General features: G+C 64.5%; 119 protein-coding genes, 1 tRNA gene and 3 pseudogenes (1 of these 123 running past the window's edge). 47 read left to right on the top strand and 76 right to left on the bottom strand.

The annotated features are described in order from the left end of the window. The 5 genes from glgX to glmS all read right to left on the bottom strand — a co-directional run. On the bottom strand, positions 1-609 hold the 5' portion of the coding sequence (gene glgX / locus ACIQCN_RS00615) for a glycogen debranching protein GlgX (protein WP_400608887.1). Its footprint begins 1,647 nt before the window's first position; 609 of the gene's 2,256 nt are visible here — the first part of the coding sequence; its start codon is at positions 607-609; the stop codon falls past the left edge of the window. After that, positions 609-2,180 (bottom strand): NAD(P)H-hydrate epimerase, encoded by a 1,572-nt coding sequence (locus tag ACIQCN_RS00610; RefSeq protein WP_400608885.1) that lies wholly within the window; start codon positions 2,178-2,180, stop codon positions 609-611. Before ACIQCN_RS00610 ends, glgX begins: the two co-directional genes overlap by 1 nt. 22 nt (positions 2,181-2,202) lie before the next feature. Further along, on the bottom strand, positions 2,203-2,550 hold the full coding sequence (locus ACIQCN_RS00605; RefSeq protein ID WP_377214712.1) for a holo-ACP synthase: 348 nt from the start codon (positions 2,548-2,550) through the stop codon (positions 2,203-2,205). A gap of 50 nt (positions 2,551-2,600) precedes the next feature. After that, positions 2,601-4,031, bottom strand: coding sequence for a hypothetical protein (locus ACIQCN_RS00600; protein ID WP_400608883.1), 1,431 nt, complete (start codon positions 4,029-4,031; stop codon positions 2,601-2,603). A gap of 85 nt (positions 4,032-4,116) precedes the next feature. Continuing rightward, positions 4,117-6,009, bottom strand: a complete 1,893-nt coding sequence (glmS, locus tag ACIQCN_RS00595; protein WP_400604338.1) for a glutamine--fructose-6-phosphate transaminase (isomerizing) — start codon at positions 6,007-6,009, stop codon at positions 4,117-4,119. Positions 6,010-6,104: 95 nt separating this feature from the next. On the opposite strand from glmS, the gene ACIQCN_RS00590 reads away from it, so the two are divergent. The 5 genes and pseudogenes from ACIQCN_RS00590 to mscL all read left to right on the top strand — a co-directional run bounded on the left by ACIQCN_RS00590 (position 6,105) and on the right by mscL (position 10,602). Continuing rightward, entirely contained in the window at positions 6,105-6,938 is an 834-nt protein-coding gene (locus ACIQCN_RS00590; RefSeq protein ID WP_400608881.1) for a glycosyltransferase family 87 protein, read from the top strand. Positions 6,939-7,009: 71 nt separating this feature from the next. Then, positions 7,010-8,005: a type I pantothenate kinase gene (gene coaA, locus ACIQCN_RS00585; protein ID WP_400608879.1), complete on the top strand. Its 996-nt coding sequence runs from the start codon at positions 7,010-7,012 to the stop codon at positions 8,003-8,005. A 5-nt stretch (positions 8,006-8,010) separates the two neighbouring features. Beyond that, positions 8,011-8,843 (top strand): annotated as a pseudogene (locus tag ACIQCN_RS00580) (D-alanyl-D-alanine carboxypeptidase family protein). A 106-nt stretch (positions 8,844-8,949) separates the two neighbouring features. Further along, on the top strand, positions 8,950-10,188 hold the full coding sequence (locus ACIQCN_RS00575; RefSeq protein WP_400608877.1) for a glycosyltransferase family 87 protein: 1,239 nt from the start codon (positions 8,950-8,952) through the stop codon (positions 10,186-10,188). A gap of 9 nt (positions 10,189-10,197) precedes the next feature. Continuing rightward, complete coding sequence (mscL, locus tag ACIQCN_RS00570; RefSeq protein ID WP_400604347.1) at positions 10,198-10,602, top strand: large conductance mechanosensitive channel protein MscL; 405 nt, start codon at positions 10,198-10,200, stop codon at positions 10,600-10,602. An 83-nt stretch (positions 10,603-10,685) separates the two neighbouring features. On the opposite strand, the gene glmM is transcribed toward mscL, so the two are convergent. The 3 genes from glmM to rplM all read right to left on the bottom strand — a co-directional run bounded on the left by glmM (position 10,686) and on the right by rplM (position 13,514). After that, complete coding sequence (gene glmM, locus ACIQCN_RS00565) at positions 10,686-12,047, bottom strand: phosphoglucosamine mutase (RefSeq protein ID WP_400608875.1); 1,362 nt, start codon at positions 12,045-12,047, stop codon at positions 10,686-10,688. A 477-nt stretch (positions 12,048-12,524) separates the two neighbouring features. Continuing rightward, positions 12,525-13,031 carry a 30S ribosomal protein S9 gene (gene rpsI, locus ACIQCN_RS00560; protein WP_400604351.1) on the bottom strand — a complete coding sequence of 169 codons (507 nt, stop codon included), beginning with the start codon at positions 13,029-13,031 and terminating at the stop codon, positions 12,525-12,527. Between the two features lie 39 nt (positions 13,032-13,070). Further along, complete coding sequence (gene rplM / locus ACIQCN_RS00555) at positions 13,071-13,514, bottom strand: 50S ribosomal protein L13 (protein ID WP_377214923.1); 444 nt, start codon at positions 13,512-13,514, stop codon at positions 13,071-13,073. 277 nt (positions 13,515-13,791) lie between these two features. Between rplM and ACIQCN_RS00550 the strand changes: the two genes are divergently transcribed. The 18 genes from ACIQCN_RS00550 to ACIQCN_RS00465 all read left to right on the top strand — a co-directional run bounded on the left by ACIQCN_RS00550 (position 13,792) and on the right by ACIQCN_RS00465 (position 29,626). Next, positions 13,792-14,475 carry a prepilin peptidase gene (locus tag ACIQCN_RS00550; RefSeq protein WP_400608874.1) on the top strand — a complete coding sequence of 228 codons (684 nt, stop codon included), beginning with the start codon at positions 13,792-13,794 and terminating at the stop codon, positions 14,473-14,475. A 233-nt stretch (positions 14,476-14,708) separates the two neighbouring features. Beyond that, on the top strand, positions 14,709-14,900 hold the full coding sequence (locus ACIQCN_RS00545) for a Flp family type IVb pilin (RefSeq protein WP_400604354.1): 192 nt from the start codon (positions 14,709-14,711) through the stop codon (positions 14,898-14,900). Positions 14,901-15,009: 109 nt separating this feature from the next. Then, entirely contained in the window at positions 15,010-15,417 is a 408-nt protein-coding gene (locus ACIQCN_RS00540) for a TadE/TadG family type IV pilus assembly protein (RefSeq protein ID WP_400604356.1), read from the top strand. Continuing rightward, positions 15,405-16,457 carry a pilus assembly protein TadG-related protein gene (locus ACIQCN_RS00535; RefSeq protein ID WP_400604358.1) on the top strand — a complete coding sequence of 351 codons (1,053 nt, stop codon included), beginning with the start codon at positions 15,405-15,407 and terminating at the stop codon, positions 16,455-16,457. The genes ACIQCN_RS00540 and ACIQCN_RS00535 overlap by 13 nt, the downstream gene beginning before the upstream one ends. A 49-nt stretch (positions 16,458-16,506) precedes the next feature. Continuing rightward, a complete protein-coding gene (locus tag ACIQCN_RS00530) occupies positions 16,507-17,289 on the top strand; it encodes a Flp pilus assembly protein CpaB (protein ID WP_400608872.1) in 783 nt (260 codons plus the stop codon). Then, positions 17,289-18,488: a CpaE family protein gene (locus ACIQCN_RS00525; protein WP_400604362.1), complete on the top strand. Its 1,200-nt coding sequence runs from the start codon at positions 17,289-17,291 to the stop codon at positions 18,486-18,488. Before ACIQCN_RS00530 ends, ACIQCN_RS00525 begins: the two co-directional genes overlap by 1 nt. After that, complete coding sequence (locus ACIQCN_RS00520; protein WP_400604363.1) at positions 18,485-19,924, top strand: CpaF family protein; 1,440 nt, start codon at positions 18,485-18,487, stop codon at positions 19,922-19,924. Before ACIQCN_RS00525 ends, ACIQCN_RS00520 begins: the two co-directional genes overlap by 4 nt. A 146-nt stretch (positions 19,925-20,070) precedes the next feature. Then, positions 20,071-20,868: a type II secretion system F family protein gene (locus ACIQCN_RS00515; RefSeq protein WP_400604365.1), complete on the top strand. Its 798-nt coding sequence runs from the start codon at positions 20,071-20,073 to the stop codon at positions 20,866-20,868. 10 nt (positions 20,869-20,878) lie between these two features. Next, positions 20,879-21,757 carry a type II secretion system F family protein gene (locus ACIQCN_RS00510; protein WP_400608870.1) on the top strand — a complete coding sequence of 293 codons (879 nt, stop codon included), beginning with the start codon at positions 20,879-20,881 and terminating at the stop codon, positions 21,755-21,757. Between the two features lie 272 nt (positions 21,758-22,029). Beyond that, complete coding sequence (locus tag ACIQCN_RS00505; RefSeq protein ID WP_400608869.1) at positions 22,030-22,239, top strand: Flp family type IVb pilin; 210 nt, start codon at positions 22,030-22,032, stop codon at positions 22,237-22,239. A 60-nt stretch (positions 22,240-22,299) separates the two neighbouring features. Further along, complete coding sequence (locus ACIQCN_RS00500) at positions 22,300-22,698, top strand: TadE/TadG family type IV pilus assembly protein (RefSeq protein ID WP_400604371.1); 399 nt, start codon at positions 22,300-22,302, stop codon at positions 22,696-22,698. After that, positions 22,686-23,720: a pilus assembly protein TadG-related protein gene (locus tag ACIQCN_RS00495; protein WP_400608867.1), complete on the top strand. Its 1,035-nt coding sequence runs from the start codon at positions 22,686-22,688 to the stop codon at positions 23,718-23,720. The genes ACIQCN_RS00500 and ACIQCN_RS00495 overlap by 13 nt, the downstream gene beginning before the upstream one ends. Positions 23,721-23,756: 36 nt before the next feature. Continuing rightward, positions 23,757-24,512 (top strand): Flp pilus assembly protein CpaB, encoded by a 756-nt coding sequence (cpaB, locus tag ACIQCN_RS00490; RefSeq protein WP_400608866.1) that lies wholly within the window; start codon positions 23,757-23,759, stop codon positions 24,510-24,512. Beyond that, the gene (locus tag ACIQCN_RS00485) at positions 24,509-25,705 is read left to right on the top strand and encodes a CpaE family protein (RefSeq protein WP_400608864.1); all 1,197 of its coding nucleotides are present in this window, start codon (positions 24,509-24,511) and stop codon (positions 25,703-25,705) included. The genes cpaB and ACIQCN_RS00485 overlap by 4 nt, the downstream gene beginning before the upstream one ends. Next, on the top strand, positions 25,705-27,219 hold the full coding sequence (locus ACIQCN_RS00480) for a CpaF family protein (RefSeq protein ID WP_400604378.1): 1,515 nt from the start codon (positions 25,705-25,707) through the stop codon (positions 27,217-27,219). The genes ACIQCN_RS00485 and ACIQCN_RS00480 overlap by 1 nt, the downstream gene beginning before the upstream one ends. Before the next feature lie 10 nt (positions 27,220-27,229). After that, positions 27,230-28,162 carry a type II secretion system F family protein gene (locus tag ACIQCN_RS00475; protein ID WP_400604379.1) on the top strand — a complete coding sequence of 311 codons (933 nt, stop codon included), beginning with the start codon at positions 27,230-27,232 and terminating at the stop codon, positions 28,160-28,162. A 7-nt stretch (positions 28,163-28,169) separates the two neighbouring features. Beyond that, a complete protein-coding gene (locus ACIQCN_RS00470) occupies positions 28,170-29,054 on the top strand; it encodes a type II secretion system F family protein (protein WP_400604381.1) in 885 nt (294 codons plus the stop codon). Between the two features lie 86 nt (positions 29,055-29,140). Continuing rightward, the gene (locus tag ACIQCN_RS00465) at positions 29,141-29,626 is read left to right on the top strand and encodes an Hpt domain-containing protein (protein WP_400604383.1); all 486 of its coding nucleotides are present in this window, start codon (positions 29,141-29,143) and stop codon (positions 29,624-29,626) included. Between the two features lie 5 nt (positions 29,627-29,631). Here the strand turns inward: ACIQCN_RS00465 and ACIQCN_RS00460 are convergent. Beyond that, positions 29,632-30,402 (bottom strand): annotated as a pseudogene (locus ACIQCN_RS00460) (response regulator transcription factor). A 501-nt stretch (positions 30,403-30,903) separates the two neighbouring features. On the opposite strand from ACIQCN_RS00460, the gene ACIQCN_RS00455 reads away from it, so the two are divergent. Then, entirely contained in the window at positions 30,904-32,325 is a 1,422-nt protein-coding gene (locus ACIQCN_RS00455; RefSeq protein WP_400608862.1) for a sensor histidine kinase, read from the top strand. A 63-nt stretch (positions 32,326-32,388) separates the two neighbouring features. Here the strand turns inward: ACIQCN_RS00455 and ACIQCN_RS00450 are convergent, their stop codons facing one another. From ACIQCN_RS00450 to ACIQCN_RS00415, 8 genes are all read right to left on the bottom strand, one after another. After that, complete coding sequence (locus ACIQCN_RS00450) at positions 32,389-33,279, bottom strand: tRNA pseudouridine synthase A (RefSeq protein ID WP_400604388.1); 891 nt, start codon at positions 33,277-33,279, stop codon at positions 32,389-32,391. A gap of 32 nt (positions 33,280-33,311) precedes the next feature. Further along, entirely contained in the window at positions 33,312-33,887 is a 576-nt protein-coding gene (gene rplQ / locus ACIQCN_RS00445) for a 50S ribosomal protein L17 (protein ID WP_400604390.1), read from the bottom strand. 70 nt (positions 33,888-33,957) lie between these two features. After that, complete coding sequence (locus ACIQCN_RS00440) at positions 33,958-34,968, bottom strand: DNA-directed RNA polymerase subunit alpha (protein ID WP_377214681.1); 1,011 nt, start codon at positions 34,966-34,968, stop codon at positions 33,958-33,960. A 131-nt stretch (positions 34,969-35,099) separates the two neighbouring features. Then, positions 35,100-35,501 (bottom strand): 30S ribosomal protein S11, encoded by a 402-nt coding sequence (rpsK, locus tag ACIQCN_RS00435; RefSeq protein ID WP_009358720.1) that lies wholly within the window; start codon positions 35,499-35,501, stop codon positions 35,100-35,102. A gap of 57 nt (positions 35,502-35,558) precedes the next feature. Further along, a complete protein-coding gene (gene rpsM, locus ACIQCN_RS00430) occupies positions 35,559-35,933 on the bottom strand; it encodes a 30S ribosomal protein S13 (protein ID WP_003803743.1) in 375 nt (124 codons plus the stop codon). Positions 35,934-36,117: 184 nt separating this feature from the next. Continuing rightward, positions 36,118-36,231, bottom strand: a complete 114-nt coding sequence (gene rpmJ, locus ACIQCN_RS00425) for a 50S ribosomal protein L36 (RefSeq protein WP_009358722.1) — start codon at positions 36,229-36,231, stop codon at positions 36,118-36,120. Between the two features lie 70 nt (positions 36,232-36,301). Further along, positions 36,302-36,523 carry a translation initiation factor IF-1 gene (gene infA / locus ACIQCN_RS00420; protein WP_009358723.1) on the bottom strand — a complete coding sequence of 74 codons (222 nt, stop codon included), beginning with the start codon at positions 36,521-36,523 and terminating at the stop codon, positions 36,302-36,304. A gap of 172 nt (positions 36,524-36,695) precedes the next feature. Further along, entirely contained in the window at positions 36,696-37,637 is a 942-nt protein-coding gene (locus ACIQCN_RS00415; protein ID WP_400608860.1) for a P1 family peptidase, read from the bottom strand. Between the two features lie 244 nt (positions 37,638-37,881). Here ACIQCN_RS00415 and ACIQCN_RS00410 point away from each other — a divergent pair, with 244 nt between their 5' ends. From ACIQCN_RS00410 to ACIQCN_RS00400, 3 genes are all read left to right on the top strand, one after another. Beyond that, entirely contained in the window at positions 37,882-38,844 is a 963-nt protein-coding gene (locus tag ACIQCN_RS00410; protein ID WP_400608858.1) for a carbohydrate ABC transporter permease, read from the top strand. Between the two features lie 5 nt (positions 38,845-38,849). Next, the gene (locus ACIQCN_RS00405; RefSeq protein WP_400609319.1) at positions 38,850-39,749 is read left to right on the top strand and encodes a carbohydrate ABC transporter permease; all 900 of its coding nucleotides are present in this window, start codon (positions 38,850-38,852) and stop codon (positions 39,747-39,749) included. Between the two features lie 100 nt (positions 39,750-39,849). Further along, positions 39,850-41,208, top strand: a complete 1,359-nt coding sequence (locus tag ACIQCN_RS00400) for an ABC transporter substrate-binding protein (RefSeq protein ID WP_400608856.1) — start codon at positions 39,850-39,852, stop codon at positions 41,206-41,208. 101 nt (positions 41,209-41,309) lie between these two features. On the opposite strand, the gene map is transcribed toward ACIQCN_RS00400, so the two are convergent. The 23 genes from map to rpsJ form a co-directional block, all read right to left on the bottom strand. Next, complete coding sequence (map, locus tag ACIQCN_RS00395; RefSeq protein WP_400604394.1) at positions 41,310-42,137, bottom strand: type I methionyl aminopeptidase; 828 nt, start codon at positions 42,135-42,137, stop codon at positions 41,310-41,312. Positions 42,138-42,207: 70 nt separating this feature from the next. After that, positions 42,208-42,777 carry an adenylate kinase gene (locus ACIQCN_RS00390; RefSeq protein ID WP_400605428.1) on the bottom strand — a complete coding sequence of 190 codons (570 nt, stop codon included), beginning with the start codon at positions 42,775-42,777 and terminating at the stop codon, positions 42,208-42,210. Between the two features lie 5 nt (positions 42,778-42,782). After that, positions 42,783-44,093: a preprotein translocase subunit SecY gene (secY, locus tag ACIQCN_RS00385; protein WP_400604396.1), complete on the bottom strand. Its 1,311-nt coding sequence runs from the start codon at positions 44,091-44,093 to the stop codon at positions 42,783-42,785. Positions 44,094-44,310: 217 nt separating this feature from the next. Then, positions 44,311-44,796 carry a 50S ribosomal protein L15 gene (gene rplO / locus ACIQCN_RS00380; RefSeq protein WP_400604398.1) on the bottom strand — a complete coding sequence of 162 codons (486 nt, stop codon included), beginning with the start codon at positions 44,794-44,796 and terminating at the stop codon, positions 44,311-44,313. Further along, on the bottom strand, positions 44,797-45,003 hold the full coding sequence (gene rpmD, locus ACIQCN_RS00375; RefSeq protein WP_377214673.1) for a 50S ribosomal protein L30: 207 nt from the start codon (positions 45,001-45,003) through the stop codon (positions 44,797-44,799). Between the two features lie 2 nt (positions 45,004-45,005). Next, positions 45,006-45,728, bottom strand: coding sequence for a 30S ribosomal protein S5 (gene rpsE / locus ACIQCN_RS00370; RefSeq protein WP_377214672.1), 723 nt, complete (start codon positions 45,726-45,728; stop codon positions 45,006-45,008). Then, complete coding sequence (rplR, locus tag ACIQCN_RS00365) at positions 45,725-46,108, bottom strand: 50S ribosomal protein L18 (RefSeq protein WP_079596676.1); 384 nt, start codon at positions 46,106-46,108, stop codon at positions 45,725-45,727. Before rplR ends, rpsE begins: the two co-directional genes overlap by 4 nt. Positions 46,109-46,110: 2 nt before the next feature. Continuing rightward, the gene (gene rplF, locus ACIQCN_RS00360; RefSeq protein ID WP_400604399.1) at positions 46,111-46,647 is read right to left on the bottom strand and encodes a 50S ribosomal protein L6; all 537 of its coding nucleotides are present in this window, start codon (positions 46,645-46,647) and stop codon (positions 46,111-46,113) included. Between the two features lie 18 nt (positions 46,648-46,665). Further along, the gene (rpsH, locus tag ACIQCN_RS00355; protein WP_079596674.1) at positions 46,666-47,064 is read right to left on the bottom strand and encodes a 30S ribosomal protein S8; all 399 of its coding nucleotides are present in this window, start codon (positions 47,062-47,064) and stop codon (positions 46,666-46,668) included. A gap of 79 nt (positions 47,065-47,143) precedes the next feature. Continuing rightward, a complete protein-coding gene (gene rplE / locus ACIQCN_RS00350; protein WP_066277862.1) occupies positions 47,144-47,725 on the bottom strand; it encodes a 50S ribosomal protein L5 in 582 nt (193 codons plus the stop codon). Beyond that, complete coding sequence (gene rplX / locus ACIQCN_RS00345) at positions 47,725-48,087, bottom strand: 50S ribosomal protein L24 (RefSeq protein ID WP_400604401.1); 363 nt, start codon at positions 48,085-48,087, stop codon at positions 47,725-47,727. The genes rplE and rplX overlap by 1 nt, the downstream gene beginning before the upstream one ends. Positions 48,088-48,090: 3 nt before the next feature. Beyond that, positions 48,091-48,459 (bottom strand): 50S ribosomal protein L14, encoded by a 369-nt coding sequence (rplN, locus tag ACIQCN_RS00340; protein ID WP_009358299.1) that lies wholly within the window; start codon positions 48,457-48,459, stop codon positions 48,091-48,093. Positions 48,460-48,952: 493 nt separating this feature from the next. Further along, a complete protein-coding gene (gene rpsQ / locus ACIQCN_RS00335) occupies positions 48,953-49,258 on the bottom strand; it encodes a 30S ribosomal protein S17 (protein ID WP_009358300.1) in 306 nt (101 codons plus the stop codon). After that, positions 49,255-49,584: a 50S ribosomal protein L29 gene (gene rpmC / locus ACIQCN_RS00330; RefSeq protein WP_018760452.1), complete on the bottom strand. Its 330-nt coding sequence runs from the start codon at positions 49,582-49,584 to the stop codon at positions 49,255-49,257. The genes rpsQ and rpmC overlap by 4 nt, the downstream gene beginning before the upstream one ends. A 2-nt stretch (positions 49,585-49,586) precedes the next feature. Then, complete coding sequence (gene rplP / locus ACIQCN_RS00325) at positions 49,587-50,003, bottom strand: 50S ribosomal protein L16 (RefSeq protein WP_050054315.1); 417 nt, start codon at positions 50,001-50,003, stop codon at positions 49,587-49,589. After that, entirely contained in the window at positions 50,004-50,837 is an 834-nt protein-coding gene (rpsC, locus tag ACIQCN_RS00320) for a 30S ribosomal protein S3 (protein ID WP_400604403.1), read from the bottom strand. Continuing rightward, positions 50,838-51,203 (bottom strand): 50S ribosomal protein L22, encoded by a 366-nt coding sequence (gene rplV, locus ACIQCN_RS00315; RefSeq protein WP_009358304.1) that lies wholly within the window; start codon positions 51,201-51,203, stop codon positions 50,838-50,840. A gap of 38 nt (positions 51,204-51,241) precedes the next feature. Then, the gene (rpsS, locus tag ACIQCN_RS00310; protein WP_003803803.1) at positions 51,242-51,523 is read right to left on the bottom strand and encodes a 30S ribosomal protein S19; all 282 of its coding nucleotides are present in this window, start codon (positions 51,521-51,523) and stop codon (positions 51,242-51,244) included. 12 nt (positions 51,524-51,535) lie between these two features. Further along, on the bottom strand, positions 51,536-52,375 hold the full coding sequence (gene rplB / locus ACIQCN_RS00305; RefSeq protein WP_050684394.1) for a 50S ribosomal protein L2: 840 nt from the start codon (positions 52,373-52,375) through the stop codon (positions 51,536-51,538). A 29-nt stretch (positions 52,376-52,404) separates the two neighbouring features. Beyond that, the gene (gene rplW / locus ACIQCN_RS00300) at positions 52,405-52,710 is read right to left on the bottom strand and encodes a 50S ribosomal protein L23 (protein WP_009358306.1); all 306 of its coding nucleotides are present in this window, start codon (positions 52,708-52,710) and stop codon (positions 52,405-52,407) included. Continuing rightward, a complete protein-coding gene (gene rplD / locus ACIQCN_RS00295; protein WP_400608854.1) occupies positions 52,707-53,330 on the bottom strand; it encodes a 50S ribosomal protein L4 in 624 nt (207 codons plus the stop codon). Before rplD ends, rplW begins: the two co-directional genes overlap by 4 nt. A 4-nt stretch (positions 53,331-53,334) precedes the next feature. Then, on the bottom strand, positions 53,335-53,985 hold the full coding sequence (rplC, locus tag ACIQCN_RS00290) for a 50S ribosomal protein L3 (RefSeq protein ID WP_377214667.1): 651 nt from the start codon (positions 53,983-53,985) through the stop codon (positions 53,335-53,337). A 17-nt stretch (positions 53,986-54,002) separates the two neighbouring features. Next, positions 54,003-54,311: a 30S ribosomal protein S10 gene (gene rpsJ / locus ACIQCN_RS00285; RefSeq protein WP_003803825.1), complete on the bottom strand. Its 309-nt coding sequence runs from the start codon at positions 54,309-54,311 to the stop codon at positions 54,003-54,005. Positions 54,312-54,706: 395 nt separating this feature from the next. On the opposite strand from rpsJ, the gene ACIQCN_RS00280 reads away from it, so the two are divergent. After that, positions 54,707-56,143 carry a GH1 family beta-glucosidase gene (locus ACIQCN_RS00280; protein ID WP_400608852.1) on the top strand — a complete coding sequence of 479 codons (1,437 nt, stop codon included), beginning with the start codon at positions 54,707-54,709 and terminating at the stop codon, positions 56,141-56,143. Positions 56,144-56,145: 2 nt separating this feature from the next. On the opposite strand, the gene ACIQCN_RS00275 is transcribed toward ACIQCN_RS00280, so the two are convergent. The 7 genes from ACIQCN_RS00275 to rpoB all read right to left on the bottom strand — a co-directional run bounded on the left by ACIQCN_RS00275 (position 56,146) and on the right by rpoB (position 68,806). Then, positions 56,146-56,271 carry a hypothetical protein gene (locus ACIQCN_RS00275; RefSeq protein ID WP_400604407.1) on the bottom strand — a complete coding sequence of 42 codons (126 nt, stop codon included), beginning with the start codon at positions 56,269-56,271 and terminating at the stop codon, positions 56,146-56,148. Positions 56,272-56,372: 101 nt separating this feature from the next. Then, positions 56,373-57,563, bottom strand: a complete 1,191-nt coding sequence (tuf, locus tag ACIQCN_RS00270) for an elongation factor Tu (RefSeq protein ID WP_377214664.1) — start codon at positions 57,561-57,563, stop codon at positions 56,373-56,375. 262 nt (positions 57,564-57,825) lie between these two features. Further along, the gene (fusA, locus tag ACIQCN_RS00265) at positions 57,826-59,940 is read right to left on the bottom strand and encodes an elongation factor G (protein ID WP_400604408.1); all 2,115 of its coding nucleotides are present in this window, start codon (positions 59,938-59,940) and stop codon (positions 57,826-57,828) included. A 69-nt stretch (positions 59,941-60,009) separates the two neighbouring features. Continuing rightward, entirely contained in the window at positions 60,010-60,480 is a 471-nt protein-coding gene (gene rpsG / locus ACIQCN_RS00260; RefSeq protein ID WP_003803829.1) for a 30S ribosomal protein S7, read from the bottom strand. Between the two features lies 1 nt (position 60,481). Next, the gene (gene rpsL, locus ACIQCN_RS00255) at positions 60,482-60,856 is read right to left on the bottom strand and encodes a 30S ribosomal protein S12 (RefSeq protein WP_009358312.1); all 375 of its coding nucleotides are present in this window, start codon (positions 60,854-60,856) and stop codon (positions 60,482-60,484) included. Positions 60,857-61,292: 436 nt separating this feature from the next. Continuing rightward, positions 61,293-65,192 carry a DNA-directed RNA polymerase subunit beta' gene (locus ACIQCN_RS00250; protein WP_400604410.1) on the bottom strand — a complete coding sequence of 1,300 codons (3,900 nt, stop codon included), beginning with the start codon at positions 65,190-65,192 and terminating at the stop codon, positions 61,293-61,295. A 104-nt stretch (positions 65,193-65,296) separates the two neighbouring features. Beyond that, positions 65,297-68,806, bottom strand: a complete 3,510-nt coding sequence (gene rpoB, locus ACIQCN_RS00245; RefSeq protein WP_400604412.1) for a DNA-directed RNA polymerase subunit beta — start codon at positions 68,804-68,806, stop codon at positions 65,297-65,299. Positions 68,807-69,206: 400 nt separating this feature from the next. On the opposite strand from rpoB, the gene ACIQCN_RS00240 reads away from it, so the two are divergent. Together ACIQCN_RS00240 and ACIQCN_RS00235 are read left to right on the top strand one after the other, a co-directional pair. Beyond that, positions 69,207-70,406 carry an acetyl-CoA C-acetyltransferase gene (locus ACIQCN_RS00240; RefSeq protein ID WP_400604414.1) on the top strand — a complete coding sequence of 400 codons (1,200 nt, stop codon included), beginning with the start codon at positions 69,207-69,209 and terminating at the stop codon, positions 70,404-70,406. Further along, the gene (locus tag ACIQCN_RS00235; protein ID WP_400608850.1) at positions 70,406-70,903 is read left to right on the top strand and encodes an aminoacyl-tRNA deacylase; all 498 of its coding nucleotides are present in this window, start codon (positions 70,406-70,408) and stop codon (positions 70,901-70,903) included. Before ACIQCN_RS00240 ends, ACIQCN_RS00235 begins: the two co-directional genes overlap by 1 nt. A 74-nt stretch (positions 70,904-70,977) precedes the next feature. Here the strand turns inward: ACIQCN_RS00235 and rplL are convergent, their stop codons facing one another. From rplL to ACIQCN_RS00195, 8 genes are all read right to left on the bottom strand, one after another. Further along, positions 70,978-71,355 carry a 50S ribosomal protein L7/L12 gene (rplL, locus tag ACIQCN_RS00230; protein WP_377214658.1) on the bottom strand — a complete coding sequence of 126 codons (378 nt, stop codon included), beginning with the start codon at positions 71,353-71,355 and terminating at the stop codon, positions 70,978-70,980. Between the two features lie 77 nt (positions 71,356-71,432). Then, positions 71,433-72,026, bottom strand: a complete 594-nt coding sequence (rplJ, locus tag ACIQCN_RS00225; protein ID WP_400604418.1) for a 50S ribosomal protein L10 — start codon at positions 72,024-72,026, stop codon at positions 71,433-71,435. Between the two features lie 293 nt (positions 72,027-72,319). Then, the gene (locus ACIQCN_RS00220; protein WP_400608848.1) at positions 72,320-73,438 is read right to left on the bottom strand and encodes a GNAT family N-acetyltransferase; all 1,119 of its coding nucleotides are present in this window, start codon (positions 73,436-73,438) and stop codon (positions 72,320-72,322) included. Positions 73,439-73,571: 133 nt separating this feature from the next. Further along, positions 73,572-74,279, bottom strand: a complete 708-nt coding sequence (gene rplA / locus ACIQCN_RS00215; RefSeq protein ID WP_377214655.1) for a 50S ribosomal protein L1 — start codon at positions 74,277-74,279, stop codon at positions 73,572-73,574. A gap of 182 nt (positions 74,280-74,461) precedes the next feature. Continuing rightward, a complete protein-coding gene (gene rplK / locus ACIQCN_RS00210) occupies positions 74,462-74,893 on the bottom strand; it encodes a 50S ribosomal protein L11 (RefSeq protein ID WP_377214654.1) in 432 nt (143 codons plus the stop codon). A 128-nt stretch (positions 74,894-75,021) separates the two neighbouring features. Then, complete coding sequence (nusG, locus tag ACIQCN_RS00205) at positions 75,022-75,882, bottom strand: transcription termination/antitermination protein NusG (RefSeq protein ID WP_400604422.1); 861 nt, start codon at positions 75,880-75,882, stop codon at positions 75,022-75,024. Between the two features lie 115 nt (positions 75,883-75,997). After that, the gene (gene secE, locus ACIQCN_RS00200; RefSeq protein WP_400604424.1) at positions 75,998-76,282 is read right to left on the bottom strand and encodes a preprotein translocase subunit SecE; all 285 of its coding nucleotides are present in this window, start codon (positions 76,280-76,282) and stop codon (positions 75,998-76,000) included. Positions 76,283-76,363: 81 nt separating this feature from the next. Then, a tRNA-Trp gene (locus ACIQCN_RS00195) sits at positions 76,364-76,436 on the bottom strand. Positions 76,437-76,729: 293 nt separating this feature from the next. On the opposite strand from ACIQCN_RS00195, the gene ACIQCN_RS00190 reads away from it, so the two are divergent. Then, complete coding sequence (locus ACIQCN_RS00190; protein ID WP_400608846.1) at positions 76,730-77,947, top strand: pyridoxal phosphate-dependent aminotransferase; 1,218 nt, start codon at positions 76,730-76,732, stop codon at positions 77,945-77,947. A gap of 146 nt (positions 77,948-78,093) precedes the next feature. On the opposite strand, the pseudogene ACIQCN_RS00185 reads toward ACIQCN_RS00190, so the two are convergent. Both ACIQCN_RS00185 and ACIQCN_RS00180 read right to left on the bottom strand, forming a co-directional pair. Then, positions 78,094-78,770, bottom strand: a pseudogene (locus tag ACIQCN_RS00185) (LuxR C-terminal-related transcriptional regulator). Further along, positions 78,767-80,101: a PspC domain-containing protein gene (locus ACIQCN_RS00180; RefSeq protein ID WP_400608844.1), complete on the bottom strand. Its 1,335-nt coding sequence runs from the start codon at positions 80,099-80,101 to the stop codon at positions 78,767-78,769. Before ACIQCN_RS00180 ends, ACIQCN_RS00185 begins: the two are co-directional and overlap by 4 nt. 125 nt (positions 80,102-80,226) lie before the next feature. On the opposite strand from ACIQCN_RS00180, the gene ACIQCN_RS00175 reads away from it, so the two are divergent. From ACIQCN_RS00175 to ACIQCN_RS00165, 3 genes are read left to right on the top strand one after another with little or no spacing between them, the layout of a single operon-like run. Then, entirely contained in the window at positions 80,227-81,651 is a 1,425-nt protein-coding gene (locus ACIQCN_RS00175; protein WP_400608842.1) for a PspC domain-containing protein, read from the top strand. A 1-nt stretch (position 81,652) separates the two neighbouring features. Continuing rightward, the gene (locus ACIQCN_RS00170) at positions 81,653-81,922 is read left to right on the top strand and encodes a hypothetical protein (RefSeq protein WP_400608840.1); all 270 of its coding nucleotides are present in this window, start codon (positions 81,653-81,655) and stop codon (positions 81,920-81,922) included. A 3-nt stretch (positions 81,923-81,925) separates the two neighbouring features. Next, positions 81,926-82,183, top strand: coding sequence for a PspC domain-containing protein (locus tag ACIQCN_RS00165; RefSeq protein ID WP_400604435.1), 258 nt, complete (start codon positions 81,926-81,928; stop codon positions 82,181-82,183). Positions 82,184-82,209: 26 nt separating this feature from the next. Here ACIQCN_RS00165 and ACIQCN_RS00160 read toward each other — a convergent pair whose 3' ends face one another. From ACIQCN_RS00160 to ACIQCN_RS00130, 7 genes are all read right to left on the bottom strand, one after another. Beyond that, on the bottom strand, positions 82,210-82,932 hold the full coding sequence (locus tag ACIQCN_RS00160; protein WP_400604437.1) for a GNAT family N-acetyltransferase: 723 nt from the start codon (positions 82,930-82,932) through the stop codon (positions 82,210-82,212). Between the two features lie 28 nt (positions 82,933-82,960). Continuing rightward, entirely contained in the window at positions 82,961-83,986 is a 1,026-nt protein-coding gene (locus tag ACIQCN_RS00155) for an ATP-dependent 6-phosphofructokinase (protein ID WP_400604439.1), read from the bottom strand. Positions 83,987-84,208: 222 nt separating this feature from the next. Then, the gene (locus tag ACIQCN_RS00150; RefSeq protein WP_400604441.1) at positions 84,209-84,628 is read right to left on the bottom strand and encodes an ankyrin repeat domain-containing protein; all 420 of its coding nucleotides are present in this window, start codon (positions 84,626-84,628) and stop codon (positions 84,209-84,211) included. Then, positions 84,625-85,710, bottom strand: a complete 1,086-nt coding sequence (locus ACIQCN_RS00145) for a YgfZ/GcvT domain-containing protein (RefSeq protein WP_400608838.1) — start codon at positions 85,708-85,710, stop codon at positions 84,625-84,627. The genes ACIQCN_RS00150 and ACIQCN_RS00145 overlap by 4 nt, the downstream gene beginning before the upstream one ends. Positions 85,711-85,726: 16 nt before the next feature. Further along, the gene (locus ACIQCN_RS00140; RefSeq protein WP_400608836.1) at positions 85,727-86,455 is read right to left on the bottom strand and encodes a flavodoxin family protein; all 729 of its coding nucleotides are present in this window, start codon (positions 86,453-86,455) and stop codon (positions 85,727-85,729) included. A 50-nt stretch (positions 86,456-86,505) separates the two neighbouring features. Then, positions 86,506-87,114 (bottom strand): FABP family protein, encoded by a 609-nt coding sequence (locus ACIQCN_RS00135; RefSeq protein ID WP_400608834.1) that lies wholly within the window; start codon positions 87,112-87,114, stop codon positions 86,506-86,508. A 172-nt stretch (positions 87,115-87,286) separates the two neighbouring features. Next, entirely contained in the window at positions 87,287-88,054 is a 768-nt protein-coding gene (locus ACIQCN_RS00130; RefSeq protein WP_400604448.1) for a permease, read from the bottom strand. Positions 88,055-88,413: 359 nt separating this feature from the next. Between ACIQCN_RS00130 and ACIQCN_RS00125 the strand changes: the two genes are divergently transcribed. The 8 genes from ACIQCN_RS00125 (at position 88,414) to asd (ending at position 96,337) form a co-directional block, all read left to right on the top strand. Further along, complete coding sequence (locus tag ACIQCN_RS00125) at positions 88,414-89,112, top strand: winged-helix domain-containing protein (protein ID WP_400604449.1); 699 nt, start codon at positions 88,414-88,416, stop codon at positions 89,110-89,112. Positions 89,113-89,156: 44 nt separating this feature from the next. After that, on the top strand, positions 89,157-90,134 hold the full coding sequence (gene mshD / locus ACIQCN_RS00120; protein WP_400608832.1) for a mycothiol synthase: 978 nt from the start codon (positions 89,157-89,159) through the stop codon (positions 90,132-90,134). 117 nt (positions 90,135-90,251) lie between these two features. Then, positions 90,252-92,501 (top strand): RNA degradosome polyphosphate kinase, encoded by a 2,250-nt coding sequence (locus ACIQCN_RS00115; protein ID WP_400604453.1) that lies wholly within the window; start codon positions 90,252-90,254, stop codon positions 92,499-92,501. Positions 92,502-92,511: 10 nt separating this feature from the next. Next, positions 92,512-93,480, top strand: coding sequence for an NUDIX domain-containing protein (locus ACIQCN_RS00110; RefSeq protein WP_400604454.1), 969 nt, complete (start codon positions 92,512-92,514; stop codon positions 93,478-93,480). A 43-nt stretch (positions 93,481-93,523) separates the two neighbouring features. Next, positions 93,524-94,327 carry a thymidylate synthase gene (locus ACIQCN_RS00105; RefSeq protein WP_400604455.1) on the top strand — a complete coding sequence of 268 codons (804 nt, stop codon included), beginning with the start codon at positions 93,524-93,526 and terminating at the stop codon, positions 94,325-94,327. After that, positions 94,324-94,899 carry a dihydrofolate reductase gene (locus ACIQCN_RS00100; RefSeq protein WP_400604457.1) on the top strand — a complete coding sequence of 192 codons (576 nt, stop codon included), beginning with the start codon at positions 94,324-94,326 and terminating at the stop codon, positions 94,897-94,899. The genes ACIQCN_RS00105 and ACIQCN_RS00100 overlap by 4 nt, the downstream gene beginning before the upstream one ends. A gap of 4 nt (positions 94,900-94,903) precedes the next feature. Then, positions 94,904-95,122 carry an NF038396 family protein gene (locus ACIQCN_RS00095; RefSeq protein ID WP_400604459.1) on the top strand — a complete coding sequence of 73 codons (219 nt, stop codon included), beginning with the start codon at positions 94,904-94,906 and terminating at the stop codon, positions 95,120-95,122. Between the two features lie 72 nt (positions 95,123-95,194). Then, positions 95,195-96,337 (top strand): aspartate-semialdehyde dehydrogenase, encoded by a 1,143-nt coding sequence (gene asd, locus ACIQCN_RS00090; RefSeq protein WP_400608830.1) that lies wholly within the window; start codon positions 95,195-95,197, stop codon positions 96,335-96,337. 64 nt (positions 96,338-96,401) lie between these two features. Here the strand turns inward: asd and ACIQCN_RS00085 are convergent, their stop codons facing one another. The 10 genes from ACIQCN_RS00085 to ACIQCN_RS00040 all read right to left on the bottom strand — a co-directional run bounded on the left by ACIQCN_RS00085 (position 96,402) and on the right by ACIQCN_RS00040 (position 105,961). Beyond that, positions 96,402-97,358 carry a hypothetical protein gene (locus tag ACIQCN_RS00085; RefSeq protein WP_400608828.1) on the bottom strand — a complete coding sequence of 319 codons (957 nt, stop codon included), beginning with the start codon at positions 97,356-97,358 and terminating at the stop codon, positions 96,402-96,404. Between the two features lie 149 nt (positions 97,359-97,507). Beyond that, positions 97,508-98,620, bottom strand: a complete 1,113-nt coding sequence (locus ACIQCN_RS00080) for a winged helix DNA-binding domain-containing protein (RefSeq protein ID WP_400608827.1) — start codon at positions 98,618-98,620, stop codon at positions 97,508-97,510. Between the two features lie 110 nt (positions 98,621-98,730). Further along, complete coding sequence (locus tag ACIQCN_RS00075; RefSeq protein WP_400608825.1) at positions 98,731-99,798, bottom strand: UDP-N-acetylmuramate dehydrogenase; 1,068 nt, start codon at positions 99,796-99,798, stop codon at positions 98,731-98,733. 22 nt (positions 99,799-99,820) lie between these two features. Beyond that, positions 99,821-101,101 (bottom strand): MFS transporter, encoded by a 1,281-nt coding sequence (locus tag ACIQCN_RS00070; RefSeq protein ID WP_400604468.1) that lies wholly within the window; start codon positions 101,099-101,101, stop codon positions 99,821-99,823. 10 nt (positions 101,102-101,111) lie between these two features. Then, complete coding sequence (locus ACIQCN_RS00065) at positions 101,112-101,549, bottom strand: MaoC family dehydratase (protein ID WP_400608823.1); 438 nt, start codon at positions 101,547-101,549, stop codon at positions 101,112-101,114. Between the two features lie 2 nt (positions 101,550-101,551). Further along, positions 101,552-102,013 (bottom strand): MaoC family dehydratase N-terminal domain-containing protein, encoded by a 462-nt coding sequence (locus tag ACIQCN_RS00060; protein WP_400608821.1) that lies wholly within the window; start codon positions 102,011-102,013, stop codon positions 101,552-101,554. 49 nt (positions 102,014-102,062) lie between these two features. Further along, positions 102,063-102,287, bottom strand: coding sequence for a DUF3188 domain-containing protein (locus tag ACIQCN_RS00055; protein ID WP_400608820.1), 225 nt, complete (start codon positions 102,285-102,287; stop codon positions 102,063-102,065). A gap of 23 nt (positions 102,288-102,310) precedes the next feature. Continuing rightward, a complete protein-coding gene (locus tag ACIQCN_RS00050) occupies positions 102,311-103,174 on the bottom strand; it encodes an HpcH/HpaI aldolase/citrate lyase family protein (RefSeq protein WP_400604474.1) in 864 nt (287 codons plus the stop codon). A 118-nt stretch (positions 103,175-103,292) separates the two neighbouring features. Then, the gene (locus ACIQCN_RS00045; RefSeq protein WP_400608818.1) at positions 103,293-104,234 is read right to left on the bottom strand and encodes an aldo/keto reductase family oxidoreductase; all 942 of its coding nucleotides are present in this window, start codon (positions 104,232-104,234) and stop codon (positions 103,293-103,295) included. Between the two features lie 11 nt (positions 104,235-104,245). Next, positions 104,246-105,961: a glycoside hydrolase family 13 protein gene (locus tag ACIQCN_RS00040; RefSeq protein ID WP_400608816.1), complete on the bottom strand. Its 1,716-nt coding sequence runs from the start codon at positions 105,959-105,961 to the stop codon at positions 104,246-104,248. A 95-nt stretch (positions 105,962-106,056) separates the two neighbouring features. Between ACIQCN_RS00040 and ACIQCN_RS00035 the strand changes: the two genes are divergently transcribed. Beyond that, positions 106,057-107,250, top strand: a complete 1,194-nt coding sequence (locus ACIQCN_RS00035) for an ROK family protein (protein ID WP_400608814.1) — start codon at positions 106,057-106,059, stop codon at positions 107,248-107,250. Between the two features lie 79 nt (positions 107,251-107,329). On the opposite strand, the gene ACIQCN_RS00030 is transcribed toward ACIQCN_RS00035, so the two are convergent. Next, positions 107,330-107,746, bottom strand: a complete 417-nt coding sequence (locus tag ACIQCN_RS00030) for a DUF302 domain-containing protein (protein ID WP_400604480.1) — start codon at positions 107,744-107,746, stop codon at positions 107,330-107,332. Between the two features lie 34 nt (positions 107,747-107,780). Then, a complete protein-coding gene (locus ACIQCN_RS00025) occupies positions 107,781-108,038 on the bottom strand; it encodes a metal-sensitive transcriptional regulator (RefSeq protein WP_400604482.1) in 258 nt (85 codons plus the stop codon). Between the two features lie 122 nt (positions 108,039-108,160). Between ACIQCN_RS00025 and ACIQCN_RS00020 the strand changes: the two genes are divergently transcribed. The 4 genes from ACIQCN_RS00020 to trxA all read left to right on the top strand — a co-directional run bounded on the left by ACIQCN_RS00020 (position 108,161) and on the right by trxA (position 110,495). After that, positions 108,161-108,772 carry a rhodanese-like domain-containing protein gene (locus ACIQCN_RS00020; protein ID WP_400604483.1) on the top strand — a complete coding sequence of 204 codons (612 nt, stop codon included), beginning with the start codon at positions 108,161-108,163 and terminating at the stop codon, positions 108,770-108,772. After that, positions 108,772-109,671, top strand: coding sequence for a sulfite exporter TauE/SafE family protein (locus ACIQCN_RS00015; RefSeq protein WP_400608812.1), 900 nt, complete (start codon positions 108,772-108,774; stop codon positions 109,669-109,671). The genes ACIQCN_RS00020 and ACIQCN_RS00015 overlap by 1 nt, the downstream gene beginning before the upstream one ends. 108 nt (positions 109,672-109,779) lie before the next feature. Further along, positions 109,780-110,076, top strand: coding sequence for a rhodanese-like domain-containing protein (locus tag ACIQCN_RS00010; protein WP_400608811.1), 297 nt, complete (start codon positions 109,780-109,782; stop codon positions 110,074-110,076). Between the two features lie 56 nt (positions 110,077-110,132). After that, complete coding sequence (gene trxA, locus ACIQCN_RS00005; RefSeq protein WP_400608809.1) at positions 110,133-110,495, top strand: thioredoxin; 363 nt, start codon at positions 110,133-110,135, stop codon at positions 110,493-110,495. Positions 110,496-110,741 lie beyond the last annotated feature (246 nt).

Below are 110,741 nucleotides of genomic sequence, written 5' to 3'. Positions count from 1 at the left end.
CGGCATGAGCTCGATCGCGGTGACTCCCAGCTTCTGCAGGTGCGAAATCACCGCAGGGTGCGCCACGCCGGCATACGTGCCGCGCTGTTCCTCGGGGACTTCGGGGTGAAGCTGGGTGAGGCCCTTGACGTGTGCCTCGTAGATGACAGACCGGTGGTAGGGGATCCTGAGGTTCTGGTCGCCCTCCCAGTCGAAGTAGGGGTTGATGACCACGCCGAGCATCATGTGCTTGGCAGAGTCCGCATTGTTGACGGAATCCGGCTCGCCGAGGTTGTAGGTGAAGAGGGCGGGATCCCAGTCCACCTGGCCATGGACGGCCTTGGCGTAGGGGTCCAGCAGGAGCTTGTTGGGGTTGAACCGGTTTCCCGACGCCGGATCGTACGGTCCGTACACGCGGTAGCCGTACTTCTGCCCCGGCTGGATCTGGGGGATGTAGCAATGCCACACGTACCCGTCCACCTCGTCCAGGGTGATGCGGGTTTCCACGAGGTCATCGTCGAAGAGGCAGAGTTCCACTTTCTCGGCGCGTTCGCTGAACAGTGCGAAGTTCGTGCCCGTTCCGTTGTACGTGGCACCCAGGGGATAAGCCGATCCAGGCCAGACTTCCATCATGCTCCTCTATGTTGTTCGGCGACGCCAAAGCTACTAAGCATGCTGACTTTACCCCAGGCGTCGGGTATTGCGTCGGCAATTACGCCAGCAGTGATCGGTCCGCCCGAGCACGCCTCCGTCGCCGACCTCCCTGCCAGCCCGTGCAGCGACGCCCCGAGTGCGGCTATCGCGGCCCAGCGCTCGTCCGGATCGATGCCCGCCTCACGGAAGCGCCCGACGTCGGACCCCGCCTGGGCGAGGAGCGCACCGATGACGCCGGCCAGCACGTCCCCGCTGCCGGCCGTGGCGAGCCACGGCGTGCCGTCCGACTGGCTGTAGACGTCCTGGAAGGGTGAGGCGACGAGGGTGGTGGCACCTTTGAGCAGGACCGTCGCCTCGGTGAGGCCGGCGGCGCGGCGGACGGCGGCGAGCGTCCCCGCCTCCACTCCGTCACGGCCGGTGTCCGCGCCGAGGCGCGTCAGCAGTGCGGCCAGTTCACCGGCGTGCGGGGTCAGCACCACCTGCGGCGCGAGGACGTCCGGCAGCGCCGGCAGCGCACCGGCGTCGGCCACAACAGGCAGGCCGGAGGCGACGGCGTCGCGGGCCCGTGCGAGCTGTTCGTGATCGCCCGGCCCCATCCCGGAGCCCACGAGCCAGGCCTGGACCCGGTTCCCGGCGACCGATCCCGTGCTGCAGACGACTTCCGGGCAGGACTGTCGGACCAGGTCCGCCACGGCGGGAGGTCCGAGGTATCGAACCATTCCTGCGCCGGCGGACAGGGCGCCGCGGCAGGCCAGGACTGCGGCGCCGGGATAGTCTGCGGAGCCGGCCACTACGCCGAGCACGCCACGGGAGTATTTGTGGGCACGCCGGGCGGGCCTGGGCAGCAGCGTGCCGAGGTCGGCAGGTTCCAGCCGGCGCACGGAAGGGCCGGGCAGGTGCTCTTCGATGCCGATGGGCACCACCTGCACCCTGCCTGCATAGTCAGCACCGGGGTCGGCCAGCAGGCCGGCTTTGGCGGCGCCGAAGGTGACGGTCAGGTCGGCGGGCAGGACAGGGCCGGCTGCTTCGCCGGTGTCCGCGTCCACCCCGCTGGGCAGGTCGCAGGCTGCCACGAACCCCCGCCGGTTTGCCCCCGCCAAAGCGGTGACCAGCTCAGCAGCGTTCCCCCGCAGGCCGCCACGGGCACCGGTCCCCAGCATGGCATCGATGACGACGTCGGCGCCCGCGGCTTCGGCAGCGAGCTCCGGCAGCGTTTCCGGCGCCAGCCGGTACACCCGTCCGCCGGCGCGTTCGAAGGCGGCCAAGGCATCGGTGTGGGCACCGTCGGAGGTGAGTATCGCCGTCGTCCGCGTCCCCCTCGCCGCGAGGAAAGCCGCGGCGTAAAGTCCGTCACCGCCGTTGTTGCCCTTGCCGGTGAGTACCGCCACCCGGGCACCATAAAGACGGCTCCCGCGGCCTCGGAGTTCGGTGACGATGCCGGCGGCGAGGCCGTGGGCGGCGCGCCGCATGAGGACGTCGCCCAGCCCGGCGGCCAGGAATGGTTCCTCGGCCGCCCGGACCTGCGTTCCGGTGTAGGCGCTGATCATGGTGCCGGACCCCTGTGTGGGCTTAGCGTTCAGCCACAACCATCGCGGTGGCAATCCCGCCGTCGTGGCTCATGGACAGGTGCCAGCGCTTGACGCCCTTGGCCTCGGCCACCGCCAGTACCGTGCCCTTGACCTGGAGGGTGGGCCCGTTCTCGTCCAGGCCGATCCAGCAGTCCTGCCAGTTCATGCCGGCCGGGGCGCCCAGGACTTTGGCCACAGCTTCCTTGGCGGCGAACCGGGCAGCCAGGGACCGGGTGTGCAGGTCCCTCTCCGCCGGAACGAACAGCCGGTCCCGCAGGCCAGGGGTCCGCTCCAGCTGCCGGCCGAACCGCTCGATGTCTACAACGTCTACGCCAATGCCTACGATCATGCGGCTTATTCTACGGTGACGGTTCTGGCGGAGGCCGCCACAGCGACGACTCAGCGACGAACAAACAAGACTGCAGCGGGTTCGGTCGCCGTCACGATCCAGTCGGAGCTGTTCCGCAACCGTTGCGCCAGCCCTCCATGAGGGTGCACCAGCACACAGTGTGCCGCAGCAAATTCCTGATCAAGCTCACCGCGGCCGCTGGCCACCCGCGCCGACTGCCTGACCGCTTCGGCCCCATACAGGTCGTTCCGCGAATCGATGGAAACAGCGACATCCGGCCTCTGCAGTATGACCAGTCCGCCCAGATGGTAGTCATTGAACAAGGTGCAGCCGGAGGGAATGGCCTTAACCGCCGCGGCGGGAAAAAGCGCGGGATCCGGCCGGCCGAAATAAGGAAGGTTGATGATCGCACTGCCGATGACAAAAGTGAGCAGAGCAACCGCGCCCGTGGAAATCATTCTGCGCCGGCTGTCGAGATAACGCAGGACAGCACCACGGGACATTGCGGACGCCATAACCGGTAATGCCAGCAACACCAGGATCGGAAGGATGCGCATGGCCGCTACTGATCCGGCTGCGCTGATAGCCAGGGCTCCACAAAGGACCGGATCACGCCGCTTGGCGGCAAAAGCCAGTCCGGCCAGGCCAATGGCAAACAAGACGAGCTGCAGAGGATCCGCCGGATTGAGGGGCTGCCACTCCGTGATGTCTGCTGACTCCGCCTTGACCTGCACCGTCTGGACCAGCAGTCCGGTTCCGTAGGGGGTGACCACGGCACTGACGGAAATTACCAGAGCGGCAGCGAAAAGCCACCCGGCCTGCCTACGCGTCCGCGTCCCCAGAAGGGCCAACAAGCCACTGGTACCAGCGATTGCCACGCCGAGCAGGGCAGCTGCATGCAGATTGACCCAGAGGACCGTGAGAACACCGACGGCCAGCAGCAGCCACCCGGGTCTGTGCCCATCGAGCAACCTCCGCAGCAAAACAGCAAGCGCGAGCACTGCCAGATAATCAACAAGCTGGGGCCGCGCCGACAGGTAAAGCATCAACAGCGGTGCTCCGGCCAAGAGAACGACGGCGGACGGCAGCGGGGCCGCGCCCAGCTCGCGGGCCAGATAGAGAACCAAGCCGCCAATCGCCGCGACCAGGCAGGCCGCGATGAAAGCCACACCCGCCAGGCCCGCCGCTTCATACCCAAGGCCGACCAGAACATTAAACGCCCAGGAGTTCAGCGTCCAGGGCTTCCCCGCAGCCGTCCATGAGAAGGGATCCACGAGGGGAAGACGACCTTCCGCCATCGTCCACAACCCGGTACGAACCTGCCAGAACGTGTCCGATTCGGCGAGGTTCTCAGACCGGATTATGGCGTACGGCAGAAAAGCCAGCCACGCGAGAAACCAGGGCCCCAGGCGCGCCCTCAATTCGCGGCCAGCGGTCCGGCTGCTGCCGCTCCCACGAGTGTTGATCCGGGCCTCCCCCATGAGCCCTACGGTAGCGACCGCAGGGCCCTGGGTTGTGCTGGATCAGTTTATTTTTGGCTCAAGTCTTGCTCAAGCCGGCGTGCAGCTACTCGACGGTGACACTCTTGGCGAGGTTGCGCGGCTGGTCCACGTCGTAGCCCTTGGCTGCGGCGAGTTCCGCGGCGAAGATCTGCAGCGGGACCGTGGTGAGCAGCGGCATCAGGAGCGTGGGCGTCTCCGGCACGTAGAAGACGTGCTCGGCGTAGGCCTGGACGGCTTCGTCGCCTTCCTCGGCGATGACCAGCGTGCGGGCGCCGCGGGCGCGGACTTCCTGGATGTTGGAGACCACCTTGGCGTGCAGGGAGTCGCGGCCGCGCGGGGACGGGACCACCACGAACACCGGCTGGCCTTCGTCGATCAGGGCGATGGGGCCGTGCTTGAGCTCGCCGGCGGCGAAGCCCTCGGCGTGGATATAGGCGATTTCCTTCAGCTTCAAAGCACCCTCGAGCGCCACCGGGTAGCCTACGTGGCGGCCCAGGAACAGGACGGACTGCTCGTCCGCCATACTGCGGGCCAGTTCGCGGAGAGGACCGGCACCGTCAAGGATGGTCTGGATCTTCGCCGGGATCTTGCCCAGGTCTGCCAGGACGTCCTTGATCTGGCCCGAGAAGATATTCCCGCGCAGCTGTGCCAAATACAGGCCGAGCAGGTATGCGGCCGTGATCTGCGCCAGGAACGCCTTGGTCGAGGCCACTGCGATTTCCGGACCGGCGTGGGTGTACAGCACGGCGTCGGACTCACGCGGGATGGTGGAGCCGTTGGTGTTGCAGATGGAGATGGTCTTGGCGCCCTGTTCGCGGGCGTAGCGGACCGCCATCAGGGTGTCCATGGTCTCGCCGGACTGGCTGATGGAGACCACCAGGGTGTTGGAGTCCACGATCGGGTCGCGGTAGCGGAACTCATGCGCCAGCTCCACCTCGGTGGGGATCCGGCACCAGTTCTCGATGGCGTACTTGGCCACGGTGCCGGCGTAGGCGGCGGTGCCGCAGGCCAGCACGATGATCTTGTTGACCTGCTTCAGCAGCTCCGGATCGATGCGCAGCTCATCCAGTGTCAGCTTGCCGTTGATGTCGGAACGGCCCAGGAGGGTCTGCGCCACGGCATCGGGCTGGTCGTGGATCTCCTTCTCCATGAAGGAGGAGAAGCCGCCCTTCTCAGCCGAGGCCGGATCCCAGTCCACGTGGTATTCCTTGCCCTGGGCAGGATTGCCGTAGAAGTCGGTGATGTCCACCGTGTCAGCGGTGATGGTCACAATCTGGTCCTGGCCCAGCTCCACCGCACGGCGGGTGTAATCGATGAACCCGGAGACATCCGAGCCCAGGAAGTTCTCTCCGTCGCCCAGGCCAACCACCAGCGGGGAATTGCGGCGAGCAGCCACCACTACGTCCGGCTGGTCCGCGTGGACCGCCAGGAGGGTGAAGGCGCCTTCGAGCCGCTGGCAGGCCAGCTCCATGGCACGGGTAAGGCCTCCGTTGGCGGTGTCGCCGCCCAGCTTGTTGCGGAAGATGTCGCCCAGCAGGGCGGCCGCGACCTCAGTGTCAGTCTCAGAGAGGAACGTGACGCCCTTGGACAGCAGCTCCTGCTTGAGCTCGGCGAAATTTTCGATGATGCCGTTGTGGATCACGGCAAGCTTGCCCCCGTCGGACAGGTGGGGGTGCGCGTTGCGGTCCGTGGGCCCGCCGTGGGTTGCCCAGCGCGTGTGGCCGATTCCGGTCCGCGCTTCGGGCAGCGGGCGCGCCTCCAGTTCAGCGACCAGGTTGGCCAGCTTGCCGGACTTCTTCCGGGACTCGATGGAGCCTCCGGCCACTACGGCCACGCCGGCAGAGTCATAACCCCGGTACTCCAGGCGCCGCAGGCCCTCAAGCACAACATCCAGCGCACTGTGACCAGAAACCACGCCGTCAACGGAACGGCCCACGTATCCCACGATTCCACACATAGGCTCAAGAGTATCGGCTGGCGGCGCGAGTTCTAAACCGACGTGTCCTGAGGCACAGGCAGGCCGGACGCTCGAAGCGGTGATAGGTTCATGCAATGCGCGACCGTCTGCTTCGTGATTCCGCCTGGATACTGGGAATTGTCTGCGCGATTTACGCCGCCCTTTCCGTCAGGGCACGGGGCGTTGGCGTCGACGCGCATGCCTACTGGCTGGCTTGGCGCGGGCCGATGTACACCACGGCCCCGGGGACCCCTGATGCCTACCTCTACAGCCCGGCGTTCGCGCAGATGATCTGGCCATTGGCCCAACTTCCGTGGCCATTTTTTGTGTCGCTCTTCACCGTGGCGATCGCCGTGGGTCTTGCCTGGCTACTGAGGCCTATGGGCTGGAAGTGGGGGCTTCCCCTGTGGCTGGCAGGACTCCCCGAGATTGTCTCCGGGAACATATTCATTCTAATGGCCGTCGTAGCGGTTGTTGGATTCGCACGCCCTGAAAGCTGGGCCTTCGTTGCCCTCACCAAGATCTCTCCTACCGTCGGGCCGGTGTGGTTCCTGGTCCGGGGCGAGTGGAGAAATCTTTCCCGCTTTTTGCTCGGGCTGGCCGTTATCACGGGCCTGTCAGTGGCGTTGGCGCCCTCACTCTGGCAGGAGTGGGCGCAGTTCCTTCTAAACCATCTCAGCGATTCCACCGGAGCGATCGGCTCGCCTTTCATGCCGCCGGCCATAGTCCGCATCCCACTGGGCCTGGCTTTGTTGGTTTGGGCCGCCCGAAAGGATAAGCGCTGGTGCATCCCCGTTTCCATGCTGTTGTGCACACCTGTGTTCTGGCTCGGATCATTGACATTGCTAGCAGCAATTCCACGAATGCGTTCTGCTCAAGGCGAGAGCAGGCGGGTGCAGGCCGTACCCCATCCCAATGAACTGCCGTGAGCACGGAACCGGCATGCTGACCCATCCGTCCCGGAAAACCGGTTTGCACACCGCTGCCCCTGCATTTCGCTATGCGCAGGGAGCGGGGCAGAATCTCTAGGGTGACTTTGCAACGCAACGAGGCCAACGGCGAGGGTGTGTCCCCGTTCGTCGAGCTGGACCGGCAGACCTGGTCGCGGCTCGCCGCCCAGATGGAACAGCCCCTCAATGAAGAGGACATTGTCCGCCTGCGCGGCCTCGGCGATCCCCTGGACATGAAGGAGATCCGCGAGGTCTACCTTCCCCTGTCCCGGCTCCTGCACCTCTACGTTGAAGCCGCCGGCCAACTCCACGCTGCAACCACCACCTTCCTGGGCGAGCAGACCCAGCGAACACCGTTCGTGATCGGCGTGGCAGGGTCGGTGGCCGTCGGCAAGTCCACCATTGCGCGCGTGCTGCGGGAAATGCTGCGGCGCTGGCCGGGGACTCCCAATGTAGAGCTGATCACCACGGACGGCTTCCTGTACCCGCTTGCGGAACTGCAGCGGAGGCAGCTCCTGGAACGCAAAGGATTCCCCGAGTCCTATGACCGCCGGGCCCTCCTGCGTTTCGTCAGCGCGATCAAAGGCGGCGCCGAAGAGGTCCGTGCGCCCTGGTACTCGCATGTCACCTACGACATCGTGCCGGGGAAGGAAGTAGTGGTGCGCCGCCCGGACGTGCTGATCGTGGAAGGCCTGAACGTGCTGGCCCCGGCCCGTCCGCGGCACGATGGCAGGCAGGGCCTGGCGCTGAGCGACTTCTTCGACTTCTCCATCTACGTCGATGCCAAGACCTCCTACATCGAAGAGTGGTACGTGGAGCGGTTCCGCAAGCTTCAGAGCACCGCCTTCGCGCAGCCGGAGTCCTATTTCCACCGTTACGCCACCCTCTCCGATGAAGAGGCGGAGAGGACGGCCCGGGACATCTGGAAGCGCATCAACGAGCCCAACCTCGAGGAGAACGTGCTTCCCACTCGGGGCAGGGCACAGCTGGTGCTCACCAAGGAGGCGGACCACTCGATCCGCCGGATGCTTCTGCGCAAGGTTTAACACACATGTGCCAGGACTGCGGCTCGCCTTCGCGCCGCACCTTGACTCGCTTACTCGCAGCCGGCGCCGGGCTGACCGTACTGGCAGCCTGCACGCCGGAGGCGCCAATGGCGGGGACGCCGTCGTCGTCCGCCCCTTCTGCCCCACCTTCACCGCCGGCGGGCCCGACGGCGGCGCCGGCCACCGTAACTGCCAGCTCCGCTCCACGGCCGACCAAAGCAGCGTCCCCGCATCGCCGCTTTTCCCTAACCGACCCCACAAGTCCCTGGCTGGTCGTCAATAAGCACCGCCCGCTCGCACCTGCTGATTTTGCGCCGGTAGACCTGGTTCGCCCGGCCGTCGCCAGCACTGCGTCCGGCGAGGCTGCACTGCTGAACAGTACGACGGCGGCGGCCGCGGAAGCGATGTTCGCTGCAGCCGCTGCGGACGGCATCGCCCTTGTCCTGGCGAGCGGTACCGCTCCTTCGCGGCGCAGACGGCAACCTATAACGGCTATGTGGCGGCGCGCGGCCAGGCTGATGCGGACACGGCCAGCGCACGCCCGGGGTACTCGGAACACCAGACGGGCTGGGCCTTCGATATTGCGGACGGCGGTGGGGCCTGCGGCTTCCAGCCTTGCTTCGCGGACCAGCCGGCCGCCGTGTGGGCGAAGGCAAACGGGCACCGATTCGGGTTTGTGGTCCGCTACCCGTGGATGTTCCACACCATCACCGGATACTACTACGAACCATGGCACCTCCGGTTCGTCGGGGTGGAGGCGGCCTCCGACATGGCGAAAAAAGGCGTGCACACGCTGGAGGAGTACTTCGGGGTCGGCGCAGCGCCGGGGTACGCCTAAGAGGCTAACCTCCCGCGGAGTTCCTGATCCTGTAGTGTCCCTTTCTATGGTGGGGAAACCAAGGGGGCTCGAAACAGGTCATCGAACGCGCCCGCTCCAGCGCGCCGTGCTGCGCATTGATGCTTTGATCACCCCGGAGCGTTTGCGGGTCTACCCGATCCTGCTGCTTATTGCTGGGGCAGCGGGTCTCCTGGCCGGCAGCCTGGCCCGGGTAATGGACCCCGGTAACCAAGGCGCATTCCTCCCGGACTACCTGGCTCATTGGACCGGCGGCCGGTTGCTGCTGGACGGGGCGGACAACCTGTATGACCCCGCCGTTCAGTCAGACCTCCAGGGCCGGCAGCTGGGGGATGAGGTGCCGCTCGCCTGGTTTGTGTCACTGCCGGTGGTCGCCGCGCTCTACGCGCCGCTGGCGTTGATTCCCTATAACCTCAGCGGCGTCCTATGGTTCTGCCTCAATGCGGCACTGCTGTGGTGGTGCTTTCTCAGCCTGAGGTTCCTGGCACCGCGTCTCGTCCAGCACCGCTGGAAAACACTCCTGCTGTGTGCATTGGCAGCTCCGCCGACCTTCGAGGCGTTGGGCAGCGGGCAGGATTCGGCGTTCGTGCTGGCCGTCTGGCTCGTCGGCGTTCGGCTCTTCGCCCACGGCTGCCCCGGCTGGGCAGGCGCAGTCCTGGGGCTGGGTTTCACCAAGCCCCAACTTGTCCTGGTGGTTCCGCTGGTGTTGCTGGCAGTCCGCAGCTTCAAGGCGCTGGCGGCTTTCACGCTGACGGTCGGCGCCATTGCAGCCGCGTCCGTGGCGCTCGTTGGCGTCGCAGGCATCCGGCAGTGGAGCGCAGCACTGGCGAGCCCGCTCTATATGGCAGAGGTGCAGGAAGGCCAGGCCTGGAAGATGACGGGGCTGCCTTCCCTCCTGCAATCCTTGTTGCCGGCGGAATGGGGCCAGGCCGCCGCACCCGTTCTGACGCTCATATCCCTGCCAATCGGCGCCGCCGTGCTGCTCGCGGTTCTGGCGCGCCACGGAAAAAGCGCGGACACAACCACTGTCCTGATCGCAACCCTTGCGACGAGCCTGGCGTTCTCGCCCCATCTGGCCACCTATGACGCCGTTCTGTTCATTCCCGTGGCCGTCTTCCTCCTGGACCGGCGGCCCGGACCGGGGCTCCGCGTCGCCATCCTGATGGCGTTTGTCCTCATGTGGCTGGTGGCGCCCCTCCACGCGGCGGCCGGGACGGCACCATGGCTTTCTGCGCTGGACGCGCCATGGTCCGCACTCCCCCTTGCCATGATCTGGGTAACCAGCCTGCGCGCCTTAGCGTCACGGGGGCCTGCAGGTCTCCGATAAGTTTGGGACATGCTGACTGGATTCAAGAATTTCATCATGAAGGGCAACGTCGTGGACCTTGCCGTCGCGGTCGTGATCGGCACCGCCTTTGGCAGCGTCGTCACGGCCCTAGTGAACAAAGTCCTCATGCCGCTGATCGCGGGCCTCGTGGGCTCCCCCAACTTTGACAGTTTCGCCAGGGTGGACTTCAACGGCAACGCCGTAGAGTTCGGCGTGCTGCTGACCGCCATCGTCAATTTTCTCCTGATCTCGGCCGCCATCTACTTCGTGGTTGTCGTCCCGATGAACCACATGATCGAATTCCGCAACCGCCGGCTGGGCATCAAGCACGACGTGAAGGAGGAGTCTGCTGAGGACCCGCAGATTGCACTGCTCACGGAGATCCGCGATTCCCTGCGGAGCCGGAACCTTTAGCCCGCCCTAAACAAACTAAGGGCCCGCTTCCAGGATGGAAGCGGGCCTCAGTTGTTCAAATCACCGATCGCCTTGCTGCGTGGTCAGTCGCTGACCAGTTCCAAAGCCAGCTCTGTCCGGACTACCTGCGCCAGGCTTTCAGCGATGGACTGGGCGGTGGCCTCATCCCCGGCTTCGACCATGACGCGGACTACCGGCTCGGTCCCGGACGGCCGCAGGAGGACACGTCCGGTGTCGCCGAGTTGCGCTTCCGCGGCCTTCACTGCCGCGGCCAGGCCGTCGCTGCTGCCCACGCGGCCGCGGTCTACGCCCTTGACGTTGATCAGCACCTGCGGAAGCTTGGTCATCACAGTGGCCAATTCCTTCAAGGAACGCCCTGTCAGGGCAACCTGGGCCGCCAACTGGAGGCCGGTCAGGAGTCCGTCCCCCGTAGTTGCATGGTCAGCGAAAATTACGTGCCCGGACTGCTCCCCGCCCAGGTTGAATCCGCCTTCGCGCATGCCTTCAAGCACGTAGCGGTCGCCGACAGCCGTCTCCCGGATACTGATGCCGGCTTCCTTGAGCGCGATCTTGAGCCCCAGGTTGCTCATGACGGTGGCCACGAGGACGTCGTCCTTCAGCTTGCCGGAGGCCTTCAAAGCCAGGGCCAGGATCGCCATGATCTGGTCGCCGTCAACCTCGTTGCCTTCATGGTCCACGGCCAGGCAGCGGTCTGCGTCTCCGTCGTGCGCGATACCGAGGTCGGCGCCGCGCTCAACCACGGCGGCTTTCAGGGGCCCCAGGTGGGTGGATCCGACGCCGTCGTTGATGTTCAGGCCGTCCGGCTCTGCGCCGATGACGAAGACGTCCGCGCCGGCGTCCTTGAACAGTTGGGGCGAGCAGCCGCTGGCAGCACCGTGGGCGCAGTCGAGGACAACTTTCAGGCCGTCCAGGCGGTGCGGCAGGGTACCGAGCAGATGGACAATGTAGCGGTCTTCGGCGTCGGAGAAGCGCTGGATGCGGCCGACGTCGGCGCCGACGGGGCGTGGGGCCTCACTGGCCATCTGCACTTCGATGGCGTCTTCCACGTCATCGGGCAGTTTCTGGCCGCCCCGGGCGAAGAACTTGATGCCGTTGTCCGGCGCCGGGTTGTGCGAGGCAGAGATCATGACGCCGAAGTCCGCATCCAGGTCTGCAACGAGGTAGGCAGCAGCGGGGGTGGGCAGAACGCCAGCGTCGTAGACGTCCACACCCGAGCTGGAAAGACCGGCTTCCACGGCTGCTGCGATGAATTCACCACTCGCACGCGGGTCCCGCGCGACGACCGCGCGGGGCCGGGATCCGTTGGCGGACCGGTCGTGGCCAAGCACGACGGCGGCCGATTGGGCCAGCTTCATCGCCAGCTCCGCTGTCAACAGTCCGTTCGCCAGGCCCCGGACACCATCTGTTCCAAATAATCTAGACACCGGCTAAGTCTAGAGGATGTGGATGCTCCGCTTCGAAACGGCAGGTCAGGCAGGGCTGGACTAGGATCTGAGCGCTGCGCTAACTCACTGCGGGCTGGAATTCTTTCCATTTTCCGCCGACTCGTTTGGATGTGAGATGCCAGCCCTTGCACGCGTGGCACGGGTAAATCGAAGTCTCACGCCTCCGCGGGTCGCCCAAAGCTCGGATTGCCCGAAGGGAACGTCCCGCTGAACGCTGATCTCTGAAAGTAAGTTTGGTGCACGGCGCCACAGCGAATTCCTGTAAAAGAAGTCGCGCGGCTCACATCCACACTTGATCGCCTGTTTAGTACAGATCGACCCCTACCCACTCGAAGTGGCTGGTCAGCTGTCACAATATCCGAGTCAACAAACGTCGACAAGGGCACCTGGAAGCCAGGGTTAAACGGCAGAAGCCCGCCCCGCCGAAAGGCGTGACGGGCTTCTGTGCAAGCGGGTTTAGCGCTTGGAGTACTGCTGTGCCTTGCGGGCCTTCTTGAGACCGGCCTTCTTGCGCTCGATGACGCGGGCGTCGCGGGAGAGGTAACCGGCCTTCTTCAGGGTGGCGCGGTTGTTCTCGACGTCGATCTCGTTCAGCGAACGGGCGATGCCGAGGCGCAGTGCACCGGCCTGGCCGGAGATTCCGCCACCGTGGATGCGGGCGATGACGTCGTAGGCGCCTTCGAGATCGAGGATCTTGAAGGGCTCGTTGACGTCCTGCTGGTGCAGCTTGTTCGGGAAGTAGTTCGCCAGCTCGCGGCCGTTGATGGTCCACTTGCCGGAGCCCGGCACAACGCGAACGCGTGCAACGGCTTCCTTGCGACGGCCAACAGCTGCACCGGCAACAGTCAGGGCCGGGCGCTCCTTCTTGGGCGCAGCTTCAGCAGCCGAGCTTTCAGAGGTGTAGCTGGTCAGGTTTTCCTCAGCCTCATTGGCTTCGGTGGTCAGTTCTTCGTTCTGAGCCACGATTCTCCTTGTATTAAGTAAGTTGTTTGGTGGCCAGGACTACTGGGCGACCTGGGTGATTTCGAAAGTCTTGGGCTGCTGCGCGGCGTGGGGGTGCTCAGCACCGCGGTACACCTTCAGCTTGCCCAGCTGCTGTGCAGCCAGGGAGTTCTTGGGGAGCATGCCCTTGATGGCCTTCTCCACGGCGCGGACCGGGTTGGTTTCCAGCAGTTCCGCGTAGTTGACGGAGGTCAGGCCGCCCGGGTAGCCGGAGTGGCGGTATGCGCGCTTCTGCTCCAGCTTGGCGCCGGTGAGGGCAACCTTTTCAGCGTTGATGATGATGACGAAGTCGCCCATGTCCATGTGGGATGCATAGGTGGCCTTGTGCTTGCCGCGCAGCAGGATTGCGGTCTGGCTTGCAAGACGGCCAAGGACAACGTCTGTGGCGTCAATGACGTGCCACTGGCGGTTGATATCGCCGGGCTTCGGGGTGTACGTACGCACGGTGTTTGCCTCGTTCTTGTTCTGGCGTTCTTGTTTAGGTGTCACTAGCTCGCGCACCTACTGTCTGCGCGCTACCGGAACAGAGGTGAGGGCTCCATGTAACCAGTCATCCTGTGGTTCCGAATGTGCACGTTGAGTAGTCATCCTGCAACTGGATTCTCAAGCGGGCACGCACCATCGGAATAGGACACGCACAACGACTACCAAGATTAGCGCGTCAGGGGGTTCGGGGTCAAAATGGGGGCTACTGGACGCCGCCCGGACCGTGGCCGGCCTGATGAGTGCGGGGGATGCAGTGACAGTGACGCCGAGCGGGGAAGCTTCACTATGGTTCCTTCTTGCGGGCGCTGCCCTCCTTGGCCTCGTACTCTCACCCCTAGCGGAACTGCTTATAGCCAGGACACTCCCCGGCCTTGGCGGCTTGCCCCCGCTGTCTTCAAGAGTCACGACGGCGGCCTTCACCGGCGCCACCTGCGCCGCCTTTGCGTTTCGGTTTGGGCCGGCGCCCGACCTGCCAGCATTCCTCTTTCTTGCCGTTTTGGGCACCCAGCTGGCGCACATTGATCTTATGCAGCACCTATTGCCAAATCCGTTAGTTCTGTCACTGCTAACGGGAGGCGCATTTCTCCTGATACTTCCCTGGATCGCTACTGGAAATGCCGGCGGACCGCTGAGGGGTCTGTTTGGCGCGATAATCCTGTTCGCGGGTTACTTGGTTTTGGCTCTCATATCCCCTGCCGGGCTCGGCATGGGGGACGTGAAGCTGGCCGGCCCGTTGGGACTTTACATGGGCTACTTGGGCTGGAACCACCTACTCTATGGCGGGCTTCTTGGCTTCATCCTGAATGCTCTGGCAACGCTGATTCTCGTCAGCTTCAGGCGGCGGGGCAAGGGCGCAGAGGTGGCCCACGGCCCCTCAATGCTGGCCGCTGCAGCCGCCGTCGCACTCATCTTGAGATAGCCAGGCGCACAGTCGCGCGGCCCGCCCGGCCGCTCTACCTGAGTACTCACCCTCACCTTCCAAGTAGCGGTCAATTTTGCGCGCCCAAAAAGTCGAGTACCACTACGCATTGTTGCCCATAACCCCAAATGACAATCTCGTCTTAGCGAAGGCCAGCCGCTGGGATTGCATGGGGTAGCTGGTAATTCGTTGAAATTCAATCAATTCATTTCACCGAATTTAAGGACATTAAAATGACTTCTCTCATGGTCTCCATGACCGCTTTTATCGCCGGCATCAAGGACCGCCTGGCTTCCGAAAAGGGGGCAACGATGGTGGAGTACGGCCTGATGGTCGCCCTCATCGCCGTGATCGTCGCTGTCGGCGCCGCCGTCCTCGGTACCGGCATCAACACGCTGTTCGGCGAGGTCAACGACTCCCTCTAAGCACTCAAACGAAGTGGTTCTGGCAATGGATCCAAGCCCGCCAGAACCACTTCGGCTATTTGTCCATCAGTCCGGCCATCAGCCGGCGGTACAAGTCCTGGGGGACGGTGTGAACCCGAAACAGAAAGAACGCGGCGCAGTAGCCGTTGAGATGGCAGTTCTGCTTCCGCTGCTTCTTTTGATTCTCATCGGCACCATGGAATTCGGCCGGGTATTCAACATTCAGAACTCCTTGACTCAGGCTGCCCGGGAAGGTGCCCGGCATGCTGCGATCCACTATGACGACGACTCGCTTGACGTCGAGGGAACCGCCTTGGGCGCCGCTCCCTCGCTGGATGGGCTGGGCGTCAACGTGACAGACAACGCTGGCAGTTGTTCGGACGGAAACAACGTCGAAGTCACGACCAGTGTGACCCTCTCGTCCATGTCCGGATTCCTCGACTCCGGCTGGTTCGGGTCACCGGGCTTCTTCCCCATGACACTGACCGGAATAGGAGTGATGAGATGCGGCGGCTGAGAGGGAATTCCGGGCAAGGAGTACTTCACGGCGGAACTGACAGCGAACGCGGCGCTGCCGCCGTTGTCGTAGCTTTTTCGATGGTTGTGCTGTTAGGTTTCGCCGCACTCGCGGTGGACGTCGGGGCCATGTATGCCGAGAAGACACAGCTTCAAACGGGGGCTGACGCTACGGCCCTGGCGATCGCCGGGGACTGCGCGCAAGGGCTTAGTTGCCCGGCCGCAATGACGAATCCCGCCAACCGCCTTGCGGACGACAATGCCAATGACGGCTCAAGCGGGGTCTTTTCCGTGACCCAGCCTTCTGCCACCTCCGTACGAGTGGAAACCAACGCGCAAGCTGCAGGCTCCACTGACGACAGCTTCGCACTGTACTTTGCCAGGGTTCTGGGGAACGACACGAGCGTCATCCATGCAGCAGCGGTGGCGTCCTGGGGTGCTCCCTCCGCCGCAACGACGCTTCCCTGGACCATAAGCCAATGCGTCTTCGAGCAGTATCTCTCCCCCAGCCAACTCGCCGAACTCGAGTCAACAGGAAGCTTCACAGGCGACCCGATTCCCACGCACATCCTGCTGCGATATGACGAGAACACTCCGGACTACCCAGGCTGCGTCCCTCAAAACGGCTATGCCGAGGGGGGTTTCGGCTGGCTGGACCGGGACACCGGCTGCTCGGCAGACATCGATATCGCGGCATCCGAGGTCGGGAACGATCCCGGCAACGACTTCCCGAGCGACTGCACAGCCATTCTCGCCTCGCTGATGGATGAACCGATCCTGGTTCCCATCTTCAGCAGTGCAACTGGAACGGGACAGCACGCAACCTACGGATTGACGGGCTTTATCGCCTTCCAGGTTACCGGCTACAAGTTCGGTGGAGGCCCTTCTCTCACCAGCTTGGATCCTGCCGCACCCTCGTGCAACGGCAACTGCCGCGGCATTCAGGGCTTCTTTACCCGCTATGTGTCCCTCGATGAGGGGCTCGCAACGAGCGGTGAAGCACCGAACTACGGCGCAACCGCAGTTTGGCTCTCGGAGTAGGCAAGGCCCACTCCGCTCCGATCAAGGATGAAAGCAGAGGAGTAATCAAGTGAAATCACGCCTACTGGGAGGCATAGCGGCTCTGGTATTGGCCGTCATTGGAACCGTGCTGCTTGTGGTTTATGTGCAGGGCGCCGACAACAGGGCAGCTCAAGGGCTTGAGCCCGTCAATGTGCTCATCGTCAAGGAATCCGTTCCCGCTGGAACCAAAGCGGAAGAACTCAACAAGTACGTTGAAGTCGCCCCCGTTCCTCGCTCTGCCGTTCCGGATGGTGCGTTGGAAGGGCTCGCAGACCAAACAGGCAGAGTAACCAGCGTTGCCCTTGAACCGGGGGAACAACTCCTCGCATCCCGCCTTGTCGATCCAAAGGAACTTGTCCCGGGAACCGTTCCGGTACCTGACGGACTCGAGGAAGTCACCTTGCTCCTTGCCCCGGAGCGTATCCTAGGTGGCCGCCTGGAAGCCGGCGACAAAGTCACCGTCTATACATCGTTCACGTCCGACGAAGAGATGCCGGCGAACGGGCGGGTACCGGCTGAAGTCCAAGGCTGGAAGCAATCCACGGGCCTGCTCTTCCACGACGTCCTGGTAACTGCGGTTCAAAAGGCAGCCCCGGACACTAAGAAGGCCGGGGCCAAGGATGAGGACGGTGCCGCGCAGACCGGCGTCGAGATGCCTAACGGGTCAGCCTTCGTTACTTTGGCCAGAACCGACGCACAGGCTGTCAAATTGGTGTTCGGTGCCGAGTTCGGAACCATCTGGTTGGCGAAGCAGACGGATACCAGCACTAAGAGCAAGACTCCGGTCACTACTTTCGGTGGGCTGTACTGATGAGCAGGTTCGTAGCCATCACGGCAGTCCGCGATTTTGAAGGGCGCGTCCGCCAGGCCATTGCTGGAGCCCTCCACGGCGAACTGCAGACGCTGACACCTGACGTTCTCGCTGGCGGGCCAGATGACGTCTTCCGGCAACTCACCGGTGCGCAGCCGGAAGTCTTGATCCTTGGACCCGGGGTGACCCCGGACGACGCGCTAAAGCTCGCTACGGTGTTCGATCTTCAGTACCCGGAAGTGAGTCTGCTCCTCGTGGCGGATCCCTCGCCTGACCTCGTTCTGCGGGCAATGCATTCCGGAATCAGGGACGTAGTGACCCCGGACATCGTGGTCAATGACCTCAGGGTGCTGCTCGAACGAGCATGTCTGGCATCCGCGAGCCGGCGCAGGGGGATGGCTCCCGCGGCCGAGCCCGGCCAGGAGCGGGGGCGCGTTATTGCCGTCATGTCCCCCAAGGGTGGCGTCGGCAAAACGACGGTCGCAACCAACCTGGCTATCGGACTCGGCAAAGTCGCGCCCATGGGGGTCGTCATCGTGGACCTCGACCTCCAGTTCGGCGACGTCGCCTCAGGGCTGCTCTTGGAGCCCGAACACTGCATCACCGAGGCAGTCCACGGCTCAGCTTCCCAAGATTCAATGGTGCTCAAAGCGTTCCTGACCGTGCATCCGGCCGGGATCTACGCCCTTTGCGCACCGCGGACCCCGGCGGAATCGGATTACATCACCGCGGACCACGTAAGCCGGCTCATCAATCAGCTGGCAAGCGAGTTCAAGTACGTGGTGGTGGACACTGCACCCGGTCTGGGAGAGCACGTCCTTGCAACGTTGGAACAGGCTACGGACGGCGTGTGGGTGTGCGGAATGGATGTCCCCAGCGTGCGCGGCCTGCGCAAGTGCTTCGGCGTCTTGAAGGAGCTGCAGCTCGTTCCCCAGGGACGCCATACCGTCCTCAATTTTGCGGACCGAAAGAGTGGCCTGTCGGTCCAGGACGTCGAGGCGACTATAGGGGTTCCCATCGACGCTGTCGTTCCCCGCTCAAGGACGCTGCCGTTTTCTACCAACCGTGGCGTCCCGGTCCTGCAAGGAACCGCCAGAGACTCGGCCGCCAAGGGCCTTCGGAAGCTGGTGGACCGTTTCGACCCGGCATGGGTTTCCTCTTCCCACAACAAGCTGCACCGAAGGGTGGTTGTCTCATGAGACTCTCAGAGCGTCTTTCCCGAAACACGGAATCCGCTGCCAAGGAAGCGGTGGAGCCCGGCGACGCGTCAGTCGCAACGACGCCCACCGCCCCTTCCTTCCCGGACGCGGCGGTTCGCCGTCCGCTGACGGCCCCTCCGCAGGCAGTGGATGCCTTGGCTGGCCTCAAGCAACGCGCAGCCCTCGCACTCTTCGAGCGAATGGGTACCCGGTTCGGTGACTCATCCGCCTCCGAGGACGAACTGCGTGCATCCGCTGTTGAGGAGCTATCGACAGTTATCGACGAGGAGCAGGTACCGCTGACGCCAGAGGAGCGCCGTCGGCTCATCCGCGAGATAGCCGACGAAGTCATGGGTCTCGGTCCTCTCCAACGCATGCTCGAGGACCCGTCCGTCACGGAAATCATGGTCAACCGACACGATCAGATCTATATTGAACGCGGCGGGCACCTGCAGCTGACCGGCGCGCAGTTCAGCTCTGACGACCACCTTCGGAAGGTCATCGAGCGCATCGTCTCGCAGGTCGGGCGGCGAATCGATGAGTCCTCACCCTTGGTCGACGCCAGGTTAGCGGATGGATCGCGCGTTAACGCCATTATCCCGCCCCTGGCGGTCAACGGCCCGTCGCTCACTATCCGCAAGTTCAGCCATGTCCCCTTGACTGTGCGCAACCTGATCGATTGGGGTTCGCTGACGGTGGAGATCGCCGAACTGCTCAACGCCTGCGTTAAGGCGCGTCTCAACGTGATCGTTTCGGGCGGTACCGGAACCGGCAAGACCACACTGCTTAACGTACTTTCCTCCTTCATTCCGGAGGATGACCGCATTGTCACCATTGAGGACGCTGTAGAGCTGCAGCTCCAACAGGAGCACGTAGTCCGGCTTGAGAGCCGCCCGCCCAACATTGAGGGCAAGGGTGCCATCAACATCCGGGACCTGGTCCGGAACTCACTCCGCATGCGTCCCGACCGGATCATTGTGGGTGAAGTGCGCGGCGGCGAGTCACTGGACATGCTGCAGGCGATGAACACGGGACATGACGGTTCTCTGTCGACCGTCCATGCGAACTCGCCACGGGACGCGATCGCGCGCCTGGAGACGCTGGTGCTCATGGCCGGCATGGATCTCCCGCTCCGGGCCATTCGGGAACAGGTTGCTTCCGCAGTTGACCTCATCATCCAAGTCACCCGGCTCCGGGACGGCAGCAGGCGGGTCACCCACGTCACCGAAGTCCAGGGGATGGAGGGCGACATCGTCACCCTTCAGGATGTGTTCCTGTTCGATTACTCGGCCGGCATGGACCCCCAGGGCCGCTTCCTGGGCAAACCTGTGTCGACCGGCATCCGCCCACGCTTTCTGGACCGGTTCGCTGAGCTTGGCATTTCCGTCTCACCCGCCGTGTTCGGGGCAGACATGCAGCCGTATGGGCGGCGGTAACCATGGAGGCCCCCTTTGTTCTCGTGACGGCCGTATTGCTCTGCTTCGGAGCCGTACTCCTGTTGCTTTTTGTCGTCATCAGGCCGGGACACGGTTCGATTCCTTTGTCCCGGCGGCGCCCCGACGGTGGCCGGGAAGAATCCTCGTTGGGCAAGGTTTCACACACATTGGTGGACGGCGTAGACAAAGCCCTGGGAAAGTCCGGCGGACCCTTTAGCAGGGATTTGCTCTACAACGCCGGCGTCAAACTCGGTCCCGCGGACTTCACGGTGCTGGTAGGAGTGGCTTCCGTGCTGCTGGGTTTCATCGGGGCGCTCTTGACCAACCCGGTTTTGGGTATCCTTCTCGCCGTCGCGGCTCCCTTCCTGACACGCGCCGTCCTCACCATCAAGACGGACAGACGCCAGGGCAAGTTTGAGGCGCAGCTCGTTGACACTATCCAAATGCTCATTGGCGGCCTGCGGGCCGGCCATAGCGTCATGCGTTCGCTTGAAGCAGCCGGATTGGAATCGGAGGCTCCCACGTCAGAAGAACTTCGCCGGATCGTTAATGAAACCCGGATCGGAAAGGACCTCGGCCAGGCGCTGGAAGAGACCGCGGAACGCATGGACAGTGAGGACTTCCGATGGGTCGGCCAAGCGATTCAAATTAACCGCGAGGTGGGTGGGGACCTCGCGGAGGTGCTCGAGCAGGTGGCAGGAACTATCCGGGAGCGCAGCGAAATAAAGGGCCAGGTCCGCTCACTAAGCGCGGAGGGCAAAATGTCCGCGATCGTTCTCATGGCCATGCCTGCGGCGGTCGCTGTGATGTTGTCCTTCATCAACCCTGGCTACATGCGGGTCTTTGTAGAGGAACCCATCGGAAACATGATGGTCGCCGTGAGCGTGGTCATGTTCATCATCGGCGGAGTCTGGATGAGCCGCACCGTCAAGATCAAGTTCTAGGAGGATTGTCATGACTCCCATCGCCTGGCTGATCATTGCCGCAGTCATTCTCCCGCTCGCCTACTTCGTCTGGGTGTTAGCCACCTTGGATCGAGCCGGTGCCCTGGCAGTCCAATCGAATCTCGGGCACGGATTTTCGGCCGGCGGGCAAGCATCGGTGTCAAGATCCATGCCTTTGCTCGGCGTTGCCAAACGCCTTGTGCCTGGCAGTTACGAAGCAAAGCTGGACCGATGGCTCGCCTTGGCTGGCCGGCCCGCTGCCATGCCGCTGGAAAAACTGATAGTCGCCAAACCCCTGCTTGCGCTCGCAGGAGCGGTGCTGGCCATATTGGCTTTCCGCAATTCGCCGACCGTACAGAATGTTGCGATCGGGCTGTTCATCACTGTCCTCGCATTCTTTGTTCCCGACCTGCTGGTCTACAACAAGGGGATCAAACGGCAGCAGGCCATCCAACTGGAATTGCCCAATGCATTGGACCAGATGCTGATCTCAGTTGAGGCCGGCTTGGGTTTTGAGGCAGCCATGGCCAGGGCGGGTCAGTACGGCGAAGGACCGCTCGCCCAGGAATTAACCCGCACCCTCCAGGACATGCAGGTGGGCCGCCCGCGTCAGGAGGCTTACCAGGCCATGGCTGACCGGTCATCTGTTTCCGAATTGCGGAGTTTTGTACGTGCCGTTGTCCAGGCTGACAAATACGGCATCGGATTGGCGAAGGTCCTCCGAACGCAGGCTAAGCAGTCCAGGGTCAGGCGCCGGCAGCGGGCGGAAGAGAAAGCAATGAAACTTCCGGTCAAAGTGTTGTTCCCGTTGCTAACGTTCATTTTCCCGGTGCTTTTCATCGTTCTGCTGGGACCGGCCGTCATCAACATCATGGACACGCTTCTCTAGATTTCTTCCTGTCGCACGCCGTCTTCCAGGCGTCGCCCCATAGACCGGACCCCCTCGGCACCCAGAACCGAGGGGGTCCGTTGGTGTGTTCAGGCGCGTAAATCCACCGGAAAACGCAGGTCGTACGCAGGGAAAACGCAGGATTCGCCCACCTCGAAAAGCCTTTGCGCAGGAAGTCCCAAGATCCCGGCTCGAGGGCTTTTTTGCTTGCTAACTTCGTTTTAGAGCTGGTGACGGACCAGCCACCACCCAGACTCGCTCAGGAGTAAAAAATGCTTTCTCTCATCGCAACCCTCCAGACCCTCGGCTTCAAGCTGCAGAACCGCCTCCGCGAAGAAAAGGGCGCCACGGCCGTTGAATACGGCATCATGGTCGGCCTCATCGCCGTCGTCATCATCGTCGCAGTCAGCCTGCTCGGTACCAACCTCGACGCGATGTTCGACAGCGTCAACGGCAAGCTTCCTGCCCCTACCGCCAGCTAGCGTTCTCAGCGTCGGCGCCCTGAAGTATCCGCCGACGGCCCCAGGTCCAGGGCAAGACAAATGACGCAAGAGGAGGAGCAACAGGTGAAGAGCGGTTCCGAACGCGGTGCAGCCGCTGTCGAATTCGCACTCCTGTTGCCCCTCCTCTTGCTGTTGGTCCTCGGAACCATCGAATTTGGACGGGCGTATAACGCCCAGATCACCCTCACTAACGCGGCCCGGGACGGCGTCCGGGTCATGGCAATCTCCAACGATCCTGCCGCCGCCAGGACAGCCGCGAAAAATGCGGCGGCCCCCGTGAGCACCTCCATCCCCACCTCGGACATCACGTTGAGCACGGAGGTCTGCAGCACCGGCAACCAGGTAACACTCACCATCAACTACAACCTGTCCACTATCACCGGAATCGCGGGGCCCTTCCCCCTCAAAGGAAAAGGAGTCATGCTGTGCGGCGGATAGTGGACCATAACCCTGAACGCGGAGCGGTCAGTGTCATCGTCGCCCTCCTCCTGGCCAGCCTCCTGGGGTTCGTGGCCATCGCGGTGGATGTTGGTGTCATTTATTCAGAGCGCGCCCAGCTCCAGAACGGCGCCGATGCTTCCGCCATCGCCCTCGCCCAAAAATGTGCCCGGGATTCCACCGGCACCCAGTGCTCCACCACGTCCACGCTCGCTGGCGATCTGGCCAACAATAATGCCTTGGACGGGATGAGCAAGGTGTACTCCATCCAGCTGGATAAAGCAGCACGCAAAGTCTCCGTGACCACGGCGGCCAAGGAGCCTGGTGGAACTGAAAACTCAGTGACGCTGTTCTTTGCGAACGTCCTCGGCATACCCACAAAAGAAGTCGGTGCCCGTGGCTCCGCTGTGTGGGGCAGCGCCCGTGCCGGCCGCACGGCGTTTCCCCTCGCCTTTTCCGTATGCCAGGTAAAGGACAAGATCGACGGCGAATTGCAGCGCCTCCAGGATCATGGCAAAAACACGAACGCCGACTGCAACTACGGTCCTTCAGGCGCAGCTGTAGAAGGCGGCTTCGGCTGGCTGGTCCAGGACCCCGGCAAGTGCGGTGGTTCCATCGACCTGGCCGTCAGCGAGGGCGGCAGCGATCCCGGCAACAACGCACCCGCCAACTGCAGCGACACGCTCAACAAATGGGTCAGTGAAATCACTGCGGGACGCAAAGTGACCGTTCTTCTGCCGATCTTCAACAAGGTCACCGGTACCGGTAACGGCGCCGTCTACAGCCTGGTCGCGTTCGCAGCGTTCGAAGTCACGGGCTGGAAATTCAGCGGTGACAGCGTCGCCCCCAACACCTTCCAAAACCGCGCCGGCTCGGCACCGGGTGTCACCTTAGCCAACGAGTGCCGCGGAGAATGCCGTGGGATCATCGGCAAATTCGTCAAGTACACCTCACTGGACGACGGCTACACCTTAGGCCCCGTGGACGAGTACGGCGCCACCATTGCACGTCCCGTCCTCTAAATCCGCAGAACAAGAACCTTTCATCAGGAGTTGACCGTGAAGTCTCGCATGCTCGCCGGAACGGCCGCCGTTGCCTTGGCGCTCGTGGGGGCCATCCTCATCGTCATGTATGCCCAGGGTGCCGACCAGCGCGCACTCGCCGGCACACAGCCGGCGGAAGTACTGGTAGTGAAAACCGCCATCCCCGCAGGAACCCCGGTCGAGGAAATGGCAGCCTCGCTGGCCACGGAAACTGTACCGGCGGCAGGCAAATCCGCCTCGGCACTTTCCAACCTTGACGACAAAGCCGGCACGGTAGCCGCCGTGGACCTGATCCCGGGCGAACAGCTGCTCGCCGAGCGCCTGGTGGCACCGGAGGACGCCAAGGACAGCGGCGCCGCAACTGTCCCGGCGGGTATGCAGGAAGTCTCCTTCCAGCTCGAACCGCAGCGTGTTGTCGGCGGCCGCATCAGTGTCGGTGACCACGTGGGCATAGCGATGGTCTTCGACGCCGGCGCGGACAAGGCCAACGAAAAGGACGAATCTACCCAGCTGACGCTGCGGAAAGTCCTCGTCACCGCCGTCCAGCGCGCCCCGCAGGCCGCGGCAAAGGAAGAGTCCGAAGACGGAACCAACCCCCAGGACACCACTCTCCCGGAGGGCTCCCTGATGCTTACGGTCGCCGTCAACGACATCGACGCCAATAAGATCGTCTTCGCGTCCGAGTTCGGCAGGCTCTGGCTCACCAAGGAACCGCTGAATGCCAAGGACAACGGGCCCCGTATCGAACGCAAGGAAGTGATCTACAAGTGAGCCGCTTCGTCCTGCTCTCGCCCAGCGTTGAGTTCGACCAGAAGCTGCACGCAGCTGTCGACCATGGGCTGCGCGGCAGCGTCCAGACCATCGCCTCGGATATCCTCCCCGCCGGCCCGGCCGAACTGTTTGCCCTCCTGGACCAGGAACGGCCTGAAGTCCTGATCATCGGGCCGGACGTGGCCTACGAGGAAGCCCTGCGCTTCGCAAAAGTCTTCGATGTGCAGCAGCCCGAGCTCAGCCTGGTGCTGGTCAGCGACGTTGAACCGACGTTGCTGCTCCACGCCATGCGCGCCGGCATCCGCGACATCCTCAGCCCCCAGGCAGACGCAGCCGAAATCCGCGTGCTGCTGGAACGTGCCTGCCAGTCGTTCGCAACCCGGCACCGGAACCATGACGACCTTCCGGCGGAGAATGGCGGCAAAGGCCTGGTCATTGGTGTCTTCTCCCCCAAAGGCGGCGTTGGCAAAACCACCATCGCCACCAACATCGCCATCGGGCTCGGCAAGATCGCGCCCATGAGCGTGGTGATTGTTGACCTCGACCTCCAGTTCGGCGACGTCGCTTCCGGCCTCTACCTCGACCCCGAGCACACCGTCACGGACGCTGTCACACCGGCGGCGAGCCAGGATTCCCTGGTGCTGAAGGCGTTCCTCACCGTGCATCCGGCGGGAATCTACGCCCTGTGTGCTCCGCCAAACCCCGTGGACGCGGACCACATCACCCCCGAGCACATTTCCCGCCTGCTCGAGCAGCTCTCCCAGGAGTTCCAGTACGTGGTGGTGGACACCGCGCCCGGCATGCAGGAAATCGGTCTGGCAGCGATGGAACAGTGCACCGACGCCGTATGGGTGAGCGCGATGGACATCCCCAGCCTCCGTGGGCTGCGTTCCGGGCTGGAAGTACTGCGCCAGCTCGACATCATGCCCGAATCACGGCACGTTGTCCTGAACATGGCGGACGCCAAGTCCGGGCTCAGCATCCAGGACGTCGAATCCACCATCGGCGCGCCCGTTGACGTCAGCGTCCCGCGCTCCAAGGCCGTCGCCCTGTCGACCAACCGGGGCGTCCCCGTCCTCCAGGAATCCAAGCGGGATCCCGCCGTCAAGAGCCTCCGCCACCTGGCCGAGCGTTTCAACCCGGCGTGGCGTACCCAGGCACAGCGCAAACTGCACCGAAGGGTGGTCATCTGATGAAGCTCTCTGAACGGATCAACGCGGCCCAGGGCCGCAGCCAGGACTCCGGCAGCTCGGCCGCTGTGCTGGCTGCGCCGCGTCCGGCCGCTGTCGTCGCCCCTTCACCTGCCCGGGATCGGCCCCGCGAGCCCCGGCGCCCTGCCGCCGTAACGGCACCAGCCGCGCCCAAACCAGTAGCTTCAACGCCCGACGCCGGCGGTCAGGCAGTGCCGAAGGCCCAGCCGGTGGACGTTTTCGCAGCCATGAAACTTCGCGCGGCCACCGCTCTTTTCGAACGGATGGGAACACGGTTCAACGACGCGACGGTTACCGAGCATGAGCTTCGCACCTCCGCCAAAGAAGAGCTGATCCGCATCATCGATGCCGAACAGGTTCCCCTGACGCCGGATGAGCGCACCCGCCTGGTCCAGGATGTTGCTGACGATGTCCTTGGCTACGGTCCGCTCCAGCGCCTGCTGGACGATCCGGATGTCTCCGAAATCATGGTCAACCGGATGGACCAGATCTACGTGGAGCGCAAGGGCAAGCTCACGCTGTCCGATTCCCGTTTCAGCTCGGAAGAACACCTGCGCAAGGTCATCGAGCGCATCGTCTCCAAGGTAGGCCGCCGCATCGACGAGTCTTCCCCGCTGGTGGATGCCCGCCTCGAGGACGGTTCCCGTGTCAATGCGGTCATCCCGCCTCTGGCGGTGGGGGGCTCTTCGCTGACCATCCGTAAGTTCAGCAAGGTTCCGCTGACAGTCCAGAACCTGATTGATTTCGGCACGCTCACACCGGAAATGGCGGAGTTGCTCAACGCCTGTGTCAAGGCAAAGCTCAACATCATCGTCTCGGGCGGTACCGGGACGGGCAAAACCACCCTGCTGAACGTGCTCTCATCGTTCCTGCCGAATGACGAACGCATCGTGACGATCGAAGACGCCGTGGAACTGCAAATCCAGCAGGAACACGTTGTCCGGCTGGAAAGCCGCCCGCCGAACACCGAAGGCAAAGGCGAGGTGACCATCCGCGAACTGCTCCGAAACTCGCTCCGTATGCGTCCTGACCGGATCGTGGTGGGTGAGGTCCGTGGCGGAGAGTCGCTGGACATGCTCCAGGCCATGAACACCGGCCACGACGGTTCGCTCTCCACAGTGCACTCCAACTCGCCCCGTGACGCCGTCGCCCGTCTCGAGACCCTGGTGCTCATGGCCGGCATGGACCTGCCGCTGCGCGCCATCCGCGAGCAGATCGCCTCTGCAGTAAACCTTGTGGTGCAGATTTCCCGTCTCCGTGACGGCTCCCGGCGCATCACCCATGTCACCGAAGTCCAGGGCATGGAAGGAGACATCGTGACCCTCCAGGACGCCTTCGTCTTCGATTACTCTGCCGGGGTGGACGCACACGGCCGGTTCCTCGGCAAGCCTGTGGCCACCGGCATTCGCCCGCGCTTCATCGACCGGTTCGAAGACATGGGCATCCACCTCTCACCAGAGGTTTTCGCCGCGCCGCAGCCTTCGGGCGGAAGGTGACGGTGCCACGATGATCCTCGCCATCGGAACCGTCACCGTCCTGCTGGCCGTAGTGTTCCTGGGCGTCGCCGTGCTCCTGCCCGGCACGCCCGCGGTGCCCTTGGACCGCCGTCGTCCGTTTGAAACGGAGCCACCGTCCTCCCTGACCCGATTCGCCGGTGCTGCGGTCAGGGCGCTTGAGCGTGCCCTGGCGGGACGCACGGTCAAGGCCTTCACCAAGGCCGACCTGGAAGAAGCCGGGCTGCGGCTGAGCCAATCTGAATTCTTCGTCCTTGTGGGCATCGGCGCCGCCGTCGGCATGGTGGTGGGACTGGTGACGGTGGGCCCGCTGGTGGGCCTTCTGCTGGCGTTGACTGCCCCCTTCGTGGGTAAGGCCGTCCTGGGATTCCTCGCCGGCAAACGCCGCACCGCATTCGACGGCCAGCTGGGCGATACGCTGCAGCTCCTCTCCGGGGGCCTTAGGGCCGGCCACAGTATCCTGCGTGCGATAGACGCCGCGGCCACCGAGTCGCAAAAACCCACCTCGGAGGAAATGCGCCGGGTCATCACCGAAACCAGTCTGGGGCGCGACCTGCTTTCCGCCTTGAACGATACGGCCGAGCGCATGAAAAACGACGATTTCGTCTGGATTTCCCAAGCCATTCAGATCAACCGCGAGGTAGGCGGAAACCTCGCCGACGTGCTGGACCAGGTGGGGGAAACCATCCGCGAACGGGCTGAAATCAAGGGACATATTAAAGCGCTGGCGGCCGAGGGAAAGTTCTCCGCGTACATCCTCATTGCCATGCCCTTCGGCATCGTGGGCATGCTCCTAAGCATCAGCCCGGGCTATATGAACTCCCTTTTCACCCACCCCTTGGGCTGGGGACTGATCGGGGCGTCCTTTGTCCTGATGACCATCGGTGCGCTGTGGATGCGCAAGATCATCGACCTGAAGTTCTGAGGAAGCCATGAGCATCGTTGTTCTCCTCTCCGTCCTCCTGGTCTGCGTCCCGCTGGGCGGCCTGACCTGGTCCCTCCTCACTGTGGACAAGCAGGGCCGTGCCGCAGCCAGCGAGCTGCTGGCCCGCGGCGCCGCGCCCGTGGCCGTGGAGGCTTCCGGCTCCCCCGGGCTCCTGGAATCACTCGGACGGCGCGTGACTCCGCCGTCGTACGTTGCTTTCCTGGACCGGCTGCTCTCGCTGGCGGGTCGGCCCGCCTCCATGCCGCTGGGGAAGGTCCTGGGATCCAAGCTGGGGCTGGGTGTCGTTGGCGCCGTCCTGGGGCTGTACCTGACGTCGATGGGCGCAACACCATTGATGAAACTCGCCGGCTTGTTCGTGGTGGTGCTGGGCTACTTCATACCCGACCTCCTGCTCTACAGCAAAGGCCAGGAACGGCAGAAAATCATGCAGCTGGAGTTGGCCAATACCTTGGACCAGATGCTGATTTCCGTTGAAGCCGGCCTCGGGTTTGAAGGTGCGATGGCCCGCGCCGGAGCAAACGGAAAGGGACCGCTGGCCGAAGAACTGGTGCGCACGCTGCAGGACATGCAGGTGGGCCGCAGCCGCCGGGAGTCGTATCAGGCCCTGGCGGACCGCACCAACATCCCCGAACTTCGCAGTTTTGTGCAGGCTGTCATCCAGGCCGATACCTACGGCATTGCCATCAGCCAGGTCCTCCGCGTCCAGGCGAAGGTGATGCGCGTCAAACGGCGCCAGCGCGCGGAGGAAAAGGCCATGAAGCTGCCGGTCATGATCCTCTTTCCGCTGCTGTTCTTCATCTTTCCAGTGCTCTTCATTGCCATCCTGGGCCCGGCGGTGGTCAACACCGTCATCACGTTCAGCGGGCAGTGAGCCACAAACCACGGCAACCCTCAAGGTTTCCACAGGATCACCCGAATTCACCACCTCAAGAGAACTGCAGGAAGTAGCCTTGAAACATGTACAGTCCAGATCCCGGCACCACCAGCGAGGAGAGCAGCACAGCTGCCGCTTTCCCGTCGTGGGTGCCGCCGGTTGCGGAACCCGCACTGTCTCTGGAGGCGGTGGTTCTGTTGCCGCTGGTTAATGCTGCGGTCCTGGAGGACCTTGAAGCAGAACTCGCCGGGCCGGCCCTGGCCAAGCGTTTCGCGCAGGACTACGCGGACATGTGGGACCAGCGGTACACGCGGCTCGCCGCCGCCGTGGAGCGCCAGGACGTCGCAGCCTGCCTGGACGCCGCCATCAGCCTGAAGATCACCTCTGCCATGCTGGGCGGGGAGCGGCTGTCCAAGCTGGCCGAGCTTCTCGAAAACGTGGTGCGGCAAGGCGATTTCGGTCAGGGCCGCCTGCTGATGGAGCGCGTTGCCGTTGACGGCAGCCAGACGGTCTCCGAATTGCAGTCCACCTACATCGCGGCCGGCGGACAGGATCTGGAACACACCTGAAGGGGCTACGTGGTTTCCTGCCTGGCCGGCGCCAGCCTATAGCCGACGCCACGAACGGTCTGCAGCCAGCGCGGTGAATGCTGGTTCTCTTTCAGCTTGCGCCGCAAGTTTCCCACGTGCACCTCGACCGCCCGTTCGTCCGCCTCGCTGATATACGTGTCCTGGTCGTAGAACTCGCCGCGTACCGCCCGGACCAGGTCTGCCCTGCTGCACACTGCCCCGCGGCCGCGCAGCAGCACGTGGAGAAGGTCGAATTCGCTCCGGGTCAGGTTCAGGGGCTCTCCCTGCACTTCGACAGTCCGCGTCCGGTAGTTGAGTACCAGTCCGTTGTGCCGGAACACGGCCGGGTCTTCCCGGGGCGCCGGAACCGGTGGCGCGGGAGCGGCGGCGGGCTTGCTGACGCCATGGCGTGGCCTGCGCAGCATCGCGGCCACCCGCGCCCGGAGTTCCCGCGGGCGGAACGGCTTGGCAATGTAATCATCCGCACCGGCATTGAGGGCCGACAGCAAATCGGGTTCCTCAGTCCTGCCCGTCAGCATGACCACGTAGGCATCACTGAAATGCCGGATGCGGCGCAAAACCTCAAATCCGTCAATGTCCGGAAGGCCAACGTCAAGCGTAACTACATGGGCTTGCTATTCGCGGACCACCTCGACGCCTGCTTTGCCATCCGGTGCCGTATGGACCTCAAAGCCCGCTTGGCTCAATACCCCTTCGAGGAGATTGCGGACATCCGCATCGTCCTCGATTACTACAGCTACACCTAGATCATCCATCTGCTATCCCCGTGCAAGGCAAACATGTCCCCCCACCAGCCCAGCGCCGGTGACATGCCGCTCTAACTCTTTATACGCTACTAGTAAGCCCGGCTGATGACATCTGAGGGAAGATTGATTAGAAAAAGTCAATTACCATGACAGTAAATGTGTAATACGAACCGAGAAGATGGGGCTTGGTGAAGATGGGGATCGTGGAACCGCCGCGCGCGGAAGTTTGTAGTGGGCAAGGCTATGTGCGGGGCTTGAACCGCGTTCATGGCTGAGTCGTTTTTCCAACGCGGGCCTGGCCGGTTCTTCCGCGACTTAGGACCCCGCGGGCAGACCACTCTGTGCCAGCTGCCGCTGACGCTGATTGTGGCTGCACTCGCGTTGGCTACGCCTTTCGCGTGGCCAACGTTGCTGTCGAGCCCCTTCTACATGGCGGGGGTGGCCCTGCATGTAGCGCTGCTGCTTGCAAGTTTCCTGGTTCCTTGGGAGAAGATAAACCTCCGCCCGTACTTGATTATCCCCGTCCTCGATTTCGTGGCCATCGGACTTCTCCGCAACGGAGCGGCACCCCTCCTTCCCGGATTGGCCGTGTTGGTGGTCTTCCCCGTCATCTGGCTCTCCGCCTCTGGAATGCTCACCCGCACCAGCCTGGTCCTCAGTTTTGTGGGTCCACTGCTTATCATGCTGCCTACGCTGGCCCAGAAGTGGCCCGCCCATACCGCCACGGATGTCACCACCGTCATCCTCTTTCCGCTCATGATGCTGGCCGTGTCCCTGGCCATACGCTTCGCCAGCGTCAACCTGCGGATGCAGCAACGCGAACTCGCCCAGAAGGACAAGGAGTTGCGCGAACTCCTTGACGCCAGCAACAAACGCGAGCGGCTGCTTCAGACCGTATTGGACGCTACCGACGTCGGAATCATCGCCGTGGATCCCCAAGGCCGGCACCTGCTGACCAACGACCGGCAGCGGCTGTTCCATGAACTGGTGGCGCAGGGCGAAGGCACTGCGAACCAGGAACGCCAGGCAATCTACGCCCTGGACAAGCGCACCCCCCTGCCTCCGGAAAAACACCCGGTGCAGCGCGCCGTGGACGGTGAGTCCTTTGCCGACTACCTGGTCTGGATCGGAGAGGACGGCGACCAGCGGGCCATCTCAACCGCTGCCCGGCCCCTGCTGTCCGGGGAGGGCCATCCTAACGGCGCCGTCGTTGTTTACAGCGACGTGACAAGCCTCGTCGAAGCCTTGGCCGCGAACGAGGAACTGGTCTCCAACGTTTCCCACGAATTCCGGAGCCCGCTGAATTCGATTCTCGGCAATATGGATTTGATCCTTGAGGATCCCAGTCTTCCCCGCGAACTGGTCCAGCGCCTGACAGTAGTGCAGCGGAATTCCGAGCGGCTGCTTGCCCTCGTATCCGACCTCACCGCATCGGCGTCGGCGGCCCTGAACGTGCACCCGAAGCGCACTGACCTGGCCAGCCTCGTGGAGACCAGCGTGGGGTCGGCCCGCACCCAGGCGGAACGTGCAAACATCAGGCTCACCGCGGACGTCCCCTCCCCGCTATGGGCCTACGCGGATCCGCTTCGAATCGGACAGGCGCTCGACAACCTGGTCTCGAACGCCATCAAGTACTCCCCCGGCGGCGGCCAGGTCAGCATCAGCGCCTGGGCCAGTGACGAATGGATTCGGCTCAGCGTCAGCGACACGGGAATGGGCATGAGCACCGAGGACGCCGCCAAGGTGTTCAAACGGTTCTTCCGGACGGAGACGGCGCGGAAGTCCTCGATCTCCGGGGCAGGCCTTGGGCTCTCCATTACCAAGATGATCGTGGAACGCCACGGGGGCACCATCACCTGCCACAGCGGCGAGGGCCAAGGCAGCACCTTCACCCTGACGCTCCCCGCCGACGGCCCGCCGCCGTCCTTCTAAAATCGATTGCTCCGTAAATGCCGCTTTGAACCCTCTAAACGGCAAGTATGGAGCAGTCGAGGCTTACGCGCGCAGCGCCCGGGTGAGCTCGGCGCGGGCAAGGAGTTCGCCGTCCGACGGGTACGCCACTTCCTCCAGCACGAGCGGGTGCGGGGCCGCCAGGACGGACTTCGCATCCCTTTTTTGCGCCAGAAGCCGTTCATAGAGCCAGCCTGGCTCCTCCACGCCCTCACCCACGTAGAGTGCGGAGCCGATCAGCGCCCGCACCATGTTGTGGCAGAAGGCATCCGCCTGGACCGTAGCCACGATCACGCCGTCCTCGCCGCGGCGGAACTCGAATCGCTGCAGCTCCCGGACTGTGGTGGCACCCTCCCGGGGCTTGCAGAAGGACAGGAAGTTCTGCAGGCCCAGCAGCTTGGCCCCGCCCTCGTTGAGCAGTGACACGTCCAGCGGATTCTTATGCCACAGCGTGAAGTAGCGCTCCAGCGGATCCCACAGCGCAGGTCCGTCCGCGATCCGGTAGCTGTAGCGCCGCCACAGCGCGGAGAAGCGCGCATCAAAGCCCGCCGGGGCCGGCGCCGCGCTGTGCACCTCCACGGCACCGGTGAGGTCCCCCAGGATACGGCTCAAGGCCCCGCGGATCCGGCGGAGAAGCGCGACGGCGGGATCCAGTTCGTGCCCGCGCGGCAGTCCCAGCCACTCGTCTTCGCTGAGGTCCAGATGGACCACCTGGCCGCGGGCGTGCACGCCGGCATCCGTTCGGCCGGCGACGGTGACCCGCACAGGGCGGCGCACCAGAAGCTCCAACGCCTCCTCGAGGACGCCTTGCACGGTCCGCAGCCCGGGCTGCAGGGCCCACCCGTTGAAGGGGCCGCCGTCGTACGAAAGATCAAGGCGGATACGCAAAAACCCGCCGCCCCCCAAAACGGGGGCCGCGGGTTTTTGGTCGTTCATAGACCCAAGTCTATGCGAAGAATATCAGCGAATTACTTCGCGTCCTTTTCCTCGGCAGCGGGTGCCTCGGGTGCTTCCTCAGCGGCCGGAGCTTCTTCGGTTGCAGTTTCTTCAGCAGCAGCTTCTTCGGCGGCCGGAGCTTCAGCGGCTTCGGTCTCTACGGCTTCAGCCTCGGGAGCTTCCTCGGCGGCCGGAGCAGCCTTGGCAGCAGCCTGGGTCGCCTCAGCAACGACGGCCTGCTTGGCGGAAACCGGCTCGAGAACCAGTTCGATGACAGCCATGGGAGCGTTGTCGCCCTTGCGGTTGCCGATCTTGGTGATGCGGGTGTAACCGCCGTCGCGGTTCTCCACTGCCTGTGCGATGTCGGTGAACAGCTCGTGGACAACGCCCTTGTTGCTGATCAGGCCGAGAACGCGGCGGCGGGAAGCCAGGTCGCCACGCTTGGCGAAGGTTACCAGGCGCTCTGCGTACGGCTTCAGGCGCTTGGCCTTGGTCACAGTGGTGGTGATCCGCTTGTGCTCGAACAGTGCTGCTGCCAGGTTCGCGAGCATGAGGCGCTCGTGAGCCGGGCCGCCTCCGAGGCGCGGACCCTTAGTGGGGGTAGGCATAATTGTTTCTCCTCATATGGAAGCCGTGTGGGCTGCACACCGTGGTGCTGCCCGCCGGCCAGGATCTGGTTTAGAGTTCGTCGTCGCCGAAGGCGGCGTCGTCCTCTTCGATTGCTGCGGCGCGTGCTGCGAGGTCAAAACCGGGAGGCGAGTCCTTGAGGGACAGGCCCAGTTCAACCAGCTTTGCCTTGACCTCGTCAATGGACTTCGCACCGAAGTTACGGATGTCCATCAGGTCAGCCTCGGAGCGGGCAACGAGTTCACCCACGGTGTGGATGCCCTCACGCTTGAGGCAGTTGTAGGACCGGACGGTGAGGTCCAGATCCTCGATCGGCAGTGCCATGTCGGCTGCCAGGGCAGCGTCGGTGGGCGAGGGGCCGATCTCGATACCTTCAGCTGCGGTGTTCAGCTCACGGGCCAGACCGAACAGTTCCACCAGGGTGGTGCCTGCGGAAGCTACGGCATCGCGCGGGGCAATGGCCGGCTTGGTCTCGACGTCGACAATCAGCTTGTCGAAGTCGGTGCGCTGCTCAACACGGGTTGCTTCCACGCGGAAAGTAACCTTCAGCACCGGCGAGTAGATGGAGTCGACCGGGATACGGCCGATCTCTGCATCGCCGGACTTGTTCTGAGCTGCCGAAACGTAGCCGCGGCCGCGCTCGATGGTCAGTTCGAGTTCGAACTTGCCCTTCGAGTTCAGCGTGGCAATGTGCAGATCCGGGTTGTGGAATTCGACGCCGGCCGGCGGAGCGATGTCCGCGGCGGTGACGACTCCGGGGCCCTGCTTGCGCAGGTAGGCAACAACCGGCTCATCGTGCTCGGAGGAAACCGACAGGCTCTTGATGTTCAGGATGATCTCAGTGACATCTTCCTTGACACCCGGAACAGTGGTGAACTCGTGCAGCACGCCATCGATCCGGATGCTGGTTACAGCGGCACCGGGGATGGACGAGAGCAGGGTACGGCGGAGGGAGTTTCCAAGGGTGTAGCCGAAGCCCGGTTCCAGCGGTTCAATGATGAAACGCGAGCGGTTTTCGGAGACGACCTCTTCGGAGAGGGTGGGGCGCTGTGCAATGAGCACTTAGGTTTCCTTTCGGCGAGCATCCGCTATATGACGCAACACAGGTGGTGGAAATTCGGTCTGAAGACTTAACGCGCTGGGCTTGCCCGGTCCATCGCTGGTCCGGGCAAGCTCAAGCAGCGCTGGAAACCTTAGACGCGGCGGCGCTTGGGCGGACGGCAGCCGTTGTGGGCTGCGGGGGTGACGTCCTGGATGGAGCCAACCTCGAGGCCAGCGGCCTGCAGCGAACGGATAGCGGTCTCGCGGCCGGAGCCCGGTCCCTTGACGAATACGTCAACCTTGCGCATGCCGTGCTCCTGGGCACGCTTTGCAGCAGCTTCGGCAGCCATCTGGGCCGCGAAGGGGGTGGACTTACGCGAGCCCTTGAAGCCAACCTCACCTGAGGAAGCCCAGGAGATAACAGCACCGGTCGGGTCCGTGATGGAAACGATGGTGTTGTTGAACGTGCTCTTGATGTGCGCCTGGCCCAGCGCGATATTCTTCTTGTCCTTCTTACGCGGCTTGCGAACCGCGCCACGAGTCTTCGGGGGCATTTTTTCTCCTACAGAAAGTTATTGGGGAAAGCTCCGTCAAAAATCCCGGACGGGATTTTAACGGGCCTTCTTCTTGCCGGCGACGGTACGCTTCGGGCCCTTGCGGGTACGTGCGTTGGTCTTCGTACGCTGACCGCGTACGGGCAGGCCCTTGCGGTGGCGCAGGCCTTCGTAGCTTCCGATTTCAACCTTGCGGCGGATGTCGGCTGCTACTTCGCGGCGAAGGTCACCCTCAACCTTGTAGTTGCCTTCAATGTAGTCACGCAGCTCAACCAGCTGTGCATCGGTGAGGTCCTTAACGCGGACGTCAGCGCTGATGCCAGTGGCAGCCAGGGTTTCGTGTGCACGGGTCTTGCCCACGCCGTAGATGTAAGTAAGCGCAATTTCCAGCCGCTTTTCGCGGGGAATGTCTACGCCAGCGAGACGAGCCATAGTGGCAGTACTCCTTGATAAACCGGAGGTCGTAGGCAGTACACCCGCACGTTCCGTACGGCCCCAGCCTCCGACCGGGGGTTAGCTGTCCGGACTCGTTAGAGCTTGGTGTTCCAGATCAGCTTGTGCTGCCTTTATTTACTTGCGTGGGTTAGCAACCCAGGATTTCCTTCAGGGAAGGAAATTAGCCCTGGCGCTGCTTGTGGCGCGGGTTCTCGCAGATCACCATGACCCGGCCATTACGGCGGATCACTTTGCACTTTTCGCAGATCTGCTTGACGCTCGGCTTGACCTTCATGGCATTCCTTTGCGTGTAACAGTTGGTCAGCTGGAGCAGCGGCCGGCTTGCGCTGGTGCCGCCCAGCAATTTACTTGTAGCGGTAGACGATACGACCACGGGTGAGGTCGTACGGGCTCAGCTCCACCACTACGCGGTCCTCCGGAAGGATTCGAATGTAGTGCTGACGCATCTTTCCAGAGATGTGTGCCAGGACGATGTGCTTGTTGGTGAGCTCAACGCGAAACATCGCGTTAGGCAGCGCCTCAGTCACAACGCCTTCGATCTCAATGACCCCGTCCTTCTTGGCCATACCCTCCGCTAACTGTTGTTGCCGCAGCCCCGCCGGATTGCACCGGGCATGGCCACGAACGTTTTTGTTGGATCGGTTGCCGGCTCCGAAGCCCAAAAGGGCGCGGCGGTCCAGACAACCAACAGACAACACTACCCTGTCCGGCCGAAAATGAGAAATTGGCAATCATAACCTAAACAGTGCGGTACACACCATATTCTCCCGCGGGGGTGCCTACGGCTTCTGCCCGCGCCACCCCGTCCAGCACCGCCGAACGCACGACGTCGGCTGCCGCACTTTGCAGGGTGATCATGCCAATACGCCGGGCAGCTTCGTCGCTGCCGCCCAGTGCCACCCCGCCAGTGGCGAGGCAGAAGACGGTGTCCCCGTCGGCGAGTGTATGGGACGGATTCAATGCCCTCGCGAGCCCGGCATGGGATGCAGAAGCCGTTCTCTTGCACTCGGCGACGTCCAGCACGGCATTGGTGGCGACGACAACAAGGGTGGTGTTGAGCGGGGCGCCGTGGCCGGGGTCAGGTTGCAAGGTGGTCGTTCTGAACGGCAGGCCAAGGGCATTCACGACTGCAAGTGCCCCGACGATGATCCCGTCCTCCAACGTGGCCGAGGCCATGCCGAGGCCCCCTTTGAACTTGCCCCGGCCGATGAGGGCCCCGGTGCCTGCGCCGACGTTGCCGCGGGCAACCTCGCGCCCTTCCTCCTGCGCCGCTGCGGCAACGATGGCCGCGTAGCCCATCTCCGGCGTCGGGCGCGCTGAGAAGTCCCCGCCCCGGCCCAGGTCGAAGATCGCGGCCGCCGGGACGATCGGGACCACTCCCCCGGGAACGGCGAAGCCGCGGCCGTGCTCCTCGCACCAGCGCTGCGCTCCGGCCGCGGTGGCGAGGCCATAGGCGCTGCCGCCGGTGAGGACCACTGCATCGACATGGCGGACCGTGGTGGTGGGATCCAGGGCGTCGGTCTCGTGGGTGGCCGGCCCGCCGCCCCGGACGTCCACGGAACCCACGGTGCCGGGCGGAGGCAGGATCACGGTCACGCCGGTCAGCCAGCCGTCCCCGGTTTTCTGCTCGTTGCCCACCCGGATTCCCGGTACGTCGGTGATGGAACCTGAAGCTCGCATGGGCCTATTGTCCACCCGCGCCTCAAATGAGTAGCGCTACGTGTCCTCTTGAGGCCCGGAAACGGCACCCGGCGCTGCCCGGTCGGGAAGGAAGGCAGAACAGGCCGTGAACGCCGGGGGAAGGCTCAGCCAATAGTCGGAAAAGAGGCCGGAATCCCCGCTTGGGGGGCCAACGGATGTGATGAGGTGAGAACCGACTCCCCCTCCCGCTTGCCTGAAACCACGCCCATTTTGTGAGAGATCCATGACTGTTCACCTGTCGGGGACCAGCAACGCCGCACCGCGGTCGCCGGCCGCCGCCGCGCCAGGCCCCATCCCCCGCAAGCGCTGGTCCGCCCGGTCCCGCCGAGACTTCCTGGTCTTCCTTGCCCTGGCGCTGCCCAACCTCGCGCTGATCGGGACGTTCACCTACCTCCCGCTGCTCAACAACATCTACTACTCCACACTGGACTGGACCCTGGGCTCGGCCTCGGCAGTGGTGGTTGGCCTGGATAACTACCTGACTTTCTTCACCAGCCCGGATGCGGCCAAAGTCCTGGGGACCACGGCCGTCTTCACGCTGACCACCGTGGGCGGATCCATGGTGCTGGGGCTGCTGGTTGCACTCGCCCTCAACAGGAACGTGCGCGGAAGGACCTTCGCCCGGGCAGCGGTCTTCGCACCCTATGTGCTCTCGGGCGTGGGCGTCGGCCTGGTCTGGCTGTTCATCTTCGACCCCGGATACGGCGTCCTTGCCTGGCTGCTGCGAGGCCTGGGGCAACAGAGCCCGCAGTGGATCAACGATCCGCAGCTGTCGCTGGCCATGGTGATCATCGTCTACGTGTGGAAGAACCTTGGCTACTGTGCGGTGGTATTCCTCGCCGGTCTCCAGTCGCTGCCGAAGGACGTCATGGAGGCGGCAGCCCTGGACGGCGCCGGACACATGCGGCGCTTCCTGAGTATTTCGCTGCCGCTCCTCTCGCCCACCACGTTTTTCCTCCTCATCACCACCATGCTCAGTTCCCTGCAGGCGTTCGATCTCATCCGCATCATGACGCCGCTGGGCGCCGGCACCAGCACCCTCATCTACGAGGCGTACCTCCAGGCGTTCGGCGCCTACAACCGGGCCGGGTATTCAGCGGCCATTTCCGTGGTGCTGTTCGCCATCCTGCTGGTGATCACAGTCCTGCAGCTCCGTTTTGTGGAGCGGAAGGTGCATTACTCATGACCACCATGCCCAGCCCCTCATTACAGGAAGCCGGCGACGGCGGCACCCTCCGTCCGCCTGGCGGCCCCTTCTCCTGGGCCAACCTCACCCAGACCCTGGCGGGCGGGTACCTCCCGCTCGCGGCAGCCACCCTCGTGGTCTTCCTCCCGCTGCTGTGGATGGTACTCAGCTCCTTCAAGCAACCGGGCGAAATCGTGACGCTGAACCTCAGTGTGCTGCCTGAATCGCTCAACCCGGAGAACTACCGGGTGGCCCTGACCACAGTCCCCTTTGGCCAGTTCTTCCTCAACAGCACCGTGGTGACAGTGATCGGCTCCACGGTCAAAGTGCTGCTTGCCATCCTCACCGCCTACGCCCTGGTGTTCGTCAGGTTCCCGGCCAAGAAGCTGATCTTCGTCCTGATCCTGGTGGCGCTGATGGTTCCGCCACAGGTCTCGATCCTGCCCAACTACATCCTGATCGCCGGCCTCGGCGGCAAGAACACCCTGTGGGGGATCATCCTTCCCGGACTCGGTACTGCCTTCGGCACGTTCCTGCTGCGCCAGCACTTCCTCACCCTCCCCGCGTCCGTCCTGGAAGCTGCCGAAATCGACGGCGCCGGGCACTGGCGCCGGCTGTGGCAGGTGGTGGTGCCGATCTCGCTGCCGTCCATCGCCACCGTTGGCCTGGTCACCGTGGTCAGCGAATGGAACGAATATATCTGGCCGTTGATCATCACCGACCGGCCGGAAAGCATGACCTTGCCAGTAGGCCTCACGCTCCTGCAGAACTCTGAAGGCAATGGCGCCGGCTGGGGAATCATGATGGCCGGCGCGGTGCTGGTGATCCTGCCCATCCTGGTGGTCTTCGCCATGCTGCAGCGCTACATCGTGGCGGGCCTGACGCAGGGAAGCGTCACCGGCTGACCAGCCCGGCAAGCCTTCCTACGTAATCTTCCTCCCTTACACCGCAAGAACGGGCATGGCTGCTCCAGCCCACTGTCCCGGCCCACAGAAAGGCTCTACCTTGGCACCAAACCCAGTAAACCCGGCGCTTGGCCGCAGGCTCTTCCTCTCCCTGGCAGGCGCAGGAACAGGAGCCGCAGCACTCACCGCTTGCGGCGGCCCCTCCACCGGCGGGGGCACGTCAAACACAGCTGCGGACCTGGACTTTAAGGGAGTCAAGCCGGCAGCGGCTATCGACTTCTGGTCCAACCACCCCGGCAAGTCGCAGGACGTGGAAAAGGCCATGATCGCGAAGTTCCAGGAGAAGCACCCGGACATCAAGGTCAACCTCGTGACCGCAGGCGCCAACTACGAGGAGATCGCCCAGAAGTTCCAGACGGCCCAGGCGGCCAAGTCGGGCCTGCCCGCACTGGTGGTCCTCTCGGACGTGTGGTGGTTCCGCTACTACCTCAACGACAGCATCATTCCCCTGGACTCGCTCATCAGCCAGCTCGACGTTCCCCTAGACGATTTCCGCACGTCACTGGTCAACGACTACAAGTACGACGGCAAGCAGTGGGCCTTGCCCTACGGGCGTTCAACCCCGCTCTTCTATTACAACAAGGACCACTTCAAAGCCGCGGGCCTGCCGGACAGGGCACCGGCAACCTGGCAGGAATTCGCCGAGTGGGCGCCCAAACTCAAGGCCGCCTCCGGTGCGCAATACGCGTTCATGCACCCGGCCCTCGCGGGCTACGCCGGCTGGACGCTGCAAAACAATCTCTGGGGCGAGGGCGGCGCCTGGTCCAACGGCTGGGAAATCACCTGCGACTCGGCGGAGTCCGTTGCTGCCCTCCAGGCGGTCCAGGACTCGGTTTACAAGGACAGCTGGGCCGGGGTCTCATCCAAGGACTCCGCGGATGACTTCGCCGCGGGACTGGCTTCCGCCACCGTTTCCTCCACCGGCTCGCTGATCGGCATCCTAAAGTCGGCGTCCTTCAACGTGGGTGTGGGGTTCCTGCCGGGCGGCTCCAAGGCCAAAACGGAGGTCTGCCCCACGGGCGGCGCCGGCCTCGGCATTCCCAGCGGCGTGACCCGTGAGGAGCAGTTGGCGGCCGCAATGTTCCTGCAGTTCGTGACGGAGCCGGAGAGCACGGCTGCGTTCTCTGCCGCGACCGGCTACATGCCCAGCCGCACGTCAGCCGACATGACCGCGGTCCTGGCCAAGACCCCGCAGATCAAGACCGCCATGGACCAACTGGCCGTCACCCGGGTCCAGGACAACGCCCGCGCCTTCCTCCCCGGCGCAGACCAGGAGATGGCCAAGGCCGCGGCGAAGATGCTCACGCAGAAGGGCGACGTGAAGGAGACCATGACCGAGCTAAAGGCGACGCTCGAGGGTATCTACAAGAACGACGTCAAGCCCAAGCTGAAGGCGTAGCCCTTTCGCCCGGCTTTCGATACGCAAAATCCCTGGCGACTCCCGTATTTCGGGGTCGCCAGGGATTTTGTCTATCGTCAGCAGTTTTGGGTGTCGCCGGCTTACGGGATCGGCACCGGGGTGACGCCGAGGGGCACCAAGTGCTCCGCACCGCCGTCGGGCGCTGAAAGGACCCAAATGCCCTTCTCGTGGACTGCCACGGAGTGTTCCCACTGGCACGAACGCTTGCCGTCCGTGGTGACCACCGTCCAGTCGTCCTCCAGCACCGCCGTCTCGATGCCACCGAGCACCAGCATGGGTTCAATGGCAAGGCAGAGTCCGGGCTTGATCTTGGGGCCGCGGTGGCTGGTGCGGTAATTCAGGACGTCCGGTGCCATGTGCATTTCGGAGCCGATGCCGTGACCCACGTAGTCCTCGAGGATGCCCAGCGGTTTGCCCGGGACCGAGGAGACGTAGTCGTCGATGGCGGCGCCGATGTCACCAACGTGGGTACCGGTGGCCAGCGCGGCGATCCCACGCCACATTGCGGCATGCGTGACGTCCGAAAGCCGCTGGTCCTCGGGCCTGGCCGTGCCGACGATAACGGTCCGCGCCGAGTCGGAGTGCCAGCCGTTGATGACCGCGCCGCCGTCGATGGAGATGATGTCGCCGTCCGCCAGGACCCGGCTGCCCGGGATGCCGTGCACCACTTCCTCGTTGACGGAAGTGCAGATCGTGGCGGGGAATCCGTGGTAGCCGAGGAAGTTGGACTTCGCGCCCGCCTCGTTGAGGACGGCGGCGAAGACGTCGTCCAGGTGCTTGGTGGTGACGCCCGGCACCGCGGCCTCCACAGCAGCGTCCAGGGCGCGGCTCAACACCAGTCCGGCTTCGTGCATGGTGCGCATTTGCTCGTTGGTCTTGTACTCGATGCGGGGCTGGCCAAACGCCATGGTGTGTCCTTTCAAATGGCTGAGGCTCCTCCCGTGTCCGGGGAGGAGCCTCAATGTCCTGTGGCCTGGATCAGGCAGCCTGCGCTGCCTTGATGGCCTGCATGACGCGGTCCGTCACTTCGTCGATGGCGCCGATGCCGTCGACCTGGGTCAGGATGCCGCGTTCGGCGTACTTGGCCACAACGGCCTCGGTCTGCTCGTGGTAGAGGTCAAGGCGGTGGCGGATGACGGCCTCATTGTCGTCGCTCCGGCCCGTTTCCTTGGCGCGGCCCAGGAGCCGGCTCACCAGTTCCTCGTCGTCGGCAGTGAGCTGCAGGACGACGTCCAGCTTCTCCTGCCCCTCGGCGAGGATCTGGTCCAGGTAGTCCACCTGCGCGGTGGTCCGGGGGTAGCCGTCCAGAAGGAAGCCGTTTTCGACGTCGGACTCGCCCAGGCGGTCGCGGACCATTTTGTTGGTCACGCTGTCCGGTACGAAGTCGCCGGCGTCCATGTACTTCTTTGCCTCGATGCCAAGCGGGGTTTCACCCTTGACGTTGGCCCGGAAGATATCGCCGGTGGAAATCGGCACAACGCCGAGGCGCTTCGAAATCCGCTCCGCCTGCGTTCCCTTTCCGGAGCCGGGAGGTCCAATAATCAGCATTCTCGTCATCGCAAAAGCCCTTCGTAGTGACGTTGTTGTAGCTGCGCATCAATCTGCTTGACGGTTTCCAGACCAACGCCCACCATGATCAGGATCGAGGTGCCACCGAACGGGAAGTTCTGGTTGGCGTTGATCAGCACCAGTGCCACCAGCGGAATCAGCGCCACGAAGCCCAGGTAGAGGGCGCCGGGGAGCGTGATCCGGGAGAGCACGTACTGCAGGTAGTCAGCGGTCGGTTTCCCGGCGCGGATACCCGGAATGAAACCGCCGTACTTCTTCATGTTGTCCGAGACCTCTTCAGGGTTGAAGGTGATCGCGACGTAGAAGTAGGTAAAGAACACGATCATGGCGAAGTACAGAACCATGTAGATCGGTTGGTCACCGCGGACCAGGTTGTTGTTGATCCATTCCACCCACGGCTGGAGCTGCTCGCCTGCCTGCGGCTGGTTGAACTGGGAGATGAGACCCGGCAGGTACAGCATGGAAGAGGCGAAGATGACCGGGATAACGCCGGCCATGTTGACCTTGATCGGGATGTAGGTGCTGGTTCCGCCCACCGTGCGGCGCCCGATCATACGCTTGGCGTACTGGACAGGCACACGGCGCTGCGACTGCTCAACGAAGACCACCAGTGCCACCGTCAGCAGGCCGATGCCCAGGACGATGAAGAATGTCCCCGGACCCTGTGAGGTCCAGATGGCGCCCAGGGAGGTGGGGAAGGTGGCTGCAATGGAGGTGAAGATGAGCAGGGACATACCGTTGCCCACGCCCTTCTCCGTGACGAGCTCGCCCATCCACATGATCAGGCCGGTCCCTGCGGTCAGCGTGATGATGATCAGGATGGTGGTGACCACGCTGTCATTGGGGATGATCGGCAGCGCACAGCCCGGCAGGAGCTGCCCCGACCGCGCCAGGGACACCAGCGTGGTTGCGTTCAGCAGGCCCAGGGCAATGGTGAGGTAGCGCGTGTACTGGGTGAGCTTGGACTGTCCTGCAGCGCCCTCTTCGTACAGTTCCTGGAACCGGGGAATGACCACCCGGAGCAGCTGCACGATGATGCTGGCCGTGATGTACGGCATGATGCCCAGGGCGAAGATCGACACCTGGAGCAGGGCCCCGCCGCTGAACAGGTTTACGAGCTGGTACAGCCCGCCTGCCGTTTGACCGTTCTGCAAGCATTGCTGGACATTCTGGTAGTCCACACCAGGCGAGGGAATGAAGGCGCCCAAGCGGAAGATGGTGATGATTCCCAGCGTGAACAACAACTTGCGTCGCAGATCAGGCGTGCGAAAGGCCCGGCCAAATGCGCTAAGCAAGCGTCCTCCTGTGGTGTGAAGAAGAGTGGTGTGATGGGGATCTATAAATCCCAACAACCGAGTCTAACCGTTGCATGCGCGATGCGAACAATCGGCGGCGGCCAGGATGCGCCGGATGGCTGCGAAAACACGTCCGGCGGAAATGGAAAACTCCCGGTATCCGGACCCGAAGGCCCGGTTACCGGGAGTGCAACATACAGGCTGTTGCCCCGTCACCCTAGAGGGTGGTGGTGCTTCCGCCTGCAGCAGCGATCTTTTCAGCGGCGCTGGCCGAGAATGCGTGGGCGGTGACGTCAACCTTGACGGTGATGTCGCCGGTGCCCAGCACCTTGACGGGCTGGTTCTTGCGAACGGCACCCTTTTCGACCAGGTTCTCCACGGTGACAGCGCCACCTTCGGGGAACAGCTCGTTGAGCTTGTCCAGGTTTACAACCTGGAACTCAACCCGGAACGGGTTCTTGAAACCGCGCAGCTTGGGCAGGCGCATGTGCAGCGGCAGCTGGCCGCCGGCAAAGCCAGCCTTTACCTGGTAGCGGGCCTTCGTACCCTTGGTACCGCGACCGGCGGTCTTACCCTTGGAAGCCTCACCACGACCAACACGGGTCTTGGCGGTCTTGGCACCCTGGGCGGGACGCAGGTGGTGAACCTTCAGGGCATTCTGCTTCTCAGCAGCCTGCGCCTTATCAGCAGTCTTCTCTGCCATTTACTTCGCCTCCTCTACCTTTACCAGGTGCGGAACCGTGTTGAGCATGCCAACGGTCACGGCGTCGGCGGTGCGGACAACGGTGTGTCCGATCCGCTTCAGGCCGAGGGACCGCAGGGTTTCGCGCTGGTTCTGCTTGCCGCCAATGGCGGACTTGATCTGAGTGATCTCCAACTGAACGTCGGAGGGGACCAGGTTCTTAGCCATAACTAGGCACCTGCCTTCGGGTTCAGGAGAGCCTTCACCAGCGCCTGGGGAGCAATCTCGTCCAGCGGCAGGCCGCGGCGTGCTGCCACTGCTGCCGGCTCTTCGAGGCGCTTCAGGGCATCAACGGTCGCGTGAACGATGTTGATGGCGTTGGAGGAACCGAGCGACTTGGAGAGGATGTCGTGGATGCCCACGCACTCCAGTACTGCACGGACCGGACCGCCGGCGATAACACCGGTACCGGCGGAAGCCGGACGCAGCATTACGACGCCGGCAGCAGCCTCACCCTGAACGCGGTGCGGGATGGTGTTGCCAACGCGGGGAACGCGGAAGAAGGACTTCTTGGCCTCTTCAACACCCTTCGCGATTGCAGCGGGAACTTCCTTGGCCTTGCCGTAGCCCACGCCTACCATGCCGTTACCGTCACCAACAACGACCAGGGCGGTGAAGCTGAAGCGACGACCACCCTTGACCACCTTGGAAACGCGGTTGATGGTAACAACGCGCTCTACGAACTGGCTCTTCTCGGCTTCACGGCCGCCGTCGCGGCCGCCACGGCCACCACGGTCGCCGCGGCCCTGGCCACGGTCGCCACGCTCGCCGCGACGAGCGCCGCCACGGCGGTCGTCAGCAGCTGCGGGGGCAGTGGTCTCAGCGGCAGCTACGGCTTCAGTCGCCTTCTGATCTGCAGACACAGTGTCCTTTTCCTTGTTTGCTTCCGTCACAGCGACAGCCCACCTTCACGTGCACCGTCAGCGACGGCGGCGATCCGGCCGTGGTACTTGTTGCCACCACGGTCGAAGACAACAGCTTCGATACCTGCAGCCTTGGCACGCTCGGCAACCAGCTCGCCAACGCGCTTGGCCTTGGCAGTCTTGTCACCGTCGAATGCACGAAGGTCGGCTTCCAGGGTGGAGGCGCTCGCTACGGTCAGGCCCTTGGTGTCATCAACAACCTGGACGAACACGTGGCGTGCGGAGCGGTTGACGACCAGACGCGGACGTACAGCCGTACCGGAGATGCGCTTACGGATACGAAGCTGGCGGCGGCTGCGCGAAGCAGACTTGCTCTTGTTCGTACGCTTCTTGTTAATTGAGATGGCCATGGTTACTTACCAGCCTTTCCGACCTTGCGGCGGATGACCTCGCCGGCGTAACGGATGCCCTTGCCCTTGTAGGGGTCCGGCTTCCGCAGCTTGCGAATGTTGGCAGCAACCTCGCCGACCTGCTGCTTGTTGATACCTGAAACAGAGAGCTTGGTCGGACCCTCAACTGCAAAGGTGATGCCGTCCGGAGCGGTGACGCTGACCGGGTGGCTGTAACCCAGAGCGAACTCAAGGTCAGATCCCTTGGCCTGAACGCGGTAACCGGTACCGACGATTTCAAGCTTCTTCTCGTAGCCCTTGGTAACGCCCTCGATCATGTTGGAGATCAGGGTGCGGGTCAGGCCGTGGAGTGAACGGGAGGCGCGCTCGTCGTTCGGGCGGGCGACAGTCAGGGTGTCTGCTTCCAGAGTGACTTCGATCGGGCTGGCCACAGTGTGGTTCAGCTCGCCCTTGGCACCCTTGACGCTGACGACAGAGCCGTCAACCTTGACCTCAACGCCGGCAGGAACGGTGATGGGGAGACGTCCAATACGTGACATTATTCTCTTCCTTTCCCGTTACCAGACGTACGCGAGGACTTCGCCGCCCACGCCCTTCTTGCCGGCCTGCTTGTCAGTCAGGAGGCCGGAAGAGGTGGACAGGATTGCGACACCCAGGCCACCGAGCACGTGCGGCAGGTTGGTGGACTTTGCGTAAACACGCAGGCCCGGCTTGGAGATGCGGCGAACCCCAGCGATGGAACGCTCGCGGTTCGGACCGAACTTGAGCTCGATGGTCAGCTTCTTGCCAACCTCAGCGTCTTCTTCCTTCCAGCCGGCGATGAAGCCTTCTGCCTTCAGGATGTCAGCAACGCGTGCCTTGAGCTTGCTGTACGGCATGGACACGGTGTCGTGGTATGCCGAGTTTGCATTGCGCAGACGCGTAAGCATGTCTGCGACAGGATCTGTCATTGTCATGGTGGGCTCTTGCCCTTCCTCGTAACGGTTTCCGCGGAGTGCCTTTAGGCAGCGCCGCCGGACCTTTTACGTAGTTGGATTAGTCTTCGGCCTTGAACGGGAAGCCAAGCGCCTTCAGCAGCGCGCGGCCTTCGTCATCGGTCTTGGCAGTGGTAACAACCGTGATGTCCATACCGCGGACGCGGTCGATCTTGTCCTGGTCGATTTCGTGGAACATAACCTGCTCGGTCAGACCGAAGGTGTAGTTGCCGTTGCCATCGAACTGCTTGCCACTCAGGCCGCGGAAGTCCCGGATACGGGGCAGGGCGAGGGTGACCAGGCGGTCCAGGAATTCCCACATGCGGTCGCCACGCAGGGTTGCGTGTGCACCGATGGGCATGCCTTCGCGCAGCTTGAACTGGGCGATGGACTTGCGGGCCTTGGTTACCTGCGGCTTCTGGCCGGTGATCTGGGTGAGGTCGCGGACAGCGCCGTCGATCAGCTTGGAGTCCTTGGCGGCATCTCCAACACCCATGTTCACAACAACCTTGACGAGGCGCGGAACCTGGTTGACGTTTTCGTACTTGAATTCCTCAATGAGCGTGCTCTTGATGGATTCGGCGTACTTGGTCTTCAGACGAGGAACGATCTTCGTTGCCGGAGTCTCGAGAGTCTCAGTCATTAGATGTCCTTCCCTGAGCTCTTGGCCACGCGGATGCGGACTTCGCGCTTCTTGCCGTTGCGCTCAACGGTGTCGATGCGGAAGCCAACGCGGGTGGGCTTCTTGGTGGACGGGTCTACCAGAGCCACGTTGGAGATGTGGATCGGGGCCTCCACGACCTCGATGCCACCGGTGTTGGTGCCGCGCTGCGACTGACCGGCCTTGGTGTGCTTGGTGACGCGGTTGATGCCTTCAACCAGCACGCGGTTGGTGTCGGGGAACACGCGCAGGACCTTGCCCTGCTTGCCGCGGTCGCCGCCACGCTCAGCCTTGGCGCCAGTGATGACCTGAACGAGGTCACCCTTCTTGATCTTAGAAGCCATGGACTAGAGCACCTCCGGAGCCAGAGAAACGATCTTCATGAACTTCTTGTCACGGAGTTCACGACCAACCGGTCCGAAGATACGGGTACCGCGGGGGTCACCGTCACCCTTCAGGATCACAGCTGCGTTCTCGTCAAACTTGATGTAGGAACCATCCGCACGGCGGCGTTCCTTCTTGGTACGGACGATGACTGCCTTGACAACATCGCCCTTCTTTACGTTGCCGCCAGGGATTGCATCCTTGACGGTGGCGACAATGACGTCACCGATGCCTGCGTAGCGACGACCGGATCCACCGAGAACGCGAATGGTAAGGATTTCCTTAGCACCCGTGTTGTCGGCGACCTTGAGCCGCGACTCCTGCTGAATCACTATTTACTCCTTGCGTCGCGCCGGTTCTCAGGCCGTGGTCTTGCTACGGAATGAGCCTTGCGGAACGGTTGATCGGGGTGTCTCTTGACCTGCCTGGATTTTGCCAGACCAGGCCTAAACTCCCGTGCCAGAAGCAGTTGCTCCCATCCGGTCCAGGACTGCTCCTGGGCGCAAGGGGGCACTATGCTGTGGCACGCTTGTTTACGAGGTTGATGACGGCGCGCAAAAGGCGCCATACAAACTCAATATCCTAGCACGTTTCGCCCGGATCCCCATATCACCCGGCAGCGCTCCCCCGCAAGACGGACGACGGCGTCACGCACGGCAGCCTTTTGGCCCGCCACGAGTGCCCCTCCCCCGGAAAGCCGCGGTCCCGCCGTCGTACTGTTACTAGAAGCGTGCTCTCCGTGACGCGCATACAACCCGTGGCGGTTAAACGAGGCAGCCCCCGCTCCGCGACGGGAGCGAGGGCCACACGGCGAAGCAGCTGCTGCTACTTGGCCTTCTCGAGGATTTCCACGAGCCGCCAGTTCTTGGTGGCGGACAGCGGACGGGTCTCGGCGATGACAACGAGGTCGCCGATGCCGGCGGTGTTGTTCTCATCGTGTGCCTTGACCTTGGAGGTACGGCGGATGACCTTGCCGTACAGTGCGTGCTTCACGCGGTCCTCAACCTGGACAACGATGGTCTTTTCCATCTTGTCCGAGACCACGTAGCCGCGACGCGTCTTGCGGTAACCGCGCTGCTCAGCCGTGGCTGCGGTAGCAGTTTCCGTCACGTTCTGGTCCTTTTCACTCACTTGGCATCCTCCTCGGTCTCAACCGTTTCAGCCTTTTCGGCCTTCTTGGTTGCAGCCTTCTTGGACTTCTTCTCTTCCTTGGCTTCCACAACCGGTGCGGCAACCTCGGCACGAATGCCCAGCTCGCGCTCACGGAGAACGGTGTAGATGCGGGCGATGTCCTTCTTTACCGCGCGCAGACGACCGTGGTTCTCCAGCTGACCGGTGGCGGACTGGAAACGCAGGTTGAACAGCTCTTCCTTGGCCTTGCGGAGTTCTTCAACGAGACGCTCGTTGTCGAAACCGTCCAGCTGTGCGGGAGCCAGATCCTTGGATCCTACTGCCATTTCTATTCACCACCTTCGCGACGCAGAATGCGTGCCTTCAACGGGAGCTTGTGGATTGCCAGGCGGAGTGCCTCGCGTGCTACCGATTCTTCGACGCCGGAGATCTCGAAGAGAACCCGACCCGGCTTGACGTTTGCGACCCACCATTCCGGCGAACCCTTACCGGAACCCATGCGGGTTTCGGCCGGCTTCTTGGTCAGGGGACGGTCCGGGTAGATGTTGATCCAGACCTTGCCGCCACGCTTGATGTGGCGGGTCATCGCGATACGTGCAGACTCGATCTGCCGGTTCGTGACGTATGCCGGGCTCAGGGCCTGGATGCCGTACTCACCGAAGGTGACCTTGGTGCCGCCCGTAGCAGCGCCGGAACGACCCGGGTGGTGCTGCTTGCGGTGCTTGACTCGACGTGGGATAAGCATTTAAGCCTGTCCTCCTTCTACTGCTGCAGCGGGTGCAGCCTCAACCGCGGGTGCCTCGGCAGCGGGAGCTGCTTCGGCGGCCGGACGGTCGTTACGACGGCGGCGGTCACCACGGTCAGCGCCACCCGGACGGCCCGGACGGTCGCCGGAGCGGCCGCGGGACGGGGCGGAAGCGGCCTGCTGGGCCAGTTCCTTGGCGGTGACGTCACCCTTGTAGATCCAGACCTTCACGCCAATGCGGCCGAAGGTGGTCTTGGCTTCGTAGAAGCCATAGTCGATGTTCGCGCGGAGGGTGTGCAGGGGCACACGGCCTTCACGGTAGAACTCCGAGCGGGACATTTCAGCGCCACCCAGTCGACCGGAGCAGGCGATACGGATGCCCTTGGCACCTGCACGCTGTGCGGACTGCATGGCCTTCTTCATCGCACGGCGGAAAGCCACGCGGGAAGTCAGCTGTTCAGCAACGCCCTGGGCAACAAGCTGTGCTTCCATCTCGGGGTTCTTGACCTCGAGGATGTTCAGCTGTACCTGCTTGCCGGTGAGCTTTTCGAGCTCGCCGCGGATGCGGTCTGCTTCTGCTCCACGGCGGCCGATAACGATGCCGGGACGGGCCGTGTGGATGTCCACGCGGACGCGGTCACGGGTGCGCTCGATCTCGACCTTGGCGATGCCGGCGCGCTCCATGCCCGTGGACATGAGCTGGCGGATGCGGATGTCTTCGCGAACGAAGTCCTTGTACCGCTGTCCGGCCTTGGTGCTGTCAGCGAACCAGTGCGATACGTGATCGGTGGTGATGCCGAGTCGGAACCCGTGCGGGTTTACTTTCTGTCCCACTTAGCGAGCCTCCTCTTTCTCCGGGGTAGCGACTACCACGGTGATGTGGCTGGTGCGCTTCTTGATCTGAAATGCACGACCCTGGGCACGCGGCTGGAACCGCTTCATGGTCGGGCCTTCATCAACAAACGCTTCGCTGATGATGAGGTCACCTTCGTCAAACGCAACACCGTCGCGGTCCGCGAGGACCCGGGCGTTGGAGATTGCCGACTGTACTACCTTGAATACCGGCTCCGAAGCTGCCTGCGGGGCAAACTTCAGAATTGCCAGAGCCTCATTCGCTTGCAATCCACGAACAAGGTTGACGACGCGCCGGGCCTTCATAGGCGTTACGCGGATGTGACGCGCAATTGCCTTGGCTTCCATTGCTTTCCTTCTCTCGTCTTTGACGTAAGTGCAGGCGCCTAGCGGCGCTTGCCCTTACGGTCGTCCTTGACATGGCCGCGGAAAGTCCGCGTGGGAGCGAATTCGCCGAGCTTGTGCCCGACCATCGACTCAGTGACAAACACCGGAATGTGCTTGCGTCCGTCGTGTACGGCGATCGTGTGTCCGAGCATGTCGGGGATGATCATCGAACGGCGGGACCAGGTCTTGATGACGTTCTTGGTGCCCTTTTCGTTTTCCCTGGCTACCTTCACAAAGAGGTGCTGGTCAACGAAAGGACCTTTTTTCAGGCTGCGTGGCATGTGTCCAGGCTCCTATCGCTTGTTCTTGCCAGTACGACGGCGACGCACAATAAGCTTGTCGCTCTCTTTGTTGGGGCGGCGGGTGCGGCCTTCCCGCTTACCGTTCGGGTTGACGGGGTTACGTCCACCGGACGTCTTACCCTCACCACCACCGTGCGGGTGGTCAACCGGGTTCATGGCGACACCACGGACGGTCGGGCGAACGCCCTTCCACCGCATGCGGCCGGCCTTGCCCCAGTTGATGTTCGACTGCTCGGCGTTGCCTACCTCGCCGACGGTTGCGCGGCAGCGCACGTCAACGTTGCGGATTTCGCCGGAAGGCAGACGCAGCTGGGCGAAGCGGCCTTCCTTGGCGACGAGCTGGATGGATGCGCCAGCGGAGCGGCCCATCTTGGCGCCGCCGCCCGGACGCAGTTCAACTGCGTGGATAACGGTACCCACCGGGATGTTGAGCAGCGGCAGGTTGTTACCGGGCTTGATGTCAGCGCCGGCACCTGCTTCAACAACGTCACCCTGGGACAGCTTGTTGGGGGCGATGATGTAACGCTTGGTGCCATCAACGTAGTGCAGGAGCGCGATGCGCGCCGTACGGTTCGGGTCGTACTCGATTTCGGCAACGCGGGCGTTGACGCCGTCCTTGTCGTGGCGACGGAAGTCGATCAGACGGTACTGGCGCTTGTGCCCACCACCCTTGTGGCGGGTGGTGATCTTACCGGTGTTGTTACGGCCGCCCTTCTTGGGCAGCGGACGTACCAACGACTTTTCCGGCGTCGACCGCGTGATTTCAGTGAAGTCCGCTACGCTCGAGCCACGACGGCCCGGGGTAGTCGGCTTGTATTTACGGATTCCCATAATTTATTTCCTCGTTAAAGTGGTCTCCGCTACGAGAGCGGACCGCCGAAGATGTCGATGGTGCCTTCTTTGAGGGTGACAATCGCACGCTTGGTGTTCTTGCGGGTACCCCATCCGAATTTGGTGCGCTTGCGCTTACCGGCACGGTTGATGGTGTTGATCGATTCGACCTTGACGGAGAAAATCTTCTCCACGGCCAGCTTGATCTCGGTCTTGTTCGAACGGGGGTCCACCAGGAAGGTGTACTTGCCCTCGTCGATCAGGCCGTAGCTCTTTTCCGAAACGACGGGTGCAAGCACAACGTCGCGCGGATCCTTGATGGTGGCTGCACTCACTTGGCATCCTCCTCGTTCTTTGCCACTGCCTTGCCGGCAACGAATGCGTCGTAGGCAGCCTTGGTGAAGACAACGTCATCAGACACGAGAACGTCGTAGGTGTTCAGCTGGTCTGCGTACAGAACGTGAACACCGGCGAGGTTGCGCACGGACAGTGCAGCAACATCGTTGGCGCGCTCGATAACGACCAGCAGGTTCTTGCGGTCGGAAACGCCGCGCAGCGTTGCCAGTGCAGTCTTGGCGGAGGGCTTGGAGCCTTCCACCAGTTCGGCGACAACGTGGATACGGCCGTTGCGTGCCCTGTCAGACAGTGCGCCGCGCAGTGCAGCAGCAATCATCTTCTTGGGGGTGCGCTGGCTGTAGTCACGCGGGGTGGGACCGTGGACAATGCCACCGCCGGTCATGTGGGGAGCACGGATGGAACCCTGACGGGCGCGGCCGGTGCCCTTCTGCTTGAACGGCTTGCGGCCTGCACCGGAAACCTCGGCGCGGGTCTTGGTCTTGTGGGTACCCTGGCGAGCAGCAGCGAGCTGGGCAACGACAACCTGGTGCAGAAGCGGCACGTTGGTCTGAACGTCGAAGATCTCTGCAGGCAGGTCAACCTGGACAGTGTTAGCCATTGAACTAGGCTCCCTTCACGGCAGTGCGTACGAAGACGACCTGGCCGCGGGCACCGGGAACGGCACCCTTGATCAGGAGCAGCGACTTCTCGACGTCAACCGCGTGGACCGTGAGGTTCAGCGTGGTGTGGCGAACGGCGCCCATGCGGCCGGCCATTCTCATGCCCTTGAAGACGCGGCTCGGGGTGGATGCGCCACCGATTGAACCGGGCTTACGGTGGTTCTTGTGGGCACCGTGGGAAGCGCCGACACCGGAGAAGCCGTGACGCTTCATAACACCGGCGAAGCCCTTACCCTTGGTGGTGCCGATGACGTCGATCTTCTGGCCGGCTTCGAAGAGCTCAACGGAGAGCTCCTGGCCCAGCTCGTACTCAGCAGCATCTGCGGTACGGAGTTCGACGACATGGCGGCGAGGCGTGACGCCTGCCTTCTCAAAGTGACCAGCCAGCGGCTTGGTGACCTTGCGGGGGTCGATCTGGCCGTAGCCGATCTGAACGGCGACGTAGCCATCGGTCTCAGCGTTGCGCAGCTGGGTGATGACGTTCGAATCTGCCTGGACCACAGTGACGGGGATGAGCTTGTTGTTCTCGTCCCAGACCTGGGTCATGCCGAGCTTCGTGCCCAGCAGGCCCTTAACGTTACGGGTTGCGGTCATAGTTTCTCAGCACCTCCCTACAGCTTGATTTCGATGTTCACGTCGGCCGGCAGGTCGAGGCGCATAAGCGAGTCGACGGCCTTGGGCGTGGGATCGATGATGTCGATAAGACGCTTGTGCGTGCGCATTTCAAAGTGCTCGCGGCTGTCCTTGTACTTGTGCGGAGAGCGGATCACGCAGTACACGTTCTTCTCCGTCGGCAGCGGCACGGGGCCGACTACCGTTGCGCCTGCGCGCGTGACCGTCTCAACGATCTTCCGTGCTGAAACGTCAATGACCTCGTGGTCGTATGACTTCAGCCGGATGCGGATTTTTTGTCCCGCCATGTCGCCTGACTCTCTTTCAGTCTGTGCTTCCCCTGGTTAGGGCTGCCCTGTTCACTTACTCGTTGTATGGCTGCCGAAGCATTTGAGGTCGTAACCACCATCCGCCGCACAAACTGAATCCGGATGAATCCGGGTTCCTCACCTTGCCGGCGCAACCGACCCCCGCGGTCGGGCGTGTCGCGCAGTTTCACGCATAAATCCGCAGTTCCATTGGGGTGGGTTATGTTTGGTCTTCCACTTGGACCCTGGCACCCGGCATTATCCGGATCGGGACGCGAAGAAGCGCTTGAACAACTCATCTAGTATGCCGGAAATCTTCGGCAGAAGCGAATCCGGCCTTGGCCGCCGGGCCTGCGGCCATTGCCTGCCCCGCCCCGTGAATGGATGATAGGGGGATGACGCTGGAAAGCACCGATTCCGTGACCGGCCTCGCCGGCCGCATCCCGCCGTCGTTCATCCTGGGCGTGGCAGCCGCCGCCTTCCAGATCGAGGGCGCACTCCGTACCGGCGGCCGCGGACCGTCCGGCTGGGACGCTTTCGCCGAGAAGCCCGGTGCCATCATCGACGGCCACTCCCCCGCCATTGCCTGCGATCACTATAACCGGCTGCCCGAAGACGTGGCGCTTCTCCAGGATCTCGGCGTGGACTCCTACCGTTTCTCGCTGTCCTGGCCGCGCATCCAGCCGGACGGCCGCGGTGCGTTCAACAGTGAGGGCCTGGACTTTTACGACCGGTTGATCGACCAGCTCCTCGCCGCAGGCATATCCCCCATGGCCACGCTCTACCACTGGGACACTCCCCTGCCGCTGGAACACCGCGGCGGCTGGATGAACCGGGAGACGGCGCTGCGGTTTGCGGACTACGCAACGGCGGCAGGCGAACGGTTCGGCGACCGCGTGGCCCAATGGGTCACACTGAACGAGCCGGTGTCCGTCACGCTGAACGGGTACGCGCTGGGTGTCCACGCCCCCGGGCACGCGCTGCTGTTCGATGCACTCCCGTCCATCCACCACCAGCTCCTGGCCCATGGGCTCGGCGCGCAGGCCCTGCGGGCGGCCGGCGTGGCCGGGGGCATCGGTGTAACCAACCTGCATGCCCCTGTCCGGCCGGCGAGCCGGAAGATCGGTGACCGGCTGGTGGCGCACCTCTATGACCTGCTGATGAACAGGATCTACGCAGATCCGGTGCTGCTGGGCCGGTATCCGAAGCTTCCGGTGTATGCCAAGCCATGGCTCCGCTCCATCGGCAGGATCACCGACGCCGATCTGCGGACCATCCACCAGCCGCTGGACTTCTATGGGCTGAACTACTACTTCCCGGTGAAAGTAGCGATGGGCCGCGGCAGCGCCTCGATCCCCGCGGACGTGCACAAGTCGGTTGCCAGGCTCCCCTTCCACGAGGTGGGCTACCCCGAGTACGGCAGCACCGGGTTCGGCTGGCCCGTGGCCCCTGACCACCTGGGCGTCCTCCTCGCCGAACTCCGTGACCGGTACGGTTCCGCGCTGCCTCCGGTCTACATCACCGAGGGCGGGGCCAGCTTCCCTGAGCCGGACACCGTCTCTGGAACGTACGACGACGGGCAGCGGGTCAGCTATCTGGCGTCACACCTGCGCGCGGCACTTGATGCGACCGCCCCCGGTGGCGCCGCTGAGGGCGTGGACCTGCGGGGATACTACGTGTGGACGCTGATGGACAACTTCGAGTGGGCTGCCGGCTACTCACAGCGGTTCGGCCTGGTCCATGTTGACTTCGAAACCCAGAAACGCACCCCGAAGCAATCGTTCTACTGGTACCGGACACTTTCCCGGGCGCGGAAGGCATCCCGGGAATAGTCCTACCGGTTCTTGTTGGCGCGGTTGATCCGCTTGGCACGGCCGATCTCGTGCCGGAAATACTTCTTCGCCCAGAAAGCACCTGCCACCACGGCTACGGCAACTACTAGGAAGATAAGCCAGTCCACCACGGACTCCTTTCGACCCTGCAACAGTAGCAGCAGCGCGTTAAAGAAAAAGGAGGGCCCCGCTGCAGCAGCAGCGGGGCCCTCCTTCAGTTCAGCAAGTATTACTTGATGATCTTGGTGACACGTCCCGAACCAACGGTGCGGCCGCCTTCGCGGATTGCGAAGCCGAGGCCCTCTTCCATTGCGATCGGCTGGATGAGCGCAACGGTCATCTCAGTGTTGTCGCCGGGCATAACCATTTCCGTGCCCTCGGGCAGGGTGATAACGCCGGTTACGTCCGTGGTGCGGAAGTAGAACTGCGGGCGGTAGTTCGAGTAGAACGGGTTGTGGCGTCCGCCTTCGTCCTTGGAGAGGATGTAGACGTTTGCCTCGAAGTCGGTGTGCGGGGTGATGGAACCCGGCTTGACGACAACCTGGCCACGCTCGACATCGTCGCGCTTCAGGCCACGGAGCAGCAGGCCACAGTTCTCGCCGGCCCATGCTTCGTCGAGCTGCTTGTGGAACATCTCGATACCGGTAACCGTGGTCTTCTGGACCGGGCGGATGCCGACGATCTCGACCTCGGAGTTGATGGCGAGGGTTCCACGCTCGGCGCGGCCCGTAACAACGGTGCCACGGCCGGTGATGGTGAAGACGTCTTCGATCGGCATCAGGAACGGCTTGTCGCGGTCACGTACGGGGTCCGGAACGGACTCGTCGACTGCAGCCATCAGGTCCTCGACGGACTTGACCCACTCGGGGTCGCCTTCCAGTGCCTTCAGGCCGGAAACGCGGACCACGGGGGCCTCGTCGCCGTCGAAGCCCTGCGAGCTGAGCAGTTCGCGAACTTCCATTTCCACGAGGTCGAGGAGTTCCTCGTCCTCAACCATGTCGGACTTGTTCAGCGCGACCAGCAGGTAGGGAACACCAACCTGGCGGGCGAGCAGAACGTGCTCGCGGGTCTGTGCCATGGGGCCGTCGGTGGCGGCAACCACGAGGATTGCGCCGTCCATCTGGGCAGCACCGGTGATCATGTTCTTGATGTAGTCAGCGTGACCGGGGGCGTCAACGTGTGCGTAGTGACGCTTCTCGGTCTGGTACTCCACGTGGGAGATGTTGATGGTAATACCGCGCTGACGCTCTTCGGGAGCAGAGTCGATCGACGCGAAGTCGCGCTTCTCGTTGAGATCCGGGTACTTGTCGTACAGCACCTTGGAAATGGCGGCCGTCAGCGTCGTCTTACCGTGGTCAACGTGACCGATGGTGCCGATGTTGACGTGCGGCTTAGTCCGCTCGAACTTTGCCTTTGCCACAGGTTCCTCCTAGAACGTTTTCAAATGGCTTGCCCTTCGGCCGCGCTTCTCGCGGCAGAAACTCAGGCAAGTCTACTTGGGGGGCTTTGGATTGGTGAAATTGCAGATTCAGGAACTAATACTAGTCCCTTGAGCCTGTTCGTGCAGATGGCCGGAATCCGGTTGAACGGACTGTGCCGGCCGTTCCCGGCCACCTGCACCGGCTGGGCCTTCCGAAACCGGAAGGCACACCCGAGGTTGTTCGCTGCGAGCGTCCGAAGGACTATTCGCCGCGGGTCTTCTGGATGATCTCGTCGGCAACTGCCTTCGGGACCTCGGCGTAGCTGTTGAACGTCATGGAGTACACAGCACGGCCCTGGGTCTTCGAACGCAGGTCACCGATGTAGCCGAACATGCCGGACAGCGGAACGTGCGCGCGGATGACCTTGACGCCCTGCGCGTCCTCCATGGACTGCATCTGGCCACGGCGGGAGTTGAGGTCACCGATAACGTCACCCATGTATTCCTCAGGGGTGCGGACCTCTACATCCATCAGCGGTTCGAGCAGAACAGGGTTCGCCTTGCGGGCGGCTTCCTTGAAAGCCATCCGGCCGGCGATCTTGAACGCCATTTCCGAGGAGTCAACATCGTGGTAGGCGCCGTCAACCAGCGTCGCCTTAATGCCGACAACCGGGTAGCCGGCCAGGACGCCGTCGTTCAGCGCATCCTGGATACCAGCGTCCACAGACGGGATGTACTCGCGCGGAACGCGGCCACCGGTGACCTTGTTCTCGAACTCGTACAGCTCGCCCTCTGCGGTGTCCAGGGGCTCGATCGCGATCTGGACCTTTGCGAACTGGCCCGAACCACCGGTCTGCTTCTTGTGCGTGTAGTCGTGACGCTCCACAGCACGCTTGATGGTTTCGCGGTAGGCAACCTGGGGCTTGCCCACGTTGGCCTCGACCTTGAACTCGCGGCGCATGCGGTCCACCAGGATGTCCAGGTGGAGCTCGCCCATGCCGGCGATGATCGTCTGGCCGGTGTCTTCGTTGAGGGACACCTGGAAGGTGGGGTCCTCAGCGGAGAGCTTCTGGATGGCCGTGGACAGCTTCTCCTGGTCACCCTTGGTGTTCGGCTCGATGGCAACAGAGATCACGGGCTCCGGGAAGCTCATGGATTCCAGGACGATCTGGTTGGCAGCGTCGCACAGGGTGTCGCCGGTGGTGGTGTCCTTGAGGCCGATTGCGGCGTAGATGTGGCCCGCGGTAGCGCCCTCAACAGGCATTTCCTTGTTGGCGTGCATCTGGAAGAGCTTGCCGATGCGCTCCTTCTTGCCCTTGGTGGAGTTGACCACCTGGGCGCCGGCTTCCACGTGACCGGAGTACACGCGGATGAAGGTGAGCTGACCGAAGAACGGGTGCGCAGCGATCTTGAAGGCCAGTGCGGAGAAGGGCTCTTCAGCGGAAGGCTTGCGGGTCAGTTCCTTCTCCTCGTCGCGCGGGTCGTGGCCGACCATCGGCGGGACGTCGAGCGGGTTCGGCAGGTAGTCCACCACTGCGTCGAGCATGGGCTGAACGCCGCGGTTCTTGAAGGCAGAACCGCAGAAGATCGGGTACAGCTCGGAGTTGATCGTCATCTTGCGGATGCCGGCCTTGAGCTCGTCGATCGAGATCTCTTCGCCCTCGAGGTACTTCTCCATGAGTTCTTCGGAGGACTCCGCCACGGTCTCAACGAGCGCTGCGCGGTACTCTTCAGCCTTTTCCTGGAGGTCAGCCGGGATCTCGCGGATCTCGTACTTGGCACCCATGGTGACATCGCCCTTTGCGTCGCCGGGCCACACCAGTGCGCGCATGTAGAGCAGGTCCACGACGCCGATGAAGTCGTTCTCGGCACCGATGGGCAGCTGCATAACCAGCGGCTTGGCGCCGAGGCGGCTGATGATGGTGTCTACGGTGAAGTAGAAGTCAGCACCGAGCTTGTCCATCTTGTTGACGAAGCAGATGCGGGGAACGTTGTACTTGTCAGCCTGCCGCCATACGGTCTCAGACTGCGGTTCAACGCCTTCCTTGCCATCGAACACGGCAACGGCACCGTCGAGGACGCGCAGGGAGCGCTCAACCTCAACGGTGAAGTCAACGTGGCCGGGGGTGTCGATGATGTTGATCTGGTTGTTTTCCCAGAAGCAGGTCACGGCGGCAGACGTGATGGTGATGCCGCGTTCCTTTTCCTGTTCCATCCAGTCAGTGGTCGAAGCGCCGTCGTGCGTTTCGCCGATCTTGTGGTTCACACCCGTGTAGAACAGGATGCGCTCGGTGGTGGTGGTCTTGCCGGCATCGATGTGGGCCATGATGCCGATGTTGCGGACCTTACTAAGGTCGGTAAGCACGTCCTGTGCCACGGGGTCTCCTTTTGGGATGGACTACACGTTCGCCGCCGGCTCGGTTGAGCCGGCGGCGTCCGGGAAGTATTACCAGCGGTAGTGTGCGAAGGCCTTGTTGGACTCGGCCATCTTGTGGGTGTCTTCGCGACGCTTCACAGCGGCACCGAGACCGTTGGATGCATCCAGGATTTCGTTCTGGAGGCGTTCGGTCATCGTCTTCTCGCGGCGGGCCTTGGAGTAGCCGACCAGCCAGCGCAGTGCGAGTGCGGTGGAGCGGCCCGGCTTGACCTCAACCGGGACCTGGTAGGTTGCGCCACCGACACGGCGGGAGCGGACCTCGAGGGAAGGCTTGACGTTGTCCATGGCCTTCTTGAGTGCTGCGACGGGGTCGCCGCCGGACTTGGCGCGTGCGCCTTCGAGGGCACCGTAGACGATGCGCTCTGCCGTGGACTTCTTGCCGTCAACGAGCACCTTGTTGATGAGCTGGGTTACCAGCGGGGAGCCGTAAACCGGATCCGAAACGAGCGGCCGCTTGGGGGCCGGACCCTTGCGAGGCATATTACTTCTTCTCCATCTTTGCGCCGTAGCGGCTGCGGGCCTGCTTACGGTTCTTCACACCCTGGGTATCGAGGGCGCCACGGACGATCTTGTAGCGGACACCCGGAAGGTCCTTAACACGACCACCGCGAACGAGCACAATGGAGTGCTCCTGCAGGTTGTGGCCAACACCGGGGATGTAGGCGGTTACTTCCACGCCGCCGTTGAGGCGCACACGTGCCACCTTACGCAGAGCCGAGTTCGGCTTCTTCGGGGTGGTGGTGTAGACGCGGGTGCAAACACCGCGGCGCATCGGGCTGCCCTTAAGCGCGGGAGCCTTGGTCTTTGAGACCTTAGGCGTGCGGCCCTTGCGGACCAGCTGGTTAATCGTAGGCACTCTCGTGTTCTCCGTTTTATCCGGAGCAGCCGCTTCCGGCCACTCTCCTGTTGCGTTGCCCCGCCGCCCGGGCCTCGAAGTTGAACTCCAGGCGGCGAAGGCGAAGCCTTAATAGTCGGATCGCACACCCGGGCCGGCAAAGCATCTGCAATGTTCCCTAGGCATGCAAAAATGTGGCATACGTTGCACAAGAACCCTGCAAACCGGAAACGTCGCTCTGGCTCAAGCCTTTCAGCTGGAACCGGCGCTCTCATCCACTGCCACAATAACAATTAGTAACAAGTCTAGCATGGACGGCTGCCAGGCCTTAATCGGCGGGTTAAACGGGGATGGTCCCGCACCCTGCGGTGCGGGACCATCCCTTTTAAGGCCTAAGGCCGGGCGGAGGGTCCCCTACGTGGCGCTGAACGCGACACGAAAGGGACCACCCTGCCCATTACCGGAAGTCGTTGCCCAGGTCGTAATCATCCAGCGGGATGGCGTGGAACTCAGGAGCTCCGTCGCCGCCCAGAGTGTCGTACGAGAAGTCACTGAACGCGCTGGGGCCGGTGAACAGGTTGGCCTTTGCTTCCTCAGTGGGCTCCACGGTGACCTCGGTGTAGCGCGGCAGGCCCGTGCCGGCCGGGATCAGCTTACCGATGATGACGTTCTCCTTGAGGCCCAGCAGCGGATCGCTCTTGCCTTCCATGGCCGCCTGCGTCAGGACGCGGGTGGTCTCCTGGAAGGAAGCTGCGGACAGCCAGGACTCGGTGGCCAGCGACGCCTTGGTGATACCCATGAGCTCGGGACGGCCGGAAGCCGGCGTCTTACCCTCGGATACAACGCGTCGGTTGGCCTCCTCGAAGCGGCTGCGCTCAGCGAGCTCGCCGGGCAGCAGGTCCGATTCGCCGGACTCGATGACCGTAACGCGGCGCAGCATCTGGCGGACGATAACCTCGACGTGCTTGTCGTGGATACCGATGCCCTGGCTGCGGTACACGCCCTGGACCTCGTCCACCAGGAACTTCTGTGCTGCACGGGGACCCATGATGCGCAGAACCTGCTTGGGGTCCACGGGACCGTTGATCAGCTTCTGGCCGACGGCAACGTGGTCGCCGTCTTCGATCAGCAGGCGTGAACGGCGCAGGACCGGGTAAGCGATCTCTTCTGTTCCGTCGTCCGGCGTGATGACCAGGCGCATCTGGCGCTCGGACTCTTCGATGGTGATGCGGCCGGCTGCTTCTGCAATCGGGGCGACACCCTTCGGAGTACGGGCTTCGAAGAGCTCCTGGATACGGGGCAGACCCTGGGTGATGTCGTCGCCACCGCTGGCGGAGACTGCACCACCGGTGTGGAACGTACGCATGGTCAGCTGGGTACCCGGCTCACCGATGGACTGTGCGGCGATGATGCCCACGGCCTCGCCGATGTCCACGGTCTTGCCGGTGGCCAGCGAACGGCCGTAGCAAAGCGCGCAGGTACCGACGCTGGACTCACAGGTGAGTACGGAGCGGACCTTGACCTCGGTGATGCCTGCCTTGAACAGCTCGTCGATGACAACGTCGCCGCAGTCGGTGCCGGCGGCTGCGAGGACGTTGCCCTCGGAGTCGACGACGTCAACGGCCAGCGTACGTGCGTAGGCGCTGTTCTCGACGTTCTCGTCCAGGACCAGCTCGCCGTTGGAATCGGCGACGGCAATGGGCGTGACCAGGCCACGCTCGGTGCCGCAGTCCTCTTCGCGGACAATGACGTCCTGGGACACGTCCACCAGACGACGGGTCAGGTAACCCGAGTTGGCGGTACGCAGCGCGGTGTCGGCAAGACCCTTACGTGCACCGTGGGTGGCGATGAAGTATTCCAGCACCGACAGGCCCTCGCGGTAGGAGGACTTGATGGGACGCGGGATGATCTCACCCTTCGGGTTGGCCACCAGGCCACGGATACCCGCGATCTGGCGGACCTGCATCCAGTTACCACGTGCACCGGAGGACACCATGCGGTTGATCGTGTTCATCGGGGACAGGCTCTCGCGCATCACCGAAGCGATCTCGTTGGTGGCCTTGTTCCAGATCTCGATCAGTTCCTGGCGGCGCTCGTCGTCGTCGATCAGGCCCTTGTCATACTGGCCCTGGATCTTGGCGGCCCGCTCCTCGTAACCGGCGAGGATCTCCGGCTTGGCGGCCGGGACCTCGATGTCGGAGATGGCAACGGTGACGCCCGAGCGGGTGGCCCAGTAGAAACCGGCATCCTTCAGGTTGTCCAGCGTGGCGGCCGTGACAACCTTCGGGTAGCGCTCGGCAAGGTCGTTGACGATGCGGGACAGTTCGCCCTTATCGGCGACAGCCTCAACCCACGGGTAGTCCTCAGGCAGGGTCTCGTTGAAGAGGACCTGGCCCAGGGAGGTCTGGACGAGCGCGGGCTGACCCGGCTCCCAGCCCTCTGGGGCTTCCCAGCCGGCGTACGGCACGAAGCCTTCCAGGCGGATCTTGACCTGCGAGTTCAGGTGCAGCTCGCGGGCGTCGAACGCCATGATGGCTTCGGAAACCGAACCGAAGACGCGGCCTTCACCTGCTGAACCAACACGCTTGGTGGTCAGGTGGTAGAGGCCGATGATCATATCCTGCGAAGGCAGGGTGACCGGACGTCCGTCAGAAGGCTTCAGGATGTTGTTCGAGGACAGCATCAGGATGCGCGCCTCAGCCTGCGCCTCGGGGCTCAGCGGCAGGTGCACTGCCATCTGGTCGCCGTCGAAGTCGGCATTGAACGCACCACACACCAGCGGGTGAAGCTGGATGGCCTTGCCTTCAACAAGCTGCGGCTCGAACGCCTGGATGCCCAGGCGGTGCAGGGTAGGTGCACGGTTGAGCAGCACCGGGTGTTCGGTGATGATCTCTTCGAGGACGTCCCAAACCTGCGGGCGGTAACGCTCAACCATCCGCTTGGCCGACTTGATGTTTTGCGCATGGTTGAGGTCAACCAGGCGCTTCATCACGAACGGCTTGAAGAGCTCCAGGGCCATCTGCTTGGGCAGGCCGCACTGGTGCAGCTTCAGCTGCGGACCGACCACGATGACCGAACGGCCGGAGTAGTCGACGCGCTTGCCGAGGAGGTTCTGGCGGAAGCGGCCCTGCTTGCCCTTGAGCATGTCGCTCAGGGACTTCAGCGGACGGTTGCCCGGGCCGGTGACGGGACGGCCGCGGCGGCCGTTGTCGAAGAGGCTGTCAACAGCTTCCTGAAGCATGCGCTTCTCGTTGTTGACGATGATCTCCGGAGCGCCGAGGTCAAGCAGGCGCTTGAGGCGGTTGTTCCGGTTGATCACGCGGCGGTACAGGTCGTTGAGGTCGGAGGTCGCGAAGCGGCCGCCGTCCAGCTGGACCATGGGGCGCAGTTCCGGCGGGATCACCGGGACGGCGTCGAGGACCATGCCAAGCGGGCTGTTGTTGGTGGTCAGGAACGCGTTGACCACCTTCAGGCGCTTGAGGGCACGGGTCTTGCGCTGGCCCTTGCCGTTGGCGATGATGTCGCGCAGAGCCTCGGACTCGGCCTGCATGTCGAAGTTCTCAAGGCGCTTCTTGATGGCCTCGGCGCCCATGGAGCCTTCGAAGTACATGCCGTAGCGGTCGCGCAGTTCGCGGTACAGGCCTTCGTCGCCCTCGAGGTCGGCGACTTTGAGGTTCTTGAAGCGGTCCCAGACCTGCTCAAGGCGCTCGATGTCTGCGTCCGCACGCTTGCGCACGTTTGCCATCTGGCGGTCGGCGGAGTCGCGGGCCTTCTTCTTGTCCGCAGCCTTTGCGCCTTCACCCTCAAGGCGGGCGATTTCGCCTTCGAGGTCGCGGGCGATCGCCGCGATGTCGGAGTCGCGGTTGTCAATCAGCTGCTTCTTCTCGATGTCGTGCTCAACCTGCAGGTTGGGCAGTTCCTCGTGGCGGGCGGCCTCGTCAACGCTGGTGATCATGTAGGCAGCGAAGTAGATGACCTTTTCGAGGTCCTTCGGTGCCAGGTCAAGGAGGTAGCCCAGGCGGGAGGGAACACCCTTGAAGTACCAGATGTGCGTGACCGGTGCGGCCAGCTCGATGTGGCCCATGCGTTCGCGGCGGACCTTGGCGCGCGTGACTTCAACGCCACAGCGCTCACAGATGATGCCCTTGAAGCGCACGCGCTTGTACTTGCCGCAGTAGCATTCCCAGTCGCGGGACGGGCCGAAGATCTTCTCGCAGAAGAGGCCGTCCTTCTCGGGCTTGAGCGTGCGGTAGTTGATGGTTTCCGGCTTCTTAACCTCGCCGTACGACCAGCCGCGGATGTCTTCCGCGGTGGCGAGGCCGATCTGCATGAGGCCGAAGGAGGATTCGCTGGACATATGGTCCCTGTTCTCTCTTGTTCTCTAAATTCTGAAGTCTTGGTGCGGGATGAGGGAGGTGGGGCACGACGGCGGGTGGGCACCCGCCGTCGTACGCCCGCCTGCTAGACCTCTTCTACGGAGCTGGGCTCTGCTCGAGACAGATCGATGCCCAGTTCTTCCGCAGCCGTGAAGACTGCGTCATCAGAGTCACGCATTTCAATTGTGGTTCCGTCCGTGGAAAGCACTTCCACGTTCAGGCACAGCGACTGCATTTCCTTGATCAAGACCTTGAAGGACTCGGGAACGCCCGGCTCGGGGATGTTCTCGCCCTTGACGATGGCTTCGTAGACCTTGACGCGGCCGTGGATGTCATCGGACTTGATGGTCAGGAGCTCCTGGAGCGTGTAGGCGGCGCCGTAAGCTTCGAGCGCCCACACTTCCATTTCACCGAAGCGCTGGCCACCGAACTGTGCCTTACCACCCAGCGGCTGCTGCGTGATCATGGAGTACGGGCCGGTGGAGCGCGCGTGGATCTTGTCGTCCACCAGGTGGTGGAGCTTCAGGATGTACATGTAGCCGACCGAGATCGGATCCGGGAACGGCTCGCCGGAGCGGCCGTCAAACAGGCGGGTCTTGCCCGAGGAATCGATCAGGCGGTCACCGTCGCGGGTCACGTTGGTGGAGTCCAGCAGGCCCGTGATTTCCTCTTCCCGGGCACCGTCGAACACCGGGGTGGCAACGGTGGTCTGGCCGCTCTCACGCGGCAGGTTGGGCAGCTGCTTGACCCATTCCGGCTCGCCTTCGATCTTCCAGCCGGTCTTGGCAACCCAGCCGAGGTGGGTCTCCAGGACCTGGCCCACGTTCATACGGCCCGGAACACCCAGCGGGTTCAGGACGATGTCAACGGGCGTGCCGTCTGCAAGGAAGGGCATGTCCTCGACCGGAAGGATCTTGGAGATAACACCCTTGTTGCCGTGGCGGCCTGCGAGCTTGTCGCCGTCGGTGATCTTGCGCTTGGCAGCCACGTAGACGCGGACCAGCTGGTTGACGCCCGGGGGCAGCTCGTCGTCGTTGTCGCGGTCGAAGACGCGGACGCCGATGACCGTACCGGACTCGCCGTGGGGCACCTTCAGGGAGGTGTCGCGCACTTCGCGGGACTTCTCGCCGAAGATGGCGCGCAGCAGGCGCTCTTCCGGGGTCAGCTCGGTTTCACCCTTCGGGGTGACCTTTCCGACCAGGATGTCGCCGGCTTCGACCTCGGCACCGATGTGGATGATGCCGCGCTCGTCCAGGCCTGCCAGGACTTCCTCGGACACGTTGGGGATGTCACGTGTGATTTCCTCGGCACCAAGCTTGGTGTCGCGGGCATCGATCTCGTGCTCCTCGATGTGGATGGAGGAAAGGACATCCTCGGCAACGATGCGCTGCGAGAGGATGATGGCGTCCTCGAAGTTGTGGCCTTCCCATGACATGAATGCCACGAGCAGGTTCTTGCCGAGGGCGAGCTCACCCTGGTCCGTTGCCGGGCCGTCAGCGATGATGCCGCCGACTTCCAGGCGCTGGCCTTCGTTGACCAGGACGCGGTGGTTGTAGCAGTTGCCCTGGTTGGAGCGGGCGAACTTGTTGATGCGGTAGTTGGTCTCCGTGCCGTCGTCGTTGAGCATGATGACGAGTTCTGCGGAAACCTCGGTGACCACACCGGCCTTCTTGGCAATGACAACGTCACCGGCGTCAACGGCAGCGGCGCGCTCCATGCCGGTACCCACGAACGGGGCCTCGGAACGGACCAGCGGCACGGCCTGGCGCTGCATGTTGGCACCCATGAGTGCGCGGTTTGCATCGTCGTGCTCGAGGAACGGGATCAGGGCGGTAGCCACGGACACCATCTGGCGCGGGGAAACGTCCATGAACTCGACGTCCTCGGCGGGGACCAGCACAGGCTCGCCTCCACCACCGCGGGCACGGACCAGGACGGTCTCTTCGGCGAAGCGGTTGTTTTCGTCCAGCGGCGCGTTGGCCTGGGCGATCAGCACCTCAGCCTCGTCGTCGGCCGTCAGGTACTGGACGTCGTCGGAAACAACGCCGTCCTTGACCTTGCGGTAGGGGGTCTCGATGAAGCCGAACGGGTTGATGCGTCCGTAGGATGCCAGCGAACCGATCAGACCAATGTTCGGGCCTTCAGGGGTTTCGATGGGGCACATACGTCCGTAGTGGGACGGGTGCACGTCACGGACTTCCATGCCGGCGCGGTCACGGGACAGACCACCGGGGCCAAGGGCCGACAGGCGGCGCTTGTGGGTCAGGCCCGAAAGCGGGTTGTTCTGGTCCATGAACTGCGACAGCTGGGACGTTCCGAAGAACTCCTTGATGGCTGCAACCACGGGGCGGATGTTGATCAGGGTCTGGGGCGTGATGGCCTCGACGTCCTGGGTGGTCATACGCTCCCGGACAACGCGCTCCATGCGGGACAGGCCGGTGCGGACCTGGTTCTCGATGAGCTCGCCGACGGCGCGGATGCGGCGGTTGCCGAAGTGGTCGATGTCGTCGATGTCGACGCGCAGGTCCACTTCCTGGCCGTCGCGGGTGCCCTTGATGGTCTTCTCGCCGGCATGCAGCGCCACGAGGAACTTGATCATGGCCACGATGTCTTCAACGTGCAGGACCGAAGCTTCCTTGTCGCCAAGGGAGCGGTCGATGCCGAGCTTTCGGTTGATCTTGTAACGGCCCACCTTGGCCAGATCGTAGCGCTTGGAGTTGAAGTACAGGTTGTCCAGCAGGGACTGGGCAGCCTCTACGGTGGGCGGCTCGCCCGGGCGCAGCTTGCGGTAGATGTCCAGCAGGGCGTCTTCGCGGGTTTCGGTGGCGTCCTTCTCCAGGGTTGCCCGCATGGAGTCGTACTGGCCGAACTCTTCGAGGATCTGGCCTTCAGTCCAGCCCAGGGCCTTCAGCAGCACCGTGACGGACTGCTTGCGCTTGCGGTCGAGGCGTACGCCGACCTGGTCGCGCTTGTCGATTTCGAGTTCGAACCAGGCACCGCGGGACGGGATGATCTTTGCGGTGAAGATATCCTTGTCGCTGGTCTTGTCGGCGGCACGCTCGAAGTAGGCACCCGGGGAACGGACCAGCTGGGAGACGACGACACGCTCGGTGCCGTTGACCACGAAGGTGCCCTTCTCGGTCATCAGCGGGAAGTCACCCATGAACACGGTCTGCTGCTTGATTTCGCCCGTGTTGTTGTTCATGAACTCGGCCTTGACGTACAACGGAGCCGAGTACGTAGCGTCCCGGTCCTTGCATTCGGCCATGGTGTACTTGGGGTCGGCGAACTCCGGATCGGAGAAGCTCAGGGACATGGTGCCCTGGAAGTCCTCGATCGGGGAGATCTCTTCGAAGATGTCCGACAGGCCGGACGTGGTGGCGACGCTGAGATCGTTTTCTTCGACAGCCTTCGCGACGCGTGCCTGCCAGCGCTCATTTCCGACCAGCCAGTCGAAGCTGTCCGTCTGGAGGGCAAGCAGATTCGGAACGTCAAGAGGTTCGTGAATCTTTGCGAATGAGAGCCGGCGAGTGGCACCATCAGTGCTGTCGGCGGTGTTAGCGGTTTCGTTATTAGAGGTGCTCGAGGCGACCAAGAGGGATCCTTCCACAGACCTTCAGGCGTTTTCAGATCTCCCCCGCTGTGCACCCTGCGGAATGCTCCGCAGCGCTACCATCCGGTTCCGCTATATGACCCGGGGCCCGTGCCGGCCGTGCTGCGACAGGTGTCGCGGCACGTCGATTGCCAGCTGCCAGGCGAAGCCCACCGCTATATGAAGGCTGAAGGTAAACAGGGAAGACGCAAATATCCACGATACGGCAAAATATCCTACGTGTCTACCCCACATCCCGCCGGATTGCAAGCACGGATTCACTGCTGTCCCCCGCGCCCGTAAGCCGCTCCCGGGTTCCGGAGGCCAGGGTTTGAATAGTTGGGTGACCGGGGTCACGATAGCCTTAGTGGCCTTACACCGGATCAGATGGGAAGAGATAGCAATGGGCAACACCCCCGACAACGGCGACGTTGTCATCGTCGCAGCAGCGCGGACCCCGCAGGGCCGCATCAATGGCCAGCTGGCCAGCTTCACCGCCGTGGACCTCGGCGCCCACGCCATCAAGGCCGCGCTGGCCAAGAGCGGCCTGGACGCGGAGCAGGTGGACGCCGTGATCATGGGCCAGGTGTTGCAGGCGGGAGCCGGCCAGAACCCGGCCCGCCAGAGCGCCGTCGCCGCAGGCATCGGCTGGGACGTTCCCGCGGTCACCCTGAACAAGGTGTGCCTGTCCGGCCTCACCGCCGTCATCGATGCGGCCCGGCTGATCCGCTCCGGCGAGGCCACCGTGGTGGTGGCCGGCGGACAGGAATCCATGACCCGCGCTCCGCACGTCCTTCCCGGATCGCGCCAGGGCTGGACCTACGGCACCATCGGTGCCCTGGATTCGGCCGCCCATGACGGGCTGACGGACGCCTTCGACGGTGAATCCATGGGCCTGTCCACGGAGAAGCGCAACCTGACACTCGGCATCGACCGGACCTCGCAGGACGAGGTGGCTGCGCAGTCGCACCAGCGCGCTGCGCTGGCGGCCAAGAATGGAACGTTCGACGACGAGATCGTCGCCTTGAGCGTGAAGCAGCGCAAGGGCGACCCCCTTCAGGTGGAAACCGATGAGGGCGTCCGGCCCAACACGTCGGTGGAATCACTGGCAGGGCTTCGCGCCGCATTCGTCACGGACGGAACCATCACAGCCGGGAACTCCTCTCCCCTGTCGGACGGAGCGGCTGCGCTGATCCTTACCTCACGGGGCTACGCGGAACAGCACGGCCTTGAGTACCTGGCCGTAGTGGGCAAGCCCGGACAGGTGGCAGGTCCGGATAACTCGCTGCATTCCCAGCCCGCGAACGCCATCGCGCATGCCCTTGGCCGCGCCGGCTGGAGCACCTCGGACCTGGACTTCATCGAGATCAACGAGGCGTTCGGATCCGTCGCCGTCCAGTCCCTGAAGGACCTGGACTACCCGCTGGAGAAGTGCAACATCCACGGCGGTGCCATCGCATTGGGCCACCCGATCGGCGCCTCCGGTGCCCGGCTGGCCACCCATGCAGCGCATGAGCTGAAGCGCCGCGGCTCGGGCAAGGCCGCCGTGGCCCTGTGCGGCGGCGGCGGCCAGGGCGAAGCCCTCCTGCTGTACCGCGACTGATGGCGAACGCCCGCGGGGAGGCGGGGGACGGCGTCGGCCGTGAACGTTTCCTGGCCGACGCCACGGCGCGGGGGCTCCACGTTGAAGTGGTGGAGCGTCCGGCAGCCCGGAGTCTGGAGGAAGCCGCGGCCGGGATGGGCATCTCCCCCGCGGACATCGTCAAGTCCCTGGTGGTGAAGCATAAGGACGGTACTTTCCTCTTCGCCCTGGTTCCCGGTGACCGGCAGATTTCGTGGCCCAAGCTGCGCGCTCTGGTGGGGGTGAACAGGCTCTCGCTCCCGCCGGCGCGCGTGGCGTTGGAGGCCACCGGCTATGAGCGCGGCACCATCACGCCGCTGGGCAGCACCACCGCCTGGCCGGTATACGCGGATGCCAGCATCACCGGCCGCCGTATCTCCATGGGTGCCGGGGCGCAGGGCGTCAGCGCCTTCGTGGACGCCGACGCCCTGACGGAAGCCCTTGGAGCGGTGGTTGCGGACATCAGCGATCCCAACTAGCCCCGCCAGCCTTCGGTAGACGCAAAGAACCCCGCCCACCGGAGTGGACGGGGTTCTTTGCGGAATAAACGCTGTTACTTGAGGGTAACGGTTGCGCCTGCAGCCTCGAGCTGCTCCTTGGCCTTCTCGGCGGTCTCCTTGTTGGCACCTTCGAGGACAGCCTTGGGTGCACCGTCAACCAGGTCCTTGGCTTCCTTGAGGCCGAGGGAGGTGATGGCGCGGACTTCCTTGATCACTGCGATCTTCTTGTCGCCAGCAGCTTCGAGGATGACGTCGAAGTCAGTCTTCTCTTCAGCCTCTTCTGCAGCGCCGCCGGCAGCGGGGCCAGCGACTGCAACAGCAGCAGCGGTAACTTCGAAGGTCTCTTCGAAGAGCTTAACGAACTCGGAGAGCTCGATGATGGTCAGTTCCTTGAAAGCTTCAATGAGCTCTTCGTTGCTGAGCTTCGCCATGGTAGGCGTCCTTCCTGTTGTGGTGTTCAGCGGCGCGGGGCCGTGCATCACACCGGAGTCTTGTGGGGTAAAGAGAATTAGTTCTCTTCGGCAGCTGCGGCTTCGGCAGGCGCTTCAGCACCGGCTTCTGCTTCAGCGGCGGGAGCTTCTTCAGCGGCGGGCGCCTCGGCAGCTGCCGGTGCACCGTTCTCTTCTTCAAGCTTGAGGCGCAGTGCGTCAATGATGCGTGCAGCTGCGGCTGCGGGTGCCTTGAGGACGCCTGCAACCTTGGCGAGCTGCAGCTCGCGGGACTCGAGTGCTGCCAGGGCAGCAACTTCGCTGGCGTTCAGTGCCTTGCCCTCGAAGTAACCGGTCTTGATGACCAGCTGCTTGTTGGCCTTGGCAAAATCCGTCAGGCTCTTGGCAGCGGCAACTGCGTCACCCTTGATGAACGCGATTGCAGTGGGGCCGGCAAGCTGGCCGTCGAATGCTTCGACGCCGGCTTCCTTGGCTGCAATGGCGGTCAGGGTGTTCTTGACGACCGCGAACTTGGTGTCCTGGCCGAGAGAAACACGCAGCTGCTTGAGCTGTGCAACGGTGAGCCCGCGGTATTCGGTCAGGACAGCGGCGTTCGATTCCTTGAAATCGTTAGTGATCTCAGCTACTGCTGAAACCTTGGTAGGCGTTGCCATAACCCTCCTTCCGGGGATAGTGCCGGTATTCGACGGTCCCCGCTCAGAAGAGCTAAAACTAAAAACGCCCCGCGCAGATGCACGGGGCTTGGCTCAACACGGTGTTCCGCGGAGCGTTGCTTCGTTCACCTGCGCCGGCCGCCCTGCGTTGAGGGTCCTTCGTCCGGAAAGCCACTGGGCCTACCGCGCATGACTGCAGAATTGAGCCATGTTCGGGAGAGTGGATTTCCAACAACCGACGGTCTTTGGTCATCCCAGTCTACGGGAGCCGGCGCAGCGCACCAAATCGGGGCTCAACTGGTGCTGGTGTGGAGCCGCGGGAGCTCTTTCTGCCAGATCCCGGTGACGCCCGCTGTGTGGAAGCCCAGCTGCTGGTTGACCGTCAGCAGGTACCTGTTTTCCGGGGCGTTCCAGGTGTAGATCACCCGGGCATCGGGGAACTGCTCGGTGAGGCGTTCCATGTTGGCCACCTTGATGAGCAGGCCCAGCTTGTTGCCCCGGTGCTCCTGGAGGACGATCGTGTCGTCCTGGAACACCACGTCCGCGCGGTGGGCCAGGACAGTGATGGTGGTCAGCCCCGCCAGGGCTCCGCTGGCGAGATGCTCGACGGCGGTGACCACCGTGCGCCGGCCCTGCGCGATGGCGACCTCTTCGGCTTCCCTGAGGATGCCGCCGTCGAACACCATGTCCTGCTCCACCGGCACGTCAAGGTCGGGGTCCACGTTGGCACCGGCCTGGTTCTCCAGGGCGGCCACGGCCTCCAGCCAGCGCTCGGGGCAGCGGTCCGTCCAGTGATGGAGGCGGTAGCGGCCGTGGTTGGCTTCCTCGGCCTCCGCCTGAAGGTCCGCCACGAGCTTGGTGTCCAGGGGCAGCGCACAGGAACTGAATTGTTCGATGTGCTGGAGCGTGTAGCCCATCTTCCGGGCGAACTCCACCTCGCGGCTTTCCAGCGGCACGAACCCCTGGCCGGAGCCCGGGACCAGCTGCTCGGGCTCGAACTCATGCAGCGAGGCACCGGGATGGTTGGTGTCCACCAGGATCATGGTGCGGCCCTCGCCCCGGGCGAACTGCTCCGCAGCCTCCAGCAGGCGGCGCCCCACGCCCTGCCGTTGGAATTCGGGCAGGATGTCCAGGGTAAATTCGGCGATATCCAGATGATCCGTCAGCGGGAGGGCAATGTCGACGGTGCCCACGATGGCGCCCTCCACTTTGGCCACGAGGATCAGCTGGCGCTCGTAGGGATCCTGGAATTCCAGCAGCTTCTCAAGGGGACCGTACGCGAGGTCATCGCTCCCCCAGGTCTGCATGCGCACTTTCCGGCCCACCTCGACGGCGGCCAGGAAGTCTGCGGCGTCCGCGGTTTCCAGCGATTCGGGAATCCAAAGCTGTTCGATCTTCACGTCTTTTGCCATTGGGGGCATTCTGCCAGCATATGCCGGTTGGAGCCCCGCCGGGTTAAGCGGGATGTCTTAAGCGAAAACCGCCCGGCGCATTCGCCGGGCGGTTTTCGTGGCTCCATTCGGAGCGGGAGTTTCCAACGAGGACTTATGCCTCGGTGAGCACCTTGGTGACGTTGGGGTCAACGGAGATGCCGGGACCGAAGGTGGTGGCAACCGTCGCCTTCTGGATGTAGCGGCCCTTGGAAGCGGACGGCTTCAGGCGAAGCACCTCTTCCAGTGCTGCTGCGTAGTTCTCAGCCAGCTTGACGGCGTCGAAGGACACCTTGCCGATGATGAAGTGGAGGTTGGAGTGCTTGTCGACGCGGAAGTCGATCTTGCCGCCCTTGATGTCGTTGACAGCCTTGGTGACGTCTGCGGTCACGGTGCCCGTCTTGGGGTTCGGCATCAGGTTACGGGGACCCAGCACCTTTCCGAGGCGGCCAACCTTGCCCATGAGGTCAGGGGTGGCAACGGCCGCGTCGAAGTCGGTCCAGCCGCCGGCGATCTTTTCGATCAGGTCGTCGGAACCAACGAAGTCGGCGCCGGCTGCGATTGCTGCCTCAGCCTTGTCACCGGTTGCGAATACCAGGACGCGGGCGGTCTTGCCGGTGCCGTGGGGCAGGTTGACCGTGCCGCGGACCATCTGGTCGGCCTTACGGGGGTCAACGCCCAGGCGGAAGGCGACCTCGACGGTGGCGTCGAACTTGGACGGGTTGGTGTCCTTGGCGAGCGTTACTGCCTCGAACGGCGCGTAGAACTTCTCCGCGTCGATCTTGGCGGCTGCTGCCTCATATGCTTTGCTGCGCTTTGCCATGCTGCTTATTTCTCCTTGTGCAGTTGTGGTCTGCGGACCGCGCTGGGCCCTGCCACAGTCGGTGATCCGGAGCGTTATCCGGGCCGGATGACCAACATTTCAATGTTTCGATGGTGCCGGTTTCCCGGCGGTGCCGTTCGCCGTGGCCAATGGCACGAACCTGAACGGCCGGAAGGGGGTTATTAGCCCTCGACCGTGATGCCCATGGAGCGGGCGGTACCGGCGATGATCTTTGCTGCGCCTTCGAGGCTGGTGGCGTTGAGGTCTTCCATCTTGGTGCTGGCGATCTCGTTGACCTGGGCCTGGGTCAGCTTGGCAACCTTGACGGTGTGCGGGGTGGACGAACCCTTGGCAACGCCTGCAGCCTTCTTGATGAGCTCTGCAGCCGGCGGGGTCTTGGTGATGAACGTGAAGGAACGGTCCTCGTAGACGGTGATTTCCACGGGGATGACGTTGCCGCGCTGGGATTCCGTGGCAGCGTTGTACGCCTTGCAGAATTCCATGATGTTGACACCGTGCTGGCCAAGCGCGGGACCGATCGGCGGGGCCGGGTTAGCGGCACCTGCCTGGATCTGCAGCTTGATGAGGCCGGTGACCTTCTTCTTGGGAGCCAATGTAGGGTCCTTCTCTCAATAACGTCCTGGGGCACAGGAGCGTGCCTCAGGTTTTTGGCCGCCATGGCGAGGCGGCCGGCCGTTCCGGCACCGCTAAGCAGGCAGTGCCGGGACGAATTCTTGGATGATCAGATCTTGGTGACCTGGTTGAACGCCAGGGTGACCGGCGTTTCACGCTCGAAGATGGAAACCAGGACCACGAGGGTCTGGGATTCAACCTTGATTTCGGAAATCGTGGCGGGGAGGGTCTCGAACGGGCCCTCCTTGACGATGACAGACTCGCCGACCTCGAAGTCCACATCCACGGGGGCCTGGTGCTGCTTGTTGACCGGCTTGCCCTTCTCCGCCTGCTCTTCTTCGAAGACCGGGGCGAGCATGGAGAAGACCTCGTCCAGGCGCAACGGGACCGGGTTGTGCGCGTTACCCACGAAGCCGGTGACGCCCGGCGTGTGGCGGACGGCGCCCCAGGAGGCGTCGGTCAGGTCCATGCGGACCAGGACGTAGCCGGGGATGCGGACGCGGTTGATGACCTTGCGCTGGGCGTTCTTGATCTCAACGACTTCTTCCATGGGCACCTGGATCTCGAAGATGTAATCTTCCATGTCCAGGGTCTGGATGCGGGTCTCCAGGTTTGCCTTCACGCGGTTCTCATAGCCGGCGTAGGAGTGGATGACGTACCAGTCACCTTCCTGGCGGCGCAGCTTGGCCTTAAACTCTTCGGCGGGGTCCGCGGCTGCGGTGGCAGCAGCGGCAGCCAGGGCGTCGCCTGCCTCTTCCGAATCGGCGACGTCGGCACTTTCTGCGGCTTCGTCGTCGTCCGCTTCTTCAGCGGCGCTGTCAGCAGCGTCCGAATCAGCGGCGGCATCGGAATCAGCGGCGTCGGATTCGGGCGCGGAGGACTCAACCTCAGACGCGTCGCCGGCTTCCGCCGTGACATCCGCGGACTCTTCCAGCTCAGTCTCGGTTACCTCGAGCTCCTGCTCAGACACTTGGTCTCCTGCTTCCTCATTGCCTAACATGCCTATTTAAATGGCTCAATTCCGCACACCGGTGTTCCCTCCGGTTTCCCGGAGGAGGAACACGCAGCCTGCGGACCTTTCAGCCTTAGCTGTCCGTGGGGCCGGTACCGCCGAAGAGCCAGCCGACAGCGCTTCCGAAACCGAGGTCCAGCAGGCTGACGATGACCATCATGATGGCCACGAATACCAGCACCACGATCGTGTAATTGATCAGTTCCTTGCGGGTAGGTGCAACAACCTTCTTCAGTTCGCCGATGATCTGGCGGACGAAGAGCGCAATGCGGGCGAAGAAGTTTGCCTTGGCGTCCTTCTTAGCTGGGCGGCCCTTGGAGCTGCTGGCAGCTGTTTCGGTCACCTGGTCCTCGCTCATCTGCAAAGTGTTGGATTACCCGGCCCTGATCAGAACCATGGTTGCTGCGCTTGCCCCGGATTGTGTCCGGGACAGCTTGCGCAGGGCAGACAGGACTCGAACCTGCAACCTGCGGTTTTGGAGACCGCTGCGCTACCAATTGCGCCACTACCCTATGGAGCGAATTCCACGTTTCGGCACGAACCGCCAGCTTTCACTGAGGCGCACGCCATCATCCGTGTTTTCAACACCGGTGAACCAGTCTACGCAACATCTGCGCGTTAGTCGAACCAGCCCGTTCCGGTCCTGCCGCGTGCCGCACCGGTCCTGCCAGCCGCTGCCGGCACGCGGCAGGCGGTCAGTCATAAATCAGAACGGGCTCCCCGGAGGATCCGCAGATCAGCATAGAGTAGATCACGTCGAATCCCACATTCAGCCTCCCGGCTGCAAGCGTAGAACGGACCTGCCATGTCTGCCGCCCGCGTTTCCAAGCGCATTTCCGCCATTGCCGAATCCGCAACCCTGGCCGTTGACGCCAAGGCCAAGGCGCTGAAGGCAGCGGGCCGGCCGGTTATTGGGTTCGGGGCGGGCGAACCGGACTTCCCCACCCCGGACTACATCGTGCGGGCGGCCATCGAAGCGGCCGGCCAGCCGAAGTACCACCGCTATTCCCCCGCAGCCGGGCTGCCCGAGCTGAAGAAGGCCATCGCCGAGAAGACGCTGCGGGACTCCGGGTACGCCGTCGAGCCTTCCCAGGTCCTGGTGACCAACGGCGGCAAGCAGGCCGTGTACAACACCTTCGCGACGCTGGTGGACCCGGGCGACGAGGTTATTGTCCCCACCCCGTTCTGGACCACCTACCCCGAGGCAATCCGGCTCGCCGGCGGCGTTCCCGTAGAGGTGTTTGCCGGCCCGGAGCAGGATTACCTCGTGACGGTTGGGCAGCTCGAAGCCGCGGTCACGGACAAGACGAAGATCCTGCTGTTTGTTTCGCCGTCCAACCCCACCGGGTCGGTCTACTCGCCGGAGCAGGTGGCGGAGATCGGCAAGTGGGCCGCTGCGAAGGGCCTGTGGGTGGTCACCGACGAGATCTATGAGCACCTGACGTACGACGGCGTTCCCTTCACGTCCATCGCCACCGCCGCCCCGGAGCTCGGCGACAAGGTGGTCATCCTCAACGGCGTGGCCAAGACGTACGCGATGACCGGCTGGCGCGTGGGCTGGATGATCGGCCCGGCGGACGTCATCAAGGCGGCCACCAACCTGCAGTCGCACGCAACGTCCAACGTCTCCAACATCATGCAGATCGCTGCCCTGGCAGCCGTGTCCGGCCCGCTGACCGCCGTGGATGAGATGAAGGTTGCGTTTGACCGCCGCCGGAAGGCGATCGTCGCGGGCCTCAATGCCATCGAGGGTGTGGAATGCCCGACGCCGAAGGGCGCCTTCTACGTGTACGCGGACGTCCGTGCCCTGCTGGGCAAGGAATTCCCGACGGCGGCCGGCAGCGCCACGCCGCAGACCTCCGCCGAACTGGCTTCCCTGATCCTGGATGAGGTTGAGGTGGCGGTGGTTCCGGGCGAGGCGTTCGGTCCCTCCGGCTACCTGCGGCTCTCGTACGCGCTCGGCGACGAGGACCTGGCCACGGGCGTGCAGCGCCTCCAGGAGTTCCTCGGCAAGGCCCAGTAGGACGCCCTCTCACTTAACGCAGGAGAAACCCCAACGCTCTGTCACTCTTCTTCCTGAGAGTGATAGAGCGTTGGGGTTTAAGCCGTATCAAGTGAGGGAGCGTTTCGGGGAAAGAGGCATTAAGTGAGAGAGCGTCTGCCGGGGTACTAGAGGAGGCGGCGCTCCGCGGCCCACCTGGTGAGTTCGTGCCGGCTGGAGAGCTGCAGCTTGCGGAGCACCGCGGACACGTGGGTTTCCACGGTCTTGATGCTGATGAACAGTTCCTTGGCCACCTCCTTGTAGCTGTAGCCGCGGGCAATAAGTCGCATGACCTCGAGTTCCCGGGCGGAGAGCCGGTCCAGCTCGTCGTCGGCGATGTCCGCGGGCGCGGTGCCGAAGGCATCCAGCACGAACCCTGCGAGGCGGGGCGAGAACACGGCATCGCCGCCGGCCACCCGGAACACCGCATCGGTGATCTGCGCGCCGGAAATGGTCTTGGTGACGTAGCCGCGGGCGCCGGCGCGGATCACGGCCACCACATCCTCCGCGGAATCGGAGACGCTCAAAGCCAGAAACCTTGTGGTGGCCAGCAACTGCGCGGACCGGCGATGACCTCGCGCCCGCCGCCGCCCAGCCCGCCGGGAAGGTGGACGTCCAGCAGCACTACGTCCGGGCGCTTGTCGGTTATGACGGCGATGGCCTGTTCCACGGTGGCGGCCTCGCCTACCACGTCGATGGCGGGGCCAAGATCGGCCTTGAGTCCGGACCGGAAGATCGCGTGGTCGTCCACGATCACTACCCGCACGGAGTTGGCCGCTTCGTCGCCGCCGGAGCCGATGTTCATGCCGTTCCTTCCACGTTGTGTACTACCTGTGGCAGCCGCAGCCTGACCTCAGTTCCGTCCGCGCTGCTGAGGATGGTGGCCGAGCCGCCATGCCTCTGCATCCTGCCGATGATCGACTCGCGCACCCCGAGCCGGTCCGCCGGCACCTCCTGGAGGTCGAAACCCGGTCCGCGGTCCTTGACGAAAACGTCCACCTGCGATGCAGTGGCCTCCACGTACACGGACACGGGGCCGCCGCCGTGCCGGGATGCGTTCACCATGGCCTCCCGGGCCGCCTGGACCAGCGCCTCGTGTGCCTCTGTCATGGCAGCGTCACCCACAGCCACCACCTCCACGGGGTTAGCCAGCAGGTCCTCCACTTCGCCGGCAACCGCCTTGATCCGGTCCGATAGCTGTCCTGCCTCCCGGCCCGGATCCTGGAAGAGCCACCCGCGAAGTTCACGCTCCTGCGCCCGGGCCAGCCGGACGACGTCGTGCTCGTTTCCAGCCCTCCGCTGGATCAGCGCAAGGGTCTGGAGGACCGAATCGTGCAGGTGCGCGGCGAGCTCGGCGCGCTCCATTTCGCGGACGCGGCCGGCACGCTCGGACTCGAGCTCGCGCCAGAACTTGAGCGCCCAGGGCAGCAGTACCAACACCACCCCGCCCAACACCGCCACCGACGCGAGCAGTGCCAGCCACGTCTGTTCCCACGAGCCCGAACCGGAAACCATCACCAGGACGCCCGCCACCACCAGGGCCATGCCCGCCGCGAGCCGTGCCCACCCCCCGGCCTGGTCTGCCTTGGTCTTGTCCACCAGGCCGGCGCGGCGCGTTTCGTCCAGCTGCATCCACGCAATCGACGCTCCACCCAGCACTGCGGCCGCCGGGATCAGCGTCCCGAGGGGCACGTCCACACCCAACACCTGGGCGATCATGATGCCAGCCACCAGAAGCAGCCCGGCGCCGAGCAGGATTTCCTTGCCGTACCGCATGCCCCCGGGCCGGAACCAGGGTGCGTGCGGTGCGCCGGCTGCTGCCGGTGCACCTGCGGGGGCCGCTGCGGCGGGAGCAACGGGCGACGACGGCCGCCGGGCTTCCCTGCGCGCGGCCTCATCCGCGGTGGGAACCATGATCCACAGCCATGCGTAGAACAGGATTCCGGCGCCGCCGGCCAGGACGGCGATGGCCATGCCGACGCGGACGTTCCGGACCGGCCAGCCCAGGTGCGCGGCAAGACCGGAGCAGACGCCGGCAATGACGCGGTCGCTGCTGCGGACCAGGGGCGGCCGTGCAGCCGCTTGCCATGCCGGGATCGACCGTTCGGATGGCTGCCCGGCGGGGATTGTTGCCATGGGTCAATCCAAGCACGGATCAGGGTCTCCCGGACCAGTATTGTCCGCCAACCGGGGACCGTTCAGGGACGGCTCAGGGTATCCCCCAGTAGAGTCGGAACGCGCCGAAGCGGGAGGATTTTGGTATGAATCCGCACACTCCGTCCCCGGACGGCAACGACTCGAACGACACCCCCCGCGCTGACTCCGGCAGCTCCCCCGGGGCCGGCTGGCCCGGCACGACAGGTTCGGGACAAACTCCTCCCCCGCCAGATCCGGCGCCGCGTTCCGGCGCAACGCCTCCGCCTGGCGCCGCACCGCGGACCGACTTCTTCAACTGGATCCGCAGCCACGGCGTCTACCGGAGTGACGACCGCTGGATAGGCGGCGTGTCCGGTGGCATCGCGTACCGGCTTGGCGTGGACCCGCTGATCATACGCGGCGTCTTCATTGTGCTGACCGTCTTTGCCGGCGTTGGCGTGCTCCTGTACGGGCTCGCCTGGGCGCTGCTTCCTGAGCCGGATGGGCGGATCCACACGCAGGAAGCGGGAGCCGGGCGCTGGTCCAGCGGCATGACCGGGGCGTTGATTGCCACCATCCTTGGCCTGACCGGCCTGGGCGGCGGTGTGTGGGGCTGGAACAACCAGGGCTTTGGCGGATTCCTCTGGACCGTTGTCTGGGTGGGCGGCGCCATTTACCTCGTCTACTACCTCTCCCAGCGAAACAACGGACCGCGGCCTGCGCTGCAGCCCCAGGCACCAGTACAGGCGCCGATGCCGACACCGGGAGAAGCTCCGTCTCTTCCACAGCCTCCGGGGCAAAGCTATGGCGCGCAGTTCGCCGCCAGCCAGGGGTACGGGACCGGCAGGTACGGATCCGGGAACCATGCGGCACCGGACTACACGTACAACTACACCTACACTCCCCCCGTGCACCGTCCCCGCCCTGCCGGACCGGACGCACCGGCCGTAGCGATCGCGGCCGGCCTGGCACTGCTGGTGGGCGGCGGCCTCAAGGCACTCGACGCCGCGGATGCCGTCAACCTGGGGCTGTCGGCGAACGCGGTGGTCTGGGCTTCGGCGGCGGCAGTCTTCGGGTTGGCCATCCTCATTGCCGGGGCCCGTGGCCGGACAGCCGGGATCCTGAGCCTCTTCGCCGTGGTGGCCCTGGTTGCGGGCGGCATCTCCACCGTCCTCGGCGCCGGGGACCGCGCACGGTTCCAGGAAGTGGACTGGACACCGATCACCGTTGAGGAAGCCGCCGAAGGCTTCGACATCACGGCGGGCCGCGGAACAATTGACCTCACGGACCTTGACCTGGACGCGCCGCTGCCGTCCGACGTCGTAATTCCCCTCGACGTCACCGCCAGCAATGTGACGGTGGTAATCCCCGGCAATGTTCCCGTGGACGTCCAGACGGACATGACCATGGGCAATCTCAACGAACCGGGCGGCCGGCGGGGCGGCACCACCCAGCGGGAGAGCAACTACAACACCGGAGAACCCGGCGGCCACCTCGTTATCGAAATCGATGGCGCATTCAGCAACGTCACCATCCAGGAAGGCAATTGAGATGAGCAACAACAATCCGGCAGCGGAAAATTCGACGGCGGCGGGCGCTGTCCCGGGCGGCCCGGCACCTGCACGGGTGGGAACCATAGTGTGGGGACTGATCGTCCTGGCCGTCGCAGCGCTCACCATCGTCGCGCAGCTTGGCCTGGTGGTGCTCAACGGAACCTACGTGCTGATCGGTCTCATGATCGGTGCTGGCGCGGCACTGGTCCTCGGCGGAGTGCTGTCGGCCCGAAAACGTGACAACGGCTCCGCGACAGGGAAGCCTTAAGCCATGGACAAGTTCTTCAACATCGTCAGGGGCCTCGGCCTGAAGCGCGGCCCGGAACGCTGGCTGGGCGGGGTGCTGGGCGGCATCGCGGCCAAGCTGAACGTGGATGTGGCGTACGTCCGCATCGCGTTCCTTGTGCTCTCGCTCCTGCCGGGGCCGGCCTTCGTGTTCTACCTCATTGCCTGGGCGGTCATCCCGGACCAGCGGAACACCATCCTGCTCCAGTCCTTCCTGGAGCGGCGCTCTCTCAACGGCCGCTAACGGGTCGGCGGGTATTCGGCGCCGTCTCAGGAGCCGCCCAAGTGGACGCTGGTTTGGATCCCGCCGGCCGTGAAGCCGAGTTTCCGTGCCAGTGCCAGGGAGCCGGTGTTGCTGACGTCCGTCCGCCACTGCAGGGTGAGGCCGGCGGCCAGGGCCTCGTGGGCGGCGATGGAGGCCGCCAGGAGGCCCAGCCCGCGGCGGCGCCAGCCGGGATCAACCAACACGCCCAGCTGGGCCAGCAGGCCTTCCCATTCCGTGTAGGCGCCGCAGGCCAGGGGCACCCGACTGCCCTCAATCTCGTGCACGATGGTGTAGCGGTTCTCCAGGTCTGAGAGGCCGACCTCGTTGACGTCATCCGGCGGGCAGTGGCCTTCCAGTTCGATGGCTTCGGGGTTTCCGTGGGAAACAGTCATCTCTTCGGAGGGCTGCTTGAGCGGGAGGTCGTCCGCGAAGAACAACGCCGCAGCTCCGAGCCCATGCCCGCCATGCGACCGGGTCAGCGTCAGGAGCGTGACGTGCTGCGCCATTTCCGCGTCCGGGATGTCCCCGGCAGCATCAACAAGCCATTGCGGACCCACAAGCGCCGAGGTGCCGAACAACCGGACGAACTCCGCCCTTGGCGCCGTGTCATCCACGCGGATGATCCGTTCGCCGGAAGCCAGGGCGTCGCTGAAGGCGTGGTCCTCCAGTCCCAGGCGGCGCGCCCAGGCGAGTTGGATGATGGCGGCGGAACCGGGGTCGAGTGTCATGCTCCCAGCCTAGGCGGGGGGCCGGCGCCTAGCCGAACAGGACCGCAGCTTCGTTGTAGCGGTTCTGCGGCACTGTCTTGAGCTGGCCCAGCGCCTTTTCGAAGACCACGTGCTCAATGTCCGTCCCCTTCAGCGCCACCATGGTGCCCCAGTAGCCTTCAACCACCGAATCGATGGCCGCCATGCCCAGGCGGGTGGCCAGGACACGGTCGAAGGCGGACGGGACGCCGCCCCGCTGGATGTGGCCCAGGATGGTGGCGCGGGTTTCGATGCCGGTCCGGGCTTCCAGTTCAGGAGCCAGCTGGTCCGCGATGCCGCCCAGGCGTGGCCGGCCGAAAGTGTCCAGGCCTCGCTCTGAGTGCGGGGATTCCATGTGCTCCGGCACAAAGCCTTCCGCCACCACCACAAGGGGTGCGCGGCCACGGGCGTGGGCCTCATTGACCCACTCGGTGATCTGCTCGATGCTGACCTTCTGTTCCGGAATCAGGATGGCGTGGGCGCCGGCGGCCATTCCGGCGTGCAGGGCGATCCAGCCCACATGCCGGCCCATGACCTCGGCGATCATGCACCGGTGGTGCGATTCCCCGGTGGTCCGCAGCCGGTCGATGGCTTCGGTGGCAATTTGGACGGCGGTGTCGAAACCGAATGTGTAGTCGGTGGCGTCGAGGTCGTTGTCCACGGTCTTGGGAACGCCGACGATCTTCAGGCCCGCATCCGTGAGGCGCTTGGCGGCCGCCAGGGTTCCTTCGCCGCCGATCGCAATGATGGCGTCGATCCCCAGGCGGTCCATGTGCGCCTTGATGACCTCCGGCCCGCCGCCGTTCTCGAACGGGTTGGTCCGGGAGGTGCCCAGGATGGTGCCGCCCTGCTTGGCGATGCCGCGCACCATGGTCCTGGGGATATCGATGATGTCGCCCTCAACAACACCGCGCCATCCGTCGAGGAAACCGACGAATTCATGGCCATGGATGGCAATGCCCTTAAGGACGGCGCCGCGGATGACCGCGTTCAAACCGGGGCAGTCGCCACCGCTGGTGAGGATTCCAATTTTCATGTTTCGGCTCAAATCCTGGAGTGAGGGGATAACTGGCAGAGCGCCACGCTGAGCTCACCCTAGATTCTAGTGGGACGTGTGGGGTACGACACAAACCGGTTACAAACGCCTCGCCTCCCTTCGCGGAAAGGCACGTAAAGCGAGAGAGCGTCCGGGGGAAAGGCACGTTAGGTGAGAGAGCGTCCGGGGGAAAGGCACGTTAGGTGAGAGAGCGTCCGGGGTTTAGTCCAGCAGGGCCAGGATCTCCGTCCGGGCGAACATCCGGGCCGCGGCGCGGGCGGAGGGGGCTCCGGCGTCGGGGTCCGCTCCGGCGTCCAGCAGTGCCCGGGCCACGTCCGTGTAGCCCTTGAAGGCGGCGCCGGCCAGCGGCGTCTGGCCGCGGTCGTTGGCCGTGTTGGGGTCGGCACCGTGACGGAGTACCAGCTGCACGGCGTCCGGGTGTCCATGGTAGGCCGCGAGCATCAGGAGGGAGTCGCCGGCAGCATTGGTGAGCCCCGCCGGTGCACCGGCGGCGAGGTAGGCACCCAGCAGTTCCGTGTTCCCCTCCCTGGCAGCCTGGAAGAGGGTATGCGCCAGTGCCAGGGCGTCGTCGTCGGGCGTTCCCGGCATGGTGCCGGAACCAGCAGGGTTGGTTTCGCTCATGCGCGCGGCCCCCTGAGGAATCCGGTCTGGCGCCCCACCACCTGGCCGGCGTCCGGGGCAACGATGAGTTCCTGGACGGCGGTGTAAGGCTCGTCGCCGTCCTGGACGGTCAGTATTTCGTCGGGCGCCACGGAACGCTTGATTACGGCGAGTGCCACCGGGCCCATTTCGTAGTGCTGCGCCACGGACGTGACGGCGCCGACTTTCCGTTCCCCGGCCAGTACCGGGCTGCCGGCGGCCGGCATGGTGTGCTGCGACCCGTCCAGCTGCAGGAACACGAGGCGCCGCGGCGGGTGCCCCAGGTTGTGGACGCGGGCGATGGTTTCCTGGCCCTTGTAACAGCCCTTGGCCAGGTGCACGGCGGTGCGGATAAGGTCGAGTTCGTGCGGAATGGTCTTGTCGTCCGTCTCCGCGCCGATCCTGGGCCGCCAGGCGGCGATGCGCAGCGCCTCCGCCGCCATGACGCCGGCCAGGGGACGCTCCCCGACCGTCTGTTCCAGCTCAGCGGCGGGCACGAGGTACTCAAACCAGGGGCGCTCCAGGCCAGGGTGGCCCTCCTCGGCGACGGTTGCGTAAGAGTAGCCGCCGGCACCAACATGCGGCCACGGATCCTCCCAGGCCAGCAGGCCGGACCATTCGGGCACCGCCCGGGTGCTGCCCACCACGGCCCAGGCGGCCGAAACATCCGCCACCTCGACCCGCAGCATGAACTTCATCCGGTTGAGGAACTCCGCCAGCGGCCCTGCCTCGGCGGCCTCGACGATCAGCCAGGTGGTCCCGCCGTCGTCAATCACCCGGGCGTCGAACTCGATGCGGCCCTGCACGCTCAGGAGCAGCAGCTCGCTGGACTCCCCCGGCTTCAGCGCCGCCACCTGCTGGGAGGACAGGGTGTTGAGCCAACTGAGGCGGTCCGGGCCGGTCACCGTCACCACGCCGCGGTGGGAAAGGTCGACGACGGCGGTACCGGCCGCGAGGGCGCGCTGCTCTCGGAGGGGCTCACCATAGTGGGCGGCAACTCCGGCGTCCGCGGCGGCGGCTTCGACCGCGCCCGGGCGCGACAACAGGGGGCTGGGGGTAGTCATACTGGGGAAACGTCCTTTAGGGTGCGCGGTATTCCGGGTTTTCGAAATCGAACCGGGTGCCTGCATCCCATTCTTCGGGCAGGTTGCCGTAGGCCGGATACCCGCCCGCTGCCTTGAGGATGCTGGCCAGGTGCATCAGGTTCCAGGTCATGAAGGTGACGTTGCGGTTGGTGAAGTCGCTCTCCGGCCCGCCGGACCCTTCATCCAGGTAGCTGGGACCGGGGCCCACCGGGCCGATCCAGCCGGCGTCCGCCTGTGGCGGAATGCTGAAGCCGATGTGCTGCAGGCTGTAGAGGAGGTTCATAGCGCAGTGCTTGATGCCGTCCTCGTTGCCGGAGACCAGGGCTCCGCCCGCCTTGGGATAGAACGCCCACTGGCCCTTCCCGTTAAGTTCACCGGAGTGCGCGTACAGCCGTTCGATCAGCTTCTTGGTCTGCGAGGAGTTGTCGCCGAGCCAGATGGGGCCGGCAAGCACCACGATGTCGGCTTCCCGCACCGCCGGGTACAGTTCCGGCCACTCGTCCGTGGCCCAGCCGTACTCGGTCATGTCCGGATAGACACCACTGGCGATGTCATGATCCACGGTGCGGATCAGGCGGGTGCTGACACCCTGTTTTTCCATGATGCGGCGGCTGATGGTGATCAGCCCGTCCGTATTGGACGTCTGGGGCGACTTCTTCAGGGTGCCGTTAAAGAAAACAGCCTTGAGGCCGCCGTACTTGCCAGTCTTGCCTGCATCTTCCACGGCGCCGCTCCCTCGCATTGGTACTGCCCGGTTGGCTGGTGCTGCCCGGCTCAGGCAACTTTCTTCAGGAAGGCTGAAGCGTGGGCTTCGAGGCCCTTGCCGCCTTCCGCGCCGGTGGCCACATCCCACCGCCACAACAGGTTCCCGTCCACCAGTCCGAAAATCCGGGTGGCGGCGGTGTAGGGCTTGGAGTGGCTGCCGCGCATCACCATATCCGTGCTCAGGTGGATCTGCGGGCCCTTGATCTGGCCGTAGTACAGCTCGGAGATACCGCCAGGGTGCGCAATGGAGACGGAAATATCGAACCCGCCGTCCTTGTTCCGCAGGGCCTCGACCTCTTCCGCGCTCTTGAGCACGGGGACGATGTCTGAGGGGACGAGCCCCGGGCCGCCGTCGGCTTCGAGCTGTTTGCGCTCCAGCGACCAAAAACCCGTCTCGACGGTGAGGGGCCTAAGGCGCGTTCCGTCGTCGTCCGTCAGCCAGCTCTCCGCGCGGTACTGAAGGTAAGGCTGACCGTTGTGCGTAAAGGAAACGTGCTGCAGGAAATGCTCGGAGTCCTCGTCCCCGCTGCCCAGCCGGCCGCGGCCTTCCCACTCACCGATGAGCCAGGAAAGAGGAACGAGTTCGGGTGTCAGGTCTGTGGGAATCTCAATGGGCACAGCATTTACCTCGCGGTATGGAAAGGCTCGGAACCCAGCAGCCTATTTCTGGCCCTTGAAGAGGCGGTAGACCACGAAGCCTGCGAACCAGGCCATGGCCAGGCTCGCGATGCCGAGCAGGACAAGGAAGAAGATTTCAAATGCAAGTACGGACATGATGCCATCCTAACCGCTAGTAGATGAGTAGTTTGTCTATGAAGTAGGCGAGTGACCCGACGGCAGAGACGGGGGCGAGCCCGATGGCTACGGCGGAGGGAATGTTAAGCGGCGCCCCCCGGAGCGTGACCAGCCGGCGGAAGCTGGCGAGCACTGCGCCCACCACCACGCCGAAGATCGCCGCGGGCAGGACGGCAATGTCGGAGAGCACCAGCCCGGCAAGCGGCCCGGCCAGTCCGGCGAGGGAGATTTCCAGCGGCGCAACGATGTTGTCCGGCCAGCGGATCAGCCCGGCCAGCAGGGCTGCGGCTGCGCTAATGGCGGCCACCAGCAGCATCTCGCGGACGCCGTTGAAGCGGGATCCGGCGATCCAGCCGGCACCCAGGCAGGACAGGAGCACGCCCGCACAGCAGCCCAGCGTGGACTCCAGCCTTTGGGCCTGGCCGGTTCCGCGGATCAGCTGGACCACGAAGACCGCCATGATGCCCAAGGCGATGAAGGCCGGCGTCCGGTCGAGGTAGCCGGGGGCGGGCGCAGAGGCGGCGGCGAGCGCCGAGCCAGCGCCCGGCAGCGCGATGACGGCGGCAAGGGTCTTCTTGGCAGGGATGCGGAGGAAATGCGGCCAGCCGATGCCCACGGCGACGGCGATCAGGACGGCTACGGTCACCAGCACGCCCGTGGAGGAATAGACGCCGGCGATGATCGCCACGAGTCCGGCGATTCCGATAACCCCGACCACCCACGAGCCCAGCGAGCGGACTGGCGCCTGCAGCCCGGCCGTCATGCGGAAACCGGCCGGGGCTTAGTCTGTGCACTCACTGCGTTGCTTTCCCATCGTGGCGTGGACCGTGGCTGGGCGCATATGCCCTGGTGCAGGGCGGCAGCGCCGGTTGCGGGGCAAGCGGCCCCTGTCCCAATCCTGCCCTATATGAATCGGATATGTCGTAAAACGTCCCCGCATGAGGGCAGGATCCGTGGCTTGGAAAGGCCTGCCGGGTATACTCAAAGTTCAGCTAGGCTTCCTGTTTCGGTGGCTCGCCGGCCCGTTTTCGCAGCGGCCGGAACCGGCGCAGGGAGACAGTACCAGCCGGTGGAAACCCGGTTCAGTCGCCCAATGATGCGCGGACAGCCCTTGGAGGAACAATGTCGCACATCCTGTTACTGACGAACAGCACCGGCTCTTCGGTGGACATCCTTCCTGCCTTGGAACTGCTGAACCACCGCGTCCATATCCTTCCCGCGGAACCCACCGCACTGCTGGAAACGGATCCGTGCGACATCGTCCTGCTCGACGCCCGCAAAGACCTGGTGGGCGCCCGGTCCCTCACCCAGCTCCTGAAGGCCACCGGCCTGAGCGCACCCCTGATGCTGATCCTGACCGAGGGCGGCATGGCGGCGGTATCCTCCGCATGGACCGTTGACGACATCGTGCTGGATTCCGCGGGGCCCGCAGAGGTGGAAGCCAGGATCCGGCTCGCCGTTGCCCGGGCAGTGCCCGAAGCGGACGAGACCCCCACCGAAATCCGCGCCGCCGGTGTGGTCATCGATGAAGCCAGTTACACGGCCCGGGTCAACGGCGCGGCCCTGAACCTGACCTTCAAGGAGTTTGAGCTCCTGAAGTACCTGGCACAGCATCCGGGCCGCGTGTTCACCCGCCAGCAGCTTCTGACAGAGGTGTGGGGTTACGACTATTACGGCGGCACCCGCACCGTGGACGTCCACGTCCGGCGGCTGCGGGCCAAACTGGGTGCCGACCACGAGAACCTGATCAGCACGGTCCGGAACGTGGGCTACCGCCTCACCCTGGTACGCCAGCAGGAAGACGAACTCACCGAGGCCTGACGCAGCCTCGACCGGATCCGGCCCAACCCGTATAGCCTTGCCTCATGACTGCAGCGCACCCCGAGAAATGGCCCGTCCAGGTTATCCGCGGCGGGGTTGACCGGCAGCTCCTGAAGGATTGCCGGGACCTCCTTGCTGCCGCCGAAGAGTCTGACGGGAACCCGGCCATTTCGGAGCAGACCCTGGTGACCATGCGCTCCGCCGCTGCCGGCCCCCACGCGCTCCTCACCTTGGCCCTCTACGCCCCTGACGAGGATTCCGACCCGGCCACCGGCGAGGATCTGGCGGGATTCGCCGTCGTCATCGATGAACCTGACGGCACCGGCGTCCTGGAAATTGCCGTGCACCCCAGCTATCGCAACCAGGGCGTGGCGGACCGCCTGGTGGGCGCGCTCAAGGAAGCCCGAGGACTGGACGGCCTGAAGGCCTGGTCCCACGGCAACCATGAGGCCGCCGCGGACCTCGCCGCCCGCTATGGCTTCGGCCCTGTGCGCGAGCTCTGGAAAATGCGGATGACGACGGCGGGGACCCGCCTTCCCGGGACGGCGCTTCCGGAGGGCGTGTCGCTCCGGCCGTTCCTGCCGGGCAGGGACGAGGACGCCTGGCTGGAAGTAAACCGGGCGGCGTTCGCGCACCACCCGGAGCAGGGCAGCCTGACCCGGGCAGACCTTGAGGCCCGCATGGCGGAGGACTGGTTCGACCCGGCCGGGTTCCTGCTGGCTGAGGACCGGGACGGCCGGCTGCTGGGTTTCCATTGGACCAAGGTCCACCCCAAGCACGGGCCGCATCCGGCGATCGGCGAGGTGTACGTGGTGGGCGTCGCCCCTGAGGCGCAGGGCATGGGGCTGGGCAAAGCCCTCACCGTTGCCGGCATCAGATACCTGCAGGACCTGGGACTGCATGCCGTCATGCTCTACACCGATGCGGATAACGCGGCCGCCGTGGCCCTCTACCGCAGTCTGGGGTTCACCCGCTGGGACATGGATGTCATGTACGGACCGCTCGGCCGGGCCACCGCCTGAGGATGCGGGCCGGGGAAGGGTGCAAACCGCCCCTGCTGCCGGCCGGAAAACTTGTAAGGTTGAAGCAGGGCGCGCGGGCCGGACCAGCCGGTCCAGGCGCCAGGTAAAGGAGATGCCATGACCCCGGAACCGTCCGGAACCGCCACGCCCCAGGATGTTGCGGCACCTGTGCGCGCCCGCTTCGGCTCCTCCGAGGTTCCGGCTTCCCGGGCCACCCAGGACCGGATCGACATCCCCGAATTCGCACCCAACCTGCAGCCCGAGGGTGACATCCGCCCGGACCGGTTCCTGGACCGTGAGCTGAGCTGGCTGGCGTTCAACTCCAGAGTCCTGGAACTGGCGGAAGACCCCACCCTTCACCTGCTGGAACGCGTGGGCTTCCTGTCCATCTTCGCCTCCAACCTGGATGAGTTTTTCATGGTCCGGGTGGCCGGGCTGAAGCGCCGTATCGCCACCGGACTGGCCGTCCCCTCGCCCGCTGGACTGAGCCCGGTGGAGGTCCTGGAGCGCATCAGCGAGGAAGCACACCGCCTGCAGCAGCGCCACGCGCAGGTCTACGCCGAGCAGATCCGGCCGGCCCTGGCCTACGAACACATCCACCTCATGCACTGGGATGAACTGGACGACGCCGCCAAGCAGCAGCTGACCGTCATGTTCGCGGAGAAGGTCTTCCCGATCCTCACCCCGCTGGCAGTGGACCCGGCCCACCCGTTCCCCTACATTTCCGGCCTTTCCCTGAACCTGGCGGTAGTGGTCCGGAACCCGGTGAGCGACAAGGAACTGTTTGCCCGTGTCAAGGTCCCGGACCAGCTGCCCCGGCTGATCTCCATCGACGGGCCCCGTGCCGGTGCGGTACCGGGCCGGGTGGCCCGCTTCATCGCGCTGGAAGAGGTCATCGCCGTCCACCTGGACCGGCTATTCCCCGGAATGGAAGTCCTGGAGCACCACACCTTCCGCGTCACCCGCAACGAGGACGTGGAGGTGGAAGAGGATGACGCAGAGAACCTCCTCCAGGCCTTGGAGAAGGAACTGCTGCGGCGCCGGTTCGGCCCGCCCGTCCGGCTCGAGGTCACCAACGACATCAACCCGAACATCCGGGCGCTCCTGATCCGGGAACTGGGTGTCGAGGAGGCCGAGGTCTATTCCGTCCCGGCGCCCCTGGACCTCCGCGGGCTGTCCGTGATTGCAGCGATCGACCGCGCAGACCTGCACTACCCCAAGCACGTCCCGCACACGTCGCGGTACCTCAACGAGTCCGAGACCTCGAAGGCAGCCAACGTTTTCGCCGCCATGCGGCGGCGCGACATCCTGCTGCACCACCCGTACGACTCCTTCTCCACCTCGGTGCAGGCGTTCCTGGAACAAGCTGCGGCGGACCCGAAGGTCCAGGCCATCAAGCAGACCCTGTACCGGACATCCGGAGACTCCCCCATCGTGGACGCGCTCATCGACGCCGCGGAGGCCGGCAAGCAGGTCCTGGCCCTGGTGGAGATTAAGGCACGGTTCGACGAGCAGGCCAACATCTCCTGGGCCCGCAAGCTTGAACAGGCCGGCGTCCACGTGGTCTACGGCATCGTAGGACTCAAGACGCACTGCAAGCTCTCGCTGGTGGTCCGCCAGGAGGTGGACGGGCTGCGCCGCTACTGCCACATCGGCACCGGCAACTACCACCCCCGCACCGCGCGCTACTACGAGGACCTGGGCCTTCTCACCGCCAATGACCAGGTGGGTGAGGACCTGTCCAAGCTGTTCAACCAGCTCTCCGGGTACGCGCCCAAGTCCACGTTCAAGCGCCTGCTGGTGGCACCGCGGTCCGTGCGGTCCGGCCTGATTGACCGGATCGAGACCGAGATCCGCAACGCCCGCGCCGGCATTCCGGGCCGGGTGCAGATCAAGGTGAACTCCATGGTGGATGAGGCCATCATCGATTCGCTGTACCGGGCATCACAGGCCGGGGTCAAGGTGGACGTGGTGGTCCGCGGCATCTGTTCCCTGCGCCCCGGCGTGCCGGGCCTGAGCGAAAACATCACGGTCCGCTCCATCCTGGGCAGGTTCCTGGAGCACTCGCGCGTGTTTGCATTCGCGAACGGCGGTGACCCGGTGGTGTACATAGGTTCAGCGGACATGATGCACCGCAACCTGGACCGCCGGGTGGAAGCCCTGGTCCAGCTGGGCAGCGCGGACGACATCGCTTACGTGCTGGCCCTGCTGCAGCGCTACATGGCCCCGGAAACCGCCAGCTGGCACCTGGACAATGAAGGGAACTGGACCCGCCACCACCTTTCGGACGAGGGCAGGCCGCTGGAGGACGTCCAGTCCTGGTTGCTCGCATCCCGTCCCCGGCAGCGCAGCCTCAGCCGCCGGTAAGGGCCCCGCTTTGTCGAGCGATGCACTCGTAGCTGACCAGACGGACCACCCGGGAGAACCCATCGCCATTACGGCGGCTGGGGCCGTCCCGTGGCGGATTGCCAGGGACCGGCTCGAAGTCCTGCTGATCCACCGGCCGCGCTATGACGACTGGTCATGGCCTAAGGGAAAGATCGACGACGGCGAGACCATCCCTGAGTGCGCCGTGCGTGAGGTCCGGGAGGAAATCGGCCTCACCGCCCAGCTGGGGATTCCGCTTCCCCCCATCCATTACCACGTCCAGTCGGGCTTGAAAGTGGTCCACTACTGGGCCCTCAAGGTCAACGGAAACCGCCTGCAGCCCGACGGCAAGGAGGTGGACAGCGTGATGTGGTGCACGCCGGAAAAGGCGGCGTCCCTCCTGTCCAATCCTTCGGACCTGTTGCCGCTCGAATACCTGTGGGAAATGTACCGGCGCCGGGAACTGGACACCTGGCCGCTGCTGGTGCTCCGGCATGCCAAGGCAAAACCACGCTCTTCCTGGACCAAGGCCGAAGGCGAGCGGCCCCTCGCTGCCACCGGCACCAGGCAGGCCCAGGCCGTGGGCAGGCTCTTGCAGGCCTGGCAGCCGGTACGGGTCGTGACCAGCCCGTGGCTGCGCTGCGTTGCTACGGTGGCGCCCTACGCCAAGGCAAGCGGTGCCAAGGTGAAGCTCGCTGAAGCCCTCACGGAGCACCGGCACCACCGCAGTCCCAAGAAGACCGCGGGCGTGATCGAGAACCTTTTCGACAAGCAGCGGCCCGTGGTGGTCTGCACCCACCGCCCGGCACTTCCGACGGTCTTTGGACAGCTGGCCAAGCACATGGCCAAGCAACTGCAGGTCCTGCTGCCCGCGGAGGAGCCGTATCTGAGCCCGGGCGAGCTGGTGGTGTGCCACGTGGCCCACGGCGGCAAGGACCGGATTGTGGCGGTGGAGCAGTTCAAGCCTTTTGACGACTAGTGTTGCCCACCAGACCCCGCGCTTTCGAAAGTAGACTTGAACCGTGAGCATCCCAACCCCCTACGAAGACCTCCTGCGCGACGTCCTGGCCAACGGCACCCATAAATCGGACCGTACCGGCACCGGGACCACCAGCGTTTTCGGCCGGCAGATTCGCTTTGACCTCGGCGAAAGCTTCCCGCTGATCACCACCAAGCGGGTGCACTTCAAGTCGGTGGCCGTGGAACTCCTGTGGTTCCTGCGCGGGGAAACCAACGTCAGGTGGATGCAGGACCAAGGCGTCACCATCTGGAATGAATGGGCGGACGCGGACGGCGATCTCGGCCCCGTGTACGGCGTGCAGTGGCGCAGCTGGCCCACCCCCGACGGCGGCCACATCGACCAGATTGCCGAGCTCATCGAGGGGCTCAAGTCCAATCCCGATTCCCGGCGCCACATCGTCTCCGCCTGGAATGTCTCGGAGCTCAAGGACATGGCCCTGCCGCCGTGCCATGCGTTCTTCCAGTTCTACGTGGCGGACGGCAGGCTCTCCTGCCAGCTCTACCAGCGCTCCGCGGACATGTTCCTGGGCGTTCCCTTCAACATCGCCTCCTACGCGCTGCTCACGTGCATGGTCGCTCAGCAGGTGGGCCTGGAACCGGGCGAGTTCATCTGGACCGGCGGCGACGTGCACATCTACGAAAACCATATGGACCAGGTGCTCAAGCAGCTGGACAGGGAACCATACGAATACCCGCAGCTGCGGATCACCCGCAGGCCCGCCTCGATTTTCGATTACACACTGGAGGACTTCGACGTGGTCGGTTACCGGCACCACCCCACCATCAAGGCCCCGATCGCCGTATGAACACCGGGAACCCGCAGGCATTCACGGAGGAGCTCGCCGCCTCCATCACCGGCGTCGGACTCGTCTGGGCGCAGACCCCGGACGGTGTCATCGGCAAGGGCGGGGACATGCCCTGGCACCTTCCTGAGGACCTGAAGCACTTCACCCGCCTCACCATGGGCCACCCCGTGGTGATGGGCCGCAAAACCTGGTTGTCCTTCCCGGCCAAATACCGTCCGCTGCCCGGGCGCACCAATATCGTCATTACCCGGCAGGAAGGGTGGGCCGAAACGCCCGAGGCGGAGGGCGCCGTCGTGGTTTCCTCCCTGGATGACGCCCTGCTCGAGTCGCAGTTCGTGGACGGCGGTGAAACGGTCTGGATTGTGGGTGGCGGGGAGATATTCCGGCAGTCCGCCGACCTCGCCACCACCGCGGTGGTCACCACCATCGATGTAAAAGCCGACGGCGACACCTACGCCCCCGAACTCGGCCCAGGCTGGGAGGCAACTGCCTCCGTCCCACCGGACGGATGGCTGACCGGCGCCAACGGCACGCGCTACCGCTTCACCAAATGGTCACGGACCGAAGGCTAGGAACATGCTGAAAAAACCCGAAACGCTTTTCATCCTGGGCTACATGCTCCTGCCGCTGCTGGCCCTGCTGTCCGCCATCGTTGGACTGACCATGATCCTCGGCGGGAACAAGATCGCCGGCGCCATCGTGCTGGTGGTGGTGACGCAGGTCTTCGCCTTTGGCGCCTTCTTCGCCCTCCGCGCCCGCAAGGCCGCCGTGCTGGAGGACCCGGAGCGCCGCTAGGCCCCCCGTTCCGCCCGTCCCGCGTGACGTAACCGACTGCGCCGGGCCGGTTGCGAAGTCTAAACTGATCCAATGACTACAGCAGCTACCCCTTCCGTCGGCCTGGTCGGATGGCGCGGCATGGTCGGTTCCGTCCTCATGCAGCGCATGCAGGACGAGGGCGACTTCGCCAACATCAACCCGGTGTTCTTCTCCACCTCCAACGCGGGAGGTGCCGGGCCGTCTATTGCTGGAACAGCAGGAGGCAGCGCCGGCAAGCTCGAGGACGCGTTCGATCTCGACACCCTGGCCAAGCTGCCCATTATCGTCACCGCCCAGGGCGGGGACTACACCAAGCGCGTCCACTCGGAGCTGCGCGGCCGCGGCTGGGACGGCCTCTGGATCGACGCCGCTTCCACCCTGCGCATGAACGACGACTCGATCATCGTGCTGGACCCCATCAACCGCGATGTCATCGACAAGGGCCTGGTCAACGGCACCCGGGACTTCATCGGCGGCAACTGCACCGTCTCCTGCATGCTGATGGGCCTCGGCGGACTGTTCAAGAACGGGCTGGTCGAGTGGGGCACCTCCATGACCTATCAGGCAGCTTCCGGCGGCGGCGCCCGGCACATGCGCGAGCTCCTCAGCCAGTTCGGCACGCTAAACGCCGAGGTCAGCACGGAACTGGACGACCCGGCGTCGGCCATTCTGGAGATCGACCGCAAGGTGCTCGCCCACCAGCGCACCGACATCGACGCCACCCAGTTCGGCGTGCCGCTGGCCGGCTCGCTGATCCCCTGGATCGACGCCGACCTGGGCAACGGGCAGTCCAAGGAAGAGTGGAAGGCCGGGGTGGAGACCAACAAGATCCTGGGCACGTCCGAGGAAACCCGGATCATCATGGACGGGCTGTGCGTCCGGATCGGCGCCATGCGCTCCCACTCCCAGGCGCTGACGCTCAAGCTGCGCGAGGACCTCTCCGTCGCGGAGATCGAGAAGCTCCTGGCGGAGGATAACGAGTGGGCCAAGGTGGTTCCCAACACCAAGGAAGCCTCCATGGCCGACCTCACGCCCGTTGCGGCCTCCGGCACCCTGGACATCCCGGTGGGCCGCATCCGCAAGATGGAGATGGGCCCGCAGTACATCAGTGCCTTCACCGTGGGCGACCAGCTCCTCTGGGGCGCCGCCGAGCCCCTGCGCCGCATGCTCAACATCGCCACCGGGAACCTGTAGTTTTTGTCCGCCATAAGCGGCCCTGGCCCACATAACCGGTGCTTCCGAGCGCCGCTCATGCGGGTCAGGGCCGCTTTTGCGTGGCAAGGAACGCGAAGAGCCGCCTCCGGAGTTCGCCGGGCCGGTCCAGCTGCGGCCACTTGATCCGGAACACTGACCAGCCGAGCTCCTGCAGCGCTGTTTCCCGCCACCGCTCGTTGAGGAGGGCTTCCTCTGCGGGCTTGTAGTCGGAGTACTTGGCGCGGCCGTCAAATTCGATGATGACCCTGGCCTGAGGGTCCGCGAAGTCCGCCCGGAACAGGCCCTGGGGCGTTGGAATGTCCACCTGCGGAATGAAACTGTCCAGGCCAAAGGAGCGCAGCAGCAGACGGGTCCGGGTCTCCCCGGCCGACTCCGAGCGCCCGTCGATCACCTCCAGCAGGGCCGCAGCCCTCCTGCTGCCGCGCTTGGTGGGACTCTCATCCAGGAGTTGCCGCATGCGCTCCAGGCTGGCACCCTTGCGGAGGGCGTGGTCCCCGATCACCGCGGCCCGGTCCAGCGGCAGGATCCGGGCGCAGTCCAGCACCGTCCGTTCCAGGCTGGTGGTCAGGACCTCCCGGCCGTCCACTGTCCGCGCCGTGGCCAGCTCGTGCTCCGCCAACGGCAGCCGATGCGTCCTGACATCGTTACCTGCGCTGGCCCGGGAGTTCGAGTAGCCGGTGGTGACATGGATCAACGGGCCCACCTCCCACACATCGCAGCGGTGCAGCCGGGCCGCGCTGATGTGGCTGTACCGGGAATCGCCGTCCGTCGATTCGAAGTGCGCGAGGATCCGCAGCAGGTCCTGGTCCCACGGTTTCAGGCTGTCCCAGTAGCTCCGCCGAACGTAGGCACCCCTGCGAAGTCGCAGCAGCGCGCCGTCGTCCGTTGCTTTCTTGACCAGCCTGCTCTCCAGGCCGGCCGCTGCCAGGTGCCGGGTTGACGCAACATCCACCTGCGGCCACCGGCCGTCCACTACGGCCCGGATCTTTTTGGAATTCATGGTTCAACACTCGCCGGGCGGCTGTTGGACGGGTACCCCGGGCGCGGCTATGTGGATAAACCCCGGCGCCATGAGCGGTCCGTGGCCGCATGAGCGCGGTTGACCAACGCCGGTCAAGCCGGCGCGGGCCGGTTATACGGGAGTGTGCGTCAGGTGGCCAGGAATTCCAGGTACCGTCGGGCGGCGCGGTCGAAGGCAGCCTGCGGGGCCGGACCGGGCTGCCCGCCAACAAAGAGATCACGTACGACGGCGGCACGGCGGCCCTTTCCCTCCACGGCCCAGGTGCCAACCACCTCGCCAGCAGCCACAACTGTCTTCTTGAATACTCCGTTGCCGCCGGGAACGATATGGTTGGCGTACTCCGCCGGCAGCACCAGGCTCCGGTCCTTGTAGCCCAGGAGGAACTCGTCGAAACCGGGCAGCAACAGGACTGACCGGCCTCCGGGGACTGTCCCGTCCAGCAGCGCCGCCGTCCCGGGCGACATCCAGTACACGGAACCATCGAACTCCAGCTCCGCCAGTTGCCCGCGGACTTCGTCCAGGGCGGCCCGGACCTCGGTGAGCGGCAACTGCGTCCACCAGGCGAAGTCATGGATGGTGGCTGGCCCATGGCTGCGGAAGTACCGGAGCAGCCACGAGGCAACCGCCTCCGCACGCTCCAGCCGGCGCGATGCTGGAATCCAGTCGTCAAAGGCCACCATCAGCTGCTGGTTGCCGGCCAGCGGTCCCAGAACCAGCCAGCGATAGCGGCAGAGTGTGCCGAGGATATGGATGCCGCGCTGGCCCTGCGTGGCCTGGCCGGCGGCATCGAACACAGCAAACAGCTCACTGCGGCTGACCGGTCCCGCGGCCGAGATATGGTCCAGGGCGAGGTCCCGGCATTTCTCCACGTCCGCCCAGGTGATGCCGAGTTCCCGGTGGCGGGCGGCCATGCCCTTGGTCAGGCGGTCCGCAGTGAGCTCCAGCATCCAGCGAAGGTCTTCGGGCGCCACCAGGTGCAGGGTGCCACGCATCGGCCAGGACCGGACAATGGTCCCCGAGTTCAGGGCCGCCCGAACCGCCATGAGGCCCCCCACCGGGAGCCGGACACCGACAGCCCAGAGTGCAGCCTGAAGATCCTGCGCCTGCATGGCCGTCATCCAACGGACTACGTCAGCCGCCTCCGGACGCTCACCGGTGAAAGACGGCAGCAGCCACTGCGAGGCGAGTCTGAGCCGTCCCATGATCCTGCCGTTGAGGCGCTTTCCCGCCAGCGGAGCCATGCCCCCATCCTACGGTCGCCGACCGACCTGCGGGCATGGGCGGCCCGGGGCAGCATAAGCGGTGTCCGCCGACGCCGGTTATGTTGGGGCGGGCCGGTTATAGGGCGGGGTCAGAGCTCCAGTCCGATCAGCAGCGGTTCGGGGTGCAGGAGAATGCCAAAACGGCGCTCGACGCCGGCACGCACCTCCCGCGCGACGGACAGCATGTCCGCGGCGCTGGCTGAGCCGCGGTTGGTAATGGCGAGGGTGTGCTTGGTGGAGAGCGACGCGCGGCCCCCGGAGACGCTGTCCGGTTCCAGCCCGTAGCCCTTGCCGAAGCCGGCCTGGTCGATCAGCCACGCCGCAGAGAGCTTCACGAGCCCTTCCTCACCCGCCGGGTACCGTGGAGCACCCTCGGGAAGGGTGGCAGCAACATCCGCAGCCACCACCGGGTTGGTGAAAAACGAACCCGTCGAGTAGGTGTCCCGGTCCCGGGCATCCAGCACCATGCCTTTGGAGGCACGCAGGCGCAGCACTTCACGGCGGACATCGTTGGCGTATGCCCGCTTGCCCGGCTCGACCCCCAGGGAGCGCGCCAGTTCGGCGTAGCGGATGGGCGCGCTCATCCGGCCAAGCGGCAACTGGAACTCCACGGTCAGCACCACGTAGCGCGGCGAGCCGTTGACGGTGGTCTGCTTCAGGATGGAGTCGCGGTATCCGAACTTGAGCTCGGAGTTGGTGAACGTCCGCACGGCGTTCCGCTGCCGGTCCCAGGTACGGACAGAGGCAATGGTCTGGGAAACGTCCGCGCCGTAGGCACCCACGTTCTGGACCGGCGTAGCACCCGTTGAACCGGGGATGCCGGAGAGCGCCTCAAGCCCGGACCAGGCATGTCGGACGGCATGCTCCACGAGGGCGTCCCAGTTGTGGCCCGCCTGTGCTACAACGGAGACCCCGCCGCAGGAGTCTTCCGCGTTGACGGTGAGCCCCTCGGAAGCGATGCGGACTACGGTACCGGGGAACCCGTCGTCGGAAATCAGCAGGTTGGAGCCGCCGCTGATGATGAGGACCTGCTCCCCTGCCGCGTCCGCGGAACGGAGGGCGTCGATGATTTCAGCCTCGGTCCGGGCCGCAATGTAGGCGCCGGCGGGGCCGCCGACGGCGGACGTGGTGAGCTGGGAGAGCATCGTGGGTGTCACCCTGCCACAATACTAGGGAAAACTAGGTAACCTTCCGGGCCACCGGCGAGAGCAGGAAGCTGACCACCAGCATGACCATGACGGCCAGGAGCGAGTGCAGAATGCCAACATGTTCGGCCAGCAGGCCCAGCAGCGGCGGCCCGCACAGGAATGCACCGTACCCGATGGTGGACACCACAGAGACCCGGGCGGCGGCCTTGGCGGGATCGTCGGCGGCTGCGGACATCCCCACCGGGAAGCCCAGGGATGCGCCGAGCCCCCACACAGCGAGACCCGCGTAAGCCACCCAGGGCTCCGGGGCGAAGACGAACAGGCCCAGGCCCAGGACGGCCATGGCCGCGCACCACCGCATGACCGGCACCCGGCCGTAGCGGTCCAGGACCGCGGTTCCGGCAAAGCGGCCGACTGTCATGAACGACACGAACAGGCCGTAGCCGGCCGCACCCGCGGCGTCGCTCTGCCCGTGCCCGTCCGCAAGGGCCAGCGCCACCCAGTCGCCCGCGGCACCCTCGGCGAGGGCCAGGCCCAGCACCAGGACACCGAGGAGCACGGTGCGGCGGTCACGCCAGGCCTGGGCGACCTTGCGCTTGTTGTCCAGCGGCTCCTCGCCGGCCGCTGCCCCGCCGGGCGGGATGACGGGGATGGGCCCGGTGGAAGGGTCGCCGAACGCATCCGGCGCGTAACTGCGTTCGCCCCCGTGCGGGGTGAGGTCCGCGCGGAACCGGGCCGCCGCCGTCGTCACCGAAACGGCTACCAAGGCACCGGCTGCGGCGAGGTGCCAGAACACTGGGATGGAAACTGCGGCGGCCCACGCCCCCAGGCCGGCACCTGCCACCGTTCCGATGCTGAACGAGCCATGCAGCCGCGGCATGATGTGCCGGCCCACGGCTCGCTCCACTGCGGCGCCCTCCACATTGGAGGCGGTGTTCCAGCTGGCGGTGCCCAGGCCGATGATGGCCAGGCCGACCGCCGTTGCCAGGGGGCTGACCAGGACCGACGTGCCGAAGCCGGCAACAGCCAGGCCCACGCCCACCATGATGCTTCCGGTCCGGATGGTCCGCCGCGAGCCGAGCCGCAGCACGATCAGACCGGAGGCGGAGACGGACAGGAACGACCCCACCGTCATGCAGAGCAGCAGCAGCCCAACGTTCGCCGGAGTCAGGCCCAGCCCGTCCCGGATCGCCGGAAGCCGGGACACCCAGGACGCAAACGCGATGCCACTTGCCGCATAGGCCACCACCACGGCGTTGCGCCATTGCGTTACCTCGACGGCGGAAGGCCTGACGCCGGTCCGGGCGGTCATGGGAGGAGGCTCAGGAGACCCTGACGAGGGCCTGGGCCTTCATCAGGACCTTCTGTCCGCCGGAAACCACGGTGAGGTCAACGCGCGCGGTGCCCGCATCGGCGTCGAGCTTTCCAATGGTGCCGCTGACCTCGATGGTGGCGCCGGGATCCGGTGTTCCGGTGGTGTCCGTGACCAGTACCGGCTTGGTGAAACGCGTCTGGAAATCGACGACGGCGGCGGGGTCGCCTGCCCAGTCAGTCACCAGCTGGACGGCTGCTCCCATGGTGAACATGCCGTGCGCGATCACGCCGGGCAATTCCACGCTGGTGGCGAAAGCCTCGTTCCAGTGGATGGGGTTGAAATCCCCTGAGGCGCCGGCATACTTGACCAGGTCCGTGCGGGTGACCTCGACGGTGCGGCTGCCGATCTCCTGGCCGGCGCTAAGTTCGTTGAAGGTGGGGCTCATGGCTACTGTCCCTCTCCGCGGACCAGGATGGATGACGTGGTGGTGGTGACATGCTGCCGGGAGTCGCCCTCACCCAGCGCGTAGATCTCCGAGCGGGTGGTGAGCATGGCTCCGCCGCCCATGGCCCGGACCCCGTCCACATGCAGCTCGGCCACCAGGCGGTCACCGGCCAGGATGGGCCGGTGGTGCGTGAAGCGCTGGTCCGCGTGGACCACACGGGAGAAGTCGATGCCGGCTTCCGGGTCTTCGATCAGCTGGGCGTCGGCGCGCTGGGCGACGATGATGGCGAACGTGGGCGGCGCCACGAGGTCCGCGTGGCCCAGGGCCCTGGCGGCCTCGACGTCGAAGTGCGCAGGGTGGATGGCTTTGACGGCGCGGGCGAACTCGCGGATCTTCTCGCGGCCAACGTCGTACACCTCTGCGGCAGGGTAGCTGCGGCCCTGCAGGTCCGGATTGATAGTCATGGCCTCAAGACTATCGCCCGCCGCAGGCCTGCAGGAAAGACAGGCGGAACTACCGGCGAAGGTTCTTCCGGATGGCCTGGCCCCGCACCACGAGGCCCACGATGTGCAGCACCAGGCCCAGTCCGATGAGCGGCAGGGACACCATGGCCAAGGCCTGGTTGCCGCCGGCGTTGCCCACCAGGCTCAGGATGATTCCGACGCCGATAAGCCCCATTGCGCTGAAGACCAGGACTTTGTAGCGGGTTGGAGCGGTGGCCCAGAATTCGTTCAGCACCGTGACAGTCTACCGGCCGGGGCCTACAGCGCCGGCTTCACTCCAAATGCCACTGCGAGCTTCATGATCTTCTCGGCGCGGCCCAGGCGTGGCAGGTCGGAGCCGTCGCGGATGACGCGGCCATTGGCTTCGAAGTCGTTCATGAAGTCCGTGGCCCAGGCGACGTCAGAGGGCGTGGGGCTGATGACTTCGTTGATCACCGGGGTCTGGTCGATGGCAAGGCAGAGTTTGCCGGTCATGCCCATCATCACGGTGATGCCGGTCTGCTCGCGCAGGATGGGGTGGTTGGTGCCCACGGTGGGACCGTCGATGGGGCCCGGCAGGTTGCCCACGCGGCTGGCAACGACCAGCTTGGCGCGGGGGTAGGCCATTGCCTCCGGAGTGGCAGCCATGCCGGTGTCGCGGCGGAAGTCGCCTGAGCCGAAGGCCAGGCGGAAGGCGCCCTGGGCCTTGGCGATGTGGTTGGCTTCTTCGATGCCCAAGGCGGATTCCACCAGCGGGATCACTGGGGTTTTGCCGTCCATGCGGTGAAAGCTCTCGGTGACCTGGTCCGCGGATTCAGTCTTGGCGAGCATGACGCCCAGCAGGCCCGGGGTGCCGCGCAGGCCCGCGAGGTCATCGGCCCAGAACGGGCTGGTGGCGTCATTGATGCGGACCCATGCCTTGCCGCCGGCCGTCAGCCAGTCCACCACGTGGCCGCGGGCCTGGTCCTTCTGGGACGGGTCTACGGCATCTTCAATATCCAGGATGATCGAGTCCGCGCGGGACACTGCCGACTGGTCGAACAGTTCCGTCTTCATGGCGTTCACGAGGAGCCAGGAGCGGGCGATTTCTGCGGGGATATTGCGTTCCGGCCTTACGGTCTCGGCGGCGATGGTAGACGTCATGTTCCTACCGTATCTGGCCGGAGACCGGCAGTGCCAAGAAAACGGCCGCCGGGCGGGGACCAATAAGAACTTAAAGCCCACTTTGGCCACCCGCCCGGTCAGCGCCGGTCAGCGCCGGTCAGGGGATGTTGCTCCCCCGCGCCGTGACCCACAGCTGGTACCACTCGGCCCGGGTCATGGCCTGCGCCACCCGGCCGGCGTCCCGGCAGGCCCGGATCCGCCCGGGGTTGACCGTCCCAATCACGGGCGCGATCCCCGCCGGGTGCTTCATCAGCCAGCCCAGCAGGACGGCTTCACCCGAGGTGCCGTAGTCCGCAGCCAGCCTGGCCACCAGTTCAGAGGTGGCGGTTTCGGCGGATGACGGACTGTCCGGTTCGGCGCCCGTGTATAGCCCGCGGGCCAGCGACCCGTAGGCCTGAAGCGTGATGCCGTTCCGGATGCAGTGCTCCACGGTGCCATGCGGGAAGCTGTAGTCCAGGTGCTCGGAGTGGTTTACCAGCACGTGGCTCTCCAGCCATGCCCTCTTCAACAGGCTCATTTCCAGCTGGTTGGCCACCACGGGCGTCTCCAACTGGTCCTGCAGCACCTCGATCTGCGCGGCGGACATGTTGGACACGCCCAGTTGCCGGACCTTGCCTTCCGCCATGAGGTGGCCGACGGCGCCGGCCACCTCCGCGGGGTCCGCCAGCGGATCCGGGCGGTGCAGGAGGAGGATGTCCACGTAGTCCGTCCGCAGCCGCTTGAGGCTGGCATTGACCCGCTCCAGGATGGCGTCCCGGCTCAGGTCGTAGTGTCCGGGTATCCCGGGTTCGCTAAGCCGGATGCCGCATTTGGTCTGCAGCCGGATGCGGTCCCGCAGCCCCGGCCGGGCGGCCAGGACCTCGCCAAACACCGCCTCCGACTTGCCGTTGCGGTAGATATCCGCGTGGTCGAAGAGCGTGATTCCGGCGTCCAGTGCGGCGTCGACGGCGGCGGCGGCCTCATCGACGTGGTCGCTGCCGTGCGGTTCGTCGGACCAGCTGCCGCCCAGGCCCATGCAGCCATAGATCAGTTCCTGCATCGCCCCGGGCCCTAGCCGCGCAGCCAGGCCGTGGTGTTGGCAGGCAGGGTGCCGCCTTCCAGCGGGGCGCTGCTGATCAGGACGGTGCCGGCAGGAAGTTCGACGGCGGTGTCCCCGAAGTTGGTCACGGACTGCCAGCCGTTGGGGCGGCTGAAGTGCAGGACCTCCGGGCTGGCGGCTTCGTGCCAGGTGAGCTCCTCACCGGTCTGCAGTTCGCGGCGGAGCTTCAGGGCGGCCCGGTAGAGCTCCAGGGTGGAACCCTCCGTGCCGTCCTGTGCCTCCACCGCGTACTTGCTGAACCACTCCGGCTGCGGCAGGTGCGCGCCGCCGTCACCGAATCCAAAGGAGGGTCCTTCAACCTTCCACGGCAGCGGTACACGGCAGCCGTCCCGGCCCACTTCCACTCCCCGGTTGCGGAAGAAGGAGGGGTCCTGGCGTTCCGATTCGGGGATGTCAGCCACTTCCTGGAGGCCCAGCTCTTCACCCTGATAGAGGTAGGCAGAACCGGGAACGGCCAGCATCAGCAGCGTGGCTGCACGGGCACGGCGTTCCCCGAGTTCTGCGTCCAGCTGGTCCGCGGGCCCGCCAGCCAGCAGCCAGTCCTTGCCGTCCTGGCCCTTGGTGCCGGCCTTCGCCTTGGAGACCTGGGGCAGCCCGTAGCGGGTGGCGTGCCGGACCACGTCGTGGTTGGAAAACACCCAGGTGGAGGAGGCTCCGGTGGCGGCGGCTTCGGCGAGGTTGCGGGTGATGATCTCCTTGTATTCGGCGGCGTCGAAATCGGCCTGCAGCAGGTCGAAGTTGAACGCCTGGCCCAGGCCCTCGGGGCTGGCGTACCGGGCGCGGCGGGAAGCATGCACCCAGGCCTCGGCCACCGCGGTGCGCGGAGGGTTGTACTCGTTGAAGACCTCGCGCCACTCGGTGTAGATCTCGTGGACCTCGTCACGGTCCCAGAACGGGTGGGAGCCGTCGTCGAAACCGTCCACGCCGGTGTTGGCGGCGCTCAGTTCCAGCTTGGACAGCAGCGGCTCGGTGAGGTCCTTGGTCAGCGCGTGCGCCACGTCAACCCGGAATCCGTCCACGCCCCGGTCCGACCAGAAGCGCAGGGTCTTGAGGAAGTCGTCGCGGATCTCGCGGTTGGCCCAGTTCAGGTCCGGCTGTTCCTTGGCGAAAATATGCATGTACCACTGGCCCGGAGTGCCGTCCGGCTCCGTAATGCGCTCCCAGGCCGGACCGCCGAACACGGAGTCCCAGTCCGACGGCGGGAACTCACCGTTGGGGCCCTTCCCGTCCCGGAAAATGTAGCGGTCGCGGGCCGGGGATCCCTTGGGGGACGCCAGCGCCTCCTTGAACCACTCGTGGCGGTCCGACGAGTGGTTGGGCACGATGTCCGCGATCAGCTTGATGCCGGCGGCGTGCAGGGCCTTGGCCATTTCGTCGAAGTCGGCCAGCGTCCCGAGCTTCGGGTCCACGTCCCGGTAGTCGTCCACGTCATAGCCGCCGTCGGCGAGCGCCGACGGGTAGAACGGGCTCAGCCACACGGCGTCGATCCCAAGGGATTTCAGGTATGGAACCTTTGCGGTGATGCCTTTGAGGTCGCCGATGCCGTCCCCGTTGGAGTCCGAGAAACTCCGCGGGTAGATCTGGTAGACGGAGGCCTGACGCCACCAGTTGGGGTCGGCCAGGCGGTCGGAATCGGACAGGGTTGCCAAGGTGGCAGTGGTGGACAAGGCTGATCCTTTTCGTGGGTGTGGTTATATTTATATTGATTCTATATTTAATACCTTCCACATTATCTGGCCCGGCCCGCAGAAAGGTCAACAGCATGCCCGACTGGATCCCGGCCACCCCCGGCCTGCTCCGCCGGGTCAGCGCGGGCGCGGTCCTGGAGTTCATGCGCGCCTCACATGCGGTGACCGTCACCGAGGTCATGGCCGCCACCGGATTGACCCGCGCCACGGGCATCGCCGTATGTGAAGACCTCATGGAGCGCGGCTGGATCCGGGAGCTGGAAAGCCACAAGGCGGCAGGCACCGCCCAGAAGGGCCGCCCGGCCCGGCGCTTCGAGCTGAACGAACGCGCCGGCGTCGTCCTTGGCTTGGACATCGGCTACGCGAAGGCTTCCGTGGAGGTCTCCGACCTGCGCGGCACCACCATTGGCCGGGCCAGCCGCCCGTTCGCTGCATCCGGCGGTGCCGCCGGGCGCCTGGCCGTCATCGAGGACGTCGCGCTGGCCGCCCTCGGCGAGGCGGGCGCGGACCCGAAGGAAGTGTTGGCCGTCTGCGCCGGCGTGGCCGCGCCAGTGGACCGGCATGGAAACGTGCTGGCGACGCAGGAGTTCTGGGGCCTGTTCGACATTGGACTGAGGACGGCACTGCACGACCGGCACGGCTGGATCGTACTGCTGGAAAACGACGCGAACCTCGCGGCCCTCGGCGAACGATGGCGCGGCACCGCGGCCGGCGTGGACGACGTCGTGGTGATCCTGGCCAGCGAGCGCCTGGGCTCGGGCGTGGTGGAGGGCGGCCGGCTGGTCCACGGCAGCCGCGGCAGCGCCGGCGAGCTGGCCTACCTGGAATTGGTGGAGGGCGTCGGCGACACCTTCGGCATCGCGCACCTGGCCCGGGCCTGGGCCGCAGAGGCACTTGCCGGGGACGCGGCCACAGCACTCCGGGACATCCCGGCCGGCAGCATGGCGGCGGAGGACGTGTTCGCCGCTGCCGCTGCGGGCGACGCCGTCGCAAGGAGCATCCGGGGCCGGCTGGCCGACAGGATGGCCCGGATCATCGGCACCGTGGCCACCATGCTGAATCCCGAACTGGTGGTTATCGGCGGCGGGGTGGCGCGCTCGGCGGGGCCAATGCTCCCGGACATCCGGAGCCGCCTCACGGAGTTCACCGCCACGCCACCGCGGGTGGAGGCCTCACCGCTGGGCGACGCCATTGTGGCCGCCGGCGCGGTACGGCGGGCCTTGGACTATGTGGAAGCCAACTCGCTGGACGTGGACCTGAACCGCTAACCGGCCCGTTCCGCAAATGGGCGGGACTGCACAGGACGCCAACGGGGCATCTGTTGGGCCGACGCCTAAACGGACATCCCTACCGGCCCGCTTCCCCAATTTCGGCAAGGGCCTTCCGGAGGCGGTCGCCGGCATCGTCGGCCACTTCTTTGACCGAGAGGGCATCGCTGAGCTGGACCATTGTCTGGGGGTCGATGGCCTCCACCGTGGTCACGTCCGCCTCCTTGCCGCGGCGCACCACGACGTTGCAGGGCAGGAGTGCGCCGATTTCCGGCTCGGCGGCGATGGCGCGACTGGCGAGGCCCGGGTTACAGGCGCCAAGAATCACGTAATCGCCGACGGCCTCCGCAGCCTCGGCACCAAGCTTGGCCTCGAAGGTGGAACGGACATTGATCTCGGTGAGGATTCCGAAGCCCTGGGCCGACAGGGCGTCCCGGGTGCGGTCCAAGGCTTCAGCCCATGGAAGGTTGACGGCGGTGGTCAGGGTGTACGTCATGGTTCTCCTTTGGGCTGCCCGGCACCAGGCCTGATTACGCGAGGGAAAGGAACAGTTTCTCCAGATCCTTCTTATCCATCGTTGCATCCTGCTGGACAATGCACTGCTCCAGACCCGTGGCGATGATGGCGAACCCTGCCCGGTCCAGCGCCTTCGACACCGCAGCGAGCTGGGTGACAACGTCCTTGCAGTCCCGGCCTTCTTCCAGCATCCGGGTTACAGCCGCCAGCTGGCCCTGGGCGCGCTTCAAACGGTTGATGACGGGGGTGAGTTCTGAGGAATTGAGTTCCACGGGGTTTCTCCAACTATCGGGGGCTTGCATCCACTTTATACCCCTGAGGGTGTTTTGACTACCCCCAGGGGTATCTGCAATACTCGGTGGGGTATCCAGCCATCCCCTACGAGAGGCCAGCAATGACTTCCCCTTCCACGACTTCAGCCGTTACCGCCCTTGCGCCCGAGACCCTGCGCGCCTGGATCGAACAGCACAAGGACCTTGTCGTCATTGATGTGCGCTCCGCCGCGGAGTTCGAATCCATGCACATCCGGGGCTCCTACAACGTGCCCCTTCCGCTGCTGGCCGAGCACACCGATGAACTCGCCGCCCGACTGGGCTCCCGCGTGGTCCTGGTGTGCCAGTCCGGCGTGCGCGCCGAGCAGGCCCGCCAGCGCCTGGCCAAGGCCGGGATCGACACCGCCTATGTCCTTGCCGGCGGGGCACCCGGGTTCGCCGCTGCGGGCGGCGACGTGGTCAAGGGCAAGGACCGCTGGGACCTTGAACGGCAGGTTCGCCTTGTGGCCGGTTCCCTGGTGGTGCTGGGCCTGGCCGGCGGAAGGTTTGTCTCCCCCAAGATCCGGACCCTTGCCGGGTTGATCGGGACGGGCCTGACGTTCTCGGCGGCCACGAATACCTGCGCGATGGGCAAGGCCATCTCGGCCATGCCGTGGAACAAGGCCGCCAAGGAACCCACCCGCGAAAGCGCCATCCTCGCCCTCCCTGCTGCCAACACGGAAGCCGCGGCATAATGAGCGCCACCCTGCTGCTCGTTCTTGCGCTCTCGGTGGTCATCGGGCTCTCGCTCGGCGTCCTGGGCGGCGGCGGATCCATCCTGACCGTCCCGATCCTGGTCTACGTGGCCGGATTCGAGCCCAAGGAAGCCATCGCAGCCTCCCTGTTCGTGGTCGGCGTCACCTCCGCGGTCAGCGTACTCAGCCATGCCCGCGGCGGCAGGGTGATGTGGCGGACCGGCCTGATCTTCGGCGCGGCCGGCATGGCCGGCGCTTTCGTCGGCGGCCTCCTCGGCGGGCACATCCCCGGCCAGATCCTGCTTATCGCCTTCGCGGCGATGATGGTGGCCACCTCAGCGGCCATGCTCCGGGGCCGGAGGAAGAAGAACGACGACGGCGCCGCACCCGCCAGGCACGAACTGCCCCTTGGCAGGGTGCTGCTGGACGGGGCCGTCGTTGGACTGGTCACCGGCCTGGTCGGCGCCGGCGGCGGATTCCTCGTGGTCCCTGCATTGGCACTCCTGGGCGGCCTGCCGATGTCCGTTGCCGTGGGCACTTCGCTGGTGGTCATCGCCATGAAGTCCTTCGCAGGACTCGCCGGATACCTCACCACCGTGCAGCTCGACTGGGGCATCACCCTTGGCGTGACCGCAGCCGCCATCGCGGGCACGCTGGCCGGGTCCAAACTGGCCGGCCGTATCCCGGAGGCCGCCCTGCGCAAGGCATTCGGCTGGTTCGTACTGGCCATGGGAACCTTCGTCCTTATCCAGCAGGCTCCGGCAGACCTTCAATGGTTCATTGCCGCCGGAGTCGCAGCCCTGGCGGCAGCCACCGCCGGCGTCTGCTGGCTCTTCATCAGCTCCTGCCCCCTGCGCAAACGGAGCAGGCGGCGCAGCAGCGTCCCCTCTCCCGCCTGAATCACCACCCGCAATAACCAAGGAGAACAATCGCGGGTTTCATCAGCTCCCTGAAGCAGGCCTTCAGTCCGCTAACCACAGCCCAGAACAATTCGAAGGAGAACCCCAGTGCCTGAAATCACCGTCACCGAAACCGAACAACGGCGCTCCACCGCGCGCATCCTGGACGTCCGTGAGGACTTCGAGGTGGCCGAAGGAATGATCCCAGGCGCCCTGCACATCCCCATGGGCCAACTGCAGGCACGCCTGTCCGAACTGGATCCGGCAGTCCCGGTCATCGCGGTCTGCCGCAGCGGCAACCGTTCAGCCCGCGTCGCAGACGCCCTCAACGGCGCCGGCTTTTCGGCGGACACCATGGCAGGCGGAATGATCGCATGGACCCGCGCCGGCCTGCCCACCACCTGAGGCCGACACTTCGCCGCCTTCCACCCAAGACAACACCCGAAAGGACACGAAAGACCATGGCAACCATCGACGTCACGGAACAGAGCTTCGCTGAGACCCTGGAGAACAACGGCATCGTCTTCGTTGACTTCTGGGCAGCCTGGTGCGGCCCCTGCCGCATGTTCGCCCCCACTTACGGGAACGCGGCCGAACGCCACCCGGATATCACCTTCGCCAAGGTGGACACCGAAGCCCAGCAGGCCCTTGCCGCAGCAGCGAACATCACCTCCATCCCCACACTGATGGCCTTCAAGGACAAGACCCTCGTGTTCTCCCAACCCGGGGCCCTCAACGCCACCGGCCTGGAAGAAGTTATCCAGGCCGTCAAGAGCCTGGACATGGACAAGGTCCGCGCCGACACAGGCCGCCAGCACGCCTGAGTCCCTCGGGCCTGCCAAAGCTGCGCGACAGGAAATCGCCTTAGGCAGCGCCCCCGTTGCGAGATACCCCCCGGGGTATCTATACTTGATGCAGAACAACAATCAATTCCCTTTCAACTAAGGAGAGCACCACATGCTTATCGAGCGCATTTACGACGAAGACCTCGCCCAGGCCAGCTACTTCATCGGCTGCCAGGCCAACGGCACTGCCGTTGTTGTCGACGGCCGCCGCGACATCGCGGTCTA

The organism is Pseudarthrobacter sp. NPDC092424 (assembly GCF_044754925.1).
In the GTDB taxonomy this organism is placed as follows: Bacteria; Actinomycetota; Actinomycetes; order Actinomycetales; family Micrococcaceae; genus Arthrobacter.
The sequence above is the reverse complement of the archived record's forward strand: the minus strand, read 5'-3'. Positions and strand labels throughout refer to the sequence as shown.

Excerpts from the sequence above, each read along its gene's own strand:
- ACIQCN_RS00235 (WP_400608850.1), top strand. The coding sequence starts at position 70,406 with ATGGCGAACGCCCGCGGGGAGGCGGGGGACGGCGTCGGCCGTGAACGT.
- rpsK (WP_009358720.1), bottom strand. The coding sequence starts at position 35,501 with ATGCCCCCGAAGACTCGTGGCGCGGTTCGCAAGCCGCGTAAGAAGGAC.
- ACIQCN_RS00280 (WP_400608852.1), top strand. The coding sequence starts at position 54,707 with ATGACGCTGGAAAGCACCGATTCCGTGACCGGCCTCGCCGGCCGCATC.
- rplF (WP_400604399.1), bottom strand. The coding sequence starts at position 46,647 with ATGTCACGTATTGGACGTCTCCCCATCACCGTTCCTGCCGGCGTTGAG.
- ACIQCN_RS00480 (WP_400604378.1), top strand. The coding sequence starts at position 25,705 with ATGAAGCTCTCTGAACGGATCAACGCGGCCCAGGGCCGCAGCCAGGAC.
- ACIQCN_RS00020 (WP_400604483.1), top strand. The coding sequence starts at position 108,161 with ATGACTTCCCCTTCCACGACTTCAGCCGTTACCGCCCTTGCGCCCGAG.
- trxA (WP_400608809.1), top strand. The coding sequence starts at position 110,133 with ATGGCAACCATCGACGTCACGGAACAGAGCTTCGCTGAGACCCTGGAG.
- mshD (WP_400608832.1), top strand. The coding sequence starts at position 89,157 with ATGACTGCAGCGCACCCCGAGAAATGGCCCGTCCAGGTTATCCGCGGC.
- ACIQCN_RS00050 (WP_400604474.1), bottom strand. The coding sequence starts at position 103,174 with ATGACGTCTACCATCGCCGCCGAGACCGTAAGGCCGGAACGCAATATC.
- rplJ (WP_400604418.1), bottom strand. The coding sequence starts at position 72,026 with ATGGCAACGCCTACCAAGGTTTCAGCAGTAGCTGAGATCACTAACGAT.
- rpsM (WP_003803743.1), bottom strand. The coding sequence starts at position 35,933 with ATGGCTCGTCTCGCTGGCGTAGACATTCCCCGCGAAAAGCGGCTGGAA.
- rplR (WP_079596676.1), bottom strand. The coding sequence starts at position 46,108 with ATGGCCATCTCAATTAACAAGAAGCGTACGAACAAGAGCAAGTCTGCT.
- ACIQCN_RS00015 (WP_400608812.1), top strand. The coding sequence starts at position 108,772 with ATGAGCGCCACCCTGCTGCTCGTTCTTGCGCTCTCGGTGGTCATCGGG.
- ACIQCN_RS00115 (WP_400604453.1), top strand. The coding sequence starts at position 90,252 with ATGACCCCGGAACCGTCCGGAACCGCCACGCCCCAGGATGTTGCGGCA.
- ACIQCN_RS00590 (WP_400608881.1), top strand. The coding sequence starts at position 6,105 with ATGCGCGACCGTCTGCTTCGTGATTCCGCCTGGATACTGGGAATTGTC.
- rplE (WP_066277862.1), bottom strand. The coding sequence starts at position 47,725 with ATGACTGAGACTCTCGAGACTCCGGCAACGAAGATCGTTCCTCGTCTG.
- map (WP_400604394.1), bottom strand. The coding sequence starts at position 42,137 with ATGGCGTTTGGCCAGCCCCGCATCGAGTACAAGACCAACGAGCAAATG.
- ACIQCN_RS00175 (WP_400608842.1), top strand. The coding sequence starts at position 80,227 with ATGAATCCGCACACTCCGTCCCCGGACGGCAACGACTCGAACGACACC.
- rpsH (WP_079596674.1), bottom strand. The coding sequence starts at position 47,064 with ATGACAATGACAGATCCTGTCGCAGACATGCTTACGCGTCTGCGCAAT.
- ACIQCN_RS00505 (WP_400608869.1), top strand. The coding sequence starts at position 22,030 with ATGCTTTCTCTCATCGCAACCCTCCAGACCCTCGGCTTCAAGCTGCAG.
- rplV (WP_009358304.1), bottom strand. The coding sequence starts at position 51,203 with ATGGAAGCCAAGGCAATTGCGCGTCACATCCGCGTAACGCCTATGAAG.
- ACIQCN_RS00155 (WP_400604439.1), bottom strand. The coding sequence starts at position 83,986 with ATGAAAATTGGAATCCTCACCAGCGGTGGCGACTGCCCCGGTTTGAAC.
- rplX (WP_400604401.1), bottom strand. The coding sequence starts at position 48,087 with ATGGCTTCTAAGATCAAGAAGGGTGACCTCGTTCAGGTCATCACTGGC.
- rplA (WP_377214655.1), bottom strand. The coding sequence starts at position 74,279 with ATGGCAAAGCGCAGCAAAGCATATGAGGCAGCAGCCGCCAAGATCGAC.
- ACIQCN_RS00405 (WP_400609319.1), top strand. The coding sequence starts at position 38,850 with ATGCCCAGCCCCTCATTACAGGAAGCCGGCGACGGCGGCACCCTCCGT.
- ACIQCN_RS00535 (WP_400604358.1), top strand. The coding sequence starts at position 15,405 with ATGCGGCGGCTGAGAGGGAATTCCGGGCAAGGAGTACTTCACGGCGGA.
- ACIQCN_RS00070 (WP_400604468.1), bottom strand. The coding sequence starts at position 101,101 with ATGACCGCCCGGACCGGCGTCAGGCCTTCCGCCGTCGAGGTAACGCAA.
- ACIQCN_RS00465 (WP_400604383.1), top strand. The coding sequence starts at position 29,141 with ATGTACAGTCCAGATCCCGGCACCACCAGCGAGGAGAGCAGCACAGCT.
- mscL (WP_400604347.1), top strand. The coding sequence starts at position 10,198 with ATGCTGACTGGATTCAAGAATTTCATCATGAAGGGCAACGTCGTGGAC.
- ACIQCN_RS00145 (WP_400608838.1), bottom strand. The coding sequence starts at position 85,710 with ATGACTACCCCCAGCCCCCTGTTGTCGCGCCCGGGCGCGGTCGAAGCC.
- ACIQCN_RS00060 (WP_400608821.1), bottom strand. The coding sequence starts at position 102,013 with ATGACTATCAATCCGGACCTGCAGGGCCGCAGCTACCCTGCCGCAGAG.
- glmS (WP_400604338.1), bottom strand. The coding sequence starts at position 6,009 with ATGTGTGGAATCGTGGGATACGTGGGCCGTTCCGTTGACGGCGTGGTT.
- infA (WP_009358723.1), bottom strand. The coding sequence starts at position 36,523 with ATGGCCAAGAAGGACGGGGTCATTGAGATCGAAGGCGTTGTGACTGAG.
- rpsG (WP_003803829.1), bottom strand. The coding sequence starts at position 60,480 with ATGCCTCGCAAGGGTCCGGCCCCCAAGCGGCCGCTCGTTTCGGATCCG.
- ACIQCN_RS00065 (WP_400608823.1), bottom strand. The coding sequence starts at position 101,549 with ATGAGCCCCACCTTCAACGAACTTAGCGCCGGCCAGGAGATCGGCAGC.
- ACIQCN_RS00170 (WP_400608840.1), top strand. The coding sequence starts at position 81,653 with ATGAGCAACAACAATCCGGCAGCGGAAAATTCGACGGCGGCGGGCGCT.
- ACIQCN_RS00190 (WP_400608846.1), top strand. The coding sequence starts at position 76,730 with ATGTCTGCCGCCCGCGTTTCCAAGCGCATTTCCGCCATTGCCGAATCC.
- ACIQCN_RS00045 (WP_400608818.1), bottom strand. The coding sequence starts at position 104,234 with ATGCAGGAACTGATCTATGGCTGCATGGGCCTGGGCGGCAGCTGGTCC.
- ACIQCN_RS00500 (WP_400604371.1), top strand. The coding sequence starts at position 22,300 with ATGACGCAAGAGGAGGAGCAACAGGTGAAGAGCGGTTCCGAACGCGGT.
- ACIQCN_RS00100 (WP_400604457.1), top strand. The coding sequence starts at position 94,324 with ATGAACACCGGGAACCCGCAGGCATTCACGGAGGAGCTCGCCGCCTCC.
- ACIQCN_RS00545 (WP_400604354.1), top strand. The coding sequence starts at position 14,709 with ATGACTTCTCTCATGGTCTCCATGACCGCTTTTATCGCCGGCATCAAG.
- rpsS (WP_003803803.1), bottom strand. The coding sequence starts at position 51,523 with ATGCCACGCAGCCTGAAAAAAGGTCCTTTCGTTGACCAGCACCTCTTT.
- rplO (WP_400604398.1), bottom strand. The coding sequence starts at position 44,796 with ATGGCAGAGAAGACTGCTGATAAGGCGCAGGCTGCTGAGAAGCAGAAT.
- ACIQCN_RS00130 (WP_400604448.1), bottom strand. The coding sequence starts at position 88,054 with ATGACGGCCGGGCTGCAGGCGCCAGTCCGCTCGCTGGGCTCGTGGGTG.
- ACIQCN_RS00030 (WP_400604480.1), bottom strand. The coding sequence starts at position 107,746 with ATGACGTACACCCTGACCACCGCCGTCAACCTTCCATGGGCTGAAGCC.
- ACIQCN_RS00610 (WP_400608885.1), bottom strand. The coding sequence starts at position 2,180 with ATGATCAGCGCCTACACCGGAACGCAGGTCCGGGCGGCCGAGGAACCA.
- ACIQCN_RS00470 (WP_400604381.1), top strand. The coding sequence starts at position 28,170 with ATGAGCATCGTTGTTCTCCTCTCCGTCCTCCTGGTCTGCGTCCCGCTG.
- rpmC (WP_018760452.1), bottom strand. The coding sequence starts at position 49,584 with ATGGCAGTAGGATCCAAGGATCTGGCTCCCGCACAGCTGGACGGTTTC.
- ACIQCN_RS00095 (WP_400604459.1), top strand. The coding sequence starts at position 94,904 with ATGCTGAAAAAACCCGAAACGCTTTTCATCCTGGGCTACATGCTCCTG.
- rpmJ (WP_009358722.1), bottom strand. The coding sequence starts at position 36,231 with ATGAAGGTCAAGCCGAGCGTCAAGCAGATCTGCGAAAAGTGCAAAGTG.
- rplP (WP_050054315.1), bottom strand. The coding sequence starts at position 50,003 with ATGCTTATCCCACGTCGAGTCAAGCACCGCAAGCAGCACCACCCGGGT.
- ACIQCN_RS00085 (WP_400608828.1), bottom strand. The coding sequence starts at position 97,358 with ATGAATTCCAAAAAGATCCGGGCCGTAGTGGACGGCCGGTGGCCGCAG.
- ACIQCN_RS00605 (WP_377214712.1), bottom strand. The coding sequence starts at position 2,550 with ATGATCGTAGGCATTGGCGTAGACGTTGTAGACATCGAGCGGTTCGGC.
- asd (WP_400608830.1), top strand. The coding sequence starts at position 95,195 with ATGACTACAGCAGCTACCCCTTCCGTCGGCCTGGTCGGATGGCGCGGC.
- coaA (WP_400608879.1), top strand. The coding sequence starts at position 7,010 with ATGCGCAGGGAGCGGGGCAGAATCTCTAGGGTGACTTTGCAACGCAAC.
- ACIQCN_RS00125 (WP_400604449.1), top strand. The coding sequence starts at position 88,414 with ATGTCGCACATCCTGTTACTGACGAACAGCACCGGCTCTTCGGTGGAC.
- rplB (WP_050684394.1), bottom strand. The coding sequence starts at position 52,375 with ATGGGAATCCGTAAATACAAGCCGACTACCCCGGGCCGTCGTGGCTCG.
- ACIQCN_RS00525 (WP_400604362.1), top strand. The coding sequence starts at position 17,289 with ATGAGCAGGTTCGTAGCCATCACGGCAGTCCGCGATTTTGAAGGGCGC.
- rplD (WP_400608854.1), bottom strand. The coding sequence starts at position 53,330 with ATGGCTAACACTGTCCAGGTTGACCTGCCTGCAGAGATCTTCGACGTT.
- secE (WP_400604424.1), bottom strand. The coding sequence starts at position 76,282 with ATGAGCGAGGACCAGGTGACCGAAACAGCTGCCAGCAGCTCCAAGGGC.
- ACIQCN_RS00150 (WP_400604441.1), bottom strand. The coding sequence starts at position 84,628 with ATGAGCGAAACCAACCCTGCTGGTTCCGGCACCATGCCGGGAACGCCC.
- ACIQCN_RS00550 (WP_400608874.1), top strand. The coding sequence starts at position 13,792 with ATGAGTGCGGGGGATGCAGTGACAGTGACGCCGAGCGGGGAAGCTTCA.
- ACIQCN_RS00410 (WP_400608858.1), top strand. The coding sequence starts at position 37,882 with ATGACTGTTCACCTGTCGGGGACCAGCAACGCCGCACCGCGGTCGCCG.
- ACIQCN_RS00240 (WP_400604414.1), top strand. The coding sequence starts at position 69,207 with ATGGGCAACACCCCCGACAACGGCGACGTTGTCATCGTCGCAGCAGCG.
- ACIQCN_RS00250 (WP_400604410.1), bottom strand. The coding sequence starts at position 65,192 with ATGTCCAGCGAATCCTCCTTCGGCCTCATGCAGATCGGCCTCGCCACC.
- ACIQCN_RS00520 (WP_400604363.1), top strand. The coding sequence starts at position 18,485 with ATGAGACTCTCAGAGCGTCTTTCCCGAAACACGGAATCCGCTGCCAAG.
- ACIQCN_RS00475 (WP_400604379.1), top strand. The coding sequence starts at position 27,230 with ATGATCCTCGCCATCGGAACCGTCACCGTCCTGCTGGCCGTAGTGTTC.
- ACIQCN_RS00160 (WP_400604437.1), bottom strand. The coding sequence starts at position 82,932 with ATGACACTCGACCCCGGTTCCGCCGCCATCATCCAACTCGCCTGGGCG.
- rplC (WP_377214667.1), bottom strand. The coding sequence starts at position 53,985 with ATGACCGCAACCCGTAACGTTAAGGGCCTGCTGGGCACGAAGCTCGGC.
- ACIQCN_RS00035 (WP_400608814.1), top strand. The coding sequence starts at position 106,057 with ATGCCCGACTGGATCCCGGCCACCCCCGGCCTGCTCCGCCGGGTCAGC.
- ACIQCN_RS00390 (WP_400605428.1), bottom strand. The coding sequence starts at position 42,777 with ATGCTGATTATTGGACCTCCCGGCTCCGGAAAGGGAACGCAGGCGGAG.
- ACIQCN_RS00415 (WP_400608860.1), bottom strand. The coding sequence starts at position 37,637 with ATGCGAGCTTCAGGTTCCATCACCGACGTACCGGGAATCCGGGTGGGC.
- rpsJ (WP_003803825.1), bottom strand. The coding sequence starts at position 54,311 with ATGGCGGGACAAAAAATCCGCATCCGGCTGAAGTCATACGACCACGAG.
- ACIQCN_RS00600 (WP_400608883.1), bottom strand. The coding sequence starts at position 4,031 with ATGGGGGAGGCCCGGATCAACACTCGTGGGAGCGGCAGCAGCCGGACC.
- ACIQCN_RS00510 (WP_400608870.1), top strand. The coding sequence starts at position 20,879 with ATGACTCCCATCGCCTGGCTGATCATTGCCGCAGTCATTCTCCCGCTC.
- ACIQCN_RS00180 (WP_400608844.1), bottom strand. The coding sequence starts at position 80,101 with ATGGCAACAATCCCCGCCGGGCAGCCATCCGAACGGTCGATCCCGGCA.
- rpmD (WP_377214673.1), bottom strand. The coding sequence starts at position 45,003 with ATGGCTAAGAACCTGGTCCCCTCCGACGTTCAGTTGGAGATCACTCAG.
- ACIQCN_RS00165 (WP_400604435.1), top strand. The coding sequence starts at position 81,926 with ATGGACAAGTTCTTCAACATCGTCAGGGGCCTCGGCCTGAAGCGCGGC.
- ACIQCN_RS00080 (WP_400608827.1), bottom strand. The coding sequence starts at position 98,620 with ATGGCTCCGCTGGCGGGAAAGCGCCTCAACGGCAGGATCATGGGACGG.
- rplL (WP_377214658.1), bottom strand. The coding sequence starts at position 71,355 with ATGGCGAAGCTCAGCAACGAAGAGCTCATTGAAGCTTTCAAGGAACTG.
- rplQ (WP_400604390.1), bottom strand. The coding sequence starts at position 33,887 with ATGCCTACCCCCACTAAGGGTCCGCGCCTCGGAGGCGGCCCGGCTCAC.
- ACIQCN_RS00220 (WP_400608848.1), bottom strand. The coding sequence starts at position 73,438 with ATGGCAAAAGACGTGAAGATCGAACAGCTTTGGATTCCCGAATCGCTG.
- ACIQCN_RS00450 (WP_400604388.1), bottom strand. The coding sequence starts at position 33,279 with ATGAACGACCAAAAACCCGCGGCCCCCGTTTTGGGGGGCGGCGGGTTT.